This window comes from Chitinasiproducens palmae, assembly GCF_900095735.1.
In the GTDB taxonomy this organism is placed as follows: Bacteria; Pseudomonadota; Gammaproteobacteria; order Burkholderiales; family Burkholderiaceae; genus Chitinasiproducens; species Chitinasiproducens palmae.
Genome location: NZ_FNLO01000002.1, coordinates 359,654 through 474,996, shown reverse-complemented (window position 1 = coordinate 474,996; position 115,343 = coordinate 359,654). Strand labels below are relative to the sequence as shown.

91 protein-coding genes and 1 pseudogene (2 of these 92 running past the window's edge) are annotated in these 115,343 nt (G+C 62.9%); 52 read left to right on the top strand and 40 right to left on the bottom strand.

Going from position 1 to position 115,343, the window contains the following annotated elements; genetic code table 11:
• The 18 genes from BLU54_RS05150 to BLU54_RS05065 all read left to right on the top strand — a co-directional run.
• Positions 1–696, top strand: the 3' portion of a protein-coding gene (locus BLU54_RS05150; protein ID WP_091905607.1) for a dihydrodipicolinate synthase family protein. 213 nt of this gene lie to the left of the window's left edge; 696 of the gene's 909 nt are visible here — the last part of the coding sequence; the start codon falls outside the window, past its left edge; it ends in the stop codon at positions 694–696.
• 57 nt (positions 697–753) lie between these two features.
• Positions 754–2,106: an MFS transporter gene (locus tag BLU54_RS05145; protein WP_091905604.1), complete on the top strand. Its 1,353-nt coding sequence runs from the start codon at positions 754–756 to the stop codon at positions 2,104–2,106.
• Between the two features lie 38 nt (positions 2,107–2,144).
• Entirely contained in the window at positions 2,145–3,656 is a 1,512-nt protein-coding gene (locus BLU54_RS05140; protein ID WP_091905600.1) for an aldehyde dehydrogenase (NADP(+)), read from the top strand.
• Between the two features lie 2,161 nt (positions 3,657–5,817).
• On the top strand, positions 5,818–7,041 hold the full coding sequence (locus tag BLU54_RS05135; RefSeq protein ID WP_091905596.1) for an alpha-hydroxy acid oxidase: 1,224 nt from the start codon (positions 5,818–5,820) through the stop codon (positions 7,039–7,041).
• Positions 6,923–7,996 (top strand): NAD(P)-dependent oxidoreductase, encoded by a 1,074-nt coding sequence (locus BLU54_RS05130; RefSeq protein ID WP_328586102.1) that lies wholly within the window; start codon positions 6,923–6,925, stop codon positions 7,994–7,996. The genes BLU54_RS05135 and BLU54_RS05130 overlap by 119 nt, the downstream gene beginning before the upstream one ends.
• 31 nt (positions 7,997–8,027) lie before the next feature.
• Complete coding sequence (locus BLU54_RS05125) at positions 8,028–9,479, top strand: NAD-dependent succinate-semialdehyde dehydrogenase (protein ID WP_091905591.1); 1,452 nt, start codon at positions 8,028–8,030, stop codon at positions 9,477–9,479.
• Between the two features lie 128 nt (positions 9,480–9,607).
• Complete coding sequence (locus BLU54_RS05120) at positions 9,608–10,408, top strand: alpha/beta hydrolase (RefSeq protein WP_170845027.1); 801 nt, start codon at positions 9,608–9,610, stop codon at positions 10,406–10,408.
• 158 nt (positions 10,409–10,566) lie between these two features.
• Positions 10,567–11,484 carry an SMP-30/gluconolactonase/LRE family protein gene (locus BLU54_RS05115; RefSeq protein WP_091905585.1) on the top strand — a complete coding sequence of 306 codons (918 nt, stop codon included), beginning with the start codon at positions 10,567–10,569 and terminating at the stop codon, positions 11,482–11,484.
• 37 nt (positions 11,485–11,521) lie between these two features.
• Positions 11,522–12,943 (top strand): MFS transporter, encoded by a 1,422-nt coding sequence (locus tag BLU54_RS05110; RefSeq protein WP_235837794.1) that lies wholly within the window; start codon positions 11,522–11,524, stop codon positions 12,941–12,943.
• A gap of 282 nt (positions 12,944–13,225) precedes the next feature.
• Positions 13,226–14,221, top strand: a complete 996-nt coding sequence (dctP, locus tag BLU54_RS05105; RefSeq protein ID WP_211435301.1) for a TRAP transporter substrate-binding protein DctP — start codon at positions 13,226–13,228, stop codon at positions 14,219–14,221.
• Between the two features lie 76 nt (positions 14,222–14,297).
• Positions 14,298–14,825 (top strand): TRAP transporter small permease, encoded by a 528-nt coding sequence (locus BLU54_RS05100; protein WP_170845026.1) that lies wholly within the window; start codon positions 14,298–14,300, stop codon positions 14,823–14,825.
• 10 nt (positions 14,826–14,835) lie between these two features.
• Positions 14,836–16,140 (top strand): TRAP transporter large permease, encoded by a 1,305-nt coding sequence (locus tag BLU54_RS05095; protein WP_091905576.1) that lies wholly within the window; start codon positions 14,836–14,838, stop codon positions 16,138–16,140.
• 20 nt (positions 16,141–16,160) lie between these two features.
• Positions 16,161–17,081, top strand: a complete 921-nt coding sequence (locus BLU54_RS05090; RefSeq protein WP_091905569.1) for an SMP-30/gluconolactonase/LRE family protein — start codon at positions 16,161–16,163, stop codon at positions 17,079–17,081.
• 70 nt (positions 17,082–17,151) lie between these two features.
• Entirely contained in the window at positions 17,152–17,427 is a 276-nt protein-coding gene (gene catC, locus BLU54_RS05085; RefSeq protein ID WP_091905565.1) for a muconolactone Delta-isomerase, read from the top strand.
• A gap of 668 nt (positions 17,428–18,095) precedes the next feature.
• Entirely contained in the window at positions 18,096–18,845 is a 750-nt protein-coding gene (locus BLU54_RS05080; protein WP_091905563.1) for an electron transfer flavoprotein subunit beta/FixA family protein, read from the top strand.
• 2 nt (positions 18,846–18,847) lie between these two features.
• Complete coding sequence (locus BLU54_RS05075; protein WP_091905560.1) at positions 18,848–19,792, top strand: electron transfer flavoprotein subunit alpha/FixB family protein; 945 nt, start codon at positions 18,848–18,850, stop codon at positions 19,790–19,792.
• A gap of 38 nt (positions 19,793–19,830) precedes the next feature.
• Positions 19,831–20,616 carry an HpcH/HpaI aldolase/citrate lyase family protein gene (locus tag BLU54_RS05070; protein WP_091905557.1) on the top strand — a complete coding sequence of 262 codons (786 nt, stop codon included), beginning with the start codon at positions 19,831–19,833 and terminating at the stop codon, positions 20,614–20,616.
• A 215-nt stretch (positions 20,617–20,831) separates the two neighbouring features.
• Positions 20,832–21,767, top strand: coding sequence for a LysR substrate-binding domain-containing protein (locus BLU54_RS05065; protein ID WP_091905554.1), 936 nt, complete (start codon positions 20,832–20,834; stop codon positions 21,765–21,767).
• A gap of 150 nt (positions 21,768–21,917) precedes the next feature.
• Here BLU54_RS05065 and BLU54_RS05060 read toward each other — a convergent pair whose 3' ends face one another.
• From BLU54_RS05060 to BLU54_RS05050, 3 genes are read right to left on the bottom strand one after another with little or no spacing between them, the layout of a single operon-like run.
• On the bottom strand, positions 21,918–23,096 hold the full coding sequence (locus BLU54_RS05060; protein ID WP_091905549.1) for a CaiB/BaiF CoA transferase family protein: 1,179 nt from the start codon (positions 23,094–23,096) through the stop codon (positions 21,918–21,920).
• 11 nt (positions 23,097–23,107) lie between these two features.
• Positions 23,108–24,271 carry an acyl-CoA dehydrogenase family protein gene (locus BLU54_RS05055; RefSeq protein ID WP_091905546.1) on the bottom strand — a complete coding sequence of 388 codons (1,164 nt, stop codon included), beginning with the start codon at positions 24,269–24,271 and terminating at the stop codon, positions 23,108–23,110.
• 19 nt (positions 24,272–24,290) lie between these two features.
• Positions 24,291–25,133 (bottom strand): HTD2 family dehydratase, encoded by an 843-nt coding sequence (locus tag BLU54_RS05050; RefSeq protein ID WP_091905543.1) that lies wholly within the window; start codon positions 25,131–25,133, stop codon positions 24,291–24,293.
• A gap of 485 nt (positions 25,134–25,618) precedes the next feature.
• Here BLU54_RS05050 and BLU54_RS05045 point away from each other — a divergent pair, with 485 nt between their 5' ends.
• From BLU54_RS05045 to BLU54_RS05025, 5 genes are all read left to right on the top strand, one after another.
• Positions 25,619–26,431: an IclR family transcriptional regulator gene (locus BLU54_RS05045; protein ID WP_268874497.1), complete on the top strand. Its 813-nt coding sequence runs from the start codon at positions 25,619–25,621 to the stop codon at positions 26,429–26,431.
• Positions 26,432–27,019: 588 nt separating this feature from the next.
• Positions 27,020–27,418, top strand: coding sequence for a carboxymuconolactone decarboxylase family protein (locus tag BLU54_RS05040; protein ID WP_091905537.1), 399 nt, complete (start codon positions 27,020–27,022; stop codon positions 27,416–27,418).
• 308 nt (positions 27,419–27,726) lie between these two features.
• Entirely contained in the window at positions 27,727–28,506 is a 780-nt protein-coding gene (locus tag BLU54_RS05035) for a class II aldolase/adducin family protein (protein ID WP_091905534.1), read from the top strand.
• A gap of 672 nt (positions 28,507–29,178) precedes the next feature.
• On the top strand, positions 29,179–29,367 hold the full coding sequence (locus BLU54_RS23610) for a transposase (protein WP_170845025.1): 189 nt from the start codon (positions 29,179–29,181) through the stop codon (positions 29,365–29,367).
• Positions 29,368–29,826: 459 nt separating this feature from the next.
• Positions 29,827–30,192, top strand: coding sequence for an integrase core domain-containing protein (locus BLU54_RS05025; RefSeq protein ID WP_091905527.1), 366 nt, complete (start codon positions 29,827–29,829; stop codon positions 30,190–30,192).
• Between the two features lie 494 nt (positions 30,193–30,686).
• Here BLU54_RS05025 and BLU54_RS05015 read toward each other — a convergent pair whose 3' ends face one another.
• The 5 genes from BLU54_RS05015 to BLU54_RS04995 form a co-directional block, all read right to left on the bottom strand.
• Complete coding sequence (locus tag BLU54_RS05015; RefSeq protein ID WP_170845024.1) at positions 30,687–32,339, bottom strand: carboxylesterase/lipase family protein; 1,653 nt, start codon at positions 32,337–32,339, stop codon at positions 30,687–30,689.
• A gap of 116 nt (positions 32,340–32,455) precedes the next feature.
• Positions 32,456–33,772, bottom strand: coding sequence for an MFS transporter (tcuC, locus tag BLU54_RS05010; protein ID WP_091905521.1), 1,317 nt, complete (start codon positions 33,770–33,772; stop codon positions 32,456–32,458).
• A gap of 51 nt (positions 33,773–33,823) precedes the next feature.
• Complete coding sequence (tcuB, locus tag BLU54_RS05005) at positions 33,824–35,038, bottom strand: tricarballylate utilization 4Fe-4S protein TcuB (RefSeq protein ID WP_091905518.1); 1,215 nt, start codon at positions 35,036–35,038, stop codon at positions 33,824–33,826.
• Entirely contained in the window at positions 35,025–36,434 is a 1,410-nt protein-coding gene (tcuA, locus tag BLU54_RS05000) for an FAD-dependent tricarballylate dehydrogenase TcuA (RefSeq protein WP_091905513.1), read from the bottom strand. Before tcuA ends, tcuB begins: the two co-directional genes overlap by 14 nt.
• A 63-nt stretch (positions 36,435–36,497) precedes the next feature.
• Positions 36,498–37,451: a LysR family transcriptional regulator gene (locus BLU54_RS04995; RefSeq protein WP_091905510.1), complete on the bottom strand. Its 954-nt coding sequence runs from the start codon at positions 37,449–37,451 to the stop codon at positions 36,498–36,500.
• Between the two features lie 819 nt (positions 37,452–38,270).
• On the opposite strand from BLU54_RS04995, the pseudogene BLU54_RS24515 reads away from it, so the two are divergent.
• Positions 38,271–38,492: pseudogene (locus tag BLU54_RS24515) on the top strand (hypothetical protein); the annotation flags it as partial.
• A 161-nt stretch (positions 38,493–38,653) separates the two neighbouring features.
• On the opposite strand, the gene BLU54_RS04990 reads toward BLU54_RS24515, so the two are convergent.
• The 9 genes from BLU54_RS04990 to BLU54_RS04950 all read right to left on the bottom strand — a co-directional run bounded on the left by BLU54_RS04990 (position 38,654) and on the right by BLU54_RS04950 (position 48,902).
• Positions 38,654–38,911 carry a hypothetical protein gene (locus tag BLU54_RS04990; protein WP_091905507.1) on the bottom strand — a complete coding sequence of 86 codons (258 nt, stop codon included), beginning with the start codon at positions 38,909–38,911 and terminating at the stop codon, positions 38,654–38,656.
• Between the two features lie 450 nt (positions 38,912–39,361).
• Positions 39,362–40,408 carry an ABC transporter substrate-binding protein gene (locus tag BLU54_RS04985; protein WP_091905504.1) on the bottom strand — a complete coding sequence of 349 codons (1,047 nt, stop codon included), beginning with the start codon at positions 40,406–40,408 and terminating at the stop codon, positions 39,362–39,364.
• 58 nt (positions 40,409–40,466) lie between these two features.
• Positions 40,467–41,204: an ABC transporter ATP-binding protein gene (locus tag BLU54_RS04980; protein WP_091905501.1), complete on the bottom strand. Its 738-nt coding sequence runs from the start codon at positions 41,202–41,204 to the stop codon at positions 40,467–40,469.
• The gene (locus BLU54_RS04975; protein ID WP_091905498.1) at positions 41,197–42,024 is read right to left on the bottom strand and encodes an ABC transporter permease; all 828 of its coding nucleotides are present in this window, start codon (positions 42,022–42,024) and stop codon (positions 41,197–41,199) included. The genes BLU54_RS04980 and BLU54_RS04975 overlap by 8 nt, the downstream gene beginning before the upstream one ends.
• Before the next feature lie 18 nt (positions 42,025–42,042).
• Positions 42,043–43,386 (bottom strand): LLM class flavin-dependent oxidoreductase, encoded by a 1,344-nt coding sequence (locus BLU54_RS04970; RefSeq protein WP_091906011.1) that lies wholly within the window; start codon positions 43,384–43,386, stop codon positions 42,043–42,045.
• A gap of 133 nt (positions 43,387–43,519) precedes the next feature.
• Positions 43,520–45,172: a rhodanese-like domain-containing protein gene (locus BLU54_RS04965; protein WP_091905496.1), complete on the bottom strand. Its 1,653-nt coding sequence runs from the start codon at positions 45,170–45,172 to the stop codon at positions 43,520–43,522.
• A gap of 38 nt (positions 45,173–45,210) precedes the next feature.
• Positions 45,211–46,422, bottom strand: coding sequence for an acyl-CoA dehydrogenase family protein (locus tag BLU54_RS04960; protein WP_091905494.1), 1,212 nt, complete (start codon positions 46,420–46,422; stop codon positions 45,211–45,213).
• 38 nt (positions 46,423–46,460) lie between these two features.
• Positions 46,461–47,633 (bottom strand): LLM class flavin-dependent oxidoreductase, encoded by a 1,173-nt coding sequence (locus tag BLU54_RS04955; protein ID WP_091905491.1) that lies wholly within the window; start codon positions 47,631–47,633, stop codon positions 46,461–46,463.
• 24 nt (positions 47,634–47,657) lie between these two features.
• Positions 47,658–48,902, bottom strand: coding sequence for an acyl-CoA dehydrogenase family protein (locus tag BLU54_RS04950; protein WP_170845023.1), 1,245 nt, complete (start codon positions 48,900–48,902; stop codon positions 47,658–47,660).
• A gap of 1,249 nt (positions 48,903–50,151) precedes the next feature.
• Between BLU54_RS04950 and BLU54_RS04945 the strand changes: the two genes are divergently transcribed.
• Positions 50,152–51,483 carry an LLM class flavin-dependent oxidoreductase gene (locus BLU54_RS04945; RefSeq protein WP_091905484.1) on the top strand — a complete coding sequence of 444 codons (1,332 nt, stop codon included), beginning with the start codon at positions 50,152–50,154 and terminating at the stop codon, positions 51,481–51,483.
• 718 nt (positions 51,484–52,201) lie between these two features.
• Here BLU54_RS04945 and BLU54_RS04935 read toward each other — a convergent pair.
• Positions 52,202–53,101, bottom strand: a complete 900-nt coding sequence (locus BLU54_RS04935; protein WP_235837793.1) for a LysR family transcriptional regulator — start codon at positions 53,099–53,101, stop codon at positions 52,202–52,204.
• Positions 53,102–53,210: 109 nt separating this feature from the next.
• On the opposite strand from BLU54_RS04935, the gene BLU54_RS04930 reads away from it, so the two are divergent.
• From BLU54_RS04930 to BLU54_RS04920, 3 genes are all read left to right on the top strand, one after another.
• Positions 53,211–54,506, top strand: coding sequence for an MFS transporter (locus tag BLU54_RS04930; RefSeq protein WP_091905479.1), 1,296 nt, complete (start codon positions 53,211–53,213; stop codon positions 54,504–54,506).
• A gap of 92 nt (positions 54,507–54,598) precedes the next feature.
• Positions 54,599–55,789, top strand: coding sequence for a M20 aminoacylase family protein (locus BLU54_RS04925; RefSeq protein ID WP_091905476.1), 1,191 nt, complete (start codon positions 54,599–54,601; stop codon positions 55,787–55,789).
• A 33-nt stretch (positions 55,790–55,822) separates the two neighbouring features.
• Entirely contained in the window at positions 55,823–56,764 is a 942-nt protein-coding gene (locus BLU54_RS04920; RefSeq protein ID WP_091905473.1) for a glutaminase, read from the top strand.
• A 148-nt stretch (positions 56,765–56,912) separates the two neighbouring features.
• On the opposite strand, the gene BLU54_RS04915 is transcribed toward BLU54_RS04920, so the two are convergent.
• The gene (locus tag BLU54_RS04915) at positions 56,913–57,719 is read right to left on the bottom strand and encodes an AraC family transcriptional regulator (protein ID WP_091905470.1); all 807 of its coding nucleotides are present in this window, start codon (positions 57,717–57,719) and stop codon (positions 56,913–56,915) included.
• A 78-nt stretch (positions 57,720–57,797) separates the two neighbouring features.
• Between BLU54_RS04915 and BLU54_RS04910 the strand changes: the two genes are divergently transcribed.
• From BLU54_RS04910 to BLU54_RS04885, 6 genes are all read left to right on the top strand, one after another.
• The gene (locus tag BLU54_RS04910) at positions 57,798–59,882 is read left to right on the top strand and encodes an FUSC family protein (protein ID WP_091905467.1); all 2,085 of its coding nucleotides are present in this window, start codon (positions 57,798–57,800) and stop codon (positions 59,880–59,882) included.
• 4 nt (positions 59,883–59,886) lie between these two features.
• Positions 59,887–60,096 (top strand): DUF1656 domain-containing protein, encoded by a 210-nt coding sequence (locus tag BLU54_RS04905; protein ID WP_091906007.1) that lies wholly within the window; start codon positions 59,887–59,889, stop codon positions 60,094–60,096.
• A gap of 1 nt (position 60,097) precedes the next feature.
• Positions 60,098–60,982, top strand: a complete 885-nt coding sequence (locus BLU54_RS04900) for an efflux RND transporter periplasmic adaptor subunit (protein WP_091905465.1) — start codon at positions 60,098–60,100, stop codon at positions 60,980–60,982.
• Entirely contained in the window at positions 60,979–62,391 is a 1,413-nt protein-coding gene (locus BLU54_RS04895) for an efflux transporter outer membrane subunit (RefSeq protein WP_091905462.1), read from the top strand. The genes BLU54_RS04900 and BLU54_RS04895 overlap by 4 nt, the downstream gene beginning before the upstream one ends.
• Before the next feature lie 978 nt (positions 62,392–63,369).
• Positions 63,370–64,734, top strand: a complete 1,365-nt coding sequence (locus BLU54_RS04890) for an MFS transporter (RefSeq protein WP_091906005.1) — start codon at positions 63,370–63,372, stop codon at positions 64,732–64,734.
• Between the two features lie 61 nt (positions 64,735–64,795).
• Positions 64,796–65,938, top strand: coding sequence for a porin (locus BLU54_RS04885; protein ID WP_235837792.1), 1,143 nt, complete (start codon positions 64,796–64,798; stop codon positions 65,936–65,938).
• A gap of 79 nt (positions 65,939–66,017) precedes the next feature.
• Here BLU54_RS04885 and BLU54_RS04880 read toward each other — a convergent pair whose 3' ends face one another.
• The gene (locus tag BLU54_RS04880; RefSeq protein ID WP_091905457.1) at positions 66,018–66,809 is read right to left on the bottom strand and encodes a FadR/GntR family transcriptional regulator; all 792 of its coding nucleotides are present in this window, start codon (positions 66,807–66,809) and stop codon (positions 66,018–66,020) included.
• 223 nt (positions 66,810–67,032) lie between these two features.
• On the opposite strand from BLU54_RS04880, the gene BLU54_RS04875 reads away from it, so the two are divergent.
• The 7 genes from BLU54_RS04875 (at position 67,033) to BLU54_RS04845 (ending at position 75,455) form a co-directional block, all read left to right on the top strand.
• Positions 67,033–68,685: an FAD-dependent oxidoreductase gene (locus BLU54_RS04875; RefSeq protein ID WP_170845022.1), complete on the top strand. Its 1,653-nt coding sequence runs from the start codon at positions 67,033–67,035 to the stop codon at positions 68,683–68,685.
• Positions 68,682–70,091, top strand: coding sequence for an FAD-dependent oxidoreductase (locus BLU54_RS04870; RefSeq protein ID WP_091905452.1), 1,410 nt, complete (start codon positions 68,682–68,684; stop codon positions 70,089–70,091). Before BLU54_RS04875 ends, BLU54_RS04870 begins: the two co-directional genes overlap by 4 nt.
• Before the next feature lie 10 nt (positions 70,092–70,101).
• Positions 70,102–71,055, top strand: coding sequence for a cupin domain-containing protein (locus tag BLU54_RS04865; protein ID WP_170845021.1), 954 nt, complete (start codon positions 70,102–70,104; stop codon positions 71,053–71,055).
• A gap of 44 nt (positions 71,056–71,099) precedes the next feature.
• Positions 71,100–72,545: an MmgE/PrpD family protein gene (locus BLU54_RS04860; protein ID WP_139169499.1), complete on the top strand. Its 1,446-nt coding sequence runs from the start codon at positions 71,100–71,102 to the stop codon at positions 72,543–72,545.
• 70 nt (positions 72,546–72,615) lie between these two features.
• Positions 72,616–73,374, top strand: coding sequence for an SDR family oxidoreductase (locus BLU54_RS04855; RefSeq protein WP_091905443.1), 759 nt, complete (start codon positions 72,616–72,618; stop codon positions 73,372–73,374).
• A 58-nt stretch (positions 73,375–73,432) separates the two neighbouring features.
• Positions 73,433–74,506 (top strand): amidohydrolase family protein, encoded by a 1,074-nt coding sequence (locus tag BLU54_RS04850; protein ID WP_091905440.1) that lies wholly within the window; start codon positions 73,433–73,435, stop codon positions 74,504–74,506.
• 58 nt (positions 74,507–74,564) lie between these two features.
• On the top strand, positions 74,565–75,455 hold the full coding sequence (locus BLU54_RS04845) for a fumarylacetoacetate hydrolase family protein (protein ID WP_091905438.1): 891 nt from the start codon (positions 74,565–74,567) through the stop codon (positions 75,453–75,455).
• A 215-nt stretch (positions 75,456–75,670) separates the two neighbouring features.
• Here BLU54_RS04845 and BLU54_RS04840 read toward each other — a convergent pair whose 3' ends face one another.
• On the bottom strand, positions 75,671–76,396 hold the full coding sequence (locus BLU54_RS04840) for a GntR family transcriptional regulator (protein WP_091905435.1): 726 nt from the start codon (positions 76,394–76,396) through the stop codon (positions 75,671–75,673).
• Positions 76,397–76,612: 216 nt separating this feature from the next.
• Here BLU54_RS04840 and BLU54_RS04835 point away from each other — a divergent pair, with 216 nt between their 5' ends.
• The 11 genes from BLU54_RS04835 (at position 76,613) to BLU54_RS04785 (ending at position 91,134) form a co-directional block, all read left to right on the top strand.
• Positions 76,613–77,959 carry a cation:dicarboxylate symporter family transporter gene (locus tag BLU54_RS04835; RefSeq protein WP_091905432.1) on the top strand — a complete coding sequence of 449 codons (1,347 nt, stop codon included), beginning with the start codon at positions 76,613–76,615 and terminating at the stop codon, positions 77,957–77,959.
• A 30-nt stretch (positions 77,960–77,989) separates the two neighbouring features.
• Positions 77,990–79,156 carry an enolase C-terminal domain-like protein gene (locus BLU54_RS04830; RefSeq protein WP_091905428.1) on the top strand — a complete coding sequence of 389 codons (1,167 nt, stop codon included), beginning with the start codon at positions 77,990–77,992 and terminating at the stop codon, positions 79,154–79,156.
• Between the two features lie 23 nt (positions 79,157–79,179).
• The gene (locus BLU54_RS04825; protein ID WP_091905426.1) at positions 79,180–80,526 is read left to right on the top strand and encodes a class-II fumarase/aspartase family protein; all 1,347 of its coding nucleotides are present in this window, start codon (positions 79,180–79,182) and stop codon (positions 80,524–80,526) included.
• A 352-nt stretch (positions 80,527–80,878) separates the two neighbouring features.
• Positions 80,879–81,142 (top strand): helix-turn-helix domain-containing protein, encoded by a 264-nt coding sequence (locus BLU54_RS04820; RefSeq protein WP_091905422.1) that lies wholly within the window; start codon positions 80,879–80,881, stop codon positions 81,140–81,142.
• Between the two features lies 1 nt (position 81,143).
• The gene (locus BLU54_RS04815; protein WP_091905419.1) at positions 81,144–82,484 is read left to right on the top strand and encodes a type II toxin-antitoxin system HipA family toxin; all 1,341 of its coding nucleotides are present in this window, start codon (positions 81,144–81,146) and stop codon (positions 82,482–82,484) included.
• Between the two features lie 373 nt (positions 82,485–82,857).
• Entirely contained in the window at positions 82,858–84,573 is a 1,716-nt protein-coding gene (locus BLU54_RS04810) for a rhodanese-like domain-containing protein (RefSeq protein ID WP_091905415.1), read from the top strand.
• Between the two features lie 305 nt (positions 84,574–84,878).
• Positions 84,879–85,865 (top strand): ABC transporter permease, encoded by a 987-nt coding sequence (locus BLU54_RS04805; protein ID WP_091905412.1) that lies wholly within the window; start codon positions 84,879–84,881, stop codon positions 85,863–85,865.
• Between the two features lie 51 nt (positions 85,866–85,916).
• Positions 85,917–86,900: an ABC transporter permease gene (locus BLU54_RS04800; RefSeq protein ID WP_091905409.1), complete on the top strand. Its 984-nt coding sequence runs from the start codon at positions 85,917–85,919 to the stop codon at positions 86,898–86,900.
• On the top strand, positions 86,901–88,712 hold the full coding sequence (locus BLU54_RS04795; RefSeq protein WP_091905406.1) for an ABC transporter ATP-binding protein: 1,812 nt from the start codon (positions 86,901–86,903) through the stop codon (positions 88,710–88,712).
• Positions 88,690–89,307 (top strand): cysteine dioxygenase family protein, encoded by a 618-nt coding sequence (locus BLU54_RS04790; protein ID WP_091905401.1) that lies wholly within the window; start codon positions 88,690–88,692, stop codon positions 89,305–89,307. Before BLU54_RS04795 ends, BLU54_RS04790 begins: the two co-directional genes overlap by 23 nt.
• Positions 89,308–89,502: 195 nt before the next feature.
• Entirely contained in the window at positions 89,503–91,134 is a 1,632-nt protein-coding gene (locus BLU54_RS04785; protein WP_091905398.1) for a rhodanese-like domain-containing protein, read from the top strand.
• 45 nt (positions 91,135–91,179) lie between these two features.
• On the opposite strand, the gene BLU54_RS04780 is transcribed toward BLU54_RS04785, so the two are convergent.
• From BLU54_RS04780 to tssC, 19 genes are all read right to left on the bottom strand, one after another.
• Entirely contained in the window at positions 91,180–91,923 is a 744-nt protein-coding gene (locus BLU54_RS04780; protein ID WP_091905395.1) for a dienelactone hydrolase family protein, read from the bottom strand.
• Between the two features lie 64 nt (positions 91,924–91,987).
• Entirely contained in the window at positions 91,988–93,517 is a 1,530-nt protein-coding gene (locus BLU54_RS04775; RefSeq protein WP_235837791.1) for an ABC transporter substrate-binding protein, read from the bottom strand.
• A gap of 397 nt (positions 93,518–93,914) precedes the next feature.
• Positions 93,915–94,892 (bottom strand): LysR substrate-binding domain-containing protein, encoded by a 978-nt coding sequence (locus BLU54_RS04770; protein ID WP_091905389.1) that lies wholly within the window; start codon positions 94,890–94,892, stop codon positions 93,915–93,917.
• Between the two features lie 418 nt (positions 94,893–95,310).
• Complete coding sequence (locus BLU54_RS04765; protein WP_091905386.1) at positions 95,311–96,552, bottom strand: SMI1/KNR4 family protein; 1,242 nt, start codon at positions 96,550–96,552, stop codon at positions 95,311–95,313.
• A gap of 311 nt (positions 96,553–96,863) precedes the next feature.
• Positions 96,864–97,256, bottom strand: a complete 393-nt coding sequence (locus BLU54_RS04760; RefSeq protein ID WP_091905383.1) for a DUF4150 domain-containing protein — start codon at positions 97,254–97,256, stop codon at positions 96,864–96,866.
• 31 nt (positions 97,257–97,287) lie between these two features.
• On the bottom strand, positions 97,288–97,986 hold the full coding sequence (locus BLU54_RS04755) for a DUF3540 domain-containing protein (RefSeq protein WP_091905381.1): 699 nt from the start codon (positions 97,984–97,986) through the stop codon (positions 97,288–97,290).
• Between the two features lie 39 nt (positions 97,987–98,025).
• Positions 98,026–99,081 (bottom strand): pentapeptide repeat-containing protein, encoded by a 1,056-nt coding sequence (locus tag BLU54_RS04750; RefSeq protein ID WP_091905378.1) that lies wholly within the window; start codon positions 99,079–99,081, stop codon positions 98,026–98,028.
• Between the two features lie 56 nt (positions 99,082–99,137).
• A complete protein-coding gene (locus tag BLU54_RS04745; protein ID WP_091905375.1) occupies positions 99,138–101,825 on the bottom strand; it encodes a DUF2169 family type VI secretion system accessory protein in 2,688 nt (895 codons plus the stop codon).
• Positions 101,826–101,991: 166 nt separating this feature from the next.
• Complete coding sequence (locus tag BLU54_RS04740) at positions 101,992–102,972, bottom strand: hypothetical protein (RefSeq protein WP_139169497.1); 981 nt, start codon at positions 102,970–102,972, stop codon at positions 101,992–101,994.
• 661 nt (positions 102,973–103,633) lie between these two features.
• Entirely contained in the window at positions 103,634–103,882 is a 249-nt protein-coding gene (locus tag BLU54_RS04730; protein WP_091905366.1) for a hypothetical protein, read from the bottom strand.
• Positions 103,883–103,931: 49 nt separating this feature from the next.
• Complete coding sequence (locus tag BLU54_RS04725) at positions 103,932–105,503, bottom strand: type VI secretion system Vgr family protein (RefSeq protein WP_091905362.1); 1,572 nt, start codon at positions 105,501–105,503, stop codon at positions 103,932–103,934.
• A gap of 131 nt (positions 105,504–105,634) precedes the next feature.
• Complete coding sequence (locus BLU54_RS04720; protein WP_091905359.1) at positions 105,635–106,123, bottom strand: Hcp family type VI secretion system effector; 489 nt, start codon at positions 106,121–106,123, stop codon at positions 105,635–105,637.
• A gap of 188 nt (positions 106,124–106,311) precedes the next feature.
• Complete coding sequence (locus tag BLU54_RS04715) at positions 106,312–107,115, bottom strand: hypothetical protein (protein ID WP_091905356.1); 804 nt, start codon at positions 107,113–107,115, stop codon at positions 106,312–106,314.
• Positions 107,112–109,829, bottom strand: a complete 2,718-nt coding sequence (tssH, locus tag BLU54_RS04710) for a type VI secretion system ATPase TssH (protein ID WP_091905353.1) — start codon at positions 109,827–109,829, stop codon at positions 107,112–107,114. The genes BLU54_RS04715 and tssH overlap by 4 nt, the downstream gene beginning before the upstream one ends.
• A 72-nt stretch (positions 109,830–109,901) precedes the next feature.
• Complete coding sequence (gene tssG, locus BLU54_RS04705) at positions 109,902–111,005, bottom strand: type VI secretion system baseplate subunit TssG (protein WP_091905350.1); 1,104 nt, start codon at positions 111,003–111,005, stop codon at positions 109,902–109,904.
• Positions 110,969–112,741, bottom strand: a complete 1,773-nt coding sequence (gene tssF, locus BLU54_RS04700; protein WP_091905346.1) for a type VI secretion system baseplate subunit TssF — start codon at positions 112,739–112,741, stop codon at positions 110,969–110,971. The genes tssG and tssF overlap by 37 nt, the downstream gene beginning before the upstream one ends.
• A 46-nt stretch (positions 112,742–112,787) precedes the next feature.
• Positions 112,788–113,201, bottom strand: a complete 414-nt coding sequence (gene tssE, locus BLU54_RS04695; protein ID WP_091905343.1) for a type VI secretion system baseplate subunit TssE — start codon at positions 113,199–113,201, stop codon at positions 112,788–112,790.
• A gap of 100 nt (positions 113,202–113,301) precedes the next feature.
• Complete coding sequence (locus BLU54_RS04690; protein ID WP_091905340.1) at positions 113,302–113,790, bottom strand: Hcp family type VI secretion system effector; 489 nt, start codon at positions 113,788–113,790, stop codon at positions 113,302–113,304.
• A gap of 219 nt (positions 113,791–114,009) precedes the next feature.
• Positions 114,010–115,343, bottom strand: partial view of a type VI secretion system contractile sheath large subunit gene (gene tssC, locus BLU54_RS04685; RefSeq protein WP_170845020.1) — the 3' portion only. 160 nt of this gene lie beyond the right edge of the window; the window shows 1,334 of its 1,494 coding nt (coding positions 161–1,494); its start codon lies off the right edge, out of view; the stop codon is at positions 114,010–114,012.

The window sequence follows — 115,343 nt, the reverse complement described above, 5'->3', positions numbered from 1 at the left end:
CAGCGGCCGGTGGTGGTGGGCGTGAGCAATGCCAGTCTCGCGCAACTCAGCGATCTGTCTGCGCGCGTGATGGATCTCGGCGCGACTGGCGTGATGATCGCACCGCCCTCGGGCATCCAGACCGACGAGGAACTGCACGGCTACTTCGCGGAAGTGTTTCGCCGCAACGAGGGCATTCCGACGGTGTTGCAAGATTTCCCATTCGCCTCGAAAGTCGCGATGTCGGTGCCGGCCATCCTCAAACTCGTCGAAACGCATCCGGAAATCGGGCTGATCAAGGAAGAAGATCTACCGTGTCTGAACAAGATCTCGCGTCTGCGTCAAAGCAGCGGTCGGCGCGTGGCCATCCTGACCGGCAACAACGCGATGTATCTGCCGCTCGAACTCGGACGTGGCGCCGATGGACCGATGGCCGGCTTCTCCTATCCCGAAATGCTGTCCGAGGTGTATCGCCTGTACCGTGCGGGCAGGGTCGACGAAGCGGATGACGTGTTCGACATTTATCTGCCGCTGCTGCGCTATGAAGCAATGGGTTTCTGGGGCGTGTGTGCACGCAAGGAAATGATGCGGCGGCGCGGCGCGATCCGTTCGGCGACGATGCGTACGCCTGGCCCGAAGCTGTCGGCGGAAGATGTGAAGGAACTCGACCGTCTGTCGGCGCGCGTGGAGCGACGGCTCGCCGAGCGGCGCGGCTGAATCCCTTCGCTGCCTAACAACGCGATAACGATAAAGCAGAAGCAAGGAGACAGGCTGATGAAAAGCGGAGAGATCGCCATCGGTGCGGCCCTCGCGAAACCGAGCAGGGTGCGCTACTGGGTGCTGGCGATGCTGGTACTCGCCAGCGCCGTCAATCTTGGCGATCGTGCGAACCTGTCTATCACCGGCACGGCGATGTCGGCTGACCTGGGCATTGGTTCGGTCGGGCTGGGCTATGTGTTCTCGGCGTTTGCATGGGCCTATGTGCTCGCGCAACTGCCCGCAGGATGGTTGTTGGACCGCTTCGACTCGATCAAGGTGTATGGCGTAAGCCTCGTGCTGTGGTCGTTGTGTACCTTCGCGCAAGGCTTCCTCGGCGCATTTTCGGTGGCAGCGGCGCTTGCCGCGCTGTTCGTGCTGCGCTTTCTGCTGGGTCTCGTCGAGTCGCCAGTGTCGCCCGCCAACAACTATATCGTGGCGTCATGGTTCCCGCTGAAGGAACGCGGGCTGGCCACGTCGATCTACAACTCGGCACAGTACATCGCGGTGGTTGTGTTCGTGCCGCTGATGGGCCTGCTGGTGCACAAGGCCGGCTGGCCGAGCGTGTTCTATGTGATGGGTGCACTCGGGCTGGTGCTTGCGGTCGTCTGGTTCAAGGTGATGCGCAACCCACTCGCGCATCCACGCGCAAATGCCGCCGAGATCGACTACCTGCGAACGGGCGGCGCCAATGTCAACGTCGACGCGAAAAAGACCGCAGCGAAGCCGGGCATCGACTTCTCGGTGCTGGGTTTCTTCTTGCGCAGCCGTCTGATGGTCGGCGTGTACGTCGGGCAGTACTGCCTGACTTCGTTGCAATACTTTTTCATCACATGGTTCCCGATCTATCTGGTGAGGGGACGCGGCATGAACATCGTCGAGGTGGGCTTTCTGGCCACGCTGCCTGCGATCGCGGGCTTTATCGGCGGGCTGGCGGGCGGCTATCTGTCCGACCTGCTGCTGCGCAACGGACGCAGCCTCAGCGTCGCGCGCAAGACACCCTTTGTGGCGGGGATGCTGCTCGCGTCGAGTCTCGTGTTCTGCAATTTCGTCGATTCGCCTTACACCGTGGTGGCGTTAATGTCACTGGCGATCTTCGGCAAGGGTCTGGCCGCCGTCAACTGGGCGATCGTGTCCGACACCTCGCCCCCGAATCTGGTCGGCTTCGCGGGCGGTCTGTTCAACTTGTTCGGCAGCCTCTCGGGCATCGTCACGCCGATCGTGGTCGGCTACGCCGTGAGCATGGTCGGCAGCTTTACGGGCGCTATGTATTTCGTGGCCGCACACGGTTTGATCGGCGCGTTCGTTTACGTGTTCTGCATCGGGCGAATCCACCGTCTGGATCAGGACGACCGCCTGACGGGCGCGTAGGTGCGGCAGCTTCGATTATTTGAGTGAATGGAGAACCTATGAATCGTGATGGACAGGACGATCGCAAGCGGATCGATGAAGCGGCGACGCTGGCGCACGCAGCCGCGCCGCGTTGGGCGAGATCGACGCGCATCGTGCGCGCCCGCTTGCTGGAAGGGCTCGCCAGCGCCCTCGAAGCAAACGCCGCGCACCTGGTCGAGATTGCGGACGAGGAAACCGGACTCGGCACTGCGCGTCTGAACGGCGAACTCGCGCGCACCGCGTTCCAGCTGCGCGGTTTCGCGAACGAAGTGAACCACGGCGTGCCGTACCGGACGGTTGACGATCATGCGGTTGCCGGCGCGCCGCCGGCTGGGCGTCCACGTCTCACACGCGTGACGGCGCCGCTCGGGCCGGTCGCGATGTTTTCCGCGAGCAACTTTCCGTTCGCATTCTCCGTACTGGGCGGTGACACCGCGTCCGCGCTCGCGGCGGGATGCCCGGTCATTGTAAAGGCGCATAGCGGGCACGCAAGACTGTCGCAGAGCGTCTATAGGATCGCAGCCGACGTGGTGGTGGAGCAGGGCTTGCCGCCCGGTCTGTTGACGATGATCGACCGTACCTCGCGAGAGGCGAACGCATATCTGGTACAGCATCCGCGCGTCGCAGCCGTCGCCTTCACTGGGTCGTATCAGGGCGGCGTCGCGCTCTGGCGCGCGGCGAATGAGCGGGCGCGGCCGATTCCTTTCTACGGCGAACTCGGGTCGACCAACCCGTTGATCGTCCTGCCGGCCGCCCTTATCGACGGCGCAAGCGAGAAGGCACAGACCCTTGCGGCATCTATCGCGTCGGGCAGCGGCCAGTTCTGCACGCAGCCCGGCATCATCTGCGTGTTCGACGGTGCGGCGGGCGACGATTTCGTCGGGAAGCTCGCCGCCGCGGTGCGCGCTCAGCGTCCGCACCGGATGCTGACCGAAGGCATCCGTCAGGCGTACGAGGCAGGTGCCCGGACACTCGCTGCACACGGCGGCGCGAGAGCCTTGATCGAACCGGCTGGCGGCATGGACGGCATGGACGGCATGGACGAGACGGACGACACGGGCAACAGGGGCGGCCCGGCCGCGCAATTGTTCGAGACGGACACACCGACCTTCCTCGCCGAACCGGCGCTACGCGAGGAAGTGTTCGGGCCGGCGTCCGTGGTGGTGCGGGTCAAATCGGCGGATCAGGTGCTCGCCGTGCTCGACGCGGTCGGCGGGTCGTTGACCGTCACGGTATGGGGGGCAAGCGAGGCCACCGACGACAACCGCCGGATCGTCGACGGCGCGGAGCGGATCGCCGGGCGAGTGCTGTTCGCCGGCGTGCCGACAGGCGTGGCGGTCACGCACGCACAACATCACGGTGGCCCTTGGCCGGCGTCGACTGCGCCTCAGACGACCTCGGTGGGATATGCCGCCATCGAGCGGTTCCTGCGGCCGGTCGCGTTGCAGGATGCACCGGACTGGGCGATAGCGGAACGGAGCGGTGGCGCGGACGTCGCTCATGGGCAGACCGCTCAGCGGACGGCGTAAGCGCTCGTTTCACGCCTACTCGCCAGGTTTCCTGCGTCACGCGCGCAGAGGAGGCGCGCGAAGCGGCCGCTGCGGGGACCGCGCTTCCTATATCTTGGATGCGGGATTTGCATCGGCACGGGCGGTGCGGCGGAAGCGTCGCACCGCTGGGTAAGAATTGATGCATCGATTGAATGAATGCCCGATGCGGCGAAAGACGTTGCGCACCGTTTTGCTTTCGTAGCCTGATATTTGCTGGTCGAGCTCGCCCGGGGCTACCTCGATTCGAGCGCCTTCCAGAATAGGGACACCATCGCAGGCGAGATTTTCGGAAAAATTGCGACCTGGGGCGGGTGATCGGATGTGAGGGATCGAAGGCGTCGTCGGCTGTACTTACACGGCATTTTATAATTGCTCATGCGCTGGACGCACACCCACGCTCGTTCGGGCAGTCGCCCTGGAAGCATTGAGTCTCTCGATATACAGGTGCTCCGCTGGCTTGTTCAAGCGGACGACCGACAGTATTACACTGGCCTCTCAAGCGTAGGTATCCGGCACCTTACCGGAAAAATCGGACCGATGCCGACCGTGATCGAAGCAGTAAGCGAGCCATTTCAACCAGTCTCTTGATACCCGGCTTACGCGAACCCTGCGCAGCTAGGTGTCGACTGCAACGGTCGGGTGTTCCCGCGTTTGGTCGTCGACCGGGTTCGGTTATCGAAGGCGCTGTACATGAGTCGGCCCGGTTGGCGTGGCTAGCGGCGTGCGCTCCGCGGCAGCGCGTGTTTTCAATTACTTATGCGCACGCTAAGCCCAGCCATGCCTGCGCTCGCCAAATGCGCTTGTGTTGCGCCAGCCAGCTCCCACGCTGCAGCTCGCAACGCACCGATAGCCGTAGTGGCGCGTCGGCCGCGATGGCCGTTATCCTTCCAGTTAGCGCATGGGCGTCGCCGCTTCGACGCGACTCGTAGCAAGACAGCGACCGTGAGCTCCCGCCCGCCCCGTAAGTCCGGGCAACATCCTATCGCGCGCTCGGACATCAGCATCGCGCCCGCCTCGCGTTTCGCTTTCAGCTTGCTACGTTTGCGACTGGAGTTGGTTCAGGGCAGAGGTGTCGAGTATCGACTCCGCAGGCAGCCGCTAAGCCTGTTGTTCTCTGTTCCAGCGCTTTCAGCCGCTCTTTGCCGGCCCGTCATGCCCCGAACTTTGCCTTCCGGCCGGTACGTGGCTTCCGACATACGGGACTTGCGACTCAGCTCTGCCGGTTTCAGCCCAGCAGCGGCTGCTCCTGCGCCGCGAATGATTAGCTCTAGGCTGCATCGCTTCATCAGCGCCGTCCTTCTCTGGAACGGCGTCTCGCCCGCCACCGTGCCGAATGCGACGAGGCGGGCAATATCTTGGCCAACGTCAGTCCAGACTCCGCCCGCCCGAACGCCTTCGTGACTTGGCGGCCCTTGAACGTCGACTTCTTAGTGCGTAGGAATTCCTGCGCTGGAAATCCGACTCACGGACTTGCTGGCTGCGCGGGAATTGCTATCGACCTAGCTAACGGTCGTGCCGTCCGCGCCTCGCGACCGGATTGCGTGGCCGGCGCGCGGGCCGACCGCAACATTTCGTCATTTTCAATATGTGAAACACGGGCCCGACAGACATGGTTGACGGGGTCACTCGGGCGTTATCGTTGACCTGTCGGTTGTGAGTTGGCATCAGTCAACCGCGACCACATTGAAAAAGATAAAGCAACGGAGACACGAATGGAGCTTGGCGCCCTAATGGGTCGCAGCTCGCGCCTGTGCGGCACCGATGTGTGGCGGGCCGAGAGCGGACGTCTCGCTGCGCGCATCCTTGTCGCGATTGCGCCGAGGATCGCCACTCGTCTCGTAATGTCGGCGACAGCGGGGCGCGGACTCCTGGGATTTCCGACCATACCGTCCGCATTTCCGAGGGCTTGCATTGCGGCGCTTGGCGAGCCGCAGCTTTGGGCAAGGTATCGCGCGTTGCGCACCGCTGCCAGCCGGGCTTGCGCTGCGCCCTTCGGACTAGCCAGTTCCGACCGAGCCGGCCAGAGGAACTCGACGCGGCAGGAAGCCGCGCGAAGCGTCGTACAGAGCCGCGGCTGGCGCCCAGGCGTTCGCGCCGCGGACAGAGACGCAACGACATTCAAGGCATCTTGAGGAAGACCATGCGACAGAAGGTCATCAATCTCGACGATCTGCGAAGGCTTGCAAAGCGAAAACTTCCGCGTATTGCGTTTGATTTCATTGACGGTGGGGTTGACGACGAGGTGTGCCTGCAGACCAACCGTGCAGCGTTTCTTCGGTACAAGTTGATGCCGCGTTACCTGCGAGACGTCAGCAAGCGCGATCAGAGCGTCACCCTGTTCGGCCGTACCTACAGCAGCCCAGTCGGTATCTCGCCGACCGGACTGGCTGGGCTGTGGCGACCGGATGCCGATCTGATGCAGGCGGCGGCGGCGCGCGACGCCAACGTACCGTTCTTGCTCTCGACGTCGAGCAACGCGTCGCTGGAGGAAGCCGTCGCGCTTGCTCCAAACAATGTCTGGTTTCAGATGTACTGCACGAGCGATGCACGCATCAATGACGATTTCGTGCGCAGGGCTGTGCAAGCCAACGTTCATGCCCTGGTCGTCACCATCGACGTGCCGGTCAATGCGAACCGGGAACGGAATCGGCGCAACGGTTTCTCGCGGCCATTCCGCATGACGCCGAGTGTCGTGCTTGACGCGCTGGGCCATCCCGCGTGGGTCATGCGCTACCTCCGCACCGGCGGGGTGCCGATGATGCGCAACTGGCAGCCTTACGCTCGTGAAGGCGCGAGCGCCGCGGAAGTCGCTGACTTGTTCGGTAGGCTCACGCCTGCGCAGACGGTGTGCTGGGGGAACCTGACCCGTATTAGGGACGCATGGCCAGGGCCGCTGGTGATCAAAGGGCTCCTGCATCCAGACGATGCGCTCGAGGCCGTCAAGCTGGGCGCGGACGGCTTGATCGTCTCGAATCACGGTGGCCGTCAACTTGATGCCGCGCCGTCGCCGCTCGAGGCGCTGCCAGCCATTCGCGACGCAGTCGGCGACCGATTGCAAATCATTCTCGACAGCGGGGTGCGCCGCGGTTCGGACGTGGTCAAGGCGCGATGCCTGGGTGCGTCGTCCGTCGTGTTCGGCCGGCCGTCGCTCTATGGGGTCGCGGCCGCGGGTCAAGCAGGCGTGTCTCGGGCCTTGGAAATCATGCGCGTGGAGATCGATATGGTACTGACGCAGCTGGGTTGCGCTGTGTTCGAGCGGCTCGACAGCAGCTTTATGTGGGCAGACTTGCCCGCCCGGCCTCCGGCATCGATCGTCACCCCGCAGGCCGAACCTCGCGGCGCAATGCACAGCGAACCGGTTTGAGCCGGCGCACAGGCACTCATCAAGCGTCACGATAACGGAGTCCAAAATGAAGGAAGTGATTGGTTTTATCGGCGTGGGCAGCATCGGGGGACCGATGGCCTCGCGCTTGCTGGATGCGGGCCACGACGTGGTCGGCTACGACACCCGTGCGGACGCACTCGATGCGCTGCAGCAGAAAGGACTCAAGGTGGCGAGCTCGCCGCGCGAGGTCGCCGACGCGGCGCAGATCGTTCTGGTGAGCTTGCCGACGCCGGACGTCGTTCGACAAGTCGCCAGCGGCCCGGACGGGATCGTCGAAGGCAGGGCGGTCCGCATCTACGTCGACCTCTCCACGACTGGTCCAAAGACGGCCGAAGAGATCGCAAAACGACTCGCCGAACATGACATCACCGCGGTGGATGCGCCGGTGACTGGCGGCGTGGCCGGTGCCGCGCTTGGCAAGTTGACGCTGATGGCCGCGGGACCGGCCGGTGCGATTGCGAGGGTATCGCCGGTGCTGGCCACACTGGGGCAGGTCGAGGTGGTGGGCGACAAGGCCGGCATGGGACAAAGCCTGAAGCTCATTAACAACGCTCTATCAGCCACGCATATGGCGATCACGGCCGAAGCGATGGTGCTGGGCGTCAAGGCGGGGCTCGATCCCGAAATCATCTTGAATGTGCTGAACAAGGGCTCGGGGCGCAACACGTCGACCGAGGAGCGTTTCCCGAAATTCGTTCTCACGCGCACCTTCGACAACGGCTTCGCAAATGCGCTGATGCGCAAGGACCTGAAGCTGTACATGGAGATGGCCGAAAACTTTCAGGTGCCGTTGTGGGTGGCGACCGCCGTCGATCGGCTGTGGATGCAAACCGTTGTAGAAATCGGTCCAAACGAGAACACGACGACGATCGTCAAAACGATCGAAAAATGGGCTGGCGTCGAGGTGCGTGGCAAGTCCGCCCGACCGGTCTAAGTCGCACAGCGCAATACGTGGAGGCGAGCTGATGAATCTGAAAGACCCGTCACTGTTTCGGGAAGCCGCGTTCGTGGCCGGCACGTGGCGTGCGGCGCAGGAAGACGGAGTCGCCGTCATCAATCCTGCGACGGGCGCCACGGTGGGCAAGCAGCCGTCGCTGAGTCAACGGGAGATCGAGACGGCGATCGGCGCGGCACGCGAGGCATTTTCCCAGTGGCGCGAGTTCACTGGTAAGGAACGCGCGGCCGTGCTGCGCCGATGGGCGGAGTTGGCGATAGCCAATGTGGACGACCTGGCCGCGATCATGACGCTGGAACAGGGCAAGCCGCTCAACGAGGCGAAGTCCGAGATCGCGTATGCGGCCAGTTTTCTCGAATGGTTCAGCGAGGAAGCAAAGCGCGGTTACGGCCATACGATACCCGAGCCGAAGCGCGGCCAACGCGTAAGGGTGGTGAAGGAGCCGGTTGGCGTGTGCGCCGCAATCACGCCGTGGAATTTTCCGTCAGCGATGGTCACCCGCAAGGTGGCGCCCGCGTTGGCGGCAGGGTGCACGGTGGTGCTCAAGCCAGCGCCGCAGACGCCGTTCTCGGCGATGGCGCTGTGTGTGTTGGCCGAGCGTGCGGGCCTGCCAAAGGGGGTACTCTCGGTGGTGACCGGCGATGCGGAGATGATCGGCGAGGTGCTGTGCGCCAGCGAGACGGTCAGGAAGATCTCTTTCACCGGCTCGACCGCAGTCGGTAAGACCCTAATGGCCCAAGCGTCGCGGACGATCAAGCGGCTATCGCTGGAGCTCGGCGGCAATGCGCCGTTCATCGTGTTCGACGACGCTGACCTGGATGCGGCGGTGTCGGGCGCGCTTGCATCGAAGTTCAGGAACGCCGGCCAGACGTGCGTGTGCGTGAATCGGTTCCTCGTGCAGCGCGGCGTGCACGACCGCTTCGTCGCGAAACTACGAGACGCGGTCGCAACGCTGCGCGTCGGCGACGGCTTTGCGGAAGGGTCGACCATCGGCCCGCTGATCAACTCCGCCGCCGTCGAGAAGGTTACCCGCCTGGTGAGCGAGGCCCTTGCGCGCGGCGCGAGCTTGGCACTTGAAATGGATACCCCGAAGACGGGTGGCCATTTCTATCCGCCAACGGTTCTGACCGGCGTAACAGCGGAGATGACGATCGCCAACGACGAGATCTTCGGCCCGGTTGCGGCGGTGACATGTTTCGACTCTGAAGACGAAGCCGTGGCGCTGGCGAACGCGACCCGCTACGGCTTGGCCGCGTACGTCTACACGCGGCATCTGACGCGCAGCCTCAGGCTGGAGCGGCGCCTTGATTACGGAATTATTGGCATCAACGAAGCAATGATTTCGACCGAGGTTGCGCCATTTGGAGGCATGAAGGAATCGGGCTTCGGCAAGGAGGGATCGTTTCTTGGCCTTGACGAGTATCTAGACAGCAAATACGTCTGTTATGGCGGTATCGCCTGAATGCGCGTCGCTACGACAGTCACGTACCCTTGGGAGGAAAGATGGAACAAGCGGTTGATGGATCTTGCAAGGTCGAAGTGTCGGACATCGATTATCTGCAACGTGCGGGGCGCACGCTGCAAGCGCGCATGTATGTGCCGGAAGGCGACGGTCCTTTCCCGCTCGTCATCGAGGTGCACGGCGGTGCCTGGTGCCGGGGGAGTCGCGTCGACGACCACAATCTGAACGTCGGGCTGGCCTCGCGCGGCGTCGTGGTGGCCGCGATAGATTTTACGATGCCGCCGGACGGTGCATACCCGGCGTCGTTTCACGACATCAATTTCGCGGTTCGATGGTTCAAGGAAAGCGCCTGGCGCTGGCGTTCCCAAGCGAACCTCGTCGGCCTTTTGGGCGTGTCAAGCGGCGGCCACCAGGCAGTGCTCAGTGCACTGTGCGCTTCGGACGGTCGGTATGCACAAAGCCCATTGCCAGGCAGCACCGACATCGATGCGCGGGTGGCCTTCGTCATCGCGTGCTGGCCTGTCATCGATCCGCTCGGGCGCTACCGCTACGCGAAGTCGCTGCAAGCGGCCGGCAGCGACTATCCGGAGGCGATCGACCGAGTGATCCCTGATCAGGAAAAGTATTGGGGAAGCGAAGAAGCGATGGGAGAGGGGGCGCCTGCCACGGCGTTGGAGCGGGGCGACGAGCTCGACTTGCCACCGCTACTGTGCATACAAGGCGGAGAGGATATCGTGCACCCGCGCGCGCAGCTAGATCGATTTCTTGAAAGCTATCGCCGCGCCGGCGGCGACGCGCGACTGTCGCTGTACGTCGGGGAGGCCGAGAGCTTTATTACGCGGCGTCCAGATGCCGAAGCAACGGCAAGGGCGATCCAGGAGATCGGCGACTACGTGCTGACCCGCGGGCGAGCCGTACGCGCCGCGTAGGCACGGAGTTGCAATGCGGAAAAAATCAAGTTTCAGCATTTGAAAGATCGCTGCCGCGCTGCTCAGCGGGGCCGGACGCGGCGGCTACCATGAATCACGGCGCGTTCGGGCACCCAGCCGACTATAAATTCGTCAATCGAACGAAAAACGAGACAACCATGAAGGTTCTTGCAGAAGGTTTGAGGTTTCCCGAGGGACCGGTGGCCATGAGCGACGGTTCGGTCTGTTTCGTCGAGATCGCCGCCGGCCGGGTATCGCGAGTCGGCCGCGACGGCGTGGTCACCGAGGTCGCGAACACCGGTGGCGGCCCCAATGGCATGGCAGTCGGCCCCGACGGCGCCTTTTACGTGTGCAACAACGGCGGCTTCGTCACCCATCAGGTCGATGGGGAGACTCACGTGAGACACGGGGTGCTCCCGACCGACTACATCACGGGTTCGATCCAGCGAGTCGATTATCGCAGCGGCGCGGTGACGACGCTCTATACGCATTGCGGCGACACACCGTTGAGCGCCCCCAACGACCTCGTGTTCGACGCACATGGGGGCTTCTACTTCACCGACTTCGGCAAGATTCGCAAACGAAGCCGGGACACCGGCAGCGTCTACTATGCATTGCCCGATGGCAGCTCGATACTCGAAGTAGTGCATCCGATCGCGAACCCGAATGGGGTGGGCCTCTCGCCGGACCAGCGGACACTGTACGTCGCGGAGACCGAGACGTCGCGACTCTGGGCTTTCGACATCGAAGCGCCCGGCATGGTGAATCGACACGGCTTTCCTTCGCCCAATGGCGGGCGGCTCGTGTGTGGCCTGCCAGGATACCAACGATTCGACAGCCTGGCGGTGCAGCGCGACGGCTGCGTGTGCATCGGAACGCTGATCACCGGCAAGATCAGCGTGATCGCACCGGACGGTTCGTTGCAGAAGCAGGTCGGGATGCCCGAGGCGTATCCGACGAACATCTGCTTTGGCGGAGAAGATCGGCGCAAGGCCTACGTCACGCTTTCACATACAGGCCGGCTGCTCGAAGTCGACTGGGAGAGCGACGGCCTCGAACTCAATTTCAATATCTGAACAGCCATCGTTGAAGGCCGGCAGGGCAGCGACGCACATGGAGGTCATCTTCGCGACACCCAAAACCGACTGCATCATTCATGTAGCACCATTCGAAAAAACGACGGCGGCCGAAGGAGACATCATGAACAGTGCAAATTCCGTTTATCAAAGGCCAGCGTTATGGCGAGTCTGCGTTGCAGCGGTCGCTGGTTCGACAATCGAAGGATTCGATTTCCTTGCGTATGGGACCGCTTCAGCCCTGGTATTCGGCAAGGTCTTCTTCGCAAATCTCGATCCGACCACCGCAACGATCGCTTCGTTCGGCACCTTTGCGTCCGGCTTGCTCGCGCGTCCGATCGGCGGCGTCATCTTCGGCCACTTTGGCGACCGCATTGGCCGCAAGGCGATGTTGTCGATCAGCCTGATCTTGATGGGTCTGGCGACGCTGGGTATCGGTCTCGTGCCGAGCTACGCGGCGATTGGCGGATTCGCGCCGCTGCTGCTGATTCTGTTCCGGATCCTCCAGGGTGTAGCGTTCGGCGGTGAATTCGGCGGCGCGATACTAATGGCCGTCGAGCATGCCCCGCCGAAATGGAAGGGCATTCTCGGCGCGCTGCCGCTGGCTGGCGTGCCCATGGGACTGGTGCTGTCGGCCTTGTCGTTCGGGGTGGTCACGCGGCTTCCTGATTCAGATCTGCTTGCTTGGGGCTGGCGTCTGCCATTCGTGTCGAGCGTGCTTCTGGTCATCGGTGGCTATTACATCCGCTCGTCGATCCCGGAAACCCCCGACTTTGTCGAAGTGCGGAAACGCGACCAGACGGCTGCCGTGCCGTCGTTGGAAGTGTTGCGCAAACACTGGAAGGGGTTGCTGCTGACCATCGGCAACAAGCTCGGAGAAGTGACGCTCTATTACACAGTCACGGTGTTTCTCATTTCCTATGCTGGCACGCTCGGCTACACGAAGAGCCAGACCCTGACCGCGCTGCTGATCGGCGCGGTCTGCCAAGTCGTCGGGATGCTCGTCGCAGGTTGGCTATGTTCGCGGATCAGCGGGCGCACCGTAGCGCGGTTAGGCGGGGTGGCGATGGCCTTGTCAATTTCTGCCTTGATCGCCATGATCGACGCGCATAGTCCAACGAGCCTAAATCTGGCGCTCGCCATGGCGCTTGGCGTCGTGCATCCGTTGGTCTATGCGCCACAGGCTGGTTTTTACAGCGCGCAGTTCCCGGCGGAAGTGCGCTATTCGGGGCTGTCGCTGGCGATCCAGGTCGGCGCGGCGGTTGGCGGCGGCATTGCGCCGATCGTAGCCACCGCTCTGAGCGCGAGGTACGGCAGCCTGTCGCCAATCGCGATCTACGTCGGCGGCGTTGGTCTGTTCGCGGCGGTGTGCGCATGTTTCATGAAGCGCGAGACAGCCCACTCGAGCAGTGCGTCAGCCGTGGCCGAGCCCGCCCGGATGAACGGACTGCGCCGCTAGCCGCAGCGCCCGTACGCAAGCGCGCGTCGCTGGGCGGCGACCGGCGGCGCATGCAACAGCGACGGCCGTTAGCCGGCAAACGGCGCGGAGTGCGGTGTGCACGCTCGCCGCCAGATCGCGTTAGTCCATCACCCATTCGCGTGCACCAATGCGCTGCCCGAGTCGCTGCGTGACTGGAGGCGCGCGGGTCAGTGCGCTCACAGCGGTCGCCATCGCATGTGTGGTAATCGCCAGTTGCTGAGGCGATGTTCTTCTTAAAACTACAAGTTACTGGAGACAACCGTGTCAACGACAAAGATACGCACCCTGGTTGCAAGCCTTGCGATGAGCACCCTTTTCGTTGCTGCAGCGTCGTGTGTTGAGGCGGCCGAGACGTGGCGCGCATACACCTATAACGCCGTCGCCACCGTGACGCCGGTCAAGGAGATGCAAGCGATGTTCAGCGAAATCAAGACCGTCACCGGCGGTCAGCTGGACGTTCGCCTACATGTCGGCGGAACACTGCCAATTACGGAGAGCAATATCACGCAGGCGGTTTCGGACAATATGGTACAGATCGGAGACGATGCCGGCTTTGTCGGGAATTTACCCGTCGGCGGACTCGTCCGATTGCCACTCTTGCTGAACACGCGCGAAGCCTTCACGAAGGCGTGGAATATTGAGGAACCCTATCTTCAAGCGGAGCTGAAAAGAAAGGGTATCGTTCTATTAGGAAAATACATTTATCCCCAAAACGTCATCTGGTCTAAGCGAAAGCTCACCTCGTTGTCCGACGTACAGGGTCAAAAGATACGCGTGATCTCGCCCGAACAGGCAGAGTTTGTCAAGAGCCTGGGCGGGGTCCCGGTGACACTCGGGCCGTCAGAGGTGGCGCCGGCACTGGATCGGGGCGTGATCGATGGTGTGCTGACCGCGAGCTCAGGCTATGGCTATGTGTGGCGCGACCTTCTCAAATACAGCTATCGGATCAACGTGAGTTTCATCGATTCGCTCATCATCGTGAACGAGGGCGCCTGGAAAACGCTTAGCCCGGAGATGCAAGCGAAGGTCAAGCAGGCGGTGCAGAAATACACGGATCGCATCACGACCCGGTTGCTTGCCGAAGACGAGGATCTGACAAAAAAGCTGCGCGACGGAGGCATGGTAATCACTCGCCCGAGTGACGCGGACATCGCACAAGCGCGTCAGAACTTCTCGCCCTACTGGAGTCAGTGGGGGGCGCGTCGACCCGAGCTTGGCGAGGCGCTGCGCAAGGTTCGCTCGTCGCTGGGAGATTGAGATGACGCACGTGAACCACGAAATGAGTCGGCTGAGAGCGATTAGCGATTCCAAAATGGGCGATGCGCCTCCGCTCATGGAGATCAGCGACGCGCCGCACGGCGGAACGGAGAGCATCACCGACAAGTGCGCGCGCGGGCTGGTTCATGCGATGGTCCTGGGCCTCGTGTTGATGATGAGTGTCGAGATGTTCTCACGTTCTTTCCTGAATCTCTCGATCCAGATGAGCAATGAGCTTGGCGGGTATGCGCTGGTTGCGATCTGCTTCCTGTCGCTCGCAACCGGCCAGTCGCTGCACGCCTACCACCGGGTCCAGTTCCTCGACCGTTGGCTGTCGCCGCGCGCAGACGCGGGTCTGAAGGTCGCGTTCGACATCATGTCGTTGATCGGAACCGGGGTATTACTTGGCGAGTTCATACGCTTCGAAATCTTGACGTGGAATGCAGGCGACGTGGCGGCGACCTCGTTGATGACACCGTTATGGATGCCGCGCGTGTTCCTGGCGCTCGGCGCGGCGGCGCTGTTCCTGGCGCTGCTGCGTACGCTGCGGGACCATGCCAGGCAGTTCGCGGTGGCAGGGTCAGGCATTGAACAACCGAAGTGAGGAGCAAGCAATGGAAGGCGGACTTCTGATCTGCGTGATTTTCCTGGTGTTCATCGCGTTGCTGGCAGCGGGTATGTCCGTGCCGTTCGCGATCATGCTGCCGGCCCTCGGCTATCTGTTTATACAGGGCGGCGTGTCCGCGCTGCACGGGCTTGGCATGGCGAGCTGGGGAAGCATGGACAGCTATACGTTGACGGCGATTCCGCTGTTCGTTTTGATGGCGGAACTGCTGCAGGGGAGTGGCTTGGGCGTGCGGGTCTACAGTGGCTTGTCCCGTCTGGTGCGGAGGGTGCCGGGAGGGTTGCTCCAGACCAATATCGCGGGTTGCGCGGTATTCGCCGCGGTCAGCGGCTCGAGCATCGCGACGGCAGCGTCGATTGGGCAGGTCGCATTACCCCAGCTCAGATCGCGTAATTACGACATGCGCGTGGCCACCGGTTCCCTCGCCGCAGGCGGAACGCTCGGCATTCTGGTGCCACCGTCGATCGGCATGATCGTCTATGCGTCTTTCACCGACACCTCGGTGGTCAAACTGTTCATGGCGGGCGTTGGCCCCGGCCTGCTGCTGACGGGATTGTTCATGACCTATCTGATGGTCGCATCGCTGTTGAAGCCGCACATCGCGCCGGTTGAGGCCACCGATCGTGACGCTGGCTCCCGTTTGCGCGCGTTGTTCGATATTTTGCCGTTCACGTTGCTGATCGCGGGCATCATGGGCTCAATCTATGCAGGGATTGCGACCCCGACTGAGGCGGCCTCGGCGGGTTGTGTGTTCGCGCTTGTGTTGGCGCGTCTGTTCGGCAAGCTCGACTTCGCGGTCTTCTACGGCGCGTTGAAGCGGTCGATGTTCACGGTGAGCAATATCCTCTTCATCACGTATGCAGCCTTCATCTTTTCCTACGCGATGACATATGGCGGCGTGGGCGAGGAGATCACCCGCTTCATCATCTCAATGAATCTGAGCAAAACGGGCTTTTTCATTGCCTTGTTCGTGCTCTTTACTGCCCTCGGCGCACTGGTCGAAAGCCTCGGCATGATCGTCATCACCGTGCCGTTGCTGTACCCGCTGCTTTCCAGTTACGGCATTGATCCTGTCTGGTTTGGCGTGGTCGTGGTCGTATTCATCGAGATGGGGCAGATCACGCCGCCTATCGGCATCAACCTGTTCGTCATTCAGGGCATTTCGCGCGGCAACTTGTCGGATGTGGTAGCGGGGACCGTGCCGTTCCACGCGCTGATGTTCGTCTTGCTCGCTATTTTGATGATCTGGCCCGATCTCGCGCTCTGGCTGCCAAAACACCTGTCTGCCGGTTGATCTTTTCATTTGGAGTCGACATGTACGCACCACCCGAAAAACGCAACGCAGAAGTCTTCGCGCGCATTCCAGAGAAGTTTCACATGACGGATCGCCAGTGTGATTGGACCCGCACGCAGTTACACGGTGCGCAGGCCAGGACGTTCTTGGAAGGACCGTCGTTCGACAGAGACGGCAACCTGTGGGTCACCGACATTCCCTGGGGGCGAATTTTCCGCATCGATCCGGCCGGGAACGTAGAACTCGTCGTGCAATACGACGGCGAACCGAACGGCCTGAAGTTTCATCAGGACGGCCGCGCCTACATTGCCGACTATCGGCGCGGCATCATGGTGCTCGATCCGACGCGAGGCGTGGTCGAACCATTGCTTGAACGCGCCCGTCTTGAACGTTTCAAGGGATGCAATGATCTGTTCTTCGCGGCGAATGGCGACCTGTACTTCACTGACCAAGGCCAAACCGGTTTGCATGACGCGACGGGGAGACTGTTCCGCCTGCGCAAGGATGGCCAGCTCGACCTCGTGCTCGATGGCATCCCTAGTCCGAACGGGCTCGTCAGCAATCTCGACGAGACGGCGATCTATCTTGCCGTCACCCGGGACAACGCAATCTGGCGCGTGCCCTTGATGGGCGACGGCACGGCGACCAAGGTCGGTGTGTACGTCCAGATGTCAGGCGGTGGCGGACCGGACGGCATTGCGTTGGATGAGGGTGGCGGGTTGGCAGTGTGTCATGTCGGCTTTGGAGCGGTGTGGATTTTCAGTCCGCGTGGCGAGCCGCTTTATCGGATAGATTCGCCGGGTGGCTTGTCGACCACGAATTGCGCGTACGGTGGCGAAGAGAATAAGACGCTGTACATGGTGGAATCGCTGAGTGGCACGATCTTCACCGCGCGGCTACCGGTTGCCGGCCGAAAGATGTATTCGCACGCGTCGATCTGACCAGAAATCCGCATCGCCTCGCGCGCCGGGAGGGTGTGCGAGGCCACTGCCTACCACGCAGGAGACTTGTATGCTTTATCACGTCAGTATGCACATCAGCATTCCCGACTCGGTGGCACCGGCTCGCGTTGAAGAGATCAAGGCGGCCGAGAAGGAGCGTGCGGCCGAGATCCAGCGGGCTGGCAAGTGGCCGCATCTGTGGCGGGTGACGGGGCAGTACGCGAATATCAGCATCTTCAATGTCGAAAGCCACGACGAATTGCACGCGCTGTTGTCTTCGCTGCCGCTCTTTCCATTCATGAGCGTGACGGTGACGCCGCTCGCCCAGCATCCGTCAGCGATCTAAGCGACGCAGTTCGGTATCTCAGTGCGGCAGGCTGCCAATGCTGGCGCGTTGCCCATCCGACCGCTGCCACTCCGACCGGGACTGAGGGAGCGACCCGTCGGGGCTGGGTTGACTCCGCATGGCACCGAGCATGGGCAAGCGCGAGGCGGCGGTTTCCGTGCTTGCCTGAGCCGTGGGCTCGCACGCTTGACGCATGCGGTGACACGGCGACAGCACGCAGACGCCATCGCGCGTTGGCGTCGTGGCCCGGGCAGCAATGCCTTGGAGGCTGACATAGGCGTCGCTGGGTGAGCGGCCGTCGATCGCAGCGTGATCTTTCCCCTTACGGCCTGGCCGCGCCAACTCGCTGGCAAGCGCCTCCTCGCGGATTACGGGCGCATCGCGCACGCACCAGCGACGGTGATGCACGCGACGACCCCATGCGGCGAATCGTGCCGAGCGGCAACGTCTCTTGACAGCACGTACGGTCGCCGTTCGGGTGGATTTCGGGCGGTGCTGCGAGCCGCCGACCCTCGATCGCTTAGGACGTTCCTATGATGGGCAGAAGAAACTGATATTTCCTCGCCGGCGTGGTTGGTCGCCAAAATAGCGCGGATGAGGCTTCGGAGCGACGAAGCGCCGACCTGGCGAGCGGAACATCGCCAGATCTCGACTTGGGAGCGAGCGCATTGAAAATTATGGTGGCGGTGAAACGGGTGGTCGACTACAACGTGAAGGTTCGCGTCCGAGCGGATCAGTCTGGCGTCGACCTTGCCAACGTGAAGATGTCGATGAATCCATTCGACGAGATTGCCGTGGAACAAGCCGTGCGTCTGAAGGAAACGGGCATAGCGACGGAAGTACTCGCGGTCTCATGCGGCCCCGCGCAATGTCAGGAGGTTCTGCGAACGGCCCTCGCGATGGGTGCCGACCGCGCGCTGCTGGTCGAGTGCGACGACGAGCTTCAGCCGCTTGCGGTTGCCAAGGTCCTCAACGCGTTGGCCGAGCGCGAACAAGCGGCGCTGGTGCTCCTCGGCAAGCAGGCTATCGACGATGACTCGAATCAGACTGGGCAGATGCTCGCGGCCCTCGCGGGGATGCCGCAAGCGACGTTCGCGTCCAAGTTGACGGTGGCAGCTGGCAAGGCCCACGTGACGCGGGAGGTCGACGGCGGTGCCGAGACGCTGGCGCTGACGCTGCCCGCGGTCGTCACGACCGACCTGCGCTTGAACGAACCGCGCTACGTCACGTTGCCGAACATCATGAAAGCGAAAAAGAAGCCGCTGTCGACGTTGCCAGCCAAAGACCTTGGCGTCGACGTCGCCCCGAGACTGAAGACGCTCAGGGTGAGCGAGCCGAGTGCGCGCCAGGCTGGCACGATGGTGCCGAATGTGCGAACGCTAGTCGACAAACTGAAGATGGAAGCCAAGGTAGTGTAATTATGAGCGGACAAAATAAGATTCTGGTCATTGCAGAGCACGACAATACGGCCGTCAAGGCGGCCACGTTGAACACGGTGGCGGCCGCCGCACAGCTCGGCGGCGAGGCTCATCTACTGATCGCCGGCTGGAACGCGGATGGCGTCGCAAAGCAGGCCGCACGGATCGATGGCGTGACAAAGGTGTGGTGGGCGGACGCACCGCATCTTGCAGAAGGTCTGGCCGAACCGCTGGCCTCCACGCTTCTGCCGATTGCGAGGGACTACACCCATATCCTGGCGCCTGCCACCGCGTATGGCAAGAACGTCGCGCCGCGCATTGCGGCCCTGCTGGACGTCGCGCAGATCAGCGATGTCATCGCGGTCGACGCCGACGATACGTTCCGGCGACCGATCTACGCGGGCAATGCGATCGCGACAGTGCAGTCCCACGATGCGATCAAGGTCATCACCGTGCGTACCACAGCGTTCGACGGTGCGGCTCCGTGCGGCGGCATTGCTGTCGTCGAGACGCTTGCCGCCGCTGTCGACGGAGGCGGCGTGCAGTTCGTCGGGCGAGAAGTCAGCACGCTGGAGCGCCCCGAGTTAGCCGGTGCAAAGATCGTCGTTTCTGGCGGGCGAGGCCTCGGCAGCGGCGAGAATTATATGGCAACGCTCTCACCGCTTGCGGACAAACTCGGCGCAGCATTGGGCGCGTCGCGTGCCGCAGTCGACGCAGGCTTCGTACCGAACGATTATCAGGTGGGCCAGACCGGCAAGATCGTCGCGCCGCAGTTGTATTTCGCAATCGGGATTTCCGGCGCGATACAACACTTGGCCGGCATGAAAGACTCGAAGGTGATCGTCGCGGTCAACAAGGATCCCGAAGCGCCCATTTTCGGTGTGGCGGACTATGGCTTGGTCGCCGATCTGTTTGCCGTGGTGCCAGAATTGGCGGGTGCGTTGTGATACGAACGATCGACCCCTCTCATCGACCGTGCCGGTCCATGTTGTTCGTGCCGGCAGACCGGCCCGAGCGCTTCGAGAAGGCTTTGGCAAGCGGCGCGGACGCCGTGATTCTCGACCTGGAGGACGCGGTCGCGCCGGACCGAAAACCATACGCCAGGCAGAGGTTGATCGATTGGCTCGGTCCCGGACACAGTGTCCTCGTTCGCATCAACGCGCCGGGCACGCCTTGGTTCGGCGACGATGTACGACTTGGCCGCATGCCGGGCGTGGCGGGCATCGTGCTGCCGAAGGCCGACAGTCGCGCCGATGTCCTCGCCGTGGTAAGGCAGGTAGCGGACGGCCTGGCCGTCTATCCGTTGATCGAATCGGCGAAAGGCATGCGCAATGTGCAGCAGATCGCGGCAGCGCCGTCGGTGCGGCAACTGGTCTTCGGCAGCATCGACTTCTGTGCCGACCTGCGCATGGACCTGCGGAATCACGAACTGAATCAGTTTCGGGCCCAGTTGGCGCTGGCTTCCCGAGTCGCAGGAATCGAGCCGCCGATCGATGGCGTGACCACGGCGATCGACCAGGACGATCTCGTTCGCGTGGAAACGGTGGAGGCCCGACGATGGGGTTTCGCAGGCAAGCTGTGCATTCATCCCCGTCAGGTCGCCGTGGTGAACCAGGCTTTCCTGCCTAACCAAGCCGAACGCGATTGGGCGGCGCGCGTAATCGCGGCATTCGCCGCCGCCCATGGTGCGGCGGTCGCGGTAGACGGAAAAATGGTCGATCGCCCGGTGGTGCAGCGTGCCCAGGCAATTCTCGACGCTGCCGGCGCCTAGCCGAACGACTCACGGTGACACCCCATCAGGCGGGGACGCGTGCCACTGCCAAGGAGCTGCATGGGGTCGGCGCGTGCGTAAGCATCGGAGGGTCGGGGCCACCATCGGCGGCCTTGCATGCGCAAGGCAACGGATTTCAGCGTGCGAGGCTCCGACGTATAGAATGTTCGACATTGCAGCGCTCGACGCATTGGTCGTATCGCCGATCACACATCATGGATGTCCGACAGCTCCGCTACTTCGTCAGCATCGTCGACTACGGCAGTTTTGGCAAGGCCGCAGAGAAGCTGTTCGTTGCCCAGCCGTCACTGAGCCAGCAGATGGCGCGGATGGAGGAGGAGCTTGGCGTGGCGCTGGTGTTTCGCAGCAATCAGGGCATCACGCCCACGACGGCAGGCAAGGCGCTCTATCGTCACGCCCGTCTCGTGCTGCGGCAGATGGAACAACTCAAGCAGGAGGTCACGAAGGGTTGCGGCGACGAGTCCGGCACGGTTGCGCTCGGGTTGCCGACGACGATGGCTTCGGTGCTGGCAGTGCCATTGTTCGAGCGAGTCCAGGACCGATACCCTGGCATCCGCCTGCAGTTTTTCGAAAGCATGAGCGGCTACTTGAACGAATTGCTGGCGAACGGCCGCCTTGATCTCGCAATTCTGTTCCGCGAGTCCGACACCCCTGGCATAGGCGCGCTGCCTGTCTTCGACGAAACGCTCTATCTGCTGGGCGATCCGGGCGAGGCGGTGCCCGCCGCTACCCAAACCTGTGCGCTCGCTGCATTGTCCGGCGTCAAGTTGGTGATGCCGGGCATTGCCAACGGCTTGCGTCTGTTGATCGAGCGGACGTTCTCAAGCGCCAACCTCGAACTGAACATCATCGCGGACATCGATTCGCTGCCATCGCTGTTGCTGATTGCACGCTCCGGGCGCGCTTGCACCATCCTGCCGGCGTCCGCCGTCGCACAGGTCGATGCCGCTCGGACACCAAGGATGCGCATGCTGGTCGATCCCGTTATCAGGCGGCCGGCAAGCGTTTGCTGGTCGAACAGCATGCCGATGCACGCGGCGACCTTTGCGGTGCGTAAGATGCTCGTGGGTCTGATCGCTGAGCTCGTCGCACGAGAAACGTGGCAAGGGGTGGTACTGCGCGACGACTGAAGGCGGCTGAGTTCCGGCCTTTAATGGCAACCGCGCCGCAGTACGAGCGCGTGGTGTCGGCGGCGGGTAAGGGTAGACCGGGTCCGTCGCGCCGGGCAGCGCGCGGCGAGGACCGCCCGCGCCCCGCCGGCAAGGACCGAACGGGGATGCTCAAACCGCATTTGCGCTGCGCATCGTCTCGATCTGCGCGGCGGTAAAGCCGAGTTCGCTGAGGATGGAGGCGGTATGTTCGCCCAGCGCCGGCACCGGATCCATCCGAGGCGCATCCTCGGCCGACTGGCCGGGCGGATACAGCGCCGGAATCTCACCCGCAGGCGTCTCGATCCGCGTCCAGCGCCCTCGTGCTTCGAGCTGCGGATGACGCCAGACCTCACGCATGCCGTTGATGTGTGCATTCGCGATGCCGGCCTGTTCCAGCCGTTCGATCACTTCGGCGGCGCCGCCCGACGCGAACGAGTCGATGATGATCTGCGTGAGGGCGGCGCGATGCGTCACTCGGCGGCTATTCGATGTGAAGCGCTCGTCGCAGACGAGTTCGGGACGTGCGATGACGGTTTCGCAGAAACGCTGCCACTCTCGCTCGTTCTGCAGACCGAGCATTACGCTATTGCCGTCGCCAGCTGAAAATGGACCATAAGGAAAGATCGTCGCGTGTGCCGCGCCGCTGCGCGGCGGCGGAGGCTGATCGGCGATTGAATAATAGAGCGGGAAGCTCATCCATTCGACCATGCTTTCGAGCATTGAGACATCGATGTGCCTGCCCCGTCCGGTGCGATCGCGTTCGAGCAGCGCTGCCAGGATGTTGGTATAGCCGTACATACCAGCGGCAATGTCGGCAATCGAGCAACCAGCCTTGGCGGGCTCGTCGGGCGAGCCCGTGACGCTGAGAAAGCCGGACTCGCTCTGGATGAGCAGGTCGTAAGCCTTCTTGTCACGATAGGGTCCATCCAGACCGTAGCCTGAGATATCGCAGACGATAAGACTGGGGTAGCGCGTGCGCAGGGTGTCGAAATCGAGGCCGAGACGCTGCATAGCGCCAGGTGCTAGGTTCTGCACCAGAACGTCCGTATCAGTCAGCAACGCATGTATGACGTCGAGGGCTTCAGCCTGCTTAACGTCGAGGGTGATGCTCTCCTTCGAGCGATTGGTCCAGACGAAGTGCGACGCTAGGCCCGAGACGCGCTCGTCGTAGCCGCGCGCGAAATCGCCTACGCCCGGCCGTTCCACTTTGATCACGCGCGCGCCGAGATCGGCTAGCTGGCGCGTGCAAAAAGGTGCCGCGATTGCATGCTCGAACGTCAGGACCTTGATACCTTGCAGCGGACGCATGCGATGACTCCTCAGAATGAGCGCGGCAGGCCAAGGACATGCTCGGCGACATAGGACAGGATCAGGTTCGTCGAAATGGGCGCAACCTGATAGAGACGTGTTTCACGAAACTTTCGCTCGACGTCATACTCCGCCGCGAAGCCAAAGCCGCCGTGGAACTGCAAGCAGGCGTTGGCCGCTTCCCACGACGCATCGGCCGCGAGCAGTTTGGCCATATTGGCCTGCGAACCGCATGGCTGGCCGGCATCGAACCGTTGGCATGCATGGAGGCGCATCAGATTAGCGGCCTCGATATTCACGAACGCGCGCGCGATCGGAAACTGCACGCCCTGGTTCTGCCCGATAGGGCGTCCGAACACGATGCGTTCCTTCGCGTATTGCGTGACCTTGTCGATGAACCAGTAACCGTCTCCGATGCACTCGGCGGCGATCAGGGTGCGCTCCGCGTTTAAGCCGTCTAGGATGTATTTGAAGCCTTGGCCCTGTTCGCCAATCAGGTTCTCCGCCGGAATTTCCAGGTTGTCGAAAAACAGCTCGTTGGTCTCGTGATTGACCATGTTCAGAATCGGCTGCACTGTCATGCCGTTGCCGATCGCCTCGCGCAAATCGACTATGAAGATCGACATCCCCTCGGACTTCCTTTTGACATCGGCCAGCGGCGTCGTGCGGGCGAGCAGGATCATCAGATCGGAATGCTGAATCCGGGAGATCCAGACTTTCTGTCCGTTGATCACGTAGCGGTCGCCTCGGCGTTCCGCGGTGGTCTTGATCTTGGTGGTGTCTGTGCCGGTGGTCGGCTCGGTCACGCCCATCGACTGCAGGCGCAATTCTCCGGAGGCGATGTCTGGTAGGTAGCGTCGCTTCTGCTCGTCGGAACCGTGGCGCAACAGCGTGCCCATGTTGTACATCTGTCCATGGCAGGCGCCCGAATTGCCGCCGGAGCGATTGATTTCCTCCATGATCACCGACGCTTCGGTCAGTCCCAGACCCGAGCCGCCGTAGTCCTGTGGTATCAGTGCGGCCAGCCAGCCGGCTTCGGTCAATGCCTTCACGAAAGCTTCCGGATACGACCGCTGCTCGTCAATCTCACGGAAGTACGTAGCCGGAAATTTTTGGCAGAGATCGCGAATGGCCTCACGAATCTCCTGGTACGGGTCGGCGTTGGTATCGAACATGATGGGTTTCCAGAAGGGTTTAGACCAACGCGGCTCGTGCGGTCATGCCAAGCAAGCCCTCGTGATCCATGGACCATAAGTCGATTGTTGCGCCGTCGCCCGAAGGCTGGCCGCACAGTTCGAGTGGCAGGCCCGCAAAAGACGGGCGGACAGCCTTGAAGCTGAAACCGGCAATGCGTGCATCCGGCACGCTTCGACGAATTAAGTCGATCAGCAGCGTGGCAATGAGCGGGCCGTGGACCACCAGCCCCGGGTAACCTTCGACGCCGGTGACGTAGGGCTTGTCGTAATGGATTCGATGCGCATTGAAGGTCAGCGCTGAATAACGGAACAGCAAGGTCTCGTCTGGCACGAGCGTGCGCCGCCAATAGGCGGCCGCCGGCGCCATCGTCGCGGCCGGCGCGGTCGAGCCGGCCGTGGCAAGCTCCCGGTAGACGATGTCGTGCTCTTCCTCGATCGCCAGCGCGCCGGCACCGGTGATGCGGTGCTGGACGGTCACGAAAGCGAGGCGGCCGCTGCGCCCTTGCTTCTTGCTGATGCTACCCACACGTGACTCGCGCATCGCTTGTTCGCCGATCATCAGCGGCACATGGAATCGCAGTCGTCCGCCCGCCCACATTCGTCTGGGAAGATTAAGTTCCGGAAGGAATCCGCCCTTGTGCGGATGGCCGTCCTCGGCGAGCGACGATTGCGGCACCAACGGCGTGAAATACGTCCAGTGCCAGAGAGGCGGCAGTAAGTCGCCATCGACCGGCACCGACGGATAGTCCAGCGTCGCGCTCAGAGCTGCCGCGTGCGTGGCGGACAGCGTGTCGTAAGCGGTTTCGATGCGCTGCGTCTCGTGCGATAACCGCTTTGTCATGCACTGGCTCCGTTCTGGCCGGACATGTTCAATCTCGTCGATGGGTGCCGATGAGGGCAATGTAGGACATCCCGATCGAGCCGGGAAATACTAGTTTCATGTGGCCGGCATAAGGCACTCCTATGGCGCGTGGCGCGTCCGGGCGCTGGTAGTCGTGCCCCGCGCGCCGCGCCCGGTGGGCAGAGTCCGCGAGCGCGATGCCCACAACCTTCACAAAGGGTTTGCACGCGCTTTGCGAACGCTCGGAGCGACGGTTAAGATGGGCGCCGCGTTGGTCCGCCATCGTCGTTTGCGGTGAATCGCCGCCGATACGGCAGCCAGCGGCGGCGCGGCAACGGTGTCACGATGGTGACGGTGTTGTCTAACGAGGACGCTCGACAAACATTGCGCGGGTCGCGTCTTTCAGTTTTTCAGGCTGATGCGCGAACCTGCGATCAGCGCTGGAGCGCGCGCAACAAGCTCGCGTTGGACGGGAGGGCATCACTGTGGCCGAGAGTCGATCCGAAAAATGCAAGAGCGGTGCGCCACAGGTTCATTTCGGCACACAGACCTTATCGAGAGGGATTACGCTGATGCGCGTGATCGCCACCCGGCCGCAGGTCGGCTGGCGGCTCTCCGATTTGGCGATCGCTTGCGATCAGGACAAGGGCACGGTCCACCGGATGTTAGCGTGTCTCGTGCAGGAACGGTTAGTCGAGCAGCGCGACAGCGATCGACACTATCTGCCGGGGCCCTTGATGTACGAACTCGGCCTGGCGTTGACGCACCATGCAAGTTTCGACAGGTGCGCCGAGCAAGTGGTGAACAAGTTCGCGCGGCGCATGCAGGGCATCGTGCTGTTGCAGTTGCGCAGCGGCAACGATTTCGTCTGCAGTATCCGCGCGGGCACAGTTTCGATGACTGGCGCGATGGTCTATCCGGGCGTAAGACGGCCACTGTTCAGCTCCGCGGGCGGAGTAGCGATCATCCAGACGCTGTCGGCCGAAGCGCAGGCGTTGCTGCTTCAGGACAATGAGGCACAGGAAATCAGGCGCCACGGCGGCGCCCGACTCGAAGCGTTCAGAAAGATGTGGGAGCGTTCGAAGCAAGACGGTTTTGGCGTCAATTTTGGATACATCGTCCCAAACTCATACGCGTTCGCGGTGCCGATTCGTGCGTCGACCGGAAACGCATTCGCCGCGGTGTGCCTGATCGGTACACCGGAGACCTTTCCCGAAACGCGCTTGCCCGAAATACACCGCGAACTGTTGGCTACTGCCACGCGACTGGAACAATGCGCGGTCGATTGCGGCATGTGAAGGAGGCCACGCCATAAATGCGGCAAGCCGTCCGTGCGCGTCGCTACGGTCGTCGGAGGTACCGTAGCGCAGGCCACGGCTTGCGGCCCCCATTTCTGTTCAACGAGGGAATGCTGCGCGCTGCCTGCAGCGTCTCCCATAACGCGCGGCCGCTCCGGTTGGCCTGCCTCGCACAGTGTCTGCGCCTTCATGGATGAGCAACCGACCGCCGCTGGCGCCAAACCGAACGCACAGCTTCGTTGTTCGCAGTTCGCGGTAGTGTCGACGACGGCAGCCAGCGCAGCGGTCCTGCTGCCGCCGCGCGTGACGCGTGCTCAGCGCGTACCAGCGCGCCATCACGGCTTTTTTCAGCCCCCGTTCACGCCCCGGTGACTGCCGGCCGGCGTTCGCAGCAGCATGCGTATTGCTCGCTTCGCTTACGTACTGAAACCTGTGCTGCCTCGAATGCCGAGCCGGCTAGTCGCCTGGGGCTAGGGCCCACATTCGTGCGACGTTTCAAGAATTGAAATTTCGCGGCTCGCGCGAGCGCCAGCATGCGCAGTGGATGACACAATTCGAGTCGTGAGCATCACTATTTTGGAGACAAAGATGCGAGACGACGCGCTGGAAAAAGGTTTTGCCATGCGGCGCCGCGTTGTAGGAGCGAAGCACGTCGAGGCATCGCTGACCTCGGGGGACGATTTCGCCCAGCCGATGCAAGAGCTTGCCACCCGCTATTGCTGGGGTGACGTCTGGAATCGCGAGGGACTGGAACTCAAGACTCGCAGTCTGTTGATCGTGGCGATGCTGGCGAGCCTCAACCGACCCACCGAGCTAAGGCTGCACATACGCGGCGCACTGCGCAATGGCGCTGGCCGAGCCGAGATCAGGGAGACCTTGCTGCAGGTAGCAGTCTACGCCGGCATGCCGGCCGGATTGGAAGCGTTCCGACAGGCGAAGACCGCGTTTGGCGAGCATGAGTCTGACGGCGAAACCGTGACGCCGTGATTTTGACGCCGACGCAGCACGGCGGAGCACGACCATGGCGTACGCATCGGGGCGGTTAGGGGCAGGCCTGCGGATGGCGCCGACCGAACGTGATCTTGAACCTAGTCGGGCGCTCCAGAGAGCTCGCCACCGCGCTGCAACGATCGGCTCCATGGGCGAAGCAGGCCGCGTATCGCTGCCACCCGCGCGTGGACCGACGCGCTGTCATTGCAATCGGCGCCATTTTGGCTCGCGCGCGTTGTGGATCGCTTTAATCGTATGCGCCACCGATACGTCAGTTCTTGCTGAACTTTCTGGAGAGATCGAGTATGGATATCCGATACAACGCCGCGGTTTCTGTGCGTGACCAAGTTTCGGAACAAGAGTGGCAGACCCGGATCGAGCTAGCTGCCTGTTACCGACTGATGCCGATCTTCGGCTTGAGCGACCTGATCTACAATCACATCACCGCTCGCGTTCCGGGCGAAGGCGAGCGCATTCTGATCAATCCGTACGGTTTCATGTACGAAGAGATCACCGCATCCAGCCTGCTAACCATCGACCTGGAGGGCAACGAACTGCTCAATCCGCTTGCCGGCACGTACGGTCTGAACCAAGCCGGCTACGTGATTCATAGCGCGGTGCATGCCGCGCGGCCTGACGTGAAATGCGTGATCCATACGCACAGTCGCGCGAGCATGGCGGTCGGCGCATTGGAGTGCGGGCTGCTCCCGCTGTCGCAGACCGCGATGCGTTTCGAGCCCGTCGCGTACCACGATTATCAGGGCGTCGCCATCGACCTTGACGAGCGCAAGTCGCTTGCGGAGCACCTCGGCAACGCGGAAGTCATGTTCCTGCGCAACCACGGTGTATTGGTCGCCAGCGCGTCGATTGCGCAAGCATTCAATGCGGCGTACTGGCTTGAAAATGCCTGTCGCGCGCAGGTCGACGCGATGTCGTGCAACACGAAGCTGCATCTGCCGACCGACGAGGTCGTCGCGAAGACCAACCACCTGTACAAGCCGACCACGCGTCGTCCCTACGGGGAAATGGAGTGGCCGGCGATGTTGCGGTTCCTTGATCGCCGCGACCCGTCCTTCCGGGACTGAGCGGCACGCGTGCAAGGCGCTGGTCGCTGACGAGCGGGTAAACCGGCTGTGATCGCGTATCGCCGACAACGTGTAGGTCTGGCGTGATCCTCTACAGGAGTATGCACTGGGGATTCGAGACCGCTTCAACGCGCTTGCTACCAGCGCCCTTTCGGCTGGAAAAGGTGGCCAGCGCATTTTGCGCTCGATCCGAGCTGGCGCTGCAGGTTTTTTTGCAACATCGCGCGCTTGCCCAAGCGCACTGCGATGGATCGTCTTCTGAGGCCCAGCAGCGGTTCGTCGTCCGCCTAGCGGTGCTTGCGTCAATCGCTCACTTGCTGCAGGACGACCATCCGCGGCCATGCTTACACTCGACCGCATAGCACGCGCCCCGGTCCTCCTCCGCGCGGCAGCGCTCAGGGCGCAGGGCCGCCCGCCACCGTGCTCGTCAGCTACCGAAGCTCGTTGGTTGCTTGTCCCGCTGGCGCGGTGCGCGTGATCTCACGGAGATCCGTGGAGGCGGGTAGTTCAACTGGCGGGAAACCGCCTCCGTTGAAAGTCGAGCCAAGATTCCGAGCGGGATCCTTGGGAATAAGGGCGCATCGAGGCTGGGAGCGTCATGAAAAAGAGCCGGTACGGCGACGAGCACATTGTGCGTGTTTTGCGAGAGGCGGACACAGCGCCATCGCCGAAGTGGCTAGGCGCCACGCAGCGAGCGAGGCGTCGAACTACGCCTGGCGCAAGCGGTTCGGGCAGATGGTCAGCGACGACGTGAAACGGTTTAGGACGCTGGAGACGCAGAACGGGCGGCTCAAGAAAGTATTGGCGGAGCGGGATTTCGAAACCGAAGCGATGAAGGACATCAACGCAAAAAAATTGTGAGCGCACAGGTGCGTCGCGAGCAAGCTCGGCAGGCGATCGCTAGAGGCTTGAGTCAGCGGCGCGCGTGTGTGCTGCGTGGAACGGGTCGTTGCAACTTGGGTTATGAGCTGAAGATCCCGGCAGAGAACACGCTTGTGATTGACGGGCTGCTACCCTCGATTGGGCGCCAGGCGAATGCGCTTGATGGTGGGCCGCGAAGGTATCGTTGTCGGCAAGGAACGGTGCGTTCGGTTGTGGGCGCAGGCGGGACTGCAGGTACCGCGCAAGCGCCGTCGACGCCGCATTGCTTCGAAGGTAGCGCGGATCCACGCGCCGAGTGCCAGGAATGGCGTCTGGAGCTACGACTTCTTATAAGACGCGTGCGCCAACGGACAGCAGCTCAAGTGGTTGACGGTAAGAGATGAGTACACGAGAGAATGCTTGGCGATCGACGCAGTGGCCTCCATCCGAAAAGCGTGAGTGGTCGCGGTGCTGAGCCGGTTGATCAGCGTGCATGGTGTGCCGCGCTATGTTCGGTCCGACAACGGGGCCGACTTCGTGAGCACGGCGCTGCTCGAATTGGCCGTCAGCGAAGGCATCGAGACGGTGTTGATCGATCCAGGCAAGCCCTGGCAGAACGGCGCGAACGAAAGCTTCAACGACAAGTTGCGCGACGAGTGCCTGGCCATGGAATGGTTTCTAAATCGGATCGAAGCGAAGATCGTGATCGAATACTGGCGTGCGCACTGTAACGACGTGCGGCCACATCCGAGCTCGCGATACCTCACTCGAACTGCGTTGCGGCGAAGCATGGATGATTGTTTAACAACTGCAATTGATTTCTAGAAATCGCCGGTCTTGAAAACCATGACAGGTCATGCCCATCCCATCGACGACGAGGCTGCACGGTTTTATCTGCGACTCGGCTTGGAGCCTTGCCCTGGCCGAGAGCAGCAGTTGCTTCTGCTTATCAAGGATGCGTGCCGACTGATATCCAGGAAGGTCACGTAGGTGGTTGGGCCCGAAACGTTTCCTTGCAGTTCTTCATCGTGATTAATGAACTGCGCTCGCATTGAAGCCCGACGCAGCGTATTCAAAAGCCTATCAAGGTTGAAGGCGATTGACAATGAAGTGGAAGGAGTCAATGCCACGCGAATCGCTCCATCTCTCGCGCCAGCAAAAGATGTGTGATTCTTACGGTATGGACGACGGTGAAGGCTCAAGTCAATCACCGCCAATGCCTTCAACTATGCGGGTTTGGCGACCTGTTGATGATGGCGTGGCAATGATGCGCGAGAGCGTCGAATCAGCTACGCCGCGCGCTTCATAACGCGAGAGCGTCAATTGGCAGGGATGGATGAATCGAATGTCGCGACGAAGTCCAGTTCCTTGTTTCTCGGTCCGTTGACCACCTGATTACTGGAGTCAATCTGATACACCGGCTCCGTCGACGTCTGGTAGCGAGGCCAGTCGTTGATCAGCCCGCCGTTAGGATTGCCGGTTGACGCGAACCGCACCCACGCGTCGATCATTTCGTTGGAGATTCGCACGTCGTCGCCGGTGTACGGCGCTGCCGACAGTTTCGTATCACCGAAAACGTACGCGATGTCATCGCCGTGATGCGCGTCGCTTCCGGTTCCTCCATTCTGTTTTCGGGTGAAGTAATACCGGTACACTGGCAATCCGGCGTCCGCATAGACGCGCGCCATGCCGCGCGCGCCGAACCAGAACTGATCATCGCCAAAGCTCAACGCGATCTGCGACTTTACCTGCGAGTCCGCCGCGGCCGGATAGATCTGAAGAGCCTGTTGCCCGAAGCTACCGAAGATTTGCGGATCGGAGAGGTAGGCCTTGTATTGATCGACCGTCGATATCGCGTAGCTGTTCGTAAAAATGTAGCCTTCGTCTGTGTTGTTCCCAAGAAGTAGTGGCACTTGCGTGGCGCGGCCGCTTTCAAACTGCAGGCGCTCTTCGTGGGGCAGCACGACGCCGTCCTGTACCGGCCCGATGACGCGTGGTTGCGCGAGCGCGCGAATCTGCGTGCCACCGCCCGGATTCAGAATGAGCGGGACAGCCGATGCGGGCAATGCCCGCAAGTCGGAGATGTTCGCGCCGAGCGCGGAACCGTCCTGCTCGGCGCTCGCCAGCGTCTTCCAGTGACGCCACGAACCGGGGCTCTCCAAAATGGCACGCTGGAAGAGGTCGATCGAACGCGGCGACGACATGATGGAGGAGATCACACTCGCTCCCGCCGATTCCCCCCAGATCGTCACCTTGGTTGGATCACCGCCGAAATTCGCAATGTTTTCCTTCACCCATTTCAACGCCTGCATGACGTCGAGGAGCCCGTAATTGCCCGAAACTTTGTCGGGAGATTCGGCGGAAAGTTGCGGGTGCGCCATGAAGCCGAACGTGCTTACCCGATAGTTCATCGAAACCACCACCGCGCCGTGACTGGACACCACGCTGCCGTCAACATTGCCATTGCCACTGGTGAAGCTGCCGCCATATACCCAAACCATCACGGGGAGTTTGGCGCTGGATGCCACCGCCGACTTGGGTGTCCAGACGTTGATGGTGAGACAGTCTTCGCTCATCGACCCCGTGCCTGCCTGCATGCACTCCGGGCCGAAGCTGGATGCGTCGCGGGTATCGCTCCACGCCGTTGGTTCGGTCGGCGCGGTCCACCGCAGCGCACCGACGGGCGGCTTTGCATACGGAATGCCCTTGAACGACAGGATGTCCGTGCCCGTACCTTTCACCTTGCCGTACGCAGTATCAACGACCGGCGCCCCTGAATTGTCGATGAACGTGGGCGACTGCGAGGACCCGCCGCAGCCGGCCAACATGGCAACGAGGGATGCGATCGCCAAACCCAGCGAATAGGTCCGTCCGGAAAATCGTGTCGGCGCTGCGGCGCTGCGCTGGCCGATTGCCCAGCTCGTTTGTTTCGCTATTCGACTTTCCTCGACAACGTCCGGTGAATGGTGCATGACTGTCTCCTTTTCTGCCTCTTTCGGGCTCGGTTGGTCTTGGGGAAATAATTCGGTGCCAGCCCGCGGGCGCGTTCGGCTCCGCCCGCCGGTCGGCATCTAACAGGTGCGCATGGCTAGCTCGAAACAGCGCGCGACCCTTGCTTCGCCGCGGACCGATACAATCGCAGCGTCGCGCCTAGTCCGCAGAGCGCTGCGAAGCTGAGCCAGTAGCCCGGCGCAGCCTTGTCGTGTGTGATTTGGATCAGATAAGTCGACACCGCCGGCGTGAAACCGCCGAACACGGCCGTCGCCAAGCTGAACGCTAGAGAAAAGCCTGCGACGCGAACCTCCGTTGGCATCACCTCAGTCAGCGCGGCGACCATCGCGCCGTTGTAGATGCCGAAGAAGAACGAGAACCAGAGCAGTACGGCCAGCATCCGTGCGAAGCTGGGTGCGTGCGCCAGCCACGACAGCGCCGGATAGGCGGTGAGCATCGCCAGCACGGTGATGGCGAGCAGCGGCGGCTTGCGGCCGATACGGTCCGAAATCGCGCCGCCGATTGGCAGCCACACGAAGTTCGACACGGCCACGAGCAGCGTCACCATCAGACTGTCGGCAGTAGACAGCTTGAGCACCGATTTGCCAAACGTCGGTGTATATACGGTGATCAGATAGAACGTGGTGGTCGTCATCGCGGTCAGTAGCATGCCGGCGATGACGATTCTCCAATTACCGAACAGCGTCGCGAAAATTTCACGGGCCTGCGGATGATGCCGTCGTGCTTCGAACGCGGCGGTCTCCTGCAGCGAGCGGCGAAGCATGAAGAGAAACGGCACAATTGCGCAGCCGACGAAAAACGGCACACGCCAGCCCCACGCACCAATCTGCTGCGCGGTGAGCCACTGATTCAAGCCGAAGCCGATTGCCGCCGCCATCACGATGGCGACTTGCTGGCTAGCGGACTGCCAGCTTGTGTAGAAGCCTTTTCGTCCAGGCGTCGCCATCTCAGAGAGGTACACTGAGACGCCGCCGAGTTCGGCACCAGCCGAAAATCCCTGCAACAGGCGTCCGATCAGCACAAGCATGGGTCCAAGCATGCCGATGGTCGCATAGCCTGGGACGCACGCTATCAGAATCGTGCCGCTTGCCATAATCGACAGGGTAACGATCAACCCGCGGCGCCGTCCCACCTTATCGATGTACGCGCCGAGGAAAATCGCGCCGAGCGGACGCATCAAAAAGCCCGCGCCGAACACGGCGAAAGTGAGCATCAGCGAGGCGAATTCGCTCGTGGACGGGAAAAAGATCTTCGAAATCGAGGTTGCGTAGAAGCCGAATAGGAAGAAATCGAACTGTTCGAGGAAGTTTCCGCTCGTCACGCGCAGCACGGCGGCGGCGCGGCTCATCGGTGACTCGCCGGCTGTGCCGGCGAGTGGTTCTGTGGGGTGCATGTCGTCTCCTATTTCTTTTGTAATGACGGGCGCTGGTGCGCCCGCTCGCTGCTAATCCGAACCGAGGCTCAATGCATCGCGCTGGCGCTTTTCTATCGAAGATTTCAGCAGCGCCGCCGAACGAAAAATGCCATGCGCGAACTTGCCGTAGGGAAGCGTCGCGAACAGGGCCATCACAATGCCCAGGTGAATCGCGAGCAGCGACGGCATTGCGGCTGTCGCCCGCAAGGCGAGCAGGGCGAGGCCTGATGCGCTGGTCAGCAACAGGAGCGCGATGAAGCCACGGTCCATCGGGCGCTGTCGCATATCGCTTCGCTCGGCGTTGCGCTTGAGGTTCAGCCACAAGAGCCCCGCCGGTCCGAGAATTAGCCCGACGCCGCCGGCGGTGCCCAGCAGCACCGGCGCGCTAAGCAACGGATACGGCGCTTCGAGCCCGAACGCATAGTGATAGAGCGTCGCGACCGTTGTCGACGCGAAACACAGCATGAAGCCGTAGAAGGTCAGGTGATGGAAGCGGCGGCGCGCGAGGGTGAAGGCGTCGCTCTCCTCGTTGCAGCCTTCGCCATGCCCGCCATCGAGATATTTGAGTGTCAGCGCATGTTTTGCAGCCTCCGCGACGGCTGGGGCGCTCGGGCTTCCGGTTCCCGCGGCGACGTCGCGCCAGAAGCGTCTAACGCCGACGCCGAGCGCAAGAACCGCGAATAGAAAAACCGTTCCAAACATCACGGCGAGCAGGTTGTGCGGGAATATGGCGTAGAAGTTTGCCGCCGAGACTTCGCCCGAAAGGCCGCTGTGCATTGCCGTGCCCAGCAGCAGAAAGAGCGCGAGACCGGCTGCCAGCGCCACCGAGAGCGTCAAGCCGTTGTGCTTGTACAATGCGCCGAATGCGGCGGGGAACGCATATTCGGTGTAGGTGTCGAGCCGCACTTCGGCCAGTGCCTTCGGCACGTTAACCGCGAACTCGTGTGGCGGCGCGTATTGGCACGCGTGGTAGCACGCGCCGCAGTTATGGCATAGATTCGCGAGATAGTTGACGTCTGCCTTGCCAAATTCCAGGCGACGAGTCATCGCCGGAAACACGGCGCAGAAGCCTTCGCAATAGCGGCAGGCGTTGCAGATCTGCATTTGACGCGCCACTTCGCTTTCACTGTCGCTCATCGGCGCGATGGGAATCACGCGCGCGTTGCTCGCGCGCGGCGGCGCTTTTGCGTCGCCCAACGACGCCGTGCGCGTGCGCTTGGACGCCAGCGCGTCAGACTGTTGCACTATGAGCCTCCATTGTTGTGAGTGCGGCGCGCGCGGCGTGGGTTCCGGCGATGCGGCCGAACGCGGTGCCGATCGACATGCCGACGCCCGCGGTATAACCCTTGCCGAGTACGTTGCCCGCCATCATTTCGCCCGCGACGAACAGGTTAGCGCTCGGCTGGCCGCCGAAGTAGACCTGTGCGCGGTCGTTGGTCTTCAGACCGAGATATGTGAATGTGATGCCGGGCCGCAGGGCATAGCCGTAGAACGGCGGCGTGTCGATGCGGCGAGCCCAATGCGTTTTCGGCGGCGCCAGACCGTCGGTGTGGCAATCGTCGAGCGTGGTGTGATCGAAGGTGCCAACGCGGCAGCCCTCGTTATAGCGCATGAGCGTTTCCATGAAGCGCGCTTCGGGCAGCTGCAACTTTCGCGCGAGTTCCGGCAGGGAGTTGGCCTTTTCGCCCGGAAACACCGGCGGCATGAACCCGCCAATTGCTTTCGAGTCGATGATCGAGTAGCCGATCTGGTCCGGCTGCTGCGCGATGAGCCGGCCCCAGATCGCATATCGCTTGGGCCAGAAATCCTCGCCTTCGTCGTAGAAGCGATTGCCGTCGCGATTTACGACGACGCCCAGCGACACGCAGTCGATGCGCGTGCAGATGCCGCCGTCGTACAACGGCGCGCGCGCATCGATGGCGACGCAATGCGATTGCGATGGATCGCCGATCATGTCTGCGCCCGCGCTGATCATGTGCTTGATCAACACGCCCATGTTGAAGCGCGTGCCGCGAATCAGGAAGTTATCGGCAGGCCATTCCCCGCGCTCGTTCTGTCCCCACGCTTCGCGCAGCCATTCACGGTTGGACTCGAAGCCGCCAGCGGCAAGCACGCAAGCGCGCGCTTCGAAGCGCTGCTTGCCGCTGCGCGCCGCGACGAAACATCCGCCGTCGAGTTCCAGCGAATCGACCGGCGTTTCGTAACGAATGTCGACGCCGAGCGCCTCCGCACTGCGGAAATAGGCGTTGACGAGCGCCTTGCCGCCGCCCATGAAGAACGCATTGGTGCGCGCGACGTGCAGCGCGCCGGACAGCGGCGGTTGAAAGCGCACGCCGTGCTTCTGCATCCATGGCCGACAGTTCGACGACGCGCGAATCGTCAGCCGCGCAAGATGTTCGTCGGTCACGCCACCCGTGACTCTGAGCAAGTCCTGCCAGAATTCCTCTTCCGGGTAGGCATCGACGAGGACGTCCTGCGGCGCGTCGTGCATGCAGCGAAGATTGCGCGTGTGTTGCGAGTTGCCGCCGCGCCATTCGCGCGGCGCTGATTCGAGAAGCAGGACCGACGCGCCCGCCTCGCGCGCCATTAACGCGGCGCATAGCGCGGCATTGCCCCCTCCGATTATGAGTACATCGACCATCAGACTTGTCTCCTTGGAGACGCATCTTATGGATGCCGTGCGCGTCGCGCCAGCAGGGCGCCGTTAAGAGGCCTTCAGTTGTCGTGAAGGCGCCGGCTCGAGCAGTCGCGCGCCGGGCCAGCGGCCTTCGCGCACGAGTTGACGGGCGACGTCGGCAAGGACGACCCGTGCCGCGAGCCCCGAGGGCGAGAGTTCGTCGTCGGAAACGCTGGTGATCATGTTCGGCCGGGTGGCGTACCTCTCAGCGACGCGGACGCTCGCCAGCACTGTGTTCTCGGGCCTCGCGAGCGCCGCGCCTGGCTGTATCGTCGCACCGATCCCCGCGCGCACGGAGTCCATCAGCAGTGGCAGACCGTCTACTTCAGCGACGATGTTCGGTTCGTATTCGGCGCGCCTGAACGCGGACGACAATAGCGAGCGAAGGCCGTGCGCGCCGCTCGGCAGGACCAGAGGCAGCCGGCCGAGATCCTTCAGCCGCACGGCTTTCCTCGCCGGCAACTGAAGAAGACCGGGGGTGCCGATCAGGAACAACTGCTCGTCGAGCAGCGGCATTACGCTGAACCGCTGAGCGGGTTCCTCGCGGAACAATACGGCGAGATCGATCTGGCGCGCGCTCAGCATGGAGGCGAGATAGCCCGAGAGGCTTTCGACCATGCGCAGCCGGACGTCGGGATAACGCGCCCGCATGGCCGCCATGAACGCCGCGCCGAGCACGCTCGCGGTGCTTGGCGCCATGCCCACGCTCACGTGGCCCGAAAGGCGGGCGGAACGCGCGGCAAGCGCGGCGTCTTCGATGTGACGCAGCGCGAGTTGCGCCTGCCGCCAGAAGGCCAGGCCGGCGTCGGTCGGAACGACGCCGGTAGACGTGCGTTGCAGCAGGCGGGTCGAGAGTTCGCTTTCAAGACGGCTGATCTGCTGGCTCAAGGCCGATGTGACCACGCCAAGCTCGAGCGCAGCCTTGCCCATGCTGCCGTGTTCGACGACGCTGAGGAAGTAGCGTAACTGTCTAAATTCCATAGTAGCGTTGGGCGCGTAGCAGCCGGCACATTTTGTACGTAAATTCTTCGGCGTTTCCTTGCTTTCTCGACTTCGAGAAGCATGGGGAGACGACGTCGTCAATTGTTTGATTTCTGAATGAGCGTGCCAGCAGGTGCGATCATGTAAGCCGTTTTGCATTCAACGACACGCGGCATCCCGAATAACCGACACGTCAGCGACTGTTCACGCTGCCGGCGAGCATAGCATCGATCAGCGGTGCCGCTGACCTATGGCTAATTGATTGCGGTATTAGCGCGTCGAGGGTGGCGAGCATCACGAATAAGGGCTGCGATAGTGATGCGCCCCCGTCGAATTTCGCGAGACGCGGGCGCTTCGTCGAGCGCAGATGTGCCTATCCGGCATGGCTTGAGCGAAGCATGAATCTACGCTAGGCAGAAGGGCTTCGGCGAGATGGTCGGCGACGATGCGAAGCGGGTGCGATGCGAGAGCTGCAGAATCGCCGCACGAGCGCCATGCATCCAAGCGGGTGACGCGAAACTGCCTCTGGGGTTACGACCACTTGTACGACGCCAGTGCGAAAGAGTAACCGCTCGAATGCTCGACGGATGTCGACAATCACACGCGGCGACATTTCGCGATTGGCGGGGCGGCTTCTTCCTGACAACCCGACTGGTCCGCGGGCTCAGCCGACCGATCGGTGCCGCGCCACTGTGGTCGGACGACGGCTCATAGGTCGTGGGCAGGGCACCGCTCAAGCGGACCGTCAGCCTTGCCATCGCGACTGTCCCGATCGGTCTGGGCGAGCCTTGCTGAACCGGAGCGAACCAGAGCTTCGACAGCAAATTCCGGGAGGACTGCATGCCTGTCGCACGGTTTCAACGTCGAATCGAACGAGGACGAATCCAGGCGAGGGCGGTAATTGCGGACTGGCGCGTGCGCTACAACGACAGGCGGTGCCATACCAGGCTGCAGTCCCTCACAGCGACCATGCGCCGACCCATGCAGGATTGTTCCACGACCGCTGTTTACCTTCAGGGCGTACGGGTGGCAGAAGGCTGAGCCAGGCCACTTCCTCGATTTGATGATCCGTGCGCTACGGCTTCATCGCTTACCATTTCGTTGAATTCCGCGTTCGGCATTTCGCTCCCGATACCGCTTGCTGTATCGGCGCCTTACCAGTGGCTCACCGTCGGTCGAACCATCGGGTCAAAAACTGGAATTCAAGTTTCAAGAATGGGCTGCAAAATCCAAAAGCGGTTCTTCACCTCTTCGAGGTCGCCTCGCATTTGCTCGCAAAACCATGCCTGAACGCGGTAGACCTCTTCGCGGGTTGAGCGTTGACTACTCATCAAATGATAAGCAGCGCCAGTGCTAACGATGTGCCGCGATGCAGGTAATAACTCGCCGATCCGAAGGGAATGGGTGATGCCTGAGATCAAGCCCAACCCGATACCTCTGCTAAGCATCGCCGCTTGCATCACAAAAACTTAGTCGGAAAACGATAGTGCTTGTGAGTTGGCTATTCTGTGGAAGCCAGTTTGATGGAAAAAGGCGACCCAGTCGATGGTCGTCGGCGCCAGTTCGATTCGCGTGTGGGTTTGGTTGATCTTTGGTCTTTCGTGTTTACCGTGTGCTGACAGGTACTATTGACTGCACACCGGGATGATGATCTCAGGCGCAAAGAGCCAATTTTGCTTCGATTTCCAAACGAGCTGGGAATGCGGGAGCGCAAGATCGAATTCATCGAAACCTGGCAGTGCATTCCAACGCAGATTCCAGGCGCGGCCGCCGTGTGTGAGCCGGATGCGTTTGCTGACGCCCCCGGCCTCCGAGAGACGAAAGCCGGGCGCGTTGCCCGGAGCCCATCGTCACTAATCGTTACTGGTCTTAATCGGCCGTAATCGGTCGCTGTCGATCGCTGTAGATCGTTATTGCGCCGACCTGACGGGCCACACCGCCTTCTGGGCGGCGTTGAAGCGCGGATCGTATTCCACGTCTACCTTCACCTTCTTCTTGATCGCGCGACCGTCGAAAAGAATGTCGGCGACGCGCTGTTCCTGCCCGATCAGTCCCGCGTCGAACTTGACGAAAGCGCCGCTACGCACGTGATACTCGAACGCGGCACGTTCGTCGGAGACTTTGAGCGTCTCTTTCAGGATCGCAACCACCGCATCACGGTTCGCGTCATGCCACGCCCAATAGCCCGACATCCGCGAGAAAAAATCCTGCAGTGCGGCGACCTTGGTACGGTCTTTCAGCACGCTCGACGTAGTGGTCCAGACGTTCAGCGCGGGAATGCCCGTGTCGCGATCGGTCAGCAGCACGCGGCCCGCGCCTGACTTGATGGTGTTGAGAATCGGCCCCATGCCGCCCGACACCACGTCGACCTCACCTGCATTGAACCCGGCGGCCGACGTTGCCGCGTCGGCGAATTTGATCGGCTCGATGTCTTTCTCGGTTATCCCGGCCTTGACCAGTGCCGCGAGGTACTGGGCATGTGCGTAACCGCCGTAGTTGTAGCCGACCTTGTGTCCCTTGATGTCCTTCGGCGTTTTGATGTTCGCCGAGGTCCGCGCGGCGGTCACGGCGGCGGGGTAATCCTTCGAATACGCATTGCGCCACGCGGCGACGATGTGCAGCGGCGCGGAATCCTTTGTCCATTCCGCGCGGGCGTTGGCCTGTTCGATGGTGAGCGACGTATCCCCCATATGACCGAGATCGATCCGGTTCGCGTACAACGCCGTGAGATTCGCGGCGGGACCGGTCAGCAACACCCACTCGATCTGGTAGGGCGTGGAGTCGCTCACCCCCGATTTGCGGATCAACGCCGGAAAAGCCGGGTCCTGATACGCGATCACCAGCTTGGTTCCCTTCAGATCAGGCGGCGTTTGCGCGCGGACGGGGCCCGCCTGCGTCAGCGTGGCCGCGGCAATCAGCATGGCGATGCTGGCGAATGCGTTTTTTATTCGAGACATGTTTTGTTTGGAATGGATCGAGTGAAAGAAAGCGGTCGAAGAACCGTGAATGACGAGTTCAACTCATGCTGAGAGAGAAACTGGACAGCAGTGCGCGTTTGAGGAGGTTGAACTCGGCGGACGTAACGTCGCGTTCGCGCGGCAGTTCGACGCGCATTTCGTGGTGAATGCGCCCTTGCGAGAGAATCACGATGCGGTCCGCGAGGAGCAGCGCTTCCTCCAGGTCGTGCGTGACGATGACCAAGCCGAAGCCGTAGCGCGCCCACAGGCTCGATACCAGGCTTTGCATGCTGCGGCGGGTGAAGGCGTCGAGCGCGCTGAACGGCTCGTCGAGCAGCATCAGTTCAGGATTGCGCTGCAATGCCCGCGCGATCGCCACGCGCTGCGCCTGCCCGCCCGAGAGACTGACGGGCCAGCTCGTCAGCTTGTCCTCGAGTCCAACGTCGCGCAGCGCTGCTTCGGCCCGCGTTCGGGCGCCGGTGCGGTGTGCGTCGTCGAGCAGCACGTTTTTCCAGACTCGCAGCGCCTGGATCAGACGCGGTTCCTGAAACACGACTGACGTGCTGGATGTAATCTCGGTCGTGCCGCCCGAGACGGTCTCAAGCCCGGCGAGCAGACGCAGCACGGTGGTCTTGCCGGTTCCCGACGGACCGACGAGTGCGACGCATTCTCCGCGGCGGACGGTGAAGTCCACGTTGTCGAGCACGGTATTTTCGCCGTAGCGCTTTCTAACGCCGGACAGGCGTGCGACCACGCGAGCGGTGTCGTCGTGCAACGGGGCAGCGGGTTCAGACACGGGGTCCCCTCCAGACGAGAACCTTCCGTTCGAGCAGGCGCAGCGATCCGTCTACGAGAATGCCGAGCGCCGCGTAAACCAGAACGCCCGCGATGATGATGTCCGTGCGCTGAAACTGGTTCGCGTTGTTCAAAATATAGCCAATGCCCGCGTTGGCATTGATCTGCTCGGCGGCCACCAGCGCCAGCAGCGAGATCGCCGCGGAATAGCGCACACTCACGAGCATGCCCGGCAGCGCCATCGGCAGGATGACAAGGCGAATCTGATGCGCTCGCGAAAGGCGGAACGTGCGGCCCAGTTCGAGCAGTTTCGGGTCGATGCCGCGAATCGCGTGATAGGTCCCGAGGTACATCGGCGAAAGCGCGGCGCCCGCGATCAGGGCAATTTTCGAGATTTCGCCAATGCCGAACCACACCACGAAGATCGGCACTAGCGCGATGAACGGTATGGTTCGCAGCATTTGCAGCACGGTATCGAAGCCGCGTTCCGCGTTCTTGCTGAGTCCTGCGGCCGTGCCCAGTGCGAGACCCATGCCGCCGCCGATCAACAGGCCGAGCGCCGCGCGGGCAAGGGATATTTTCAGGGCGTCCTGCAGATCGCCGGACTGCCAAAGTTCGCGGTAGGCGGCCAGCACGGAGGCGGGCGGCGGCAGCACGAAGTCACTCGCAAGGCCGCGCGAGACGGCCAATTGCCAGCACGCGAGCAACAGCAATGGCACGATCGCGCGCAATGCAGGTTCGCGCATCGCGGGCAGCCAGGCCGACGCGTTGACAACGCGTGGGGCCGGCGATTCTCTGAGCGTCGTTTCTCTGGTGGACATGAGGTGCGCGTTGCTCCGTCAGGCGGAAGTCGTGAGAGAGGCGGCCTCGGCTTCATACCGGCTGGGCGGACGTGGCAGGCCGTAGTGCTCGCGTAGCGTCGTGCCGTCGTAGTCGCGCCGGAAAATTCCCTTGCGCTGCAAAATCGGCACGACATGGTCGACGAAATCCGCCAGGCCGGACGGGAACGTATCCGCGTTGAGATTGAAACCATCCGCTGCGTGTTGCAGGAACCAGCTTTCGATATCGTCCGCGATGGTCTGGGGCGTGCCCACGATCATCCGGTGCGCGCCCGGATTGCGATCGAGCAAATCGCGCACGGTCAGGTTCTCGCCTTGCGCGAGCAGCACTGTCGAACGGATGAAGCCGTGCGAGACGTCGGTTCGGGTGCCCGTGTCGATCAGCGCGTAGGGTAGCGGCGCGTCGAGTTCGAGATCGGTCGGCTTCAGGCCCAACGTGCCGGCGAACTTGGCGAGTTCGACGCTGCGGTCGAGCAGCGCATCGAGTTCCGCCTTGCGTTGATGCGCTTCTGCAAGCGTGCCGCCGATCACCGGATAAAGGCCAGGCAGAATCAGCAGATGGTCAGGGTTGCGTCCGTGTCCGGCCGCAACCGCCTTGATCTCGCGATAGAACGCCTGCGCGCTTTTCAGCGTGGTCTGCGAGGTGAAGACGGCGTCCGCATGGCGTGCGGCCAGCGCGACGCCTGTCGGCGAGCCCCCCGCCTGCACCAACACTGGACGCCCTTGCGGACTGCGCGGCACGTTCAGCGGACCGCGCACCCGGAAGAACTGACCTTCGTAGGCGATCTCGTGCACGCGCGCCGGATCGGCATACAGACCGCTCGTCCGGTCCGCCACCAGCGCGCCGTCTTCCCAACTGTCCCACAGCTTCTCCACCACTTCGATAAATTCCGCCGCGCGTGCGTAACGCGTCTCCTTGTCCAGAGGGGCGGGCATGCTGAAGTTCGCTGCCGCGTCGGCGTCGTAGGTGGTCACCGCGTTCCACGCAATCCGTCCGGCGCTCACATGATCCAGCGATGCAAAGCGCCGCGCGAGGTTGTACGGATCGTTGAACGTGGTCGAGGCCGTGCCGATCAACCCGACGGACTGCGTCACACCGGCGAGTGCGGTGAGCAGCACCGTCGGCTCGAGCGATTGCCAGGTTCCCGCCGCATGACCGCGCAGCGCGACCATGTCGGACAGAAAGACGGCGTCGAGCCTGCCGCGTTCGGCGGTTTGCGCAATCTCGGTGAAGTGCGCGAGATCGGTGATCGCGCGTGGATTGTCGGCCTTGCGCCATGCGGCCGGATGACGGCCGAGGCCCGAAATATTAGTATTCAGGTGCAGCGTGCGGCGTGTACTCATGATGGTCTTCGTTGCGGTACAGCTTTCGGTGGCGTGCTGACGCGGCAAGTGAATGCCGGATGCAGCGGCCGGCCTGTTTCTTGTGGCCCCCGCCTGTTTGCCGGCCGCGCCAGTCACCAGCGCGAACCGCGCGTCAGCGCTTGGCGGCCAGCCGCTCCCGGCTCAGCGCCGCCGTCGCCGTATCGAAGTCGAGCACGTCGATCGAAGCAATGGCATCGCGCTCCACTTGCGCCACAAGTTGCAGTTCCCACGCGAGATACGCTTCCATCTGCTCGCCGACGCGGCTCGTTTCGGCGTGGTACGGGCTGTACCACGCGTCGTCGTCACCGGTCAGATTGCCGGCGTCCCCCGACGCCTGTGGCAGCCCCAGCGCGTGCCAGCGCTGTGTGCCGCCAATCAGCGCCGCAATGCCGGGAAACGTGTCCGTGAGCTCTGCTGCGACGACGCCCGCGAGCAAGCCGTCCGTCGACGTCAGTACGACATCGCCTTTGCTGGCCACCTCGCCCAGACGCGCGCGCAAGGCGCTCGCCGCGATGAACACTGCCCCTTCCACATGGCTGCGGCGAAACGCGAGGCTGCTGTCGACATCGACTACCTGCGCCTTTTCTTCCTTTAGCAGGCGCGCCAACTGGTCCGCTTCGATGCAGCGCGTGCGCGCGCCATGCGGGCGCACCGCACGCGGTTCGGCGCCCGCTTCGTACTGCTCGGCGACAAGCTCCGCGCTCGCCGCGTCGTCGAGCACGTACACATCGAGATAGCCCAACTGCTTGAGCCAGGAACCGGTCATGCGGGCACGCACGCCGTCGTCGTCGCGCAGCACCACACGCGCGTGCAGCGTGCCGACGTATTCGTCGGTGGCCTGGACGAGCTGGCCGCCGGGGGCGGAGCGCCAGCCCGCCGGGTGCCCGGCCTCGTATTCGAGCGGATCGCGCACGTCGAAGCGGTAGAGCGCATGCGTGTCGCTTTCCCGCTCGAGCCTGGCAAGCGTGTCCCTTCCGACGATCGACACGTTCGCACGGCGTGCCGCGGCCGCCGCGAGTGTCTGTGCCTGCTGCAGGGTGGCAGCGTCCGGGCGCGGCGCGGTGCGCAGCTGCCCGTGTTCGAGCGTGAGCCCTTCGAGCAGCCAGGACATGGAGCCGCCGGTGAGTGCGGCGACCGGATTTGGCACGCCCGCGTTGATGAGCGACTGCGCGCCGAGAATGCTGCGCGTGCGGCCCGCGCAGTTCACCACGATCAGCGTATCCGGTGACGGCGCGGCGGCCAGCGCGCGATATACGAGTTCAGCGCCCGCGCAATCGATGCCGCCTGGGATGTTCATCGTGTTGAATTCGCCGAAGGGGCGCGAGTCCAGCACGACGAGATCTTCGCCCGCATCCTGGCGCGCTTTCAGCGCGCGAGCATCGATGTTCGGCGTCTGCAACCGGTGTTCGATCACTTCCCCGAACGCCTTGCCGGGTACGTTCGTGCCAGTGAAGATTTCGAAACCCGCGCGCGCCCAGCCTTCCACGCCGCCTGCGAGAATCGCGACGTCGGTATAGCCCCAGCGAGCGAGCAGTTCGGCTGCGCGCGTCGTATATTCGCCGTCCGTGTCGACCAGTACGACGGGGGTGCCGGTGCGCGGCACTAGCCGGCTGATCTGAAGGCCAAGCCGGCCGACGGGCGCTACCGACGAATAGAACAGCCGCCGCCGTGCGGACACACCTTCTTCGCGGACGTCGAGAATCGCAAGCTCGGCACGCTTGGCAATCAGGTTGCGCAGCTGCTCGGGGGAAACGGTACGGGTCATCGGCAGAAAGTCCTGTGAATGTCTGATCTCAAACGGCGTCAGAAGAACGCCGCGCGCGGCAATGGGACGCCGTTGACTGCGTGCTCGCCGATCGCGCGCGCCTTGTAGGCGACGGGGTTGTGCGAGGAGAGGGTTCGGATGTTGCGCCAGTGGCGGTCGAAGCGCGCGCTTTCCCGCGCGGCGGAAGCGCCGCCCGCGTCGAACAGACGCGTGGCCGCGCGCAATGCAAGGTCATCGATGGCGACTTTCGATTTCGCCGCTTGCAATGCTGCTTCCACATACGACGTTTCGTCGGGCGTACCTGCGAGCGACGAGTCGAAGGCGTTTCCAAGCGTCACGGCGGCGCGCAGCACCGCGGCTTCGGCAACGTACGCAGAGCTCTGCAACTCTCCGACCACCTGTTGCAGCAGCGGATCGTTGGCGGGGCGCGGCGCGCTCGCGTGGTAGTAGTTGCGCTCGCGTCCGCCGAGCAGTTGAGTCGCGTCCGCAGCGATACGGCGCACGATGCCCGCGATGATTGTCGTCAGCCAAAGCTGCGCGAATGTCGCCTGATGGGGCATGCGCACGTCTTCTTCGAGCGGCAGCACGTCACGTGGATCCACCTCCACGTCGGTGAAAACGGTCGTGCCGCTGGCGGTATTGCGCTGGCCGATGCCGTCCCAGTCGTCCTGTCCGTCGACCCCTGGCTGGCGCGTGCCCACGCGAGCCGCCACGAAGCGGCCATCGGGGGTCTTCGCATTGACGATGATGTGATCGAAATACAGATTGCCCGTGCTGTAATACTTCTTGCCGGTCAGACGAAAGGCGCTGCCATGCGGCAGCAGCCGTGTGTTGCCGTCGCCGTCGCCCACGTTCTGCGTGCCGATCTCGCTTGCGCCGAGACCGAACAGTTCGCCCGCGCGCACCCGTTCGAGCCAGCGCTGATACTGCGGCAGATGCGCGGCGCGCCTGGCCTTTTCGACGAACGCGAAGTGATTGCGCAGAATGTGGGGAATGTTGGAATCGGCGGCGCCGAGATCGAGCACGAGTTCGTAGACCTGCGACAGCGTCGCGCCCGCTCCGCCTTGCGACAGAGGCAGACGGAACAGGCCGAGGCCCGCCGCGCGGATCCGTTCGATCACATCGCGCGTCGCGGCCGTGTCGCGCTCGCGTTTTTGCTCGGTGACAGAAATATCGTGTACCAGCGAGCGCAATTCGTCACTGCCCGGCAGCACGCTTTGCAGCGCGTGCCGTTGAGATAGGGTGTTCATCGGATGGACATTGCCTGTATCGAGGATCGGAGCCGAACTTACAGCCGCAGGCCCGCGTCGCGCATCAGCGGTAGGATGTGGGCGCCGAAGTGGGCGAGATCTTTTTCGAAGTCGAAGAATGTGAGTTGCACGCCGCCGCAACCGGCGTCTCGCAAGCGCATGAAGCCGTCAACGATGGTTTGAGGACTGCCTACCAGATGCATGTTGCCGCCCACCGCGCGGTCGCCTGCCTCGCGCGCGTGCTTGCTCCACGCGTGGGCATCGCTTGAACCGGTTTTCGGGCTCATGCGGGCGTTGAAGTTATTGGCGGCCACGGTGTCCTCGGACGCGCGGATTTCCGCGTAACGGGCATGCGCAAGATCGTCGGTGGCCGCGCTGACAATGGTCGGGTTGATGATTGGCCGGACGTCGCGACCTTCAGCGGCCGCGGCGGCGCGCAAACCGTTGGTGAATGCCGGCAACGCCGCGAGCGTGGGTTCGAGTTTCGTGCCGACCGGGCTGGGTATGAACACGAAATCCGAGTACTTCGCGCCGAACGCGAAGCCCGCCTTGGAACCGGTCGCGTTGATCAGAATAGGACGGCCGTACAGCGGCCGCGGCGACACAAACGCGTCGTTCAGCGTCCAGTGCTTGCCTTCGAAAGAGATGTTCGCGTCCGTGCGCCAAAGTCGATCGAGAATCTCGACGAACTCGGCCGCATGCGTGTAGCGCGCGTCGTGTTCCTCACGCGTCTGGCCGAACATGCGCGCTTCATCGGCGATATGGCCGGTGACGAGATTGACGCCCCAGCGTCCGCCGGAAATGTGATCGAGCGTCGCGCCGATCTTCGCGAGATGGAGCGGATGCCACGGGCCGTACAGCACGTGGATCGTCGAAATCAACAAAATCCGCTGCGTAATCGCAGATAGCGCCGCGGTCGTGATGAAGCTGTCCAGCGATACCTCGCGAAAGTTGGTCTGGCCACCGTAGCCACCCTTCGGCATCCACTGCGCCAGTCCGAACACCAGATCGAAGCCGAGCGCTTCGGCTTGGAGTGTCAGGCGGGCGTTGTAGTCGAAACGCCAGTCGGTCGAGCGCGGCAGGGTGGAAATCGACCAGCCGCCGTTCTGAATGGGCAGAAACAGGCCCAGGTTGAAGGGCTGTTGACGAACGCGCTCCAGGGGGCTGAGGCCGGTGTCGTCGGCAATCGAAGGCGTATAGACGTGGGTCATGGAAAGCGTAGCGCTGCGCGCCGATCAGTAAGTAAAGCCGAGCGGCGGAGCATCGCCGCGCAACAGATGCGCGCCGATCGCCTTGCTGCGGTAGACGATGGGATCGTGCAGGCTGAGCGTGCGGGCGTTGCGCCAGTGACGGTCGAAGTTATGGCGCTTCAGTGCGGTCGAGGTGCCGCCCACGTCGAAGAGTTTCTGTGCTACCAGCAACGCGGCCTGTTCGGTGGCGAGTTGCGCTTGAGCGGCTTTCACGGATGTGTCCACGAGCACGGCTTCCAGCACGTCGGACGCAAGGTCCTCGTACTGGGCGTGGCTTGCGACGGTCAACGCGTCCGCTGCATGACCGAGCACAAGCTGCGCGCTCAGGGCCGCCGTCGACAGTTCTCCGACGAGCGCTTGCACATAAGGATCGAGCGTCACATGTTCGACCTGCGTGGTGCGCGAGGGACGCGCGCCGTCGCGTGCCCAGTCGCGTGCGTCGTCGAGCGCGGCGCGTGCAATGCCGGATTTCACGGCGGCGAACAGAAGTTGCGCGCCGGAGCTGGTGTAGTGACGGCGCTTCATCCAGTCGCCAACCACGACGATTTCGTCCGCGTCGACCCGCACATTTTCGAAGATCGTCGTCCCGCTGCCGGTCACGCGCTGGCCTACGCCGTCCCAATCGTCCACGCGCGTGACGCCTTCGCGGTCGGTCGGCAGGATCGCATAGACGATGCGATCTTGCGGATCGAGCACGGTTGCGAACACGAGGTCTGCGAACAGCGTCGGCGTGCTATAGAATTTTCGCCCGCTCAAACGGTAGTGCGCGCCGTTCGGCGCGAGCTGGATTGTGATCTCGCCTGAACGGGCACTGCCACGTTCGGTGGATGCATTACCGATCAACGCGCCTTCGGCCACCTGCCGCCAGATGCGCTGCTTGATGGCTTCGTCGCCCATCAGGCGCATGCGTTCCTGATAGACGTAGTGCGGAATCAGTAGTTGCGCGACATTCGAATCGCCGCGCGCGAGTTCGGCGATGACGCGAACCACATCGCCGTACTCGATTTCCGCTCCGCCGAGTCTCACTGGCGTGCGAAGGCCTAGCAGGTCATGCTCCCTCAGCAGCGCGAGCGCGTCATAGGGGAGAATACGTTCAGCGTCGCGTACTGCCGCTTTCTCACGCAGCTTCGGCGCGAGGGATCGCGCCCGCTCGAGCGCCTCGCGTGCCCGGTCTGCGAGGGGCTGTGCATCGGGTCTCGCGGTGGCGGTGGAGAGGAATCGGTTGCTCATGGAGGGGTGGCAAGCGGCCTTGACGGCCGGCAACAATGGCGACCGTGCGCTCACAGACGCGGGCCAGTGTCCTGCTCCGAACGTGGCTGGCTGCATTTATGGAAAAAAGATTCCGAATACCGGAAGATTTCTGCATTTTGTTGAGAAACGCGCGGTTGTCAAACCATGCGTTTCTGATAAGCAAAGCTCTCGAAGTGTTATTTGGAAATCAAAAGTGGTTGCCGAACGGCGAACCGTTTGTGTTCGTGCGCCCACGACAGGGAGGCAACAACGAAGGCCTCGATAACGGAAGAGAAGACGGGCGACGCCGTGGTCAACGATGTTCCGGACGCTGAGCCCGGTCCGCTTGGGCGTCGGCTGCAAGTGCTGGGGTGCTGCAGGAGGTGATCGATGCGCTGTCGCGTGCCGAAGTGGCGGCGGTGGGTTGGCCTGCCACTACGGTGCATCGTTCGCTACAGGCGCTCGCGGCATATCGGTAAGTCGAGCGGACGCGCGGCGACCGTTACCAGTGGGCGGCAGAGAGCCCGCTGACGCTCTTGACGAATGGTGCGTCCGGTTCGTCCGGTTCGCCACGGCGCGAGGCGGAGCGACTGCTGAGAGGCCATGCGACCGGCATGATTGAACCGGCAGGCGGACCTTGTTTTTCCGGTACTGATCGCCCGATGCTCGAATTCGCGTTCGGACGTCATAGCGTCCATGCCGTTCAATGACACGCCTCCGGGTGGGTCGTAACACACGACTGTCTCGGGCACGCTGCTACTGATCTATCCATCCGTGCCTGACCGCAAGGCGTTGCCTGCGCGCTGCTGGTCGGCGCATCGCACAGAACGGCGTGGACGTGGCGCGCGTCTGGAAAGCTTTGAAGCTGGGGCAGGCCGAACGTGTCGCGACCGGTCTGCACGAAAACGGGTCTCGCATCCGCGCATGCGGCACGGTGTTGAAATCGTCCGCGGCAGAGGTGATCGGCGCGATCGTCATGTCGCAGCCTCCGCGACCATTCTTCGCCGGACGGGATAAAGGCGATGAGACGCGACCTGCGGGAAACTGTGAGTGTGCGGACGCATACGTGACTGGCATCGCGGGCGGTGGCGCTTTCTCTGGCGTAGCCGGTCCAGCGTGGCGTTTCGCTCAACGCAGTGTTTGCCACGCGTGGGACGGGGTAAGGTAAAGACCCTGCCAGGTCATCGGTGAGCGAGCTTGTGCGTGTTGCTCTAAGGTATCGATTCTCGACTCGTGGAGCGATGCCGTCATGACCTCATCCCGTCAGCTTCATCTCGGCGCATTCATGCGTCCGGTCAGCCTGCATACCGGCGCGTGGCGCTATCCCGGTGCATTTCCCGACGCGAACTTCAATTTCGCTCACCTCAAGCGCTTCGTGCAGACCCTCGAAGCCGCATGTTTCGACGCGTTCTTCATGGCCGATCATCTTGCCGTGTTGAACATGCCGGTGGATGCGCTCAAGCGCAGCCATACCGCCACCTCTTTCGAGCCATTCACCCTGCTATCCGCGCTTGCCGCCGTGACGGAGCGCATCGGCCTCGTGGCGACCGCGTCGACTACGTTCGACGAGCCGTACCACATTGCCCGCCGGTTTGCGTCACTGGACCACCTGAGTAATGGTCGCGCCGGTTGGAATCTCGTGACGACGTCGAACCCTGATGCCGCCCGGAACTTCGGCCGAGACGAACATCTGGAACACGACGAGCGCTATCGCCGGGCCCGCGAGTTCTACGACGTGGTGACGGGCCTGTGGGACAGCTGGGCCGACGATGCATTCGTGCGCGATGTCGAAAGCGGGCTGTACTTCGACCCGGAGAAACTGCACGTGCTTGCCCACAAGGGCGAGTATCTGTCGGTGCGGGGGCCCTTGAACATTGCGCGTCCGGTCCAGGGCTGGCCGGTGGTGGTGCAAGCCGGTTCGTCCGAAGCGGGCAAGCAGGTGGCGGCGGAAACGGCCGACGTGGTGTTCACCGCGCAGTCCTCGCTGGAAGCAGGCAAGCGCTTTTATGGCGACGTGAAAGAGAGGCGGGAACGGCTCGGTCGGCCTCGCAATCATCTGAAAATTCTTCCAGGCGTGTTCGTCGTGGTCGGCGATTCTCGCAGTGAGGCGCAGGACAAGCGTGCGAAGCTCGATGCCTTGGTCCATTACGAAAGTGGTGTGTCATCGCTGTCCATCGCGCTCGGTCATGACGTGTCGTCGTTCGACCCGGACGGCCCGTTGCCGGAGATTCCCGAGACCAACGCAAGCCGCAGCTCGCGCGAGCGCGTCATTGAGTTGGCGCGCAGCGAGAAGCTGACGGTGCGGCAACTCGCGCAGCGGCTCGGCGGCTATTCGGGCTTGCAGATGATCGGCACGGCGCGCGACATCGCCGACGAAATGCAGCAATGGCTGGAGGAAGAGGGCAGTGATGGCTTCAATGTCATGTTTCCATTTTTGCCGGAAGGGCTCGACGATTTTGCGCGCAAGGTCGTGCCGGAGTTGCAACGGCGGGGGCTGTTCCGTCGTGCGTACGAGGGTACGACGCTGCGAGACCATCTCGGCCTGCCCCGGCCGGGTAACCGTTTCTTCAAAAGCCCGTAATCGAGCCAATGCATAGCAGAAGATCTTGGTTGGCCTGCGCCAACTTGCTCCACTAAGCTCGTAGGACAGGGGGCCCCTCGACTCGCGCCGGCATTGCCGCGCCTGCTGGACTCCGCTTATTGCGACACTGAAGGGCCAGTTCGAATCGGCCGCTCGTTCGGCCGTAGCTGTTCCCGCAGCAGCGTGAGCAGGTCGTTTCGGCGAATGCTCCGCGAAGGTCGGAGCGGCAGTCTAAGCGAATGCCACGGCTGAAACGGTGAAGCCACGACTGAGTGCGTGCAACGACCCGACGGAATCACCGAGGCCACGGCCGTGTTCGTCGCCTTGTTCGGTGCGGTACCTAGCGATGACTGATCTGCTGCCGCGCTCGCGACACCGGCGGCGGTGCGGGTCGCAGTCGGAGCGGTGGTCGGCGTGGACGGTGTTGGGCTTGCGAAGCGGGCGGCCGCGCACGCCTCGAATCGACGAGCTGCGATCAAGCCGCGGCAGCGGTTCGGCGCCATCGTTGCGGTTCGTGCCGTATCACCGGTCGAGCATGCCGACATCAGCATGGTGCGCCAACTGCCGACGTTGTTTCTGCTGAAGGGCTTCCGCAAGTCATAGTCGAAGAAACCGACAGCGCTCTGTCGTCTTTCCGCGATCGCGATGTGGCCGATCTGTTCTCCGCCGAGACGACGCGGCGTGCCGGTCACAGCGACACGGCGGGCCTCCGACGGCATCAACCTTTCTTGAGGCATTCGACGAGCCTGCGTAGCGCGGGGTTGCTATCGTTCGTGCGATACACAAACGACACGGGATGCGTCATATCGAGCTCAGGGTGATCCACCAGCACCACATCCTTCGGGCAGGTATGTATCGAAACATCGGAAACGATCGAATACCCCATCCCGGCCGCTACCATGCCGAGAATCGTCAAAACATCGCTACCGATCTGCACTTTTTTGGGCGAGAAACCCGCTCGCTGGCACTGGTACGTCAGAAAGTCATCGTATGCGGGCGCGGTCTCGCGCGGAAACCACATACATGGCTCCTCGCGAAGTGCGGAAAGCTTTTTGGGAATTGCCGTCGCGAGGTGGCTGCCGCGAGGCAATGCGAGCTTGAGGTGGCATTCGAAAAGCTGGATTTCAGTCAGACCCTCGATGTCAGTTTTGTCGTGAGGCAGATAGCGCCAGGTAAGAAAGCCGCCATCAAGCTCGTGCTGAACGATTCTGGCGATTTGGCGAGCAGATAGGGTCGGCTCCAGCATCACTGCGACCTTCGGCGCGTCGGCAGCGAATCGCCTAAGAGAGTCCAGTATCGTCGGGTGCCAACTGTAGTTCGCCGCGATTCCCACCCGCAAGGCGCCCTCCATTCCTTCTGCTACACGGGACACACGTTCCGTTGCCGTCCGCAAATCCGCCAAGATCGCCTTCGAGTCGGATAGGAATTGCGTTCCGGCGGTTGTCAGGCTTATCCCTCTGACGCCTCGCTCGAACAGAGCCGATCCCAACTGCCCTTCCAGTTCCCGCATCTGCCGGCTCAGCGCAGGTTGGGCTACGTGCAGGCGCCGGGCCGCCTCCGCAATGCTTCCGTGTTCGGCGACGGCGAGAAAGTACCGCAAGTGGCGTAAATCGATCATCTGCGCTATGCCTACCAAGCATATCTTCTATCTACAAACGGTATTTTTGATTATAGGGCCGGCAGCCTACACTGCGGCAGCAGTTCAAAAAAAACCGAAGGAGACAGCGATGCAAAACAGCGTAACTTCCGAGCTTTCGGAAGATTCAATTGCCGCGAGACAACGTCGCACCATCATTGCGGCGACCGTTGGAAACGTGCTTGAAATCTATGATTTCCTTGCGTTCGCGATCTTTGCTGTACCAATATCGAGGGCCTTCTTTCCGGCTGGTGACGAATACGTCGCGCTAATGCTGACGTTCATGACGTTCGCGGCGGGTTTTGTCGTCAGGCCGCTGGGCGCATTCATTCTCGGGCGGTACGCGGACCGCGTCGGCCGCAAACGGGCTTTGAGCTTCACGCTGCTGATGATGGCATTCGGCACGCTGGTCCCGGCAATCTGCCCGACGTATCAAGCGATTGGCCTGGCGGCGCCGATCATCTTGGTTCTCGGACGATTGATCCAGGGCTTCTCTGCTGGCGGGGAGATCGGCAGCAATGTCGCGATGCTCATTGAAAGTGCGTCCAAGTCCAATCGGGTCCTGTTCAGCTCCTTTCAGCAAGTGGCCCAAGGCGGCGGCGTGTTGGTTGCAGGCATTATCGGCTTGTGTCTCACGCAATACTTCGGCGATCAGAAACTGCTGGCAGATTATTGGCGGATCGCCTTTCTCGCCGGCCTGCTGATTGGCCCGGTAGGCTGGTACATTCGCCGGGCAATCCCCGAAACGCCCGAGTTCGAGCGCGCCGCCGCGACAGGCCGACAAACCACCATTTCGTTTGTTGCTGGAATTCGCACGAATTCCGGCCGCATTCTGATTGGCATTGCGATCATGGTTTTCTGGACCGTGGCGGCACAGGTCTCGAACTATTTCACCACCTACGCGGTTCGCGAGTTGCATCTGCCGCTTCTTGCAACTTATGTCGGACAAATCGCGTCCGGTGCCACCTTGGTCGTCGTCTGCCCGATTGTTGGCGCATTCGCCGATAAGGTGGGCCCATTCAAGCCGATGGCTTGGGGTTCGGCACTCGCTGGCATCTTGGCTTACCCGCTCTTCTGGATACTCGCGTCTCATCCGAGTCTGGGCATGCTGGTGACTGTTCAGTCCATCATTTCGCTTTTCCTGGGCCTCTATGCGGCATGCGCACCGCTGGTGATTTCGGACATTTTCCCGACGCACTACAGAGCCACCGGCGTCGGCACTTCCTATGCGCTCGGCGTGTCGATCTTCGGTGGCCTGACGCCGTTGATCGTGACCAGCCTGATTCACGCCTCTGGCGACAAGCTCATCATTGGCGTCTATCTCTCTGCGGCTGCGCTGCTGAGCCTCGCACTGATTGCTTTTCTTGCCCGTCGCAAGCCGCGCTGAACGCCAGGATGCCGTCACACGTTCCAAAGCCAAGGACGCGCGTCAAGCTCGATTGGCGCGTCGAGTCCTCTCAGACAGAGAGCATCGCAAAAATGAACCCCGAAGCACACTCGGACTATTCCCACATCGTCAAGATCAGACATCACCTCCATGCGCATCCTGAACTTCGCTTCGAGGAACGCGCCACATCATCGTTCGTCGCGAAGATCCTGCGAGAAAACGGTCTGTCAGTCGAGGAGGGTATTGGCGGCTATGGCGTCGTTGCCACCCTCAAGAGAGGGACGTCGGACAAGGCCATCGCGTTGCGGGCCGACATGGACGCGCTGCCCTTGCAGGAGCTCAACACCTTCCAACACGCCTCACAGCACGGCGGCAAGATGCATGCATGTGGTCATGACGGACACACTGCGATCCTGCTCGGTGCCGCAATGGCGCTCAGTCGCAGCACCGACTTCGACGGCACACTGCACTTTGTTTTCCAGCCCGCCGAGGAGGGGGGCGCTGGTGCAAAGCGCATGATCGACGACGGCCTGTTCGAGCGGTTCAAGATCGATGCCATTTACGGCATTCACAATTGGCCCGGATTGCCCGCCGGATCGTTCGGCGTGCGGCAAGGCGGTTTGATGGCTTCGAGCAACACGTTCAATGTCAAGCTGTCAGGCAAGGGCTCGCACGCCGGCCAACCGCACCAAAGCGTCGATCCGGTAATGGCGGCAGTTCATCTCGCGCAGGCCCTGCAGACCATTCTTTCGCGGAACGTCGATCCCAATGTCGCGGCGGTTCTTTCCGTCACGCAAATCCACGCAGGAACAGCCGACAACATCATCCCGGAGCGTGCAACCCTCTCCGGGACGGTCCGAACGTTTGACTCCGACACCCTGGATCTCATTGAGAACAGGATGGCCGCACTCACTGATAACGTCGCTGCCGCTTTCGCCGTTGATGCAGAGTTCCATTTCAATCGACTCTACCCTGCGCTGATCAATCATGATCGGGAAACGCAAAAGGCTGTTGAAGCGATGGTGGCAACGGTCGGTCACGATCGAGTGCAGGCTCAGATAGATCGGTCTTTTGCCTCGGAGGATTTTTCCTTCTTCCTGCAGCAAAAGCCAGGCTGCTATGCGTTTCTGGGAAACGGCGTATTGCCTACCGACTGCTCCTCTGACATGCCGATATCCCAGCAACTTCACAGTCCACTCTACGATTTCAACGACGACATCATCGCACCGGGTATTTCGTATTGGCTAACGTTGGTCAAGACGGCGCTACCGCGCCAGGCTTAAGTTGGGATTCGTCATGGTCGACTGGTGACACACATGGATTCCACGACGTCTTTTCAAACCTCATGGCGGCAGCGCGTCGACGACGCCGGGGCTGCCGCCGAGGCGTGCCGGGGAGTGGGAGAGGTCGCGAATTACATCCCCGCACTGCGGGATGTTGCGCCCGATCGGTTCGGCATCGCCGTGGCGAATCTCGATGGACAAATCGTCAGCTACGGTGATGCGAACGACCGTTTTTCAGTTCAAAGCCTTTCCAAGGTGTTCGTGCTCGTTCAGGGATACAGGACGTGGGGCGATGAGATCTGGCGCCGGGTCGGGCAGTTTCCGAGCTCGAATCCATTCAATTCGATCGTTGAGCTGGAACTCGAGCACGGGATCCCGCGCAATCCGTTCCTGAACTCCGGCGCTCTGGCCATCGCCGACAGCTTGGTCAGCAGGCATGTGAGCATGGAATCTTCGATTGTCACGCTTTTGAGAGAGCTCAGTGGAAGCGCCGAGGTCGACTACAACCAGACAGTGGCGGAAAGCGAGTTCCGATGTGCAGACCGAAACATCGCTGCCGCCTATCTGATGAAAGGACATGGCAATTTCGCCAATCCGGTGGCAGACGTCGTAAGGTCGTATTGCGCAGTGTGCGCGATCGAGGCGTCCTGTACGGAACTTGCCCGCGCCAGTCTGTTTCTTGCAAACCGGGGAATATGTCCGGGAACCGGCAAGCGGATCGTCCCGCGTCGCACTGCACAGCAAGTCTGCGCGTTGATGCTGACGACCGGGACGTACGAACACTCTGGAAGAACCGCGTTCGCCATCGGGCTACCGACAAAAAGCGGCGTCGGAGGGGGCATTATCGCAGTCATTCCGAATCAAGGAACGATCTGCGCGTGGTCGCCACGTCTGGATTCGACGGGAAACTCCGTTCGCGCCATGGCAGCGCTTGAGAACTTGTCGGCCGCCGCGTGCTTGTCGATTTTTGGATAGTAAGACCAAACATCGAGATGTCGAGTCGTCTTGCGGGGCCGGGCTGTCAGCGCGTGTCAGGGCGTGTCGGCGCGTGTCGGCGACGTGTCGTCGGAAGCCGGACGATGTAGCCGAATGGCGCATGCCGACGCGAGGGGGCATTCTCGAACTAAGCGTCCCGGGCGTGGCCTGGCGTCAGCGCCGCAAAGTAGCGGGTGGGCGAGAGCCCGAGCGCTTTCTTGAACATGGTGATGAACGCGGTGACCGACTCGTAACCAAGACTCTCGGACACGCGCTGTACCGATACGCCGCTTGCAAGCTCGCGGATGGCGACAAGCAAGTGCAATTGCTGCCGCCAGCGACCGAACGTCAAGCCGGTTTCCTTGATGACAAGCCGCGCCAACGTTCGCTCACTCAACGCCAGGCGATTGGCCCATTGCGTAATGGTGCTGCGATCTTCCGGGTTGGCTGAGAGTGCGTCGGCCATCGTGCGAATCTTCGGATGATCACTGACGGGCAGGTAAAGCTGCTCCGTTGGCATCAGTACCAGTTCGTCCAACAGGACGCGTGCAAGCTGGCCGGTATGTCCGTCCTGTTCGTAATCTAACGGCGCATTTGCCAAGTGCAAAACCATTTCCCGCACCATGGGAGAGATGGAGAGTGTGCAGCATGCTTGCGGCAGAGCGACGATGTCCGGTTCGACAAACAGGTAGCAAAGGCGCGCATTCGCAGTGGCTCGGTTGCTGTGTGGCATGTCGCCCGGAATCCACACGCCACACTGCGGCGGAACGATCCAGAGTGCGCCGGCCACCGAGCAGGTGACGGCGCCATGCAGCGCCAGAATCAACTGCCCTTTGCGGTGCCGATGCACCGGAATCTCGGCATCGTAATCCTCGACCTGCAGGCGTCGCACGACGGCAGGTCGAGTCGTGGCATCAAGATCGAGGTCAAAACCAGGGAGGCAAACGCGAGCCATTCTCAAATTGACCGGATTTAGCGATATGATGGCATTCTAGCGAAATCCAATGCGGCCTGCGATCGATACAGTGATCGCATGCAAACACCTGATGTCACTGACGGCAAAGCTCATAGCGAAGGAGCGCGCAACGATCTAGAGAAATATCGCTTCGCTGACCGCTTCCGTCAATACAGCCAGTACCGCCAGTACCGCCAGTACCGCCAGTACGCACTGGCCGGACGTTCCGCGCTCAAGCCCGACCTGGAAGCGGCGCTGTTCTCGCTCAAATGCTTTGCCGCCGCGATGCTCGGCCTGTACGTGTCGCTGCGGATCGGCCTGACCCGCCCGTTCTGGGTATTGGGAACGGTCTACCTCGTTTCGCAGGCCCTTTCCGGCGCGACTGTAAGTCGTGGACTGTTCCGCCTTCTGGGCACGGTCGGCGGGGCAGCGGCAACCGTGTTGCTGGTGCCGACGTTCGCCAACGAACCTTGGATATTGAGCGCGGCGCTGGCGCTGTGGATGGGTTTCTGCCTGTATCTCGGTGTGCTCGATCGGACCCCGCGTTCCTACGCCTTCCTGTTGGCGGGATACACCACCAGCCTGATCGGTTTTCCGAGCGTGACTGCACCTGGCGAGGTCTTTACAGTGGCCATCACGCGGGTACAGGAAATCTCGATTGGCATTTTGTCGGCCACGTTGGTTCACAGCCTGATCCTGCCGCGCAGCGTGTCGCACCGGGCGCAGGCGCGTGTCGCCGCCATTTTGGCCGATACGGAACGATGGACGCGGGACATGCTTGCTGGCGCTCAGGATGCGGTCCTGGTCAGGGATCGCGCACGGGCCGCAACGGATCTGCTGGAACTGCACCATCTTTCGATTCACTTGGCCTTCGACGCTGCCCATGGCTTCGCTCAAGTCCAGATCCTGCGGGCGCTGCACGACCGTTTGCTGGCGGTGCTTTCGCTCTCGAGCGCCATCGACGCTGCGCTGGCCGCACTGCACGCATCGGCGGAAGGCGTACCTTTGAACCTGCGCGACGTCTGTGTCGATACCGTCGAAACGAACGATTGGCGTAGCCTGCTGCTCATGGGGCTCGCGACCGACCTGGCCGAACTGGAGATCGCACATCGCGATTGCCGCCTGCTTGAACGACAGTTGCAGAAGGCCAATCCCCAGTGGCGTCGCCATGTACCGGCGCAACTAGCCACCAACGGAAGCGGCCATGTGCTGCACCGCGACCACTGGCTAGCTGCGCGCAGTGCAGTCGGCGCGGGCATCGGCATCCTGCTGGGTTGCGTATTCTGGATGATCACGGCATGGCCGGACGGCGCAACTGCCGTTTCGATTATCGGCACCGCTTGCTTACTGTTCGGCACTGTCGAGGCCCCCGCGGGCAACGTCGTGCGCTATCTGATTGGCTCCTGCATCGGCGTAGTCATCGGTCTTGCGTACGGCTTCGTGATTCTCCCCCGCACGACCGACTTCGTCGGCTTGGCGGCGGTACTGGCACCCACACTGCTGGTGGCCGGCTCGTTCCTGGCGAGGCCGCCTTTCATCATGGCGGCACTGGGGGTGATTCTGACCTTTCCGATCATCGCCGGTCTCGGCGCGACCAATGCCTCGAATTTTTCCAGTGCTATCAACGGCAGCGTGGCGTTGTTTGTCGGAACCGGGATGGCAATGGCCAGCATGAGTCTGTTCCAGACCATCAGCCCGAACCACAGTCGCAACCGGCTGTTTCGGGCGATACGGCGGGATCTCGTGCTTCGGATAGCGGGTCGCGTCACCGATGCCACGAGTTGGACGAGCCGGATGCTGGATCGCATCGGCCTGCTCGTCCCAAAGCTGGGCGGGCACGAACAGCCGGCGCGCATTCTGAAATCCGCGTTCTCCGACTTGCGCGTGGGCAATGTCGTCGGCGAGCTTCGCTTGCTCGTGAACACGCTCAGCGATCAGAACGCGCGTGCCAGCCTGGTCGAATTGCTGGACGAACTGACCACCTATTTTCGCAGCCGTGCCGCTGCCGATGCTCACGCCTCCAGAGGGTTCCTACTTGCACGCCTTGATCGCGCCCGCACAACCGTGGTTGCAAGCGGCGAGCCCGAACGCAAGCGATTACTCGTTCTGCTGTCCAAGCTTCACCGTGATCTGGTGTCGCGTGTGAATGACCTTGGAGCGTGATGCGATGTTCGGCGAACTTTCCCTCTGCGGTGTTTTCGTGCCTTTTCTGCTGGCGATGTCGCTGGTCGCACTGGTCTTGGCGATGCTGGCATCCAGATGCCTGGCAAGACTCAGGCTCCATCGGCTGTTTGCGTGGCAGCCCGCGGTGGGACTCTCGATTTTTGTGATTCTGTTCGGCTCGTTGATCGAGCTCGCGCATCTGTTTGAGAACTGAAATGAAGCACCTGCTCCCAACCCTTGGTCGCTGGGCGGTAACGCTCCTTTTGCTCGCCGTCGCTGCCTGCGTGGCATCGTCGATCTGGAGTCGCTACGAGAAAAAACCTTGGACGCGCGATGGTCACGTCCGCGCTGATGTCGTGCGTGTATCGTCCGATCTCGGCGGGTTGGTCACGCGAGTGCTGGTGCGTGACAACCAGCCGGTGAAGGCCGGGCAGCTTTTGCTGGTGCTGGATCGGCCACGTCTGGCGGCGGCATTGGAGAAGGCGGACGCCGCCGTTCAGAGCGCACAAGCCACGCTTAACCTCGCGCGACGCGAGCTGAAACGCGACGTCGCACTCGACAATCTGGTTGCCGCCGAAGTCCGCGAACAGGATGCGGCGAAAGTCGACACGGCCGTCGCGGCACTGGCGCAGGCGAAAGCGGAGCGCCGTGTCGCATTGCTCAACGTGCAGCGTACCGAGGTGCATGCAACGACAGATGGCATCGTCACCAATCTCGACCTGCATCCGGGTGACTTCCTCTCGCCGGGCACGCAGGCCATGGCGCTGGTCGATACCGACACGCTGCGCATCGAAGGATATTTCGAGGAAACCAAGCTCAATTGCATCAAGGAGGGCGATGCCGCCATCGTTCGCCTGATCGGTGACGGCAAGGATGTGCGAGGGCATGTCGAAAGCATCGCCGCCGGCATTGCCGACGACCAACGCTCGAGCAGTCACAATATGTTGCCAACAGTGCAGCCGACGTTCTCGTGGGTGCGGCTGGCACAACGTGTTCCGGTTCGCATCCGCATAGACAAAGCGCCGCCCGAAACACGCCTGATCGCCGGTCGCACGGCGACCATAGCCCTTGTGCCCGACGCCGCGGGAGCCTGCGAATGAGCAGGAAGAAATTGTCCGTCGCCGCGATTTTCTTTTCGCTGACGCTGGCCGGTTGCGTGTCCGGACCGGATTACCATGTGCCGGAACGAGCCGTTGCCCAATCACCGGAAGCCAAGCGTGCCTTCGTGGCTGGCGATGACGCTGCCTATCGCAACACTCGCCTGCCAGATCGCTGGTGGGCGCTGTACAACGACGCGCGACTGAACGCCTATGTCGCCGAAGCATTGCAAGCGAACACCGACCTGCGAGTGGCCGACGCGCACCTTCGGCAAGCCTCTGCCGCCGCGCGCCAGGCACGGGAAGGACGCATGATTCAGACGGACGCGCAGGCATTGGCAACCTTCGCTCACGTTGGCGGCTACACGCTACCGATGTCAACCACGCCGCAGACCTATGCGCTCGGTATCAACCTGTCCTATCCGCTGGATTTGGCGGGCGGCATCCGTCGCGGCATCGAAGCAGCCAATGCGAACGCCGAAGCCGTCGCGGCGGCGCGCGATCAGGTGCGCGTGGTAGTGGCCGCGGCCGTCACCCGCGCCTACGTCGGCGTGTGCTCGGCGAACCAGACCTTGGCTGCGAGCCGGCGTGTACTCGATGTGCAGCGCCAAACCCTTGAGGCGACACGGAAATTGAGTATGGGTGGGAAGGGAACGGCGTTCGATGTCAGCCGATCGAGTGCCGCGGCCAACGGCAGCGCGGCCGCCATTCCCCACTTGATCGCGGAACGCCAGGCAGCCCTGTTCGAATTGGCTGCACTGATGGGCAAGCTTCCCGCCGATTATCCGAAAGAGTTGGAGAACTGCGCGCAGCCGCCGAGCTTGCAGCAGCCGATTCCGATCGGCGATGGCTGGCAGTTGATCCAACGGCGCCCGGACATCCGCGAGGCCGAGCGCAATCTGGCCGCTGCGACCGCGAGGATCGGCGTCGAAACGGCACAACTTTACCCGCAGGTCAGCCTCGGTGCTTCGGCAGGCTTCGCCGACTCCTTCACGAAACTTTTCTCGAGGGACAGCTTCGGTGCAACGTTCGGACCGCTGCTATCGTGGCATTGGCCCAACCGGATCGCGGCCAAGGCCCGGATAGACGCCGCCGGAGCGGGGGCCGATGCCGCCGTGGCGGCTTTCGATGGCGCGGTCGTGCAGGCGTTGAAGCAGACGGAAACCGCGCTGACCGCGTACGCGCGAGAAATCGAGCGCGAACGGAGCCTCACCAAAGCGCGCGACGATGCCGCCCACGCCAGCGGACAAGCCAACCGCCTGTTCCGCTTCGGCAAGGTTGGCTTCATCGACGTGCTGTCGGCCGAAGCAGCGTTGGCAAATGCGGAATCTTCGCTTGCCGTGTCGCGCGCGCAAATGATCGACCGCGAGATCGACTTGTTCCTGGCGCTTGGCGGCGGCTGGTCTGGATAAGCGATGCGCAATAGGCAGGAAAGCGACGTCAGTGGCACGGCGTCCTTTCACGACAGGAACGCGGATTGGCGCCGCGCCTATCGCCTGGCCATCGACCTGTCCCGGTACCGCAGACACACGTGTTGTACCTCATCGACCCGAAGGGGCTCCGCTTGAGACCAGGCATTATTGATGCGATCGATGCCATTGGCGCCATCTGGAGAGCGGTTCGAAGAGGACCGGTCCAGCATTACGCATGCTGCTTGTTGGTCGTGGCAGCGCGCACTACGTCACCCCCCCTTGCAGATCTAGCAACTGATTAATCAGGTTGGCTAACGTCTCTCGCAGCACGAGGCAAGCTCCAGGTCATGCCCTACGGCGTCATGTCCTGGCGAAGTTCGTGCAGAACCGCATGTCTTGAGTTCGCGGAAAGCGGGCGATACCAATCGGCGCTCTCCGTCTTGCACGATCGTAGCCCACGCGCGTTGAAGAAACCATGTCGGACCTCTGCCAGTCCGCGATAAAAGCGTCGAGCTGTGCTGGGTCATGCGGTTTTCGCAAATCGGCGATTGAAAAGGCAAACCAATCTAACTCGCGATTGGCAGGCTGCCAATCGCACAACGACTACGAGAGATCGCGCGCGTTGGACGCTTTCAATTCGAGCAAGCGCCCCGCGGCGCCCCGTGGCGCCCCATGGCGCCCTGCGACGCGTGGGCGGCACTTGGCAGGTTGAACCGTAAGAAATTGCGCGCGTTCGGGCCAGCGTGAGCGGCTCCATTGCTCGAAAGCCGGTCGGCAATTACGTCATCGTCATTTGCGTTGGAAGGAGCCATGGCGCCGAACGGCTTCCTGGGACAGCGTGTCGTCTCAGTGGTCTAGGGTTGGTCCTAGGTTCGATGCCTATATGCGCGTGCCACAATGGTTATACCTTATAACCGTAGTGCCTTATATCGGGCGTCCATGAGCGCGCGCGAAGCCGGATTCCCGTCGGAGACGAACATGATCGAAGCAGTGCTCGGGGAAGATCTCCTCGACAGGGTATGTGGCAAGGTGTCGAGGCGGGTGCTGCCACTGTTCTTCCTCGCGTTCATCGTGGCGTATCTCGACCGTATCAATATCAGCTTCGCCAAGCTCCAGATGACTACCGATACTGGCTTGACCGACGCTACCTATGCCGTCGGTGCAAGCATCTTCTTTTGGAGCTACATGATTTTCGAGGTGCCGAGCAATCTCATTTTGAAGCGCGTCGGTGCCCGAATCTGGATTTCGCGGATCATGGTTACGTGGGGCATCGTCTCGGTGGCGATGATGTTCATTACGCCGCTTGCCGCGTTCTTCCACACCTCGCAAACCAACGTGTTCTATGCGCTGCGCCTGCTGCTGGGCGTGTGCGAGGCGGGCTTTCTGCCTGGCGTGTTGTACTACATCGGCAGCTGGATGCCCGCGAACAAGCAGTCGCGCATGTTCGCGCTCTTTCTCGCCTCCCTACCAGTCAGTCTGATGTTCGGCGGTCCCGTCTCTGGATGGGTACTGGAAGTGTCTGGAGGCTTCGGTCATTTCCGTGGGTGGCAATGGCTATTCCTGCTCGAAGGCCTGCCGTCGATCGTGATGGGCGTGGTGATCTTCGTGTTCCTACCGCGTGATATCGGTTCGGCGCGCTGGCTCAGCGACGCGGAGAAGCATTGCCTGAAGGCCTCACTGCGCGGGGAGCGCGCGCACAAGGAAGAGAACATGCTGGTCGCGATCGGGGATGGTCGCGTATGGATGTTGATTCTCATCCTGCTGGCGCTGAACACCGGCTTTTATGGGCTCTCGTTCTGGCTGCCGACCATCATTCACCGGGCAGGCGTCACGAGCACGGCGACCATCGGCCTGTTGAGCGCCATCCCATGGATCGCGTCGATTCCATGCCTGATTCTGAACGCCTCGCATTCTGCGCGCACCGGGGAGCGCCGCTGGCATGCCGCGCTGCCGGCGTTCATCGGCGGCGTGGCGTTCATCGCCAGCGCATTGGTGGCATCGCATTTCTACCTGTCGTTAGCATGCCTGACGCTTGCCATCGGCAGTCTGATGGCATCTTTTCCGATCTACTGGACCTTCCCGAATCAGATTCTCGGCGGCACGGCGGCGGCCGCCGGACTGGCGCTCATCAACTCGGTCGGCGCGCTGGCCGGGGTGTTTGGGTCGGTGGCGTCCGCGATTGCCGAATCCATCACTGGGAACATCAACGACGGCACCTATCTGTTCGGTGTGCTGGCTCTGTTGGCGGGACTGCTGATTCTGGCGCTACCGCGGGGAATTTCGCAGGACGCGGGGAGCGAGCGCTTCGAATTCGACCCCCATGCGCGCGAGAAATCGCTTTGAACCGAAATGGTTGATAGCGAGAACGTAGGGCAGGAACACAAGAACAATCACGGAGACCGATGTGAAACATATCGCAGTAATGCCCCTGGTCGGCTTGATGGCCGCCATGGCCGCCCATGCGCAAAGCGCCGTCACACTGTATGGCGTGCTGGACGACGGGATTCAATACAACAGCAATAGCGGCGGCAAGTCACAGTACTCGATGCGCTCCGGCAATCAGACGCAGAGTTTCTGGGGCTTGCAAGGGCGGGAAGACCTGGGTGGCGGTATCAAGGCGATCTTCAAGCTTGAAGGGGCGTACGACCTCAATACAGGCAAGCTGCCCGCCAATAACGCGCTGTTTGGCCGCCAGGCCTATGTGGGACTAGAGAGTGAGCGATACGGGCGGCTCACCATTGGCCGGCAATACGACCTCAATCTCGAAAGCACCGGACCCCTCACCGCCGCGGCGCGCGTCGCCGGCGGTCTCGGCGCGCACGCGGGCGATGTCGACAACCTTTGGGCGAGCTATAACGCGACGAATTCGATCAAGTACTTTAGCCCGAGTTTTGCCGGGCTGAGGTTCGGTGCGATGTACCGCCTGGGTGGCGTTGCCGGCGATTTCACGAACGCTCAGGCGTACAACTTCAGTGTCACCTATGCGAATGGACCGCTGCAGGCGGCCGCGTCGTTCGTTCGCGTCAACGATCCGGGCCTCGCGCTTTACGGTGCGACCACTCGCCCGGTAGCCAACGGCAGTTGGAGCAACCCGCTGACGACGCCGATCTTCGGCGGCTTCGCCTCGGCGCGCCGCCTGCAGGTCGCGACGGCGGGGGCGGTTTACACATTCGGCGCCTTCAGCGCGGGCTTCGTCTATTCGAACACCCGGTTCGAGGACGTCGTCGGCACGTCGAGCACACCGCTTTCCGGCACCTTCATCTTCAACGGATATGAGGCAAATGCGACGTACGTGGTGACGCCGACTGTCACGATCGGCGCTGGGCTCGATTACGAGTCGAATCACGACGCGCGCTACAGCACGGTGTCGCTCGGGGCGAAATATTTCTTCTCCAAGGCCACGTTCCTATACCTGTCGAGCGCGTACATGCACGCATCCGGGACAAGTTCGTTCGGCACGCCTGCTGTCGCCAACAACTACTTCGTCGCGTCATCATCGTCGCCGAACCAGACGACGGTCATCATCGGCATCCGCCATTACTTTTGAGCGAAGGAGACGTCCGTCGGCGCTGTCGGACGTTCCCGAAAAGACGTACGGGCCGGTGCCTGCACCGGCCGGTCGGCGATCACGATCCCGCCGAGTCGGCGGTGGCCTTCGACTTTTCGATCAGGTCGTCCTGCAGATGGCGATCCAGGCGTTCCAAATGCTTTCTCATTTCGGCCACTGCCTTGTCGGCATCGCGGGCTCGAAGATGCTTGAGGACTGCGCGACGAACCGCTATGAAATCTTTTCGAGGCTTTACGCTGACCTGAACCATCTGGGTGCGGACAAGCTCGGACAGCGATTCCACCAGCATCACCATCACCTGGTTGTGCGTGGCGCTGGCAAGCAGCCGATAGAACTCGGTGATATAGGATCCGCGCCGGGAATAGTTGCCCGCCAGGGTCAGTTCCTCGGCCTGATCGGTATCCCGCTCGATGGCGTCGAGATCGTCGTCGGTGGCGCGCAGGCACGCCAGCCGGATGGCCTGTTCGGTCAGGATAATCCGTGCTTCGGTCACGCTGTGCGACGGAATCTGACCCAGCATCACCATGTCGCTGACCGCCTGCGTGACCACGCTCGAGTTGCGCTCGCTGATGAACGCGCCCCCGCCCATGCCCTGGAAACATTGCACGAGTCCAGCGTTCTCGAGGCTGCGCATCGCTTCGCGGATGGCGGTGCGGCTCACGCCGAGCTGCTCCGCGAAATCTCGCTCCGGCGGCAGGCGGTCGCCTGGCCGCAGCTTGCCCAGCGCCACTTCGCGGCGAACCTGATCGCACACCTCCTCAAATGCGCGCTTCGTCTTGATAGGAGAAAAAGAGGCTCTCGACGGGGGGGCGGTATCAACACCGCGATTTGGCCGGCTGGGACTTGGCATGGCTATAAACACCTAAGGTATGACCTTCAATCGAACCCTCTCGTTATACCAGCGGTGTCGAATCGCGTCCATCCGGTGGAAGCTCGATCTGACCGAGACACCGCCGCCGACGCAGGGTTTACATTAGGTAATAAGGTATGACCTTATGAGTTAAGATTTGTTGGACGGAATGAAGGCACGCGACGCTCTGCGCGCAGTGCGCGACACAATGGAGAACGCTTCGATGAGCATGGCGTTGGGGACCGAGGTATTGATCGTTGGCGGTGGGCCGGTTGGCCTTTCGCTCGCGGGTGATCTGGGCTGGCGAGGGCGGCGCTGCCTGCTCGTCGAACGCGGCGATGGCCAGATCAGGCAGGCAAAGATGGACGGCGTTGGTTTGAGGACGATGGAGCACTGTCGGCGCTGGGGAATCGTGAAGGATGTGGAAAGCAGCGCCTACAACCGTGCCTATCCACAGGACAACGTGTACCTGACCACGCTCACCGGCCACGAGATGGGGCGTCAGCCGATGCCTTCGATGCTCAACGACAAGGCGCCCCCCGAAAGTCCACAAAAGCGCGAGCGCTGTCCGCAGAATATGTTCGATCCGATCCTGCAGCGATTCGCGCGGTCGCAAGAAGGGGTGTCGCTGAAGTACGGGCACCGGCTGCTGTCGTTCAACCAGCATGCCGACGGCGTGGCAGCGACGGTGCGGGACGCCGACGGCAACGAGATCGTGGTCAATTCGAAATTCCTGATTGGATGCGATGGCGGCCGCAGTGCCGTGCGCGAGCACTTGGGTATCGAGATGCACGGACGTGGCGTGCTCACGCATACCACCAATGTCATCTTCCGTTGCCCGCATTTCAATCAACTGCACGACAAGCAGCCCGGCTATCGCTACATGTTCGTCGATGCGACGGGCGTTTGGGCAACTATCGTGGCGATCAACGGCAATGACCAGTGGCGCATGTCGATCATCGGCAACGCACGCGACAACGCTGAGTACGACGAAGCGCAACTGAAGCAGTTCGCACATGCCGCGGTTGGCCGGCCCTTCGACCTCGAGATTCTCAGCGTGCTGCGCTGGACGCGCATCGAGCAGGTTGCGGACAGCTATGGCAGCGGGCGCGTGTTCATCGCTGGCGATGCGTGCCACCTGACTTCGCCGACCGGCGGGCTCGGCATGAATACCGGCATCGGCGATGCAGTCGATCTCTCCTGGAAGATCGCTGCCTGCCTGGAAGGCTGGGGCGGGCGGGCGCTGCTCGATTCATACGCGATCGAGCGTCGGCCGGTGGCCATCCGGATCACACGCTTTTCGACGAGCAACCTCGAGACGATGAAGCAAGTGCCGCATACCGAGGCCATCTTCGCCGATGGCTCCGAAGGTGAGGCGGCACGTGCCAAGGTCGGCCGGGCGCTCACCGACGGGCTGAAGAAGGAGTGGTTCTCAAAAAATATGCATCTGGGCAACCGCTATATCGGATCTCCCGTCTGCATCTACAACGAAGCGGAAAACCCGGCTGCACAGCAGGCCGAGTTCGACGACGCCGTCAATTACCGTCCGAGCACGCGTGCCGGCTGCCGGGCGCCGCACGCTTGGCTGGACGACGGCCGCTCGATGCTCGATCTATTCGGCCGCGGCTTCGTTCTCGTCTACCGAAGCGTTGCCGGCGCCGACGCCACGCAACTGCGCGACGCCGCTGCCAGGCGCGGCGTGCCACTGACACTTTTCGCTACCGACAAGCCTGAGGTGCTTGCCCTTTACGAGAAAACGCTGGTGTTGGTCCGCCCGGACGGTCATGTCGCATGGCGCGGCGACCGGATCGACCGCAGCGCAGATGAAATAATCAGCATCGTGACCGGCAATGGAAGCGCGAGGATTGAATCGTGAATCGAACTGCGGAATGCTTTGACCTGATCGTGGTTGGCGCGGGCATGGCCGGCCACTGCGCGGCGCTCGAAGCCGCGCATCTCGGCGGCAGTGTACTGCTCCTGGAGAAGACTGCGCAGTACGGTGGCAGTACGCGTATGTGCGGCGGCGCATTCGCTTTCGCGGGCACCGCGATTCAGAAGGAACACGGCATCGAAGACAGTGCCGAACTGCTCGAAGAAGACCTGCTGAAGGCGGGCAAGTACCGCAACGACCGTGCGCTGGTACGTACCTACGCGGAGCGTCAGTTCGAAAACTACCAGTGGCTCAAGCAATTGGGCCTGGCGTTTGAACAAGTGTCGCTGAGCGGCAGCCAGTCGGTGCCACGCAATCACAGCATCAGCCCGGTAAAGGTACTCGATACGCTGCACGCGCACTATCTGGCGGCCGGCGGCAGTTATCGCGCGAACAGCCAGGTGACCGGGCTGCTCACCGAGGGCAAAGCCGGCGCGTGTACGGTAACTGGCGTACAACTGGTCGATGGCGGCGTGATCCTGGCACGCGGCGGTGTGGTCATCACGACGGGTGGCTTTTCGCGTTCGGCTGACCTGGTCGAACGCTTCGTGCCGCATCTGCGCGCAGCGTTGCCGATGGGCGGATACGGCAATACCGGCGACGGCTTGAAGATGGCCTGGGCGCTCGGTGCCGACCTCGTCGACATTGGCTACGTGAAGGGGAGCTTCGGCGCCCCGGTGCGCGCGAAGGACGGTCCGGAGGATCTGGATGCACCCCGGCTTCTGTCGGCAATGTACAAGGGCGCCATCGTCGTCAACCGGCTCGGCAGGCGTTTCGTCAACGAGTCGATCTCATACAAGGCGATTGGCGACGAGTGCCTGCTGCAGCCCGACGCCGTCGCGTTCCAGATATTCGATCAGCAGGTCATGGATCAATCGTCACCGCTGCCGACTGTCTCGGACTACAAGGCTGGGCTGGCAGCCGGGGTTGTCGTGAAGGCACCTTCGATCGCTGCCTTGGCGGACCTGTTGGGCATCGATGCCTGTGCGTTGAACGCAACCGTCGAGCGCTACCACCAGGCTTGCGACGGGCATGCCGAGGACGAGTTCGGCCGGACATCGCTCAGCACCGGTTACGGTAAGCCGCGCAAGTTGCTCGAGGGACCGTTCTACGGTGTGGCCTGCACCACCGGGCTGACCTCGACCTATTGCGGCCTTCGTACCGATCCGAAGGCCCGCGTGCTCAACGTTGCAGGCAATGTGATCACCGGCCTGTACGCGTCGGGCGAAGTGATGGGCGGCTTCCATGGCGAAACCTATATGAGCGGTTCGTCGCTTGCGAAAGGGTGCATCTTCGGGCGCCTCGCCGCGCAGGATGCGGTCGGGCGCGCGAAGCATGCTGGCGTGCGATGAGGACACGACAATGACCACTATCTGTACGTGTCCCGACTTTGCCGCTGCAGCCGATCTCGATCAGTTGCATGCGATGCTCGAGAAAATCGGCGTCAAGAACGGCTGGAACAAGCCGACGCCTTCGCTGTATCCCGAGCCCAAGCAGCGTTTCGTCCCGGCCCACTGGCGCTTCAGCGCAACGCGCGAGGCCCTGCATGCCGCTGGGCGCCTGGTCGGCACCGAGTGGGCCGAACGGCGCAATTTGATCCTGGCTAATCCGATCCCGGGCAACGATTACGCGACGGTGACTACCTTGGTCGCGGCCTACCAAATGGTCAAGGCCGGTGAAACGGCGCGCAGCCATCGGCACACACCGAATGCGATGCGAGTCGTCGTCGAAGCCGCGCCCGAGACCTATACGCTGGTGGATGGCGTGAACGTGCCGATGGCGAGCGGCGACGTGCTGCTGACGCCGCGTTGGGCGTATCACGGACATGACAATCGCAGCGCGGAGGATGCGTACTGGATCGACATCCTGGATGCGCCGCTCGTGCAACTGCTCGGACCGATGTTCTTCGAGCACCATCCCGAACCGTTCGTGCGGGCCGAGCGGACGGAAGCGGCGACGCCGCTGCGCTTCGCTTACCAGGACTACCTGACGAAGCTGCTGGCAAGCGACGAAACAGCGCCCGGCGTCCGTCGATTGCATCTGGGTCCGCCGGAGATCGATACCTTCGACAGGCAAGCGGTTCATCTCGGCAGCCGCGCCACGTGGCCCTGTGAGCGGTCGACCGCCAATCGAATCTTCGTGGTCGTGGCAGGCGAAGGCCAGTCCACGGTTGGCGATCGAACCTTCGGCTGGCAAGCGGGCGATGTGATTGCCTGCCCGAGCTGGCTTGCGCACACTCACCGGGCGAAAGCGGATGCGGTACTTATTTGTATGTCCGATGCGCCGGTCATGCGCGCGTTCAATTGGTTGCGCTGAACCAGCTGACATCGATCGGAATTGCCGCACTGACGACTCCCACCATGAACATTACCCAAAGTCTTGCCCGATTTGCGCTGTCGACCCGCTACGACGCGCTGCCGCCAGCGGTCATCCGATCGGCCAAACTGTTGCTGCTCGACACCGTCGGCTGCGCGCTCGGTGCAATCCAGACCGAACCGGGACGCGCGGTACGCAGGATCGTGGACGCGACCTGTCGCGGCGGCGTCGCGACCGTGATCGGCACCGGACAAAAGACTTCCGTCATGTCGGCGGCGTGGGCCAACGGACGTCTTGGCAATGTGCTCGATATGGACGAGTGCTACAAGGTACAGGGGCATCACGCGCAGGCCAGTCTCGGCGCGGCGCTCGCGCTTGGCGAGCAAGCCCGTTTGAGCGGTGCGGATCTGCTCGTCGCGTTCACGATGGGCTTCGAGGTGGGGGTGCGCCTCGGCAACTTCCTCAGTCCCCGCGTGACGCTCGACGAACACGGCCGCACGCGTGGTTGGAGCGGGCTGGTCGGCCCAGCTCAGGGCGTGACTGCCGCCTGCACGGCCGCCGCGATCGTGCTCGGCCAAAGCGAGGTCGTGCTGGCCGATGCGTTCGGCAATTGCGCCCAATACATGGTCGGCCGTGACTGGTCGCGTCAATGGGGCCGCGACCCGGTGCTCGGCATGATCAAATATGCGGACACCGGCTGGAACGCGCAGGGCGGCATGATGGCGGCCCTGCACGCGCAGGAAGGCATTCGCGGCGTGCGCGACATTTTTGACGGCGACAGCTATGCACAGGTATTCCAGGGCGCGCTCCTTGCACCGGAGGCGATGCTCGATGGACTCGGCACCGCGTGGTACCTGCCGGAAACGTCGATCAAGTTCTGGCCGTGTTGCCGCTGGATCCACTACGCCCTGACCGCCTTCGACCGGCTCCGGCGCGAGCACCGGCTGCGGGCCGACGAAATCGAAGCTGTCGAGCTGCTGACCTTCCCGATGATTCCGTATCCTCGCTTCGGGATGAACGATGACCCGCCCAATCTGGTCGCGGCCACGTTCAGCTTCGCGCATGCGGCGGCGATGGTCGCGCTGGAGGTGCCGGCCGGGGCGGCATGGTTCGACACGGTCAACCTCAGCGGTGAAGCGGCGCGAAACATGCGCGCCAAAATCACGCTTGGCGTCGACGCGCGCGGCTACGATCCGCACGCCTGGGGTTTGCACGAGAAAGTGCTCAAGGTGCCGTCGCATTGTCGCGTGAAGGCACGCGGCCAGCGCTTCGAAGCCGCGACGGATTTCGCGCTCGGTGATTCCTGGCACGGCGCGCCGCCTTTCTCGGCCGACGACGTGCTCGCGAAATTCCGCACGCTCGCGGCCTCGGCGTGTCCGGAATCGGACGCTTGGGCGAACAGGGTCGATACGCTCGCGGATGCGGTAATGCATGTCGACGAAGTGGACGATGTCCGGGAACTGACCGCGTTGATGGCACCGACGGTGTAGCGGGCGGGCGCCCGTTCCGGAAGACGACAGCGACCGCTACCACAACGGTTCGAATAGGAGACAGGAGCGCATGAATCAAATCAAGAAGAAGGTCGCCGTGGTCACCGGCGCGGCAAGCGGCATCGGCTATGGCGTGGCGAAAGTGCTGGCCGAAACCGGCTTCCATGTCATCGCGGCGGACCGCAGCGCATCGGTGCACAAAGCGGCCCAACAACTGGCGCCCAGCGGCTCGGTGCGCGGCGCGGAGCTGGATGTGACCGACGAGGCCGGCATCAAGGCATTGATCGCTTCGATCGCAGAGGAACACGGCCGTCTCGACGTGCTGGTCAACAACGCGGGCGTGAGCATCAAGGTGGACGGCAAGCCACGCGGCATCAAGGATATCTCCACCGATGAATGGAACATGGTGCTCGGCATCAACCTGAGCGGCGCGTTCCTGTGCATTCGCGAGTCCATTCCGCTGATGCGGGCCAATCGTTGGGGTCGCATCATCAATATGTCGTCGCGTGCCGGGCGGACGCTGGTTGGCACCGCCGGCGTGCACTACGCGGCGACCAAGGCGGGCATGATCGGCATGTCACGAATCATCGCGGCCGAAGTCGCGCCAGACGGTATCACCGTCAACACGATTGCGCCGGGCCGTATCGAAAGCCCGATGACCCAGCAGGGCAGCGACGCCCAGCGCGCCCAGTTGGTCGGCGCGATACCGGTGGGACGCATCGGCACGGCGGACGAGATCGGCCATGTCGTCTCGTTCCTGGCCTCGGAACAGTCAGGCTACATGACCGGCGCGGTCCTCGATGTGAACGGCGGCACCTACATGCCCTGATACGCAGCACCCGATACGTGCCTCGAAGAACAGCTCAAAGCACCAGGAGACAAGGACGATGGATGTGAACTACAAGCCGAGGCGAGGCGCGCCGCCTCATCATTTCGTCGATACCGAATGGCTCGGCTTACGCACCGAAGAGGTGCTGGAGCCGCACATCCCGATTGTCGATGCGCATCATCACCTGTGGGACAGACGGCCGGTCAGCCTGTACCTGCTGCCCGAGATCCTGCAGGACATCAATGAAAGCGGCCATCTGGTTCGTGGCACCATCTTCGCGGAATGCACGTCGATGTATCGCGCGGATGGCGATCCGGCGACGGCCTGCATCGGGCAGGTGGAGTTCGCCAATGGCATCGGCGCGATGAGTGCCAGCGGTGTGTACGGGCCGATCCGCGTGTGCGCCGGCATCGTTGGCAAGGTCGACCTGACACAGGGTGCCGGCGCCGCGGAAGTTCTATCGGCTTGCGTGGCACGCGCGCCGGATCGTTTTCGTGGCATCCGCCAGATGGCGGCGTGGGATGCGAGCCCGGAGGTCAGCACGCTCGCTCGGCCGCCCGAGCGCAATCTGCTCGAACATCCGCAGTTCCGCGCAGGCTTCAAGGCCCTTGCGCCACTCGACTTGAGCTTCGACGCGTGGGTCTACCATCCGCAGCTTGCGCAGTTGCTGGCGTTGGTCGATGCCTTCCCGGACACCCGAATCGTCGTCAATCACATGGGCGGCCGCGCTGGGCTCGGCCCATACGCATCGCGCAAGGATGAGGTGTTCGCGGAGTGGGCGTCGTCGATTCGCCGGCTTGCAGAGCGCGACAATGTGTTCATGAAGATCGGCGGAATCGGCATGCGCCTACCGGGCTTCGATTTCATGGATCGGGACTTGCCGCCGACCTCCGAGGAATTGGCGCAGGCCTTCCGCCCGGGCTTCGAGGTCTGCGTGGAAGCGTTTGGTCCGTCGCGTTGCATCTTCGAGAGCAACTTCCCGGTAGACAAGGCGTGTTGCTCTTACCGCGTGATGTGGAACACGTTCAAGCGCCTCGCCGCGGGCTTTTCCGAAAGCGAGAAAGCCAGCCTCTTCGCGGGCACCGCGGTACATGTCTATCGTCTGCCCGAATCACTCGGGCAGGCGGCTTGATGCGAAGCCGATCGCTACCGTGCCGACCGATACCAAGCCGACCGAGCAAGGATAATTCATGAAACTGGCCGTTTTCAACGATTTCAGGATAGGCGTGGTCGCGGGGCACGTGCTGCGGGACGTGACCGGCGTGCTGCCGAGCGAACTGAATCTGGTTCCCGCGCAACGCATGAACTGGCTGATTGCGCATTGGACCGATTATGAAGCGCCAATCCGTGACAGGGGGGCGGACGATAGTGTAATGGCCAGTGCGATCGATGACGTGACGCTACTTGCTCCGGTTCCTGCTCCCCCGCATATCTTCGCGGCGCCCGCAAACTACCGAAAGCATCTGCACGAACTGGGCGCGCGTTCGGTCAGCAAGGGACGCACGGCTCGCGAGCAGGGTTTCTTCTTGAAGGCACCGGGTTCGATCATCGGGCCCGGCGCACGCATCGAGTTGCCACGCAACTCGCTGCGGCGTTTCGATCACGAGTCGGAGCTTGCCGTCATCGTGGGCCAGGGGGGCCGCAACATCCATCGAGACGACGCGATGAAGCATGTGTTCGGCTACAGTTGCCTGATCGATGGCACGATGCGTATCGAACCCGGCAGCGGGGAGGAAGAGCGTACGATGCGCAAGTCTTTTGCGAGCTTCACGCCGCTTGGACCGTACCTTGTCACGGCCGACGAGGTGCCGGAGCCTCATGCGCTCCGCAACCGATTGAGCGTGAATGGCGAAGTGCGGCAGGACGCAAATACGGCTGACATGATCGTCGGCATCGCGGAGCTGATCGAGCTGGTGTCGTCAGTGCTGCCGCTGTCGCCGGGAGATGTGATCGCCACTGGCACCCCCGAGGGCGTGGGACCGTTGACTGTCGGGGACGAAGTGAGCATCGAGATCGACCGAATCGGGCAGATGAGCCTGCGGGTGCATAGCGCCGACGTGGTGAGCCCGCGACCGTTCTAGCAACCGCCAGAGGCAACCAGCGTCGCGCGATGCGCGTCACCCCGGGGCGTGCCGCAGGGCCGATCACTTTGTAACCGCTGCGCTGTCTGGATGCGCGATCGCGATGCGTGGCGGTGCTTCAAATGAAGCGGCATTGGGTCGCGACCGTGACACGCGATGCTGGTGGACCACTTCGCGACCTCAGTGGTGCCGGCAGCGCAGAAACCGCCTGCCTTTCACTCTTGCCGCCGCAGTTGGAACGCGTAAGTGAAGCGATCCGCCGGAAACACGCTCACGGTCGCCTCGAATACCACGCCGCGCTCATCGACATAATGACGCGTGATTTCCAGCGCGTGCCCATCGGCTTCGGCGCCCAGCGGTTTCGCGAGCCGCGCCGGAATGCCGACTGCGCGTATCTCCTGCCGCACCTCGCGTACGACGCGCCCGAAGCGCTGTTCGACCATTTCGCAGATCAAGCCTGAGCTCTTGCGGAGCTCCTTTTTGATACCTGTGCCGATCAGCGGTTCGAGGTAGACGTCGGTCCAACAGATCGGCTTGTCCGGCTTGGCGGGATCGACGCGCAGCATCTCGGTGCGCAGCCAGCGCGAACCGGTCGCCACACCCAGTTGCTCCGCCAGCGGTGGACTTGCCGATATTTCCGTGACCGACTGCACGTGCCGCTCGGTCACCACCGCGAACTGGATCAAATCTTCGACGCTCGACATCGACTGTTCGAACGCCACGCGCGGCTTGCTTGCCTCGACGCGGATGCCCGCGCGTTTTCGGCGCGAAATCAGCCCGAGTTCCTGCACGCGTTCCAGCGCGGAGCGCACCGTCGCACGGCTGACGCCGTACTGCGTGGATAAGTCGACTTCGCTGGGCAGCGCCGAGCCGACTTGGAACGTGCCATCTCCAATCGCCTGTATGAGCTTGTCAGCCAGTTCGGCGTAACGCGGTTTCATCGGGACTGTTCCTCACTGCATTGCCGGGAGCGCGCGATTATGCCGCGGCGCGCTCATGCTATCCGCCTAGCAGCCACTCTGCAAAGCGCAGTTGTTCGTGTAAACCCGAGGTTGACCGTGTCCAGACTGGAAAATATAGTCCGTACATATTTATAAAGTACGGACATATTATAAACCGTTCGACATCATGGAGCGCCTGCTCCGGGAGACAAAGGCATGGCTCTACAGGGCGAAAGCGCGACTCGGCACGAGGCACACGCGGCGGCAACCGCCGAGCGCAAGAAGCCGCCGATCTATGCGCGGCTGGGAGTGCAGATCGTCGTTGGCATCGTGGCGGGCGTGGCGCTCGGCTTCATCGCGCCGAAGCTCGCCATCGACATGAAAGTGCTCGGCGATATCTTTTTGCGACTCATCAAGATGATCGTCGCGCCGCTGGTATTCCTGAACGTGGTGCTGGGCATCGCAGCAGCGGGCGATCTGAAAAACGTTGGACGCATCGGATTGCGCGCGCTCATCTACTTCGAGATCGTCTCTACGGTTGCGCTTGCCATCAGCATGGTGGTCGCGAACCTGTCCGGCGTCGGCGCCGGCATGCACCTGACGCAGAGCGCCGAAGCCGCTGCCGCCGCTCACGCGCAGTATGGCAAGGCCGGCCCGGCATCGTTCGAACATTTCCTGCTGACCCTGTTTCCCGACAACTTCGTTGGCGCGTTCGCCAACGGCTCGCTGTTGCAGGTGCTGGTGATCTCGATCGGCTTCGGCGCAGCGCTTCTCATGCTGAACAAGGACACCCGCACCAGCGTCGAAGGCGGCCTTACGCGCATGTCGGAATGTTTCTTCAAGTTCGTCGACGTCATCATGAAGTTCGCGCCGTTGGGCGCATTCGGGTCGATCGCATTCGCGATCGGCAGTAGCGGCATGAACGCGGTGATCTCGCTGGGCTATCTGCTGCTCGTGATGTATCTGACGCTCGCACTGATCGTCGTTGTCGTGTTCGGCGTGATCCTGCGCTTCTATGGCTTCAACATCTTCCGCTTCCTGCGCTACTTCAAGGACGAGATATTCCTGTTGTTCGCGACCGCTTCGTCGGAGAGCGCGCTGCCGCGCTTGTTCGAAAAGCTCGAACGGCTTGGTTGCTCGCGCCAGTCGACTGGCCTTGTGCTGCCGACCGGTTATGCATTCAACCTCGATGGCACCTCCGTCTACATGGCGCTGTGCACGCTGTTCCTCGCCAATGCGTATGGCGTGCCGCTCGACTTGCATCAGCAGCTGGGCTTGCTTGCGCTCATGCTGATCACCTCGAAGGGCGCGGCAACCGTATCCGGCGGCACATTCATCGTGTTCGCGGCCACCGTCACGGCCTCCGGCATCCTGCCGCTCGAAGGGCTGCCAATCCTGTTCGGCATCAACCGTTTCACGTCGCAGGCGGTTTGTATCTGCAATGCGATGGGCAACGCCGTCGCCGCGTTGGTCATCTCCAGATCGACCGGCGAGTTCGACGAGAACGCCGCGCGCGCCGAGTACCAGCGTGTGTTCGGTGCAGCACCCGGCAAGGTCATCTGATCCAAGACATCGAGGAAAAAGGAAAGAGCGATGCGTATCACGTCCGTCAAGGAAATCACTGTCCCCCTCGAGGGCAACGTGGCTAATGCTTTCGTCAACTTCGCGGAGCACACCATCTCGCTGGTCGCTCTCGAAACCGATGTGGTGCGCAACGGCCGGCCGGTCATTGGCTATGCGTTCGATTCGATCGGCCGCTTCGCGCAGGGCGGCATCCTGCGTGAGCGGATGATTCCGCGTCTCGAAGCGGCACAGCCGGAAAGCCTGCTCGACGCATCGGGCGAACTGTTCGATGCCGGCAAGGTGCTCGCGACCGTGATGCGCAACGAGAAACCGGGCGGCCACGGTGACCGGGCAGCCGCGGCCGGTGCGATCGAACTGGCTGTGTGGGATCTCAACGCGAAGCTGCTCGACGAGCCGGCGCACGTCACCATTGCGCGGCACCATGGCCGGCAAGGCAAGCGCGACGGCGTCAATGTGTACGCGGCGGGTGGCTACTACTATCCCGAAGACAGCACGCAGCGTTTGGTCGACGAGTTCACGCGTTATCGTGACATGGGCTTCGACGCGTTCAAGATGAAAATCGGCGGCGCGGACCTGCCTACCGATCTGGCCCGCATCGAAGCGGCGCTTACGGTGGCGAGGGAAGGGCAGAAGCTCTCCGTCGATGCCAACGGCCGCTTCGATCTGCCCGTCGCGCTGGCTTATGCCGAGGCGATCACGCCGTTCGATCTGCGCTGGTACGAGGAGATCGGCGATCCGCTCGACTTCGATCTGAACCGACAGGTCGCGCAGGCTTACGCGGGACGTATCGCAACCGGCGAGAACCTGTTCTCCGTGCAGGACGTGACGAACCTGGCGATGTACGGCGGCATGCGTCCAGGCAAGGATTACTTCCAGATGGACCCGGGCCTCGCTTACGGCCTCACCGAGTACGCACGCATGATCGACGTGCTCGAAGCGCATGGCTTCGATCGCGTGGACGTGCATCCTCATGGCGGGCATCTGATCAATCTGCATATCGCGGTCGGTCTCGAACTTGGCGGCTGCGAGGCGTATCCGGGCGTGTTCCAACCGTTCGGCGGCTATCCGCCGGGCTGCGGCATTGGCGGCGGACGGGTGAGTCCGACCGACGCGCCGGGCTTCGGCCTGGAGGAAAAGGACGGTTTGCGGCCTTGGCTGGCGCGTCTGGCCGACTGAATGAATCGAACAAGGACTCAGCAATGGCAACGACTGTTTTCGACTCGGCACTCTTTCGCGACATGTTCGGCACGCCCGAGATGCGCGACGTGTTCTCGGACGAGGCCTATCTCAAACGCTGCATCGACGCGGAAACGGCGCTCGCCCGCGCGCAGGCGAAAGCAGGCTTGATTCCCGAGGTGGCGGCGCGCGACATAACTGCGTACGCCGATTTCGGCAAGCTCGATCTCGAACGCTTGCGCCATGAAACGGAGATCGTCGGCTATCCGATTCTGCCGCTCGTCAAACAGATCAGCGAGATGTGCGGCGACGCGGGCGGCTATCTGCACTGGGGCGCGACGACGCAGGACATCATGGACACGGCCACGATGCTGCAGTGCGCGCAGGGCGTCGCGATCGTCGAGAAGCAACTCGACGAGGTGCGCGCGGCCCTGCGTGAACTCGCGGTGAAACACGCGGATACGGTCACCGCCGGACGCACGCACTTGCAGCATGCGCTGCCGGTGACGTTCGGCTTCCGCGCCGCGGTGTGGCTGTCGGCATTGAACCGTCATGCGGAACGGCTGGCGCAGGCGAAGGCGCGCGCGCTGATGGTCGAGTTCGGCGGTGCAGCGGGCACGCTCGCCTCGCTCGGCGATCCCGAGCGCGCGCTCGAAACCCGCAAGTTGTTCGCGGACGAGCTCGGCCTGCGCGATCCGGAGATTACCTGGCACGTGGCGCGCGACGGCCTGTGCGAGCTGGTCTCGCTGCTGGCCAACCTCGGCGGCTCACTCGGCAAAATCGCCCTCGACGTGATGATGATGGCCGCCTCCGAGTTCGGCGAGGTCGCCGAGCCGTTCGTGCCCGGTCGCGGCGCGAGCTCGACGATGCCGCAGAAGCGCAATCCGATTTCAAGCGAGCTGATGTTCGCCGCCGCGAAGATGCTGCGCGAGCGCGCCGCGCTGATGCTCGACGCGACGATGCACGATTTCGAGCGTGCGACCGGCCCTTGGCATCTCGAATGGAGCGCGGTGCCGGAGAGTTTCCTGTTGGCCGCGAGCGCGCTACATCAGGCGAACTTCATGTTGCGCGGTCTGCAGGTCGACGCCGAACGGATGCGCCGCAATCTCGATCTGACCGGGGGGCTGATCGTCGCCGAAGCGGTGATGATGGGACTCGCGCCGGCGATCGGCCGTCAACATGCGCATGATGTGGTCTACGATGCGTGCCGAACCGCGATCGAGAACGGCCGTACGCTGTACGACGTGCTGAAGGAGAACGCGCAGATTCGCGCTCGGCTTGAGGATGCGCAGCTTCGCTCGTTGACCGATCCGGCGAACTATCTCGGCGCCGCCGCGCTTATGGCGAGAAAGGTGGGAGGTCAGTGTTAGGGCGCTTCGTCGTACAGGTTGCCGATCGGTCCACGTATCACAGCAGGGCATGACGGAAGATCCTTGGATGGCGGTTCTGCGCCGCGCGTGGGCAGAGGCATGGTCACATGCACCTCTGCGGCGGGCGCCTGGATCAGCCGGAGTGCATCGACTGGCGGCACGTGGCGCATGGCGCACACGTTTCATGTCGATGCAGGCGCCCAGCGACGTTCGACTGCTTGGATTCGGATCCTTCAGCGCCACCCAGCGGCAGGTAGCTGGCATGTACAGTGTCTTTTAGTTGAATTTCAGATAATTGACGATTATCTGATTATCAGCTAAATTGCCTTTATCTGAGTTTCGGGTAATCGCCATGTCGCTGACCTCGTACGCTCTTCTCACCAGCGTCCAGCTCGGCTCGACGTTGCAGGCGGCCCGCAAAGCCCAGGGGCTGACGCAGTCGGCGCTGGCTGCGCGTCTCGGCTTGAGCCAGTCGCGGGTGTCCCATCTGGAGCTCAATGCGCAAGAGCTCAGCGTCGCACAACTGCTTGCATGGTGTGCAGTGCTCGGCCTGGAGCTGGCGGTGGGGAGCCGGAGCAAGGCTGGGGTGCCGTCGACGCCGACCGCGGACTGGTGAGATGGGACGACGATCGCATAGCCGCAGCCTGTCCATCTGGGCTAACGGTGTCCGCGTTGGCCGATGGACGATTCCCGCTCGCGGGGGAATGGAACTGCAGTACGACGCGGATTGGCTTGCTGCCGATGTCGGCCGGCCGCTGTCCCTGTCGCTACCGTTCAATTTGGCGAACCGGCCCGTCGAGGGCGACAGGGTCGCCCACTACTTCGACAATCTGCTCCCGGACAGCGATGCGATCCGCCGCCGCGTGGCCGCGCGATTCAAAACAGGGTCGACCGAGCCGTTCGACTTGCTGAAGGCCATCGGGCGCGATTGCGTGGGCGCCGTGCAGATTCTGGGCGAGGACGAGGCGCCCGCCAACTTCGACCGGATCGAGGGCGTGCCCCTGTCGGAAGACGACATCGAGCGGCACCTCGTCGAAATCGTTTCGCCGCAGGCCTTCGCGACGGGCGCAGATCCGGAGGCGGACTTCCGCATTTCGCTGGCCGGTGCGCAGGAGAAGACAGCTTTCCTGCGATTTGGCGGGCAATGGCTCGCGCCGCGTGGCGCCACGCCGACCAGCCATATCTTCAAACTTCCGCTCGGCTTGATGGGCGGACGGCGAGCGGATTTCAGCACCTCCGTCGACAACGAATGGCTGTGCTTGCGGCTCTTGAAAGCCTACAAGTTGCCCGTGGCTGACGCGCAGATCGCAACCTTTGGCGGGCAGCGCGTACTGGTGGTGGAGCGCTTCGACCGGCGCATCGCCTCCAATGGGCAGTGGCTCATGCGTTTGCCGCAGGAAGACTTCTGTCAGGTCGAAGGCTGCTCGCCATTGCGCAAGTACGAGAATGAAGGCGGTCCGGGGCTCAAGGCCCTGTTCCGCACACTGCGGCAATCGGTGAACGCGGAAGCTGACATGAGGACGTTGATGGCCGCGCAGGTGCTGTTCTGGCTGCTACGGGCGCCTGACGGCCATGCCAAAAACTTCAGCATCCAACTTCTGCCAGGTGGCCGGTTTCAGTTGACCCCTTTGTACGACGTGATGTCGGTCTATCCGGTACTGGGCGATGGTCCCAACCAGTGGTCACCGTACGAGGTGAAGTCGGCAATGGCCTTGCTCGGCAAGAATCGGCACTACGACATGCACGCGATCCAGCGCAGGCACTTCAACACCACCGCGCAGAAAGTTGGCTATGCATCGAACGCCGAGCCGATCATCGAAGAACTTCTTGCGCGTACTCCAGCGGCCATTGCGGAAGTGCAAGCGGACTTGCCAAGCGACTTTTGCCCGCGTGTTCGCGATGCCATCCTGGGCGGGCTTGAGCGGGCGGCCAGAACACTCGGCGGGATGCCGCCGTAAGCGGGCGAAGAGCAGGCTGACGCTGTTACGCCGCGCCCGAGCGTCTGACGCGTTTCCGGCGCCGGGAAGTGCACCGGCAATGGCGCCGGTCGCGTCGCGATTGCTGCGAAGGTTCAAGCGCCGCGCAACAAAGCATAAGCGCACGTGATACGTGGCGCTGCCGCCGCCGGGTCCGACTGCCGGCACGGCTGGCACGGGCGCCATACGGAACAAGGGCTGCGCGCTCATGCGTCGCTCGACGGGCACGGAGCGCTCGGGCATCGTCCGTTTCCTGCTTTGGTTATCGACTTTTCGCGCTTAGAGCGAGCGGCTTCGTTTCTTAGAATCGCCTCGTTCCAGGTAGTGCCTGTGCGATACGGGCCGCGATGCTCCGATGACCCAACCTTTACGTATCTCGCCGCTCAGCTTGCGCGCGCTTCTTGACCATCCGCCGCCCGAGCTGGCGATCCTCGACGTTGCCGAGGAGGGGCAGTTCGCCGAGCGGCATCTGCTGCACGCGGTCAACGTGCCCTACAGTCAGATCGAGATATTCATTGGTCCGCTCGTGCCTCGGCTGAGCACGCCAATCGTCTTGATCGACCACGGTGGCGGCATCGGACGGCGCGCGGCCTCGCGACTCGCAGCGCTCGGGTATACCGACCTTTCCATTCTCGATGGCGGGATCGCCGCCTGGGAAGCGCGCGGATTCTCATTATTCGACGGCGTGCATGTGCTCAGCAAGGCGTTCGGCGAGTGGCTCGAACGGGCCTGCGCGACACCTTCGATCACGGCCGTGGCATTGCACGAGCGGCGACTCGCGAAGCAGGCAACGGTCATTCTCGATCCACGGGCCCCAGCCGAACATGCGGCTCGGCACGTACCGGGCGCAGCGAGTGCACCTGGGCAAGAGCTGCTGCGCGTTTTCGACTGGCATGTGCGCGATCCCGCGGCACTGGTTGTCGTGGCCTGCGGCGGTCGTACACGGGGGATTGTGGGCGCGCAAACGCTGATCGATGCCGGCGTACCGAATCAGGTCGTCGCGCTGGAAAACGGCAATCACGGTTGGCAGTTGGCCGGCTTCGAGTTCGAAACCGGCGCGCAGACGCAAGGCGTGCCAGTACAAGCCGACCATGCGCCGCGCGCGTCGGCCTGGGCGCGGCGCATCCGTGACGCGTTCCTGGTGCCGTCGACAGATGATCGGCAAGTGTCCGAGTGGTTGAGCGACAGGACCGGACGAACGACCTACCTGCTGGACGTGCGAACCGCCCGGGAGCACGCGCGCGGTCATTACCGGCATGCGCGCAGTGCGCCCGGCGGTCAGCTGGTGCAGGCCACCGACCGTTGGTTGGCGACGCGCGGCGCGCGCGTCGTCCTGGTGGACGACGATGGCATTCGCGCCACGCCGACGGCGCTGCGTCTACGACAGATGGGCTGGGATGCCTATGTACTGACGGTCGAGCACTTATCCGAGTCCGGCGATGGCAGCGGCGACAGCGGCACCGACGGCGATGCGCCGTCGACGCCACCTGACCCGGACGCAGCCGCTTATGTGCATCGCCAGCGTGCCCCCATTCCGAAACAGGTCGCAGAGATAACGCCCGCCGAGGCAGTCAGGCGTATCGAAGCCGGCGCAAAGGGCATCTCTTTCGACCCGAGCGCGGATTATTTAGCCTGCCATCCTGACGGCTTCGAATGGTCAAATCGTACAGATATCGCGCATCTGGTCGACGCCCTAGAGACCGGTCGGGCGCTCGTTCTGTTTTCGAGCGATACCGCTGCCGCGCATCTCGCTGCTGTCGACCTCGTTGACTCGTCGCGCCGCGTCGATGCCGTTGACCGCGTCGCGGTGGTGGCCGGCGGCATGCCGCAATGGCTTGAAGCCGGCCTGCCCGCATCGGCCGCGCAGCCCGGCGCGATAGATCCTGCGCGTCGCATCGACTGGCTGCAATGGCTGCGCTCGCGCCGTCACGGCGACGCCGCGGCGATGCGCGCATACCTGGCATGGGAGCACGGGCTGCTGGCCAGGATCGCGCAATGCGGCGAGCCTTTCCCCGGTTGGCCTGGTATGGCGAGCGTCACCGCGTGCGACGGGCCGGCGCGGACCAGGTGATGTCGCGCATGTGCGGCCTCGCGTCGGCGACGACGGTCGCGGTCCATCGCGCGCCGCGCATCGCGTCGAGCCGGTTCCGCTCAGCGGCCGCTTGTTCCAACTTGCGCGCACAGTTCGGCGGCCCGTCTCCCAGCGGACCTGCCGCGCCCGTCTGGAATCACGCTTGCAGGGCCGGTGTGCGCATCGCGCGGGTCGGAAAGTGTCCGGAGGTTGCCTGGAAGTTGCCCGGAAGTTGCCCGGAAGTTGCCCAGAACCGCTGCGCATTCAAGCGCAGCGGGCGGCAGTCACCACGTCATGACAGGAGCATGCAATTGAAGCGCCGCGCCTTGTTTCTCAAATGGACATACCGCACGGCTTGGCAACTGCTGCCGGCCGTGGTCGGCATCGTCATTTTCAATTTTCTGTTGCTGCGCCTGCTGCCTGGCGACGCAGCCGAAGCCATCGCCGGCGAGTCCGGAGCGGCCACCGCGGAAACGATGCACGCCTTGCGAGCCCGCTTCGGCCTCGATCAGTCCCTGCTTCATCAGTTGGGGAACTATCTGAACGGGCTGGCGCACTTCGATCTGGGAAACTCCGCGCGCTTCGGTGCGCCGGTGACGACCTTGATCCTGTCGCGCCTTCCGAACACATTGTTGCTGATGGCGGCCGCGCTGCTTTTCGCGATGGTCGTCGGCATCGCTGCCGGTGCGGTGATGGCGCACTGGGCCGGCAGGTGGCCCGACCGGGTTCTGTCGGTGACAGCACTCGTTTTGTATTCAACCCCGGGCTTCTGGATCGGCTTGCTCGCAATCGTGCTGTTTTCGGTTCGCCTCGGTTGGCTGCCTAGCGGCGGCAACCTCACGATCGGTGTGCCGGCGCACGGCTTCGCCTACCTGTTGGATGTGTTGAAGCATCTGGCGCTGCCCGCGCTCACGCTGTCCACGTTTTTTGTTGCGATCTATGCACGCCTCACGCGCGCCGCAATGCTCGAAGTGCAGCAGCAAGACTTTGTTCGCACCGCGCACGCGAAAGGCTTGTCGCCGCTGCGCGTCGGCTTCCGCCACGTCCTGCGCAACGCGCTGTTGCCGTTGACGACGCTCGCCGGACTGCATTTCGGCACGCTGCTCGGCGGCGCGGCGGTGACCGAGACAGTGTTCAGCTGGCCTGGCCTGGGTCGCCTCGCACTCGACGCGGTGATTGCGCGCGACTTCAACGTCCTGCTCGGTGTGCTGTTGCTGTCCTCCCTTCTGGTCATGGCAGCCAACCTCCTGGTCGATCTGGTGCAGTCTTGGCTGGATCCCCGTATTCGCTGAACGCGCGATGGCGTTGCAGTCACGGTGCCTCCTATCGGGAAGAACATTTTGATGCCCCCTGAATCCTCTGAAAGTCTGACGGCAAGCGAAGTGCCGCCCCGCGCGCATGGGCTCGACAACGCCTGCGCCACGGCGCGTGCTGAACGGCTGGCTGCGTCCGCACGCGCGAACGGCTGGGCTCGCCGCTTGCCGATGCGCGCGGCACGCGCGTTCGTCCACAACCCGACCGCAGCCACCGGTGTCCTGCTGCTGCTGGCGATTGTTCTTCTGGCCGTGTTCGCGGGCACGCTTTTCCCCGGTGATCCGCTCGACATGGTTGCTGCACCATTCCAGTGGCCGGGGACCGATCCACATTACTGGCTTGGCACCGACTCGATGGGCCGGGACGTGGCTGCGGGCGTGGCCCATGGTGCTCGCGTGTCGCTGTTGATCGGGTTTTCTGCCACCTGCATCGGCTTGCTGATCGGTACGCTGGTCGGCGCACTCGGCGGGTTCTTTGGCGGGTTGATCGATACTGCTATGGTGCGCGTCACCGAGTTGTTTCAGACCATCCCGTCCTTCCTGCTGGTGGTTGTGATCGTGGCGATCGGGCACCCGGACGTCACGGTGATCGCTTTCGCGATCGGGCTTGCTTCGTGGCCGATGGTAGCGCGCATCGTTCGGGCTGAGTTTCGCACCTTGCGCCATGCCGACTTCGTACTCGCCGCGCGCACGCAGGGTTTCGGCAATGCGAGATTGATCTTCGGCGAAATCTTGCCGAATGCGCTGCCGCCGGTCGTGGTGACGGCCTCCGTGATGGTCGCGACCGCGATTCTGCTCGAGTCGTCGCTTTCTTTCCTCGGACTTGGCGACCCCAACGTGCAGAGTTGGGGCGCGATGATCGGCGCGGGCCGCCAATCGCTGCGCACGGCCTGGTATCTGACGGCCATCCCCGGCGCGGCCATCGTCCTCGCAGTGTTGGCGTTGAACCTCCTCGGCGACGGGCTCAACGACCTGCTCAACCCCCGCCTGGGTCAACGTCGGGAACTGCACTGAATGGCCACTGACCTGCTCGAAGTCCGCGATCTGTGCGTGCGCTTTGGCGCGCACGACGCCGTACGCGGTCTTGACTTCAATCTGGCTGCGGGCGAGACGCTCGCATTGGTGGGTGAATCCGGCTCGGGAAAATCCGCCACTGCACTCTCGCTGATGCAACTCCTTCCGGCCAGCGCGACGCTGAGCGGCAGCATCCGCTTGGCTGGCCGCGAATTGGTCGGCATGGCGCCGCGTGTGATGCGCGGGCTCCGTGGCCGGGAGATGTCGATGATCTTCCAGGAGCCGATGACGTCGCTCAATCCAGTCCTGCCGGTGGGCGTCCAGATTACCGAAGCGTTGCGTGAACACGAATCGATGTCCAGCGCGTCGGCTCGACAACGAGCCGTGGAGTTGCTCGATCTCGTCCGCATCCGCGAACCGCAACGGCGCGTTCACAGTTTCCCGCATGAGTTGTCGGGAGGACAGCGACAGCGGGTGATGATTGCAATCGCGGTGGCGTGCCGGCCGCGGCTGCTGATTGCGGACGAACCGACGACCGCGCTCGACGCCACGATCCAGGCACGCATTCTCGATCTGCTTGACACGCTGCGCCGGGAACTGTCGATGGCATTGCTGTTGGTCACGCATGATCTCGGTCTGGTCGCCGGACATGCCGATCGTGTCATCGTGATGCTCGACGGTGAGAAGGTCGACTCAGGAGACACGCGGTCGTTGTTCGCTGCGCCCGCTCATCTGTACACGCGGGCGCTGCTCGACGCGTCGCTTGGACTCGACGAGGACATGCATTACCGAAGCGCCAGCCTTCCCGAGCTTCGTCGGGAGGCCGACGCTGACGGGGCTCGCAAGATCATGGTGGTGCCGCGCCGGGCGCGAGCCATCGCCGCGCACGCGATGCCGCCGGCTGAAGCGCCGGTCGCGGCGCCGCTGCTGGAAGTGCGCGACCTGCACGTGCACTATGCCGAGCGCGGCGCCGCGGCGGCGTTGCACGCGGTCGACGGCGTGTCGCTGACGATCCGACGCGGCGAAACAGTAGGGCTGGTTGGGGAGTCGGGCTGCGGCAAGTCCAGCCTGTCGCGCGCGATCATGCGCCTGGTCCCGGCGACAAGCGGACAAATCCTGCTCGATGGCCAAGACATCACCTCGGCGCGTGAGCGCGCGTTGCGCCCGTTGCGCCGCCGCGTGCAGATGGTGTTCCAGGACCCCTACGCCTCACTGAACCCGCGGCGCACCGTTGGCGACATTCTCGATACGACGCTCGCGGTCAACGGCATGGCGGCGCGGGCGCTGCGGGCGCGGCGCATCGCAACGATGCTCGACCAGGTCGGCCTTCCCCAAACTGCTGCGGGCCGCTTCCCGCATGAGTTTTCAGGCGGGCAACGGCAAAGAATCGGCATTGCTCGTGCGTTGATCGTCGAACCGGAGCTGGTCGTCTGCGACGAGCCGGTATCGGCCCTCGACGTGTCGATCCAGGCCCAGATTCTCAATCTACTCGTCGCCTTGCGGGAGGAATTGGCGCTGTCGTACCTGTTCATCTCCCACGACCTTTCCGTCGTTCGTTATGTCACCGACCGCGTGCATGTGATGCAACGCGGCAGGATCGTCGAAACGGGAGGCTATCCGAACCTGTGGCGCGAACCGAGCCATCCTTACACGAAGGCGTTGTTGGACGCGGTGCCGGGGCGGCACAACGTGATGGCCGCGCAAGCAAGCTCACCGGCAAGCGCCACGATTCCCACAGTGTCGACGCGTCGCGTCGATGATACCGTCCGCAACTTCCAGGAGGCGGAGCATGTCGCGCAACATCAAGGCTGAACGCAACGAGGCCATCAACACGACGCTCGCCGAGATCCGCCGGATCAACGCCAGCCAAGGCATCAACCGCGCGTCGCTCGCCGACATCGCGGCGCGCGTCGTCGAACTCGCCGCGCATACAGAGCTGTTCCCGAGCGAAGACTTCCCTCCGCCCGCCCGCGGCGGTCCGCACACGTCGACCCGTTATCGACTTAACGCCGAGGACGAGAGCGGCATGGCGCTCTATCTCAATTCGATCCTGCCCGGCAAGACGACAATTCCGCATAATCACGACACTTGGGCCGTCGTCGTCGCAATCGAAGGGGAGGAGTTGAATCGTGTCTACGAGCGGACCGACGACCGGCACGATCCTGAGCACGCGGCGCTTCGCCTGGCCCGCGAAGTCGCGGTCAAGCCGGGACAGCCGATCGCCTTTCTGCCCGACGACATCCACAGTATTCATGTGTTCGGCGAGCAGCCCACGCGCCACTTCCACCTGTACGGGCGTGCGCTGGATAAACTGACCGAGCGCGTTGGCTTTGAATTGGAGACCGGCAGAATCGTCAGGTACAACGCAACGCACATGAATCAAAATGCGCGCCCTGCGCCGGTCTGAAGCATGCCGCGTGCGCTGGCCGGGTCCTCATGTCCCGGTCAGCGTCCAATCTTCGCCTCCGTTTGCACCGCGAGACTCCCTTTCTGTCCCTTTCCAATTCGCTTCCGATCCGCCGCCGATTCATATCCCGCGTGCGTCGCGTCGGCACGAGTTGCGGCGCCACGCGACGAAGCGAGCAGCGATCCACCGATACCCATGACGACTTCTCCTCCCAGCACATCGCCGAGCGGTGCAATTCTTCGTATCAACGCCGCGACGCTGAGCGATTGGCTCGCTGGCACGACACCGTTTGCGTTGATCGATGTACGCGAAGCAGGGCAGTTTGGCGCCGGACATCCGTTCATGGCCGCGTCGTTGCCGTATAGCCGGCTGGAATTGGATGCGCCGTGGCTACTGCCGGCGCGCGATGTTCCGATCGCTCTTCTCGACGATAACGACGGTGTCGCTGAACGGGCGGCCCGGCGATTGGCGACCTTGGGCTACCACGCGGTGGCGATCGTCGACGAGGGCGTGGTTGGCGCGTCGCAAGCCGGCCTGACGCTCTTCGAGGGCGTCAACGTGCCGTCGAAGACGTTTGGGGAATGGATTCACCACCGCTGTCGCACACCCCAGATCACGGCGACCGCATTGCGAGCGCGTCTGGACGCGGGTGAGCGCATGCTCCTGCTGGACGGCCGCACGCCGGAGGAGTATCGGCGGATGACCATTCCCGGGGCCAGGTGTTGTCCAAACGGCGAGTTGGCATATCGTATCGACGAGCTTGTCGATGATGAGGAGACACCGATTGTCGTCAACTGCGCGGGTAGAACGCGCAGCATCATCGGTGCACAGACCTTGATCGACCTGGGCATCCCGAATCCAGTGCTGGCGCTGGAAAACGGTACGCAGGGGTGGTTCTTGGCGGACTTCGCATTGGAACACGGTGCCGACCGCTTCTATCCGTCGCGCGTCGATGCGGATTCGCAGCGCAAGGCGCAAATCCGTGCGCAACGTCTTGGCCGGCACCATGGCGTGCAAGCGGTGGATGCGACGACCGTGTCGCGCTGGTTGTCCGGGGCGTATGCGGCGACCTACGTGTTCGACGTTCGCACCATCGAAGAGCATCGCCACGACAACATTGGGGTCGCGCGCCATGCGCCGGGTGGACAATTGCTACAGAACACCGATCAGTATGTTGCGATCAGGGGGGCGCGTATCGTGGTGGTGGATGATGACGGCAGCCGAGCGACGGTCATCGCGGCATGGCTGCGCCAGATGGGGCACGACGCGTTCACCATGGCATGCGAGCAGGCGCGCCGCATCGTCGGCCCGGCGCTGCCACCCGATGGGAGCGCGCCGTTCGTGCTCGGCAGCGTATTGCCGAGCGCGCTGCGGCAGCGAGACCGCGCATCGGCGGCGACGCACCTCGTTGACTTGCGTTCGAGCAGCGCCTGGCTGTCGGCTCACGTCAAAGGCGCATTCTGGTCCATCCGTCCTCGTCTGGTGGCGGCCTTGCAGGCGCGGGGCGCGACGCTTGGCGATCGCATCGCATTGATCAGCGACGACGCGGACGTGGCCCGTCTCGCTGCGCGCGATCTTCTCGATACGGGCTACGCCGACATTGTTCACGTCTGCCACGACCCTGCGCGTTGGCGCGAGGCCGGCTTCCAGATTGCAGAAGGCACTGGCGAACTGGCCCAAGCCGCCCGGATCGACTACGTCTTTTTCGCTCACGACCGCCATGCAGGCAACCGCGACGCGGCGCGCGCCTATCTCGCCTGGGAGCAGGATCTGGTCGCCCAATGCTCGGCGCTCGAAATCGGTGCCTTCGAACGCGCCGATCTCTGATGCCACGATTGCGTCAACCATGGCTTGCGGCTGTCCCATCGTCGATCAGTTGCGTGACGGTGTCGAAGTATTGGCGCTCGCATCGCCCAGGGTGCGTGTCAGGAGGGCCAGGGTCTGCGTCTGCGCCGCCGCGTCGGCGATGGCGTTGAAAGGCACGTAGCCATTGCGGCTGAAGCCGTGTGGCGCATCGGGATGCACTACTGTGATGAGGTCCTGGCCGCCTGTCTTGTGCTGCTCGATCTCGCTCGCGATCGATGGCGGCACGCGGGTGTCGCGCTCGCCGAAATGCAGCAGCGCCGGCACGCGGAGGCGAGGAACGCGATCCAGGAACTTCTGCAGATCCGTCCCGTAATACGAGACGATCGCGTCCGGCGTGCCTTCGACACCCGAAAGGAAGGCGAGCTGACCACCGAGGCAAAAGCCGATTACGCCGGCCTTGCCGTTGGCGTCCGATCGGCCGCGTAGCCAGGTCAGCGCACTGTCGATGTCACGCACCGAGGCCTCGACGTCCAGCCGCGCGTACAAGGCTCGACCTTCCTGCTGCGCTTCGGGCGTATAGGGTAGATAGCGCCCAGGTTCCAGGCGCCAGAACAGATCCGGGACAAGCGCGAGATAGCCCTGTTCAGCGTACCGGCGGGCAACGCCGCGCGCCCATTCGTTGACGTTGTAGATCTCCGGCAGGATGACGACGGCCGGCCTGGGACCTGCAAAGCGTTCGGCCGGCGGTGTTTCCAGCCAGGCTTCATAGGACTGGCCGTCTGCAACGGGGATGCGAATGAAAGAGCCCATGATGATTTCTCCAATTTCGCGCGGACGCGTGGCGCCTGCTGGAAGGTTTGATGGACGCGGCGTACTAGCGATCGAGCCAGGCACCCTTGAGCGAGGAAAATGCGCCGTCCACCGTCGTGTTGACCCCGTGCAGCTTCGGACTGTAGACGGTGAACTGATGGAGTTCCATGAGCGGCAGGATCGGCAAATCGCGCAGGGTTTGCTGTTGCAGGGTGTGGAACTGGGCAACGCGCTTCGCGCCGTCGCCTTCTATCTGCGAGGCCTCGATGGCCTGATCGACCACCGGATTGGTATAGCCGGAAGCGTTGGCGAACGGGACACCCGGCTTGATCGCCTTTGACCAGAGGATGCGGTCCACGCCGACTTGCGGGTCGAGAAACGACGAAAATTGCGCGATGTCGATGTCATAGTCGTACGTGCCATAGACGCTGCGCAGATGCCCGGCCACGTCCTGAGCGCGTACCACTACGTCGATGCCGACACGCTTCAAATTCTGTTTGATGAATTGGGCGGAGCGGTCGAAGTTGTTGAACGGCATGTAGTCTTCGCGCAGCGTGAAGCGCACACCATTGGCCTTGCGCGGGTAGCCGGCTTCGTCAAGCAGCTTGTTGGCCGCCGCCGGGTCGTACGCATAACGTGTAACGTCCGGCGTATAGAAGCGCGCCACCGACGACGGCACTGGCCCGGTCGCGGGCTTGCCGAGTCCGAACCAGATGACTTTGACGAGCTGCTCGCGGTCGATCGCGTGCGCGAGCGCTTGCCTGACTTTCAGGTTTTTCAGAATCGGATGGCGCAGGTTCACTTCCATCGTCAGGAACGGCGAGCTCCAGGCATAGCCCCTGGTTTCTACCTTGAGGTTCTCTCCCTTCAGGCGCTCGATGTCCTGCAGCGCAATGAGGCTATGAGGCGCATATTGCGCTTCGCCGGATTCCAGCATGGCCGCGCGTGCGCCGGCGTCGGGAATGATGCGGAACACCAGGCTGTCGACGTAGGGCTTGCCACTGTCCCAATATGCCGGATTGCGTTTGAGCTGAACGTAGTCGCCGTGCTGCCACTTTTCAAAGACGAACGGACCGGTCCCCACGGGTTTCTGGTTGTAGGGATTTGCGAGCACGTCGGTGCCCTTGTACAGATGCGCCGGTAAGACGGGCGCTTCCATCGCATTGAGTACGCTCATCACCACTGGCGACGGGTGAGCGAATTGAAAGACGGCCGTATTGGCATCCGGGGTCTGTACGTCCACCAGATTGGCAAACGTCACCCGGCCGCGCGGGTGAACCTTTTTCCAAACTTCCAGCGCGCTGTAGCGAACGTCGGCCGATGTAAATGACTTGCCGTCGTGCCATTTGACGCCCTGCCGAAGATGGAAGGTGATGGCCTTGCCATCCGTGCTCGTCTGCCAGCTGGTCGCGAGCGAGGGCACTGGGTTTCCCTGCGCGTCGTAGCTGATCAAGCCGTCGAAGACATTGGTCGAGACGACGCCGGTGGCGAGTTGCGTGTCGAACGCCGTCGTCAACTGACCAGGCTCTGGATAGATGAGCGAGGTCAGGACCCCGCCCCGTTGCTGAGCGTGAGCGCTCGCGACGGTCAACACGGTCAGTACCGCTGCGAGCAGTGGCCTGAACCGGCAAGCCCGCCCTGTGGTCGCGGAGCGAGGAATGACCGGAGAGTATGAATCGTTGCGCATGGCGTTGGCGGGAAATAGGTCGGGGACGATCGCGTCGCGCTGAGCGCGGAGTCGGCTGGCGTGCCGCGACGCGCTTCCTGAATCGAGGCCAGGCCATTCTAGGAAAGACGCTCGAAGGCACGAACGCTCGAAACACGCAAAGCTTTCCCGCGCGGCGCGAGAGGCTCGCGCCGCGCCACGGACGCGACTGAAAGGTGACGCTAGTCGCTTGTTTTGGAAACCGTTTCGCTGATAACCGCCGGAGATCGGCCGAAGCGGCAGTCGGCGCAACGATCAGATTTGCTTATGTGTGCCGGGCGTCGCGTTATGGTTCACGAAGCCTGCTTTGTTGTCGTCTGGACGATGCCGGAGCGCCACGCCGCGCGCCGCCCCTTGCCGGCTGATTGGCTCGCAGTAGCTCAAATGCCTGCTGCGCCAGCGTATTCGCCACGTGCGGGCGAATCCAAAGAAAATAGGTGATGTCGGGCAGCTTGGGAAACCCGTCGGGAGCACCAAGCACCCGCATGTCGGGTCCCAACAGATGCGTGCTACGTGCCGCGACGCCGAGGCCGGCGCGAATGGCGGCCTTCACGCCCAACGGACTGCTGCTCGTGCATGCCGGACGCCATGCCATCTTCGCGCGGTCGAGCGCATCAAGCGCGAAACGGAAAAAGATGCTCGCGGTGTCGCCCACAATGAGCGGCACCGGTTCGCCAATGGCAGGGACGAAGTGCGCGGCGCATAGCCACACGGTCGGCAAGGTGGACAGTGCGAAGCCCTCGAGGGCGTCGTCCTCGCGGCTCGAGATCACCATGTCAAGGCGGCCTTCGTTCAACGCTGCCATCAGCTCCGGGCTTCGACCGATATGAATCTCGCTCGATACTTCCGGCAAGGACCGTCGCAGTCTGCCGAGGACACTGGGCAGCAAGGTTTCCGCAACGTCGTGTGGCGAGCCGATGCGCAGCAAGCCGTGCCCGGCGCCCTGGCGCAGCGACCACATCGCATCGTCGTTCAGTGACAGGATCTCCTTCGCGTAGTGCAGCAGCTGCTGGCCGCGCGGGCTGAGCCGCTTGCTTCTGCCTGCCTTGAGAAACAACGCTGAACCGACTTGCTCTTCGAGCCGGTACATCTGTTGTGTGACCGCTGACTGGGTCCGCTTCAAATGCCGCGCCGCGGCGGTAAACGTGCCGTAGCTGACGACCGCGAGGAAGGTCCTGAGCAGTTCCAGGTCGAAGGTCGGCGGCTGATGTGACGGCAGAGGTGGCGGCCGATTGGCCGCCTGCGGGGAAGAGTCGTCGTGCATCGGGGGTGAGGCGTCGTCAGCGCTGTGTACTGACGCAGGGGTCGAAAGCGTGTCGCGGCGAGCGTTCGGCGTCACCGCAAGCCACTGCGCGTCCGTGCTCGTTCAGCCGACCGCATCGGTCGGCAATGGGTGGCGACGCGGCTTAGCGAGGGAGCGCCGCCGCACCGCGGCACATGTGCGCACGCCAACTATACTGCGCCGGTCAGCGATCGCCATAACGAGATTTGCAGATAAGCATTCCACTGCGGCCGCCGATTTGATCATCCGGGGAGGGCGTCGAAGAAGGCGCGGTGCTGACGTTAGCTACCGCGGCTGCCGCCTGATCGCGGTGCCTCACGGCGCGGGCAGACGCGTCCAGCTTTGGACATGCACGACGAGCGCCCCGTCGGTGATGCCGCTCGGCGGCACCACGCCTTTCTCAGATCGCATTGCTCGCCATCCGTGCTGCCACGTACCGCTGCAACGCTCGGGCATGCTCTGCCTGCTGCCGGTACTGCGCGGGCGTCATGTTCGACCCCAATGTTCCGGCTTCGACACGCGACGCGGAGGACTCCGCGCGGGCGATGGAGTCGTCCATGCTCGACACCAGTTCCGCAAGCTGCGACGGCGGCAGCGCATCCACCATTAGCTCGGCACTCTCGACGCTGCCGACCACGGCGGCCTGGGCCGCGGCGAGTGGCGTGACCTCGGCGCCGAGGGACAGCAAGTGTCTCGTGCGCTCGGGCGACAGACGCGCCGCCGCCGAAACGATCGCTTGGCTTGCATCGATGCCGCGTTCGATCAGAGCACCGGCCTGCGCATCGTGGCCGCTCGCGAGCAGATGATCGACCAGGTTGCCACCGCCAGCGTATCGCTCATTCAGATCACAGCCCTGCGCGGCGATGCGCTCGGCGAGCGCAAGATCGCCATCCATCGCAACTTGCCGAAACGCCAGGTGACGGAGACGCGTGGACGATGCCAAGGTGCCCGCGTCGAGGGCTCCCCGCCAGTCGAGTACCGCGCGTCTCACCGCGGCGCGAAGCGCATCGGCCAACGCCGGCTCGGGGCCGTCGATCTGGCTGATCGCGTCGACCGTCTCGTCCGCGGCGTTGTAGTCGCCACTGTCATCGAACGGATCGCTGTCGAGCGCCAGCAGCCGAAACAGCCCGGGCACGTCGTCCGCGATCCGGGCGACCGAATCCTCATGCAACCGCAATGCCCAGGCGGAGGGCAAGCCCTGCATCCACGCGAAGACCGCGCCATAATGCGGTTCGTCGAGACAGACATAGAGACGATCGAGGTACTCGAAGCCGCCGAAGGGCAGGAAGCGCAGTCGGCCGTCGTATCCCTCGTCGGCGTTTTCCTCGGCAAGTTCACGCTCGTGATCGATCCATCCCCACAAATCGCGATACCCGTCGCTCTCCGGATAGAAGAGTTCGGCGAAGGAAAAGGTGGCGACGTGATCGTCGAACTGCACCTGCAGGTCGTAGCCGACCCGTCCGCCAAACGCGGTCTGCCACAGCGCGCGAAGTCCCGGCGGGACCGGCCGGCCAACCCGTCGTTCGACCTCCGCCAACTGCTCGGACGTAATCGGCGCTTGCGCTTCGAAGATGACCTTGTCCTCGAACAACGCGAAGCCGTGTGCGGCGGCGGCCTCCGGCAAGGCATGTGTCTGTGGCAACTCGCGTCTCCTCGTGGCAAATGAAGCGCCTCGCTGCATCCCTGCCTCGCGCGCAGCGCGGCGGCCGGTATCGAGATCGCTGTCAGGTGCAAGCCATAAACAGCGCTGCGCGGCTTCGTCGAGTCACGGCGCCGCGCTCGGCTCGATTGCCATTATCGTCCAACTCCGAGAACTGCCGCGTGCTCACCGATCGTCGCGCCGCGTCGCCTGCTCTCCAGCAACAGTCATCGGGCTGGACGTCTTGCAGGAAAGATTGTCGCGTGACAGCCATTGTAGGCGCTGCCGTCTCAAAACGATGGGGCCCGCTTCACCTAGCTCATTATCATCACGACCGCTTGGCTCGGTACCAGCACCGCGCCCATCGCGTTGTTCTGATTCTGAGACGTCGGCGTGGTCAGTCGCACGGCGGGACTGCCACCGATCATCACCTTTTGGCTCCCTTGAGTGAATTTCGCGGGTCCCATGATCGTACCCGAGGTGACGCCCCCCAGGGGGCCGGCCTGGTCGCCATTGGTCATCGGAATCTCGGATTGGAGATTGAGCGCGGGAGCGCCGGATACGAGGACTGTCTCGGCCGGCGGTGTTCCCATCGTCGGCATGGCGATGTTCGGATAGGGTACAGGGACCGGACCTGTCGGCGTGGGCATCTGACAGACGTCGGGCGTTGCCATCAACTGACCGCCCCCAATCGTGACTGCGAACATGTTTGTCTCCTTTGTCCGTACGACTTGACTATCAACCTAATTCGATCTTCGAGCCGTCGACGCGCGTGATTTCGTCGGAGCGCAATGTCGTGTGACGAGTATGCATGTGCGCATGTCCCTGGATGCGCCAGCTCGCACTGCCGGCGCGCAGCTCGTCGGTCCCCTCGATCCAACGCGCACTGTCCTTGATGCGTTGGATCAGTCGTCCGACATTCGAAACGAAAGACTTCGCGGTCAGCGTCAGTCGTCCGATGCCTGCGTCCAGCACGCCAATGCGCGCATGGCTGTGCTGCGAGACGACAGTTGTCTTGAGCGAGTACATGTCAATTTGCGGTGCCGAGGCGGTGATGCTTTCGCCGCCGTCGATCGCGATGCGTGGCGCGTGTATCGTTAGCGCATTGTCCGTCGTCGACAGTGCCGATCCGCCTGGCAGGGTCAGCGTCGAGGTCGTGTTTTGCGCTCGCGACAGTACGGCCAAGACGTAGGGGACGGTCATTGATGCCGACACACCGTCGGCCGAAGCGCGGGCCGGCAGTGCGTCGCACACCAACACGAGATCTCCTGTCTCTGGTTCAAGCAGACAGCTGTCAGCGCGCTGGGCCCGCTGAGCTCCGCTGTCAACGAAAAGCCATTTACCGGCACGGCCGGTGACGGTGGCCGCGTGCAGCCCGCTCACGGTCGGCTGCGTCGGGCAGGTCGGTTCCGCTCGGAAGGTTTGTCCTTGATCCATGGTCGTTCTCGGAGTGTTTGTGTGGGGCCACGAACGGCGTCACGCTTGCCATCTCTCGCCGCGCAAGCGGACGGGATCGGTGGCGCGCGTCAACGCGATGATCGCGTCGGCCCAATGCGTCTTGTTGGCTACCAGCGCGTGGAAGTTCGCGTTGCCGAAGTCGGCGCCCGCGCATTCGGCCTCGGAAACATCGGCATGTGACAAATCGCAGTCGACAAACCTGGACCCGCTCAGCGTCGCACGTCGCAGGTCGACGCCGGCGAACATGGCCTGTTCGAAGCGGGCAACTTCGCAACGGGCACCTGTCATATCGGCGTCACTGAAATTTGCTACCAGGGCGCTGAAACCGGTCAGATCCGCCGAATCCAGCCTTGCCTCGGCGAAGCGAACCTGCTCGGCGCGCACGTTCATCAGACGCGCGCCAGAGAGGATTGCTCTGTCAAACCGCGTCATATTCAGGATCGAGCCGGCAAAGTCAGCGCGCACGAGCCTGGCCCCGGTGAGCTGGCACTGCGTCAGATCACAATCGGCAAGATGTTGCCCGCTCAGGTCCGCATCGACCAGAAACGCTTGTTGAAGCACTGTCTCCTTGAACAGCGCGGTGGTTAGTGAAGCCTGCGCTGCTGAGAAACGGGTCAAGTCTGCGCCGCTGAAATTGACGCGTTCGAATCGGCAGTTGACTGTCGAACTGCGATGTAACCGTGCGTCGAGGAAATTAGCCTCGGAAAGATCGCAGCCGTCAAACAGGCAACTCTCCAACTGCGCACTCTGAAAGCCGGCATTAACCAAACTCACGCGCATGAAGCTGGTGTTGCTGGCGTGCGCTTCTCGCAGGCTAGCGCCGTTGAGTGTCGATCCTTCCCAACGCGATTCGTCGAGCGCTGCACCATCGAGCACGGCCGACGACAGATCGCATTGACGCAGTGTCGACGTGGCCAATGACGCACGGGACAAGTTGGCGCCGCGAAAGTCGACGTTGTCAAAAAAGCATCCGCTCAGATCACGGGTACTCAAATCCGCGCCTGAAAGGCTCACGTGCGACACGGTTGTGCCGGGCAGGATGGCTGCGGGATCGGCGGCGACTAGCGTTGACATGACGAGTTGTCGATTGAACGGAGGGAAAAGCGCCGCGCTGACGCGGCGTCGACGTATCAGCTTTCCAACTCGGGACGGCCCGGGATTGCGGCAAGGGTGCGATCGATGTTTGCTCCCTCGAGATCGGCTTTACCGATGGTCGAGCCGTAGCACTGTGCGCCGTACAAATTCGCCTGGCGTAGCACAGCGCCGTCCAGTCGTGCGCGGCGCAACGTAGCATTCATCAAATTGGCCCTGCTCAGGTCCGCGCCGGTCAGATCGGCCTTGGCAAGCTGCATCGACTTCGCTTGCGCGCCTGCAAACCGCGCGCCTGTCGCAGTGACACCGCTGAAGTTTGCGCGTTCCAGCTGTGCCGTCTCGAACGCGGCCCGACTCAGGTTGACGTCGAGCCATGTGGCCGCAGCCAGCCGCGCGCCGTTGAAGCTCGCGTCGGTAAAGTCGGCGGCGAGCCCAGCACGCGAACCGCTGAGCTGCGCCTCGTCGAAGCGTGCGCCCGCGGCTTTGGTGCCGAAGAGCCGCAGGTTTTCGGCATTCGCTCCGCTCAGATCTGCATCGATCAACGTGGCGCCGTCGAATACTGTCTCAACCAGAACCGCTTGCCGAAAGTCTGCACCGGTCAGATCACAGCCTTCGAAGGAAGCGCCCGCCGCCGCACAGTTGGCGGCCCGCACTCCCATCATCCGCGAGCCGCTGAAGATGGCCTTACGGCAGTCAACATTGGTGAGCACGGCCGTATTGAAATCGCTGTCCGCAAAGTCCGCGCTGTCGAGCGTCGTGTTCTCCAGGTCGGCCATATCAAAAATCGCGCCGCGGCCACTTGCCCCGGACAGCGACGCGCCGCGCATGATGGTGCCCGAGAAGTCCGCTCCGGCGATTTGCGCGCCGGCGAGGTTCGCTCCGCTCAGGCGACTGCCGGTAAAGCGCGCATCGGTCAACAGCGCGCCCGAGAAGTCCGCGCCTTCCAACGCTGCCTTCGACAGGTCGAGCGCGGTCAAGTCAAACCCCGCCAGTGACTGACCAGCGGCTACGCGCTCGATAACCTCCTCACGGGTCAGGCGTGGGGCGACCGAGGGGGAGGCCGACACCGTCGAAGGTGGCGACACTGCTGGTGAAGCCAGGGTAGCCGTGTCCTGTGCCACGCCGGCGGCGGCAGCCGCAGCCGGTGTCAACGAAGCGAGCGTTTGCAGCGATGCAATGAGTGATTCGAAGTCGAAGTCGGCGCTCTGGCGCACGGCGTTAGCCAGTTCCGGATTGCCGATGTGGGCGGCCAGTTCTTCCGGTGTCTTGCCGGTGGCGGCCAGGGCGCTTTGCGTCTGCATGTGCAAGTCACGCAGTTGTTGACCGAGCATGCCAAGATCCGGCACCTCGGCTTCGCGCGCTTCGATCTCGGCCGTTACCTTTCTCAGGTCTTCCGGGCTCAGGTTCATTTGACGAAGCATATCGTCCGTCGATTTCTGTAAGTCCTGAACCATCTGCTCCAGATCCCGGGCCGCATTCGCCGAGGAAGAGGGCAGCAAAGATTCCGATGTCATGTAAGGCTCCAGGTCTTTCTCGCCAAGGCCATGCTGCTTCATCAGCGCGTCCGTTTGCGACTTCAGGTCGGCGCTGAGCCTATCTATCTCGCCGAAATCCATCGCTTCCGCCGCAGCAGCGGCGGGCGCTGCCGCAGCCGCAGCCGAGGCTGTCGCCATCGGCGCGCCGGTCTCGACAACAGTCTCGTCGGGCGCTGAGGCCGTCGAGGCGGAGCCGACTGGCGAGCGGGGCATTTCTGCGTCGACCAGCTGTTGCTGATAGAACGCCATCGGCACGGGCGTGCTGTCGATGGCCTCCCATCCGGCCACGACGTGGGTCACGTCATCGGCGTCCTCGTCGTCGATGGCGGCGACTGCCCGGAACAGTACGATGCCCTGACAGAGTTCCGGGAACAGCCACACCGTCTCTTGCCGTGCCAGGCATTCCTCGAAACGCGTCGTCTCGCCCGCCTGTCGACGTACGAAGCACCGAGCGCGGATGCCGGGCAAGTTGCCTTGCAACACTGGCAGCGTCGGATGCATGTGTCGAATTTCAATGCGTTCCTTGCCGTGCCAGAACCCGCCGATACGCTGATCGACCGGAGCGTTCATGAAATAGTCGACATGGGTGCCAAGGGGCAGATGCGGCCAATCTTGTTGCAACCATTTCGCATCCAGAGCCCCGAGCATTCGCGCGCGATCGCCGGCGCTGTCTTGCAGCGGCCAGTATCCGGCGGCCGCGCGCAAATCGGCGCGTTCGAGAATGGGCGCGTCGGGGGACTCCACGTTGGGCGGGCGGCGCTCGCTTTCGACGCCCAAAGCCGGGTGACCGAAAGCATGGACAGCGTCGATCGGCATGCGCACGAAAGGCATGCCACTCGTTACGCCACCGAGAGAACCAAAGCGCCGCTCGCCATGGACGTTCAGCGTTTTCTTCGAATCGCCGATCTGCACCTGAGTCGCCACCACGGGCGCGGCCACCCCGTTCGGGGCATATGCGGCGCCGTATGCCAGCCATTCGCCGTTTGGCTTCGGAAAGCCGGCATCAAGCAGGCCATCCGTGCCAAGTGCTTGCGCCACCGCTTCCCACATATAGCTTTCCGTGTGAAGCGCGTCCGCGCGCGGCGCATCGAAATCGAACATCGCGAGCAGACCGATCGACAATAGGTCGCGCCGCTCGAAACGGAGCGTCCGGTAGAGCAGGGAAAGATTGTCGGGTTTGATAATTTTCATGGTCTGCTGTGAATCGCGTAGCGTGCTTCACTGATATCCCGCATGCCTGTATATGTGCATTCCCTGCAAGCTAGGCGCATCGCGCCATCGCATCAGTTGCCACTTTTCTGCCAATTCGGTACTGCGAGCGAGCCATCCGACCGCATGCGGTTGCTCGTCGAATCGTTTATCCAAGGCGCACCAGCGCGCCCTGCACGGTCACGCCCGCCGGGCCAGCGTTGATCGTGCTGCCGGCAGCCGTGACCGCAACACCGGTGCTATCCAGACCAATGCCGTTGTCGCCGCCCGGGCCTTGGAAAAGAAGGCTGCTGCTCGTCTGGCTCAGTGCCAACGATCCCCTTGCGCCGATGCCGGCCGTTACGAAGAACGAGCCTGCCGACTGCTGGAAATAGTCCGATGCGCCCGCCGCGGTCAGGGATCCTTTAATGCTGGGCGGCGACGCGGAAACCGTCAGTGATGGTCCGCCAGCGGGTGGTCCCGCCAGCAATGCGGCCTTACCCGCGGACAACTGTACGCTAGACGCGAGCGTAGGTGCGAAGGCACCGGTTAGCGCGTTGCCGGCGCCGGTCTGAAAGTCGAGCGAAGACGACGTTTGTCCCATCTCGAGATTGCCAGCGGATGCTGCGCCCAGTCGCTTCAAGGACGCCTCCGTGGCGTTCATCGTCAGCGTGTTGGCACTAGTCAGCAAGTCGGTCTTCAAGACAGCACCGCTGTTGTCGAGCTGTAATGTGCTGGCCTGCGTGACGTTCTTCAGCGCGTTGGCCATCGTCTTCATCATCAGCCCGATTGTCACTGCGGCGGCGAGGTTGACCGCCATCGAGGCGCCGGTGTTGGCGACGGTCGAGGCCAGCATCGATTTATTGTTGTCGAAGTCTGCGAGCGTCGATACGGTCGGCTGGGTCGTGGTGCCGACCGCAACGCCTGTCAGAGCGGCGTTGGCAAGTGCCAGTGTGGCGAGTCGGCCCTGGATTGCAAAGACGGCCTTGTCGAGGGCGAGCCACCCGGCTAGGGCAGTCGGGCTAAGCGTGCCCGCCGCCAGCGTGATCGAGTCGCGAGCTTGCGTCGTCGAAGTTTTGCTTTGAGAGAGTGTCGGGCCATATGACATCGTCAGAGAGCCCTGATAGTTCATGGACACGCTGCCGCCCACCGACGCCGAAAACGCTCCGGCGATGGTGAGTGCGTTCGTCAGACCGACAGTCAACGAGGTCGACGTCCCCATAGTCAGGCTGTTCGAGACGCCAGCCGAGACCTTGCTCGTATCGCCGAACGAGAAGCTGTTGCTGTTTCCGAGGGTGTAGCTGAGAAGAGCCATGTTTCTTCACGCAGAATGAGATGGGCCGTAGTCGGTCACGACTTACGCTAGGTCGGGGTCGAGGCGGAGGAACGTGCGAGCGTGACGACGCGCAGACCGTATCGCTGGTTCGCTGTTGCGCGCCGCTGCCGCCCGCTTTTCGACGCTTCCGGCGCCGAGCGTGCCCGCCAGTTCCGAGCCCGGTAGCGCAGTGGGATCCGGACGTGCGCAACGGACTTGCAGGGATTCGGTGCTGTCCTGACCTGGCGATGCCGCTGCAGGAGCTGCCGGATTAACGGCTTGGCCGGCATCGACCGGACTTCTCCGCGGGTCAGCGGTCCTATAACCGATGCGGAGCAACGCCGACACGGCCAGGACATCGTCCGGATTCACTTTCGATTTGCGAAGCACGCGGGTCGCGCGCTCAAGGGCGGCGAGTGTGTTTTCGAGTTCCTGGGTGGGTGCGAGCGACGGCTTACGCGCCAACATATCGAATGTCATGTCGAATCTCAGTCGTTTAGCCAGCCGTAGCTGAAGATGCGCCCGCGACCGAGATCGCATTGGTCAGGCCGACGGTCAAGGCCGTCGAGGTGCCCGTCGTCAGCGTATTCGACACCCCCGCCGGGGCCTTGCTGGTAACGCCAGATGCGCAGCTGTTGCTGTTGCCAAGGGTGTAACTGATGAGAGCCATCTCTGCTCCTGCCAGGCCGAACCGGTGGTGATTGCTCGCATTGGCGCCGACAATGGAAGTGGTGCGGATCGCCATGCCGCCGCGCCGTCTCACAAAGCGCTTGGAGCATGCCAAATCGCTCGGCTCAAATGCTTCCCATGAAGATGTGCGTGTTCCCGTCGGGCGAGTGCAGCCACATCCCCTGGCTGCCCGCCGTATCGGACATGAGTAGTTGATTGCCTCCCTTGGAGGCGATACGGTTCTGCGTTGGATTGGTCTGATTGACCACGCTCGAATTGACGGAGTTCGGCACAGTGCCGACGATCACCGGTTGATCCGGGTCGCCGTCGGCGAAAGCGAGCAGGACTTCGGCGCCCTTGATCAGCGGGAAGTGCATGCCGTGTCCGTCGCCCGAGTAGGGGGTGGCCATGCGCACCCGGGCGGAGCCTTTCGCCGCCGCCTTGTCGGTGCGGTCGAACGGCACCTGCACCGTGTACTGGCCGTACTCGTCGAGTTCTGCGTAGTCGCCGCTCCCCTCTGCGTCAACGGTCGCGTTCAGCGTGCCGCTCACGCGCGGACGCGGCGTCAGCCGTGCGGCGCGGAACTGCGTGGCGGCCGGAATCGCGGTGAACGTGTTGCGGTAGGTGATTTCCTCGCCCGGTGCGCTCGCGGTGAAGGGGGTCTTGATGCCGGCGAGCAGGGCGCCGGCCTGCGAGCCTTCGTGCTGGATGTCCGTCACCAGGTAGCGACCATTGAAGTCGGCACGGTAATGGTGCGCCAGCTCGATGAAATAGCCGCTCCGCAGACCGACCGCGGTCGCCTCGGCACGGAAGCGCTTGGCACGGCACTGCAGTTCCTGCGCGCGCAGTGTCGCGTAGCGCTGGCCTTCCTGTGCGTCCCGGAAGTTGTCCCCGTAATACATCACTTCGCCGAAGCCGCTGGCGGACACGACCGCCTCAGCGGAGAGCGGCAGCGATGCGCGGCGGTAGTTGTAGTCCTGCAGCACGACCTTGCCCGGCAACGGGCGCGCCTCGCAACTGAAGCTCTGCACCGAATCGGGGGCGAGGCCGACGTCGAGTTCGTCCGCTGGCCGGTAGTTGACCGGCAAGGCGTCCGACGGATGCATCGATTTGTCGTCGAGCAGGGCGACCGTGTCCTTGCTGCCATCCTGCTGGAAGTAGTAGTAGATGCCTTCCTTCTCCATCCAGCGCGAGGCGAAGTCGAAGTGACTTTCCTGAAACTGGCATACGAAACTGCGCGCGCGGTACTGACCGGTCAACTTCGTGTCGATGTCGGTACCGGCGAGTTGCGCGTTCTGCAGCAGCGTGGTGACGATCTGCGGGATCGTCTGTTCGTTGAGATAGACCTCGGAAGTCCGGGTCTGTGTCAGGCGCCAGGCGCGCGGCACCAGTACCGCCCTGTAGAAGGTGTAGCCGCTGGCCTGATGCAACTGATCGAATTCGGCGATCATGCCCGAGTACGGCGTGGTCTTGGTCGGATCGTCGGGCGCCAGGATCGTCAGCGTCGCCGTGTTGGCCAGCATGCGGTCGAAATCGATCTCGGGGTCGTCGGCGACCAGGATCAGCTCGAAGCGATACAGTTCCGAGATGCCTTCACGACCGCGCATCCGCACGACCGAGAACGTGTCCGAGCCATAGGCCGCGGAAGCGAAGTCGAAGCGCTGGTTGCCGCTGAGGCGTGACGAAAGCGTGGTCATGGCAGTCTCGTTGATGCGGTAGGTGATATCGAAACGGCGCTCGGAAGCCGTGTGCGCGGCGGCGTGCCCGCGCTGCGCCGGCCGGCTGCCTCGCTAGCCGCAGGCGGGGCGAGCGCAGCCGGAGACGCGCATCAGGCTTTCGGAGCGAGCCAGGAGTCCTCGGCTTCGATCCCATCCGGTTCGTACGTCCAGGTGATCTTCTCGTACGTGAAGGCCAGGTCTTCCATGTGGCCCATCTGCCGGTTGTTCGGGTCCAGGCAGTTCGGCGTCCACGACTTCATGCTGGTGAGAATCGCATTTTCCAGCTTGACGGTGTAGTACTTCTCCTCGGTGCCCTTCGGCGAGATGCGGTAGAACTCGAGCTTCACGTCCTTGAGTTGCTCGCCCGAGGTCAGCGCCTGGTACAGCTTCGGGCTGGACTTGTCGATTTCCTTGGTGACGGTCATCGCACCGTGCACGCGCTTGCCGGTCGGCAAGCCGGTCTGCGGGCTTTTCGGGATCTCGATGACGTGGTCGACGGCCTGCACCAGGATCTTTCCTTCGTGGCCCTGGACTTTGGTCGAGCCTTCGATCTTTCCTTGATTCTGGCCTTCGAGGGTCAGATAGCATGGCATCGGCATGATGAACTCCTGTTGTGTCGTTGTCGGTCGTGGATTCGGCACCGCGTCTGGTGCGGGGCTTGTTTGCTAGGCTGTGTCGCTGCCATGTGTTCAGATTAGTGCTGGCGTGTTGCCGATTCATTTCGCCGAAACACGCCCATGTTTCAATCGAAACGAAGCCGCTACCGGCCTCGACGCAACGCGCTCGATCACCGCAACGTGATCACGCTCGCCTCGGCGTCGTCCCGCTCGGTGAACGGCATGCACAGCAGCGCCTGGGCGCTGCCTTTCAGGCGCGCGAAATACGAGTGGTCGGTGTCGATGGTGTTGCGTACGGCCCAGCACTCAAAGGTTCGTTCGCCTGCTGTGACGGTGAGACCTTGTTGCGCATACTCGAGTGTCGTGCGCTCGGGCAGGCCGCCGCGTGGACCGACCGCCTGGAACTCGATTGCCGCGGGCGCGCCGTCGCCTGGACACACGCCGAACACGAAACCGTCGAGGGTCGTGTGACGCGGGCCGATCTCCACCCACTGACCGATGCGCTCGTCACCCCACGCGGTGAGCCGGTAATCGGCTGTCGGCAGCGGCTCGCCCGCATTGGGGCGGCGTGCGGTGGCGGCGACCACTTTCGCCGGCCATGCCGCCTGACCATCAACGGCGCAATGTGCGTCTTGAAGCAGCGGTGGCAGTTGCGTCGCATCGGCTGCGCCGCCGTCCGGCCACAGGCAGAACACGGGCAGCGGCGGACGGCTGCCGTCCGCCAAGCTGGCTCGCAGCAGCGACAGGCCGTAGCGCACGCCGGGTTGCGCGAGCGTTTGCGGGGAGACGAGCACCAGCCACGCGTGCGCCTCCGCTGCGGCGATCGCGTCCAGCGCGGCGCGCGCGACGCCCTTGTCCGGTTCGTCGAGCCAGCGGTGCGCCTGGGCCTGCAGGCCATAGCGGCGCAACGTGGCGGCCACCGCAGCGACGCGTGCGGGTTCGTCGGCAAGCGCCGTGATCCAGACCGTTTTCATGCGTTCGCCCCGGATGCCGTGTCTGCATCGGCTTCGATGTCATCCGCCTCTTGCGCGGCGTTTGACGCTTCCTCGGCGAAAGAGAACGAGACGGTGAAGGCACCGCTTTCGTCGACGTCGAGGTGGGCGCCTGTCGGTTGCACCGCCTCGCTCATGCGCAGCAGGATTTCCTGCGACAACATCGGCATCACCGTGCCGCGCAGGATGAAATCGATGTTGCGCGCACCGGTCTCGACCTCCGTGCAGCGAGCCGCGATGGTCTTGATCACCAACTCGCTGTAGTCCAGCCGCAGCTTGTTGTTGGCGGCCAGCCGGCGCACGATCTTGTCGAGTTTGAGACGGACGATGCCGGCCAGCGCATCCTCGGGCAACGTGTAATACGGGATCACCGTCATGCGCGCGAGCAGGGCCGGCTTGAAGTGCTCGGAGAGCAGCGGCCGGACAGCCGCGGCGATCACGTCGTCGTCCGGGCGCTCGCCGTGCGCCGTCAGTTCGGTGATGACGTCGGTCGCGAGATTCGAGGTGAGGAACATCACGGTGTTGGAGAAGTCGATCTCCTTGCCTTCGCCGTCGGACAGCACGCCTTTGTCGAACACCTGGTAGAAAAGGTTTAGCACGTCCAGGTGCGCCTTCTCCACTTCGTCGAGCAGCACCACCGAGTACGGCCGCTGGCGCACCGCCTCGGTCAGCATGCCGCCCTCACCGTAGCCGACATACCCCGGCGGCGAGCCGATCAACCGGCTGGTGCTGTGGCGCTCCTGGAATTCGCTCATGTTGACCGTGACGGCCGACTTTTCATCCCCGAACAAGGTGTCGGCGACGCTCAGCGCGGTTTCCGTTTTGCCGACGCCGGACGGGCCGACGAGCAGGAACACGCCCATTGGCTGTTGCGGATCCTTCAAGCCGGCGGCGGACGTCTTCAGCACCTCGGCGATCTGGTGCATCGCGTGGTCCTGGCCACGCACCCGTTTGCGCAGCGTGTCGCCGAGATTAAGGATGTTCTGTGCCTGATCGCGCTGCACCTTGCCGAGAGGGATGCCGGTCCAGTCGCTGACGACTTTCGCGACCACATCCGGGTCCACGTCGACGCGCACCATCGCATGCTCGCCCTGCGCGTGCCGAAAGGCTGCCTCGGCCTCGCGCGCGGCGTCGCGCAACGCGGCCAACGCGGCTTCGGGCTGCGCGGCGGCGCGCGCGGCCGCAAGCGCCCCACGCGCTGCGAGCAACTCCTGCCCCGCGGCCTTCTGCGCGAGCCAGTCCGCCTCCAGCGCGCCGGCCTGCCGGGCGAGCGTCTCGACTTCCGCGGCGATCTCGTCGAGACGTTTCTCGTCGATCTTCTGCAGATTGTCGCGATCGCGCTCCAGGCCATGCCGTTCTCGCGTCAAGGCCTGGATGCGGCGCTCGACGGACTCGAGTACGTCTGGCTTGGCGGTCTGCAACACCTTGACGCGCGCACAGGCCGTATCGAGCAGATCGACCGCCTTGTCCGGCAGCTGCCGCCCGGTGATGTAGCGGCTCGACAGTTCCGCCGCCGCGACGATCGCATCGTCGCGCATGACCACCTGGTGCACTGATTCGTAGCGTTCCTTGAGACCCCGCAGGATGAGCACGGCGGTGGCCAGGTCCGGCTCGTCGAGCTTGACCAGCTGGAAGCGCCGCGCGAGCGCCGCGTCCTTCTCGAAATACTTCTTGTACTCGGCCCAGGTCGTGGCCGCGATGGTGCGCAGCTCGCCACGCGCGAGGGCCGGCTTGAACAGGTTCGCGGCATCCGACGTGCCTGCCTGACCGCCCGCGCCGATCAGCGTATGCGCCTCGTCGATGAACAGAATGATCGGCTTCGGCGACGCCTTGATCTCGTTGATGATCGCCTTCAGGCGATTCTCGAATTCGCCCTTGACGCTGGCGCCGGCCTGCAGCAGCCCCATGTCGAGACCGAGGATCGTGACGTCCTGCAGCGACTCGGGCACATCGCCCTCGACGATGCGCAGCGCCAATCCCTCGACCACTGCCGTCTTGCCAACGCCCGGGTCGCCAACGCAGATCGGATTGTTCTTGCGCCGGCGGGCGAGGATGTCGACCATCTGGCGGATTTCCGCGTCACGCCCGAACACTGGATCGATGTGCCCGCTGCGGGCCTTCTCGGTGAAGTTCTCGCAGTATTTTGCGATCGCGCTGCCGTCCGCGCCGCCCGCAGCCGTGGCACTGCCGCCTGGCGCGGCGCCCGCATCGCCGAGCGTCTGTTCGAGCGAAGCCGCGCAGGTTTGCCCAAAGGCCGCCAGCAGCGCATCGCGATTGATGTCGCGCAGCCGGTCGATGTAGCTGCCCGTCGCGTAGAAGCTCGCGCGCGCGAGCAGGGCAAGCAAGATCGCTCCCGAGCGCAGTCGAGTTTCGAGAAGGTCGACGGAGGCGATCAGCCACGCGTCCTGCAGCAGTTCGAGGAGCACCGGCGAGAACACCGGGCGGCCCGTGTTGCCGCCGCGAATGTCTTCGATCGACTGGTCGAGCGCGCGGCGCAGCAACGCCGCATCGACGCCGTGCTGGCGCAGCAGCAACGGGATGTCCGACTGCGGGTCGTCCAGCAGCTTGACCAGCATATGCTCGACGGAAATTTCGTATTGACCGCGCGAAATGCACAGTCCCGCCGCGTTTTCGAGGGCTTGCTTGCAATAGCCGTTGAGTCGGCTGACCAGCGGTTTGAGATCGACCAGCAACATGAACGTGCTACTCCTCGGTTCGGAAAACGGTATGTGCGCCCTTGTGCGTTCTGTAGGGGCTGCTACTGCGGCTCAGACGGGGAAGCGAATTTCGCGGGTTCGCATGTGGGCAGGCGGAGCGAGCCAGGTGTTGTTGCCCAGACGATTCCATTGCATGCCGCCGGCGCGTGCCGGACGCGCCTCGCCGGCTCGCAGCTGGAGCGCGACGGTCACCTGGAGCGGATCCAGCAGATAGAAACGCACGAGGAAACGCAGCCTTTCGTGCTCGGTCTGCCCCGGCTGGAGTGCATCGAAGAGCGCCAGCGGAAGCTCGCGCAATTCGATACCCAGCTGGCTGCTGTGATCGCGCGCTTGCTCGCCGAGGTAGCAGCTTTCGCCAAGCCCGTGACGCATCTCGCCAAGCACGAGGCGCTGATCGCCGGGAATCGGCAGCCAGCCCTCGACGCAGCTGACGATCGTGACCTCGGCCGGCGCGAAGGCGTCAGCCAGCATGGTCTGCAAGCCCAGCGCGCTGTGCGGGCGCTGCGAAAACAATCCCGCATAGCGGAGCAGATCGCTGACGCCCGGCCGGTCCCGCCCACGCATCGCCCGGTCGTTGAGACCGACGAACGCATACAGGTAGTCCAGCATCGCCGCATCGTTCTCTTCGACGATGCGAACCTGCGGGCGATACTTGACCCATCCGTCGAAGAGCAGCGGATAGATCGCGTAATGAAGGATGTCGAGAAACTCGCGGGTGCCGCGCCGGCCCTCACGTTCCTCCTCGAGCAGATCTTCCGTGTAGAAGCTCGGCAGGGGCGACGACACGCCATACAGGCCGAAGAAGTTGGCCGTGATGCGTGGCACGAAGTCGGCGGGGCCGGTGTCGGCAGTCGCGGCGTCGGTTGCGTCGGTCGATGTCGCCGGCCCGAGGTCGGCGACCGCGACAACATCGGTGACATCGGCGAAGGAGGCCGCTTCCTGAACAGGCGGCAGGACGCGTTCGATGCGGTCGATGTCGGTTTCCGGGAAACCGAGACCGAGGCGAGGCCGCACCCGCAGCGCGTGCGGGTCGCGTCCGTCGAGCCGCGCCTGACGGCGCAACAGGCGGACGGCCTGGAAATACGAGAACCGTTCGCCTTCGGCGAACAGCCGCTCGTCTAGAGCAGTGCTTGCTGGCCGAGCCGGGGCGTCCATTCGAATACCTCTCCGGAGAAGATGTCCTCAAGCTCGAAACGCGTATACGAGTTGATGCTGGCGTACGCCCCCAGGAAGCGGTCGATCACGCTGCCGAACACGTACATGTCGCCGATGCCTGCGAAGTGATCGAGTTCGCAACGCATGCGAATGTGCTGGCCGCGGAGCGTGTTGCGCCCAAAGAGGCGAACCTCGCTCTTTACCGTCAATTCCTTTATCCCTGCGATGCGACGCCGGTTCGCTGCCTCGTTGCCCTGTTCCTGCCGTTCCGAAAATACGTACAGCGAGAGCAGCGCGCGCAGGTTGTTGGCGTCGGCCATCGAAAGGAAATTCAGCGCTGCATGACCCAGCAGGCGCCAGCGCAGTTCCTCGCGCACGGGCGGATTGACCACCGGTGTCATCGGCCGGATATTGCGAAACGACAGCCGTTCGGGCGAACTGCTGGTGGGCTGACTGATATCGCCGTAGCGCAGGCTTTCGGGCAGATAGCGGTTGGTGCACGACAGATCGATCGACAGCGTCTCGGTTCGTGGCACCGCGCCAGGCGGATAGGCGAACGAGAGATACAGATCGGTGTCGTTACCGACTGCGCCCGGGCGCAACGACGTGCGATAGACCAGGTCCTCGCCCGGCACCACGCCGTCGTGCCTGCGCTCGACGCGGCCCGGCAATGCGCCCTCGGTTTCACCACCCAGACGCCCCAGCACGCCGAATGGGCGGTACTCGCGCTGCTGCGCGACCCCTTGACGATACGAGGTGACCCGGTTGACCGAGTGAATCTGATAATGGCGCTTGTTGCCGCCTTCCGGCGTTACCAGATAGTCGCTCTGCCGGTGATCGAGCGTGATCGGGTCCGCGTGATAGCTGAACAGGTTGATCACGGGCGTCACGTTCAGCGCGAACGGCTCGTCGCCCAGCTCGCCCAGCCAGGACGGAATCCGGCGCAGGGAAAGCGAGATCGAAAAGGCCGAGCCAGTCTGCCCGCGCAGCCGATCGACGTGGTCGAGATCGACAAACAGAAATTTCTCGGGCTGGACGAAAAATTCCTGCAGGCTGCGGTAGCCAGGAAATGCGTTGGGCGGGTAGGGAATCAGCGCGGTGTCGAAACCGGTCGGGCGCAACGCGCGCGGGCCGAGCTCGCTGGCCCAGTTGCCGACCCGCAGCTTGACCGAGGACACTTCGGTCATCAGCAGCATCAGCAGTTTCGACGCTTCGGTATAGCCTGCCGAAAGGAAGAGACGCAGCGACCTCGCGCTCCAGTGCGCGAGGTCCGCACCGACCAAGGTGAAGTCGAGTTCAATGCTCGGCGTGCGTCCGCTACCCGCGCGCAGGCTCGTGCGAAGCGTCAGCGGGTGAACCTCGACGGCCTGCGCGGTGCGGAAGATGCACGCGGTGCCATCGACCGGCACCGAAGCCAGTTCGGTGCCGACCGGCACCGAGGCCGTCTCGGCAAGCGCGCCGCGCGGCTCGAACGCGACTAGCGTCGTCGCCGGTACGGGCCGCAGGTAATGCGGGAACAGCAGCGTCGAGAGTTCCTGAATGAATTCCGGAAATTCGTCGTCGAGCTTCTGACGCGCAAGCCCCGTGAGAAAGGCGACGCCTTCGAGCAGACGCTCCACGTCCGGGTCGGTCGAACGTCCGGACAACATCGGCGCGAGCGCCGGATTGGCGCGCGCGAACTCAAGGGCGAGACCCTTGAGCTTGGCCAGTTCGTCTTCGTAGTAGCGATTCAACATGAGTCAGCAACTCGATCCGGCATCGCCTGAAGCGACGCGCTAGCGCTCAGACGACCGTGACGCGACCGTCGGAATTCACCGTGGTCGACAAGCGAAGCGGCATGTCGCGATCGTCGATCGCGATCGTGCCCTCCAGGCTGAAGCGAATCGACATGACGTCGCTACGCTCGCGCAACAGCCGAACCTTTGGTGACCGGATGCGAGGCTCATAGCGCGAAACCATGCGCTGGATCTCCTCTTCCATGTCGCTCGTCGAGCCGCCTTCCAGGCCACCGACGAGGTTGGTGAAATCGGGGACGCCGAACTGCGCGTCGAGTTGTACGCTGCCCTGACGCGTATTGAGCAAACGCGACAGGTGCGCCATCACCGAGCGCACGAGCACCTCGGCGCTGGTGCGGTTGGTACGCACGGTGCCCTGTTCCCAGTTCGAGATACGTTCGAGGAGACGGTGTTCTCTCATCGTAGGTTACTGCCGGCAGGTGTCGAACGGAACAGGAGCGTTGTTTCTCGTCGCCGCCGGGCGCGCGAAGCCGTGACCGCGCGCGCCCCGCGCTGGCATCTCAGGCCTTCGGCGCGAGCCAGGAATCCTCGGCTTCGATGCCGTCCGGCTCGTACGTCCAGGTGATCTTTTCGTACGTGAAGGCGAGGTCTTCCATGTGGCCCATCTGCTTGTTGTTCGGGTCCAGGCAGTTAGGGGTCCACGACTTCATGTTGGTCAGGATCGCGTTCTCGAGCTTGGCCGTGTAGTACTTCTCTTCGGTGCCCTTCGGCGAAATGCGATAGAACTCGAGCGTCACGTCCTTCAGCTGCTCGCCCGACGTCAGCGCCTGGTACAGCTTAGGGCTGGACTTGTCGATTTCCTTCGTGACGGTCATCGCGCCGTGCACCCGCTTGCCGGTCGGCAGACCAGTCTGCGGGCTCTTCGGGATCTCGATCGTGTGATCGACCGCCTGAACGTGGATCTTCCCTTCGTGGCCTTGGACCTTGGTCGAGCCTTCGATCTTTCCTTGGTTCTGACCTTCGAGGGTCAGGTAGCACGGCATCGGCATGATGAACTCCGGGTATGGACTGGACGTGGAACGGCAGGGGCTTGCGTACGGCCGAGCGCCATCGCCGCCACGGACTGGGGCGCCGCGATGTTCCACGGGCCCCGATGTCCGGTGGCGTTGCTGCAGCGCTTGAAATCAGGATAGGGGCGGCGCATTACGGCCTTATTGCGCCGGACCGTGCCCCGGGTTACACCTGAAACAGTGAACGCGCGACGCGCGTCAGGCGGTCTCGAGCTTGCCGACGAGCGACAGCGTGAAGGAGGCGCCCATGTACTTGAAGTGCGGTCGCACCTTCATGTCGACCCGGTACCAGCCCGGCTCGCCCTCGACGTCGAGCACGTTGATCTCGGCTTGACGCAGCGGTCGCCGGCTGCGCACGCCAGGGCTCGGGTTGTCCATATCGGCGACGTACTGGCGAATCCAGTTGTTCAGTTCCTTTTCAAGATCGCCGCGTTCCTTCCACGTGCCGATGTTTTCACGCTGCATGACCTTGATGTAATGCGCCATGCGGCTCATCACGAACATATAGGGCAGCTGCGTGCTCAGCTTGTAGTTCAGCTCGGCTTCCTTGCCTTCCTTCGACTGGCCGAAGAACTTGGGTTTTTGCGCCGAGTTGGCCGAGAAGAACGCCGCGTTGTCGCTGTCCTTGCGCATGGTCAGCGCGATGAAACCCTGCTCGGCCAGTTCGAATTCGCGCCGTTCCGAGATCAGGATCTCGGTCGGGATCTTGTTCTGAATCTCCCCCATCGACTCGAACGAGTACACCGGCAGATCCTTCACCGCGCCACCGCCCTGCGGCCCGATGACGTTCGCGCACCAACGGTAATCAGCGAAGCTTTCGGTGAGGCGCGAAGCGAAGGCGAAGGCGGCGTTGCCCCACAGGAACTGCTGGTTGCCCGACGAAACGTCTTCCTTGTAGTTGAATTTCTTCGACGGTGCGGTGTCCGGGCCGTAAGGCACGCGCAGCAGGAAGTGCGGCGCGGTCAGGCCGACGTAGCGTGCGTCCTCGCTCTCGCGGAACGCATTCCACTTCACGTACTTCGGTCCTTCGAAGATCGAGGACAGGTCCTTCAGATTCGGCAACTGGTCGAAGGAATCGATGCCGAAGAAATCGGCGCCCGCGGCCGCGACGAACGGCGTGTGTCCCATTGCGGCCACGCTGGCGGCGTACTGCAGCAGCTTCACGTCCGGCGCGCTCGCGTTGAACTCGTAGTTCGCGATCATTGCGCCGAAGGGCTGGCCGCCGAACTGGCCATATTCGGCCGTATACACGTTCTTGTACAGGCCGGACTTGGTTATCTCGGGCGCATCCTGGAAGTCGTCGAGCAGCTTCTGCTTGCTGACGCTCATCAGTTGGACCTTGATGTTCTCCCGGAAGTTGGTCCGGTCCACCAGAAACTTCAGCGAGCGCCAGGACGACTCCAGCTTTTGGAAGTCGGCGTGGTGCAGAATCGCATCGACCTGCGCGCACAACTTGCGGTCAAGGCTCGCGATCATGTCGTCGACCGTCGCAGCCGTCACGCGCTCGACTGCGCGTTGCGGCTCGAGCAGTT

What these genes read in the sequence shown, in the direction of transcription:
- BLU54_RS05145 (WP_091905604.1), top strand. Translation starts at nt 754, where the DNA reads ATGAAAAGCGGAGAGATCGCCATCGGTGCGGCCCTCGCGAAACCGAGC.
- BLU54_RS05140 (WP_091905600.1), top strand. Translation starts at nt 2,145, where the DNA reads ATGAATCGTGATGGACAGGACGATCGCAAGCGGATCGATGAAGCGGCG.
- BLU54_RS05135 (WP_091905596.1), top strand. Translation starts at nt 5,818, where the DNA reads ATGCGACAGAAGGTCATCAATCTCGACGATCTGCGAAGGCTTGCAAAG.
- BLU54_RS05125 (WP_091905591.1), top strand. Translation starts at nt 8,028, where the DNA reads ATGAATCTGAAAGACCCGTCACTGTTTCGGGAAGCCGCGTTCGTGGCC.
- BLU54_RS05120 (WP_170845027.1), top strand. Translation starts at nt 9,608, where the DNA reads ATGTATGTGCCGGAAGGCGACGGTCCTTTCCCGCTCGTCATCGAGGTG.
- BLU54_RS05115 (WP_091905585.1), top strand. Translation starts at nt 10,567, where the DNA reads ATGAAGGTTCTTGCAGAAGGTTTGAGGTTTCCCGAGGGACCGGTGGCC.
- BLU54_RS05110 (WP_235837794.1), top strand. Translation starts at nt 11,522, where the DNA reads ATGGAGGTCATCTTCGCGACACCCAAAACCGACTGCATCATTCATGTA.
- BLU54_RS05100 (WP_170845026.1), top strand. Translation starts at nt 14,298, where the DNA reads ATGGAGATCAGCGACGCGCCGCACGGCGGAACGGAGAGCATCACCGAC.
- BLU54_RS05095 (WP_091905576.1), top strand. Translation starts at nt 14,836, where the DNA reads ATGGAAGGCGGACTTCTGATCTGCGTGATTTTCCTGGTGTTCATCGCG.
- BLU54_RS05090 (WP_091905569.1), top strand. Translation starts at nt 16,161, where the DNA reads ATGTACGCACCACCCGAAAAACGCAACGCAGAAGTCTTCGCGCGCATT.
- catC (WP_091905565.1), top strand. Translation starts at nt 17,152, where the DNA reads ATGCTTTATCACGTCAGTATGCACATCAGCATTCCCGACTCGGTGGCA.
- BLU54_RS05075 (WP_091905560.1), top strand. Translation starts at nt 18,848, where the DNA reads ATGAGCGGACAAAATAAGATTCTGGTCATTGCAGAGCACGACAATACG.
- BLU54_RS05070 (WP_091905557.1), top strand. Translation starts at nt 19,831, where the DNA reads ATGTTGTTCGTGCCGGCAGACCGGCCCGAGCGCTTCGAGAAGGCTTTG.
- BLU54_RS05065 (WP_091905554.1), top strand. Translation starts at nt 20,832, where the DNA reads ATGGATGTCCGACAGCTCCGCTACTTCGTCAGCATCGTCGACTACGGC.
- BLU54_RS05060 (WP_091905549.1), bottom strand. Translation starts at nt 23,096, where the DNA reads ATGCGTCCGCTGCAAGGTATCAAGGTCCTGACGTTCGAGCATGCAATC.
- BLU54_RS05055 (WP_091905546.1), bottom strand. Translation starts at nt 24,271, where the DNA reads ATGTTCGATACCAACGCCGACCCGTACCAGGAGATTCGTGAGGCCATT.
- BLU54_RS05050 (WP_091905543.1), bottom strand. Translation starts at nt 25,133, where the DNA reads ATGACAAAGCGGTTATCGCACGAGACGCAGCGCATCGAAACCGCTTAC.
- BLU54_RS05040 (WP_091905537.1), top strand. Translation starts at nt 27,020, where the DNA reads ATGCGAGACGACGCGCTGGAAAAAGGTTTTGCCATGCGGCGCCGCGTT.
- BLU54_RS05035 (WP_091905534.1), top strand. Translation starts at nt 27,727, where the DNA reads ATGGATATCCGATACAACGCCGCGGTTTCTGTGCGTGACCAAGTTTCG.
- BLU54_RS05015 (WP_170845024.1), bottom strand. Translation starts at nt 32,339, where the DNA reads ATGCACCATTCACCGGACGTTGTCGAGGAAAGTCGAATAGCGAAACAA.
- tcuC (WP_091905521.1), bottom strand. Translation starts at nt 33,772, where the DNA reads ATGCACCCCACAGAACCACTCGCCGGCACAGCCGGCGAGTCACCGATG.
- tcuA (WP_091905513.1), bottom strand. Translation starts at nt 36,434, where the DNA reads ATGGTCGATGTACTCATAATCGGAGGGGGCAATGCCGCGCTATGCGCC.
- BLU54_RS04995 (WP_091905510.1), bottom strand. Translation starts at nt 37,451, where the DNA reads ATGGAATTTAGACAGTTACGCTACTTCCTCAGCGTCGTCGAACACGGC.
- BLU54_RS04990 (WP_091905507.1), bottom strand. Translation starts at nt 38,911, where the DNA reads ATGCAAGCGGCGATGCTTAGCAGAGGTATCGGGTTGGGCTTGATCTCA.
- BLU54_RS04985 (WP_091905504.1), bottom strand. Translation starts at nt 40,408, where the DNA reads ATGTCTCGAATAAAAAACGCATTCGCCAGCATCGCCATGCTGATTGCC.
- BLU54_RS04975 (WP_091905498.1), bottom strand. Translation starts at nt 42,024, where the DNA reads ATGTCCACCAGAGAAACGACGCTCAGAGAATCGCCGGCCCCACGCGTT.
- BLU54_RS04970 (WP_091906011.1), bottom strand. Translation starts at nt 43,386, where the DNA reads ATGAGTACACGCCGCACGCTGCACCTGAATACTAATATTTCGGGCCTC.
- BLU54_RS04965 (WP_091905496.1), bottom strand. Translation starts at nt 45,172, where the DNA reads ATGACCCGTACCGTTTCCCCCGAGCAGCTGCGCAACCTGATTGCCAAG.
- BLU54_RS04960 (WP_091905494.1), bottom strand. Translation starts at nt 46,422, where the DNA reads ATGAACACCCTATCTCAACGGCACGCGCTGCAAAGCGTGCTGCCGGGC.
- BLU54_RS04955 (WP_091905491.1), bottom strand. Translation starts at nt 47,633, where the DNA reads ATGACCCACGTCTATACGCCTTCGATTGCCGACGACACCGGCCTCAGC.
- BLU54_RS04950 (WP_170845023.1), bottom strand. Translation starts at nt 48,902, where the DNA reads ATGAGCAACCGATTCCTCTCCACCGCCACCGCGAGACCCGATGCACAG.
- BLU54_RS04945 (WP_091905484.1), top strand. Translation starts at nt 50,152, where the DNA reads ATGACCTCATCCCGTCAGCTTCATCTCGGCGCATTCATGCGTCCGGTC.
- BLU54_RS04935 (WP_235837793.1), bottom strand. Translation starts at nt 53,101, where the DNA reads ATGATCGATTTACGCCACTTGCGGTACTTTCTCGCCGTCGCCGAACAC.
- BLU54_RS04930 (WP_091905479.1), top strand. Translation starts at nt 53,211, where the DNA reads ATGCAAAACAGCGTAACTTCCGAGCTTTCGGAAGATTCAATTGCCGCG.
- BLU54_RS04925 (WP_091905476.1), top strand. Translation starts at nt 54,599, where the DNA reads ATGAACCCCGAAGCACACTCGGACTATTCCCACATCGTCAAGATCAGA.
- BLU54_RS04920 (WP_091905473.1), top strand. Translation starts at nt 55,823, where the DNA reads ATGGATTCCACGACGTCTTTTCAAACCTCATGGCGGCAGCGCGTCGAC.
- BLU54_RS04915 (WP_091905470.1), bottom strand. Translation starts at nt 57,719, where the DNA reads ATGGCTCGCGTTTGCCTCCCTGGTTTTGACCTCGATCTTGATGCCACG.
- BLU54_RS04910 (WP_091905467.1), top strand. Translation starts at nt 57,798, where the DNA reads ATGCAAACACCTGATGTCACTGACGGCAAAGCTCATAGCGAAGGAGCG.
- BLU54_RS04905 (WP_091906007.1), top strand. Translation starts at nt 59,887, where the DNA reads ATGTTCGGCGAACTTTCCCTCTGCGGTGTTTTCGTGCCTTTTCTGCTG.
- BLU54_RS04900 (WP_091905465.1), top strand. Translation starts at nt 60,098, where the DNA reads ATGAAGCACCTGCTCCCAACCCTTGGTCGCTGGGCGGTAACGCTCCTT.
- BLU54_RS04895 (WP_091905462.1), top strand. Translation starts at nt 60,979, where the DNA reads ATGAGCAGGAAGAAATTGTCCGTCGCCGCGATTTTCTTTTCGCTGACG.
- BLU54_RS04890 (WP_091906005.1), top strand. Translation starts at nt 63,370, where the DNA reads ATGATCGAAGCAGTGCTCGGGGAAGATCTCCTCGACAGGGTATGTGGC.
- BLU54_RS04880 (WP_091905457.1), bottom strand. Translation starts at nt 66,809, where the DNA reads ATGCCAAGTCCCAGCCGGCCAAATCGCGGTGTTGATACCGCCCCCCCG.
- BLU54_RS04875 (WP_170845022.1), top strand. Translation starts at nt 67,033, where the DNA reads ATGAGCATGGCGTTGGGGACCGAGGTATTGATCGTTGGCGGTGGGCCG.
- BLU54_RS04865 (WP_170845021.1), top strand. Translation starts at nt 70,102, where the DNA reads ATGACCACTATCTGTACGTGTCCCGACTTTGCCGCTGCAGCCGATCTC.
- BLU54_RS04860 (WP_139169499.1), top strand. Translation starts at nt 71,100, where the DNA reads ATGAACATTACCCAAAGTCTTGCCCGATTTGCGCTGTCGACCCGCTAC.
- BLU54_RS04855 (WP_091905443.1), top strand. Translation starts at nt 72,616, where the DNA reads ATGAATCAAATCAAGAAGAAGGTCGCCGTGGTCACCGGCGCGGCAAGC.
- BLU54_RS04850 (WP_091905440.1), top strand. Translation starts at nt 73,433, where the DNA reads ATGGATGTGAACTACAAGCCGAGGCGAGGCGCGCCGCCTCATCATTTC.
- BLU54_RS04845 (WP_091905438.1), top strand. Translation starts at nt 74,565, where the DNA reads ATGAAACTGGCCGTTTTCAACGATTTCAGGATAGGCGTGGTCGCGGGG.
- BLU54_RS04840 (WP_091905435.1), bottom strand. Translation starts at nt 76,396, where the DNA reads ATGAAACCGCGTTACGCCGAACTGGCTGACAAGCTCATACAGGCGATT.
- BLU54_RS04835 (WP_091905432.1), top strand. Translation starts at nt 76,613, where the DNA reads ATGGCTCTACAGGGCGAAAGCGCGACTCGGCACGAGGCACACGCGGCG.
- BLU54_RS04830 (WP_091905428.1), top strand. Translation starts at nt 77,990, where the DNA reads ATGCGTATCACGTCCGTCAAGGAAATCACTGTCCCCCTCGAGGGCAAC.
- BLU54_RS04825 (WP_091905426.1), top strand. Translation starts at nt 79,180, where the DNA reads ATGGCAACGACTGTTTTCGACTCGGCACTCTTTCGCGACATGTTCGGC.
- BLU54_RS04820 (WP_091905422.1), top strand. Translation starts at nt 80,879, where the DNA reads ATGTCGCTGACCTCGTACGCTCTTCTCACCAGCGTCCAGCTCGGCTCG.
- BLU54_RS04815 (WP_091905419.1), top strand. Translation starts at nt 81,144, where the DNA reads ATGGGACGACGATCGCATAGCCGCAGCCTGTCCATCTGGGCTAACGGT.
- BLU54_RS04810 (WP_091905415.1), top strand. Translation starts at nt 82,858, where the DNA reads ATGACCCAACCTTTACGTATCTCGCCGCTCAGCTTGCGCGCGCTTCTT.
- BLU54_RS04805 (WP_091905412.1), top strand. Translation starts at nt 84,879, where the DNA reads ATGCAATTGAAGCGCCGCGCCTTGTTTCTCAAATGGACATACCGCACG.
- BLU54_RS04800 (WP_091905409.1), top strand. Translation starts at nt 85,917, where the DNA reads ATGCCCCCTGAATCCTCTGAAAGTCTGACGGCAAGCGAAGTGCCGCCC.
- BLU54_RS04795 (WP_091905406.1), top strand. Translation starts at nt 86,901, where the DNA reads ATGGCCACTGACCTGCTCGAAGTCCGCGATCTGTGCGTGCGCTTTGGC.
- BLU54_RS04790 (WP_091905401.1), top strand. Translation starts at nt 88,690, where the DNA reads ATGTCGCGCAACATCAAGGCTGAACGCAACGAGGCCATCAACACGACG.
- BLU54_RS04785 (WP_091905398.1), top strand. Translation starts at nt 89,503, where the DNA reads ATGACGACTTCTCCTCCCAGCACATCGCCGAGCGGTGCAATTCTTCGT.
- BLU54_RS04780 (WP_091905395.1), bottom strand. Translation starts at nt 91,923, where the DNA reads ATGGGCTCTTTCATTCGCATCCCCGTTGCAGACGGCCAGTCCTATGAA.
- BLU54_RS04770 (WP_091905389.1), bottom strand. Translation starts at nt 94,892, where the DNA reads ATGCACGACGACTCTTCCCCGCAGGCGGCCAATCGGCCGCCACCTCTG.
- BLU54_RS04760 (WP_091905383.1), bottom strand. Translation starts at nt 97,256, where the DNA reads ATGTTCGCAGTCACGATTGGGGGCGGTCAGTTGATGGCAACGCCCGAC.
- BLU54_RS04755 (WP_091905381.1), bottom strand. Translation starts at nt 97,986, where the DNA reads ATGGATCAAGGACAAACCTTCCGAGCGGAACCGACCTGCCCGACGCAG.
- BLU54_RS04750 (WP_091905378.1), bottom strand. Translation starts at nt 99,081, where the DNA reads ATGTCAACGCTAGTCGCCGCCGATCCCGCAGCCATCCTGCCCGGCACA.
- BLU54_RS04745 (WP_091905375.1), bottom strand. Translation starts at nt 101,825, where the DNA reads ATGAAAATTATCAAACCCGACAATCTTTCCCTGCTCTACCGGACGCTC.
- BLU54_RS04730 (WP_091905366.1), bottom strand. Translation starts at nt 103,882, where the DNA reads ATGGCGATCCGCACCACTTCCATTGTCGGCGCCAATGCGAGCAATCAC.
- BLU54_RS04725 (WP_091905362.1), bottom strand. Translation starts at nt 105,503, where the DNA reads ATGACCACGCTTTCGTCACGCCTCAGCGGCAACCAGCGCTTCGACTTC.
- BLU54_RS04720 (WP_091905359.1), bottom strand. Translation starts at nt 106,123, where the DNA reads ATGCCGATGCCATGCTATCTGACCCTCGAAGGCCAGAATCAAGGAAAG.
- BLU54_RS04715 (WP_091905356.1), bottom strand. Translation starts at nt 107,115, where the DNA reads ATGAAAACGGTCTGGATCACGGCGCTTGCCGACGAACCCGCACGCGTC.
- tssH (WP_091905353.1), bottom strand. Translation starts at nt 109,829, where the DNA reads ATGTTGCTGGTCGATCTCAAACCGCTGGTCAGCCGACTCAACGGCTAT.
- tssG (WP_091905350.1), bottom strand. Translation starts at nt 111,005, where the DNA reads ATGGACGCCCCGGCTCGGCCAGCAAGCACTGCTCTAGACGAGCGGCTG.
- tssF (WP_091905346.1), bottom strand. Translation starts at nt 112,741, where the DNA reads ATGTTGAATCGCTACTACGAAGACGAACTGGCCAAGCTCAAGGGTCTC.
- tssE (WP_091905343.1), bottom strand. Translation starts at nt 113,201, where the DNA reads ATGAGAGAACACCGTCTCCTCGAACGTATCTCGAACTGGGAACAGGGC.
- BLU54_RS04690 (WP_091905340.1), bottom strand. Translation starts at nt 113,790, where the DNA reads ATGCCGATGCCGTGCTACCTGACCCTCGAAGGTCAGAACCAAGGAAAG.